The organism is Paraburkholderia tropica (assembly GCF_014171495.1).
Classification (GTDB): domain Bacteria; phylum Pseudomonadota; class Gammaproteobacteria; order Burkholderiales; family Burkholderiaceae; genus Paraburkholderia; species Paraburkholderia tropica.
Genome location: NZ_CP049135.1, coordinates 1,025,775 through 1,139,760, shown reverse-complemented (window position 1 = coordinate 1,139,760; position 113,986 = coordinate 1,025,775). Strand labels below are relative to the sequence as shown.

101 protein-coding genes and 2 pseudogenes (2 of these 103 only partly in view) are annotated in these 113,986 nt (G+C 66.5%); 38 read left to right on the top strand and 65 right to left on the bottom strand.

Features of this window, described 5'->3' with window-relative positions; translation table 11 throughout:
• A protein-coding gene (locus G5S35_RS19910) for a transglycosylase domain-containing protein (protein ID WP_183038899.1) crosses the window boundary here: on the top strand, positions 1–842 show its final stretch. 2,398 nt of this gene lie to the left of the window's left edge; 842 of the gene's 3,240 nt are visible here — the last part of the coding sequence; its start codon lies off the left edge, out of view; the stop codon is at positions 840–842.
• 105 nt (positions 843–947) lie between these two features.
• Here G5S35_RS19910 and G5S35_RS19905 read toward each other — a convergent pair whose 3' ends face one another.
• Positions 948–1,472 (bottom strand): glycine zipper family protein, encoded by a 525-nt coding sequence (locus G5S35_RS19905; RefSeq protein WP_065057668.1) that lies wholly within the window; start codon positions 1,470–1,472, stop codon positions 948–950.
• 19 nt (positions 1,473–1,491) lie between these two features.
• Positions 1,492–1,881, bottom strand: a complete 390-nt coding sequence (locus tag G5S35_RS19900) for a hypothetical protein (protein WP_065057731.1) — start codon at positions 1,879–1,881, stop codon at positions 1,492–1,494.
• Between the two features lie 646 nt (positions 1,882–2,527).
• On the opposite strand from G5S35_RS19900, the gene G5S35_RS19895 reads away from it, so the two are divergent.
• The 6 genes from G5S35_RS19895 to G5S35_RS19870 all read left to right on the top strand — a co-directional run bounded on the left by G5S35_RS19895 (position 2,528) and on the right by G5S35_RS19870 (position 9,594).
• Entirely contained in the window at positions 2,528–2,992 is a 465-nt protein-coding gene (locus tag G5S35_RS19895) for a DUF2844 domain-containing protein (protein WP_065057669.1), read from the top strand.
• A 13-nt stretch (positions 2,993–3,005) separates the two neighbouring features.
• Positions 3,006–4,568, top strand: a complete 1,563-nt coding sequence (locus G5S35_RS19890; protein WP_183038898.1) for a DUF3443 family protein — start codon at positions 3,006–3,008, stop codon at positions 4,566–4,568.
• Positions 4,569–4,987: 419 nt separating this feature from the next.
• Positions 4,988–6,685 (top strand): methyl-accepting chemotaxis protein, encoded by a 1,698-nt coding sequence (locus tag G5S35_RS19885; protein ID WP_074981299.1) that lies wholly within the window; start codon positions 4,988–4,990, stop codon positions 6,683–6,685.
• Positions 6,686–6,701: 16 nt separating this feature from the next.
• Positions 6,702–7,553, top strand: a complete 852-nt coding sequence (locus G5S35_RS19880) for a CheR family methyltransferase (RefSeq protein ID WP_065057672.1) — start codon at positions 6,702–6,704, stop codon at positions 7,551–7,553.
• The gene (locus tag G5S35_RS19875; protein WP_065057673.1) at positions 7,540–8,037 is read left to right on the top strand and encodes a chemotaxis protein CheD; all 498 of its coding nucleotides are present in this window, start codon (positions 7,540–7,542) and stop codon (positions 8,035–8,037) included. The genes G5S35_RS19880 and G5S35_RS19875 overlap by 14 nt, the downstream gene beginning before the upstream one ends.
• 54 nt (positions 8,038–8,091) lie before the next feature.
• Positions 8,092–9,594 (top strand): chemotaxis protein CheW, encoded by a 1,503-nt coding sequence (locus tag G5S35_RS19870; protein WP_074981301.1) that lies wholly within the window; start codon positions 8,092–8,094, stop codon positions 9,592–9,594.
• Position 9,595: 1 nt separating this feature from the next.
• Here G5S35_RS19870 and G5S35_RS19865 read toward each other — a convergent pair whose 3' ends face one another.
• The 3 genes and pseudogenes from G5S35_RS19865 to G5S35_RS40290 all read right to left on the bottom strand — a co-directional run.
• Positions 9,596–10,606: a DUF2891 domain-containing protein gene (locus tag G5S35_RS19865; protein WP_183038897.1), complete on the bottom strand. Its 1,011-nt coding sequence runs from the start codon at positions 10,604–10,606 to the stop codon at positions 9,596–9,598.
• A 52-nt stretch (positions 10,607–10,658) separates the two neighbouring features.
• Positions 10,659–11,075: pseudogene (locus tag G5S35_RS40295) on the bottom strand (TetR/AcrR family transcriptional regulator C-terminal domain-containing protein); the annotation flags it as partial.
• Between the two features lie 99 nt (positions 11,076–11,174).
• Positions 11,175–11,381: pseudogene (locus tag G5S35_RS40290) on the bottom strand (helix-turn-helix domain-containing protein); the annotation flags it as partial.
• 223 nt (positions 11,382–11,604) lie between these two features.
• On the opposite strand from G5S35_RS40290, the gene G5S35_RS19855 reads away from it, so the two are divergent.
• From G5S35_RS19855 to G5S35_RS19840, 4 genes are read left to right on the top strand one after another with little or no spacing between them, the layout of a single operon-like run.
• A complete protein-coding gene (locus G5S35_RS19855) occupies positions 11,605–12,786 on the top strand; it encodes an isovaleryl-CoA dehydrogenase (RefSeq protein ID WP_183038896.1) in 1,182 nt (393 codons plus the stop codon).
• 40 nt (positions 12,787–12,826) lie between these two features.
• Complete coding sequence (locus G5S35_RS19850) at positions 12,827–14,434, top strand: carboxyl transferase domain-containing protein (RefSeq protein ID WP_074981308.1); 1,608 nt, start codon at positions 12,827–12,829, stop codon at positions 14,432–14,434.
• A gap of 28 nt (positions 14,435–14,462) precedes the next feature.
• A complete protein-coding gene (locus G5S35_RS19845; protein ID WP_183039461.1) occupies positions 14,463–15,248 on the top strand; it encodes an enoyl-CoA hydratase/isomerase family protein in 786 nt (261 codons plus the stop codon).
• Positions 15,249–15,282: 34 nt separating this feature from the next.
• Entirely contained in the window at positions 15,283–17,292 is a 2,010-nt protein-coding gene (locus G5S35_RS19840; protein ID WP_183038895.1) for an acetyl/propionyl/methylcrotonyl-CoA carboxylase subunit alpha, read from the top strand.
• A 98-nt stretch (positions 17,293–17,390) separates the two neighbouring features.
• Here G5S35_RS19840 and G5S35_RS19835 read toward each other — a convergent pair whose 3' ends face one another.
• Entirely contained in the window at positions 17,391–17,876 is a 486-nt protein-coding gene (locus tag G5S35_RS19835) for a carboxymuconolactone decarboxylase family protein (RefSeq protein ID WP_065057680.1), read from the bottom strand.
• Between the two features lie 66 nt (positions 17,877–17,942).
• Here G5S35_RS19835 and G5S35_RS19830 point away from each other — a divergent pair, with 66 nt between their 5' ends.
• Positions 17,943–18,476, top strand: coding sequence for a MarR family winged helix-turn-helix transcriptional regulator (locus G5S35_RS19830; RefSeq protein WP_110325958.1), 534 nt, complete (start codon positions 17,943–17,945; stop codon positions 18,474–18,476).
• A gap of 27 nt (positions 18,477–18,503) precedes the next feature.
• Here G5S35_RS19830 and G5S35_RS19825 read toward each other — a convergent pair whose 3' ends face one another.
• From G5S35_RS19825 to G5S35_RS19780, 10 genes are all read right to left on the bottom strand, one after another.
• Positions 18,504–19,298 (bottom strand): CDP-diacylglycerol diphosphatase, encoded by a 795-nt coding sequence (locus G5S35_RS19825; protein WP_183038894.1) that lies wholly within the window; start codon positions 19,296–19,298, stop codon positions 18,504–18,506.
• Between the two features lie 267 nt (positions 19,299–19,565).
• A complete protein-coding gene (locus G5S35_RS19820; RefSeq protein WP_065057682.1) occupies positions 19,566–19,856 on the bottom strand; it encodes a DUF6587 family protein in 291 nt (96 codons plus the stop codon).
• Positions 19,853–21,715 (bottom strand): ferrous iron transporter B, encoded by a 1,863-nt coding sequence (feoB, locus tag G5S35_RS19815; protein WP_183038893.1) that lies wholly within the window; start codon positions 21,713–21,715, stop codon positions 19,853–19,855. The genes G5S35_RS19820 and feoB overlap by 4 nt, the downstream gene beginning before the upstream one ends.
• Positions 21,712–21,987: a FeoA family protein gene (locus tag G5S35_RS19810; RefSeq protein ID WP_110325964.1), complete on the bottom strand. Its 276-nt coding sequence runs from the start codon at positions 21,985–21,987 to the stop codon at positions 21,712–21,714. Before G5S35_RS19810 ends, feoB begins: the two co-directional genes overlap by 4 nt.
• A gap of 268 nt (positions 21,988–22,255) precedes the next feature.
• A complete protein-coding gene (gene iaaH, locus G5S35_RS19805; RefSeq protein WP_065057685.1) occupies positions 22,256–23,719 on the bottom strand; it encodes an indoleacetamide hydrolase in 1,464 nt (487 codons plus the stop codon).
• Between the two features lie 117 nt (positions 23,720–23,836).
• Complete coding sequence (locus tag G5S35_RS19800) at positions 23,837–24,757, bottom strand: ferritin-like domain-containing protein (RefSeq protein ID WP_183038892.1); 921 nt, start codon at positions 24,755–24,757, stop codon at positions 23,837–23,839.
• A gap of 147 nt (positions 24,758–24,904) precedes the next feature.
• Positions 24,905–25,132 carry a transcriptional regulator gene (locus tag G5S35_RS19795; RefSeq protein ID WP_065057687.1) on the bottom strand — a complete coding sequence of 76 codons (228 nt, stop codon included), beginning with the start codon at positions 25,130–25,132 and terminating at the stop codon, positions 24,905–24,907.
• 350 nt (positions 25,133–25,482) lie between these two features.
• The gene (locus tag G5S35_RS19790) at positions 25,483–26,211 is read right to left on the bottom strand and encodes an NADPH-dependent FMN reductase (protein WP_420874527.1); all 729 of its coding nucleotides are present in this window, start codon (positions 26,209–26,211) and stop codon (positions 25,483–25,485) included.
• 341 nt (positions 26,212–26,552) lie between these two features.
• Positions 26,553–27,026, bottom strand: a complete 474-nt coding sequence (locus G5S35_RS19785; RefSeq protein WP_124263377.1) for a hypothetical protein — start codon at positions 27,024–27,026, stop codon at positions 26,553–26,555.
• A gap of 279 nt (positions 27,027–27,305) precedes the next feature.
• Positions 27,306–28,571, bottom strand: a complete 1,266-nt coding sequence (locus tag G5S35_RS19780; protein ID WP_183038890.1) for a cyanate transporter — start codon at positions 28,569–28,571, stop codon at positions 27,306–27,308.
• 179 nt (positions 28,572–28,750) lie between these two features.
• Between G5S35_RS19780 and G5S35_RS19775 the strand changes: the two genes are divergently transcribed.
• Positions 28,751–29,485: a GntR family transcriptional regulator gene (locus G5S35_RS19775; protein WP_110325973.1), complete on the top strand. Its 735-nt coding sequence runs from the start codon at positions 28,751–28,753 to the stop codon at positions 29,483–29,485.
• Between the two features lie 81 nt (positions 29,486–29,566).
• On the opposite strand, the gene G5S35_RS19770 is transcribed toward G5S35_RS19775, so the two are convergent.
• Complete coding sequence (locus G5S35_RS19770) at positions 29,567–29,782, bottom strand: hypothetical protein (RefSeq protein ID WP_065057692.1); 216 nt, start codon at positions 29,780–29,782, stop codon at positions 29,567–29,569.
• 473 nt (positions 29,783–30,255) lie between these two features.
• Between G5S35_RS19770 and G5S35_RS19765 the strand changes: the two genes are divergently transcribed.
• The 3 genes from G5S35_RS19765 (at position 30,256) to G5S35_RS19755 (ending at position 31,194) form a co-directional block, all read left to right on the top strand.
• Complete coding sequence (locus G5S35_RS19765) at positions 30,256–30,450, top strand: DUF1653 domain-containing protein (protein WP_373681580.1); 195 nt, start codon at positions 30,256–30,258, stop codon at positions 30,448–30,450.
• Positions 30,451–30,486: 36 nt separating this feature from the next.
• On the top strand, positions 30,487–30,681 hold the full coding sequence (locus tag G5S35_RS19760; protein WP_065057694.1) for a YqaE/Pmp3 family membrane protein: 195 nt from the start codon (positions 30,487–30,489) through the stop codon (positions 30,679–30,681).
• Positions 30,682–30,780: 99 nt separating this feature from the next.
• Entirely contained in the window at positions 30,781–31,194 is a 414-nt protein-coding gene (locus tag G5S35_RS19755; RefSeq protein ID WP_183038889.1) for a hypothetical protein, read from the top strand.
• A gap of 193 nt (positions 31,195–31,387) precedes the next feature.
• On the opposite strand, the gene G5S35_RS19750 is transcribed toward G5S35_RS19755, so the two are convergent.
• Complete coding sequence (locus tag G5S35_RS19750; protein WP_065057696.1) at positions 31,388–31,645, bottom strand: DUF4148 domain-containing protein; 258 nt, start codon at positions 31,643–31,645, stop codon at positions 31,388–31,390.
• Positions 31,646–31,998: 353 nt separating this feature from the next.
• On the opposite strand from G5S35_RS19750, the gene G5S35_RS19745 reads away from it, so the two are divergent.
• Complete coding sequence (locus G5S35_RS19745) at positions 31,999–32,286, top strand: DUF4148 domain-containing protein (protein ID WP_065057734.1); 288 nt, start codon at positions 31,999–32,001, stop codon at positions 32,284–32,286.
• Between the two features lie 148 nt (positions 32,287–32,434).
• Here the strand turns inward: G5S35_RS19745 and G5S35_RS19740 are convergent, their stop codons facing one another.
• The 3 genes from G5S35_RS19740 to G5S35_RS19730 all read right to left on the bottom strand — a co-directional run bounded on the left by G5S35_RS19740 (position 32,435) and on the right by G5S35_RS19730 (position 36,097).
• On the bottom strand, positions 32,435–32,734 hold the full coding sequence (locus G5S35_RS19740) for a 2Fe-2S iron-sulfur cluster-binding protein (RefSeq protein ID WP_065057735.1): 300 nt from the start codon (positions 32,732–32,734) through the stop codon (positions 32,435–32,437).
• A gap of 86 nt (positions 32,735–32,820) precedes the next feature.
• Positions 32,821–33,960: a VIT1/CCC1 transporter family protein gene (locus G5S35_RS19735; RefSeq protein ID WP_183038888.1), complete on the bottom strand. Its 1,140-nt coding sequence runs from the start codon at positions 33,958–33,960 to the stop codon at positions 32,821–32,823.
• Positions 33,961–34,036: 76 nt separating this feature from the next.
• Positions 34,037–36,097 carry a sigma-54-dependent Fis family transcriptional regulator gene (locus G5S35_RS19730; RefSeq protein WP_237181382.1) on the bottom strand — a complete coding sequence of 687 codons (2,061 nt, stop codon included), beginning with the start codon at positions 36,095–36,097 and terminating at the stop codon, positions 34,037–34,039.
• Between the two features lie 329 nt (positions 36,098–36,426).
• On the opposite strand from G5S35_RS19730, the gene G5S35_RS19725 reads away from it, so the two are divergent.
• Complete coding sequence (locus G5S35_RS19725; protein ID WP_065057699.1) at positions 36,427–36,645, top strand: DUF2964 family protein; 219 nt, start codon at positions 36,427–36,429, stop codon at positions 36,643–36,645.
• Positions 36,646–37,015: 370 nt separating this feature from the next.
• Positions 37,016–37,309, top strand: coding sequence for a DUF1488 family protein (locus G5S35_RS19720; protein ID WP_074981329.1), 294 nt, complete (start codon positions 37,016–37,018; stop codon positions 37,307–37,309).
• A 128-nt stretch (positions 37,310–37,437) separates the two neighbouring features.
• Here G5S35_RS19720 and G5S35_RS19715 read toward each other — a convergent pair whose 3' ends face one another.
• The 4 genes from G5S35_RS19715 to G5S35_RS19700 form a co-directional block, all read right to left on the bottom strand.
• Complete coding sequence (locus G5S35_RS19715; protein ID WP_065057701.1) at positions 37,438–37,971, bottom strand: cytochrome b; 534 nt, start codon at positions 37,969–37,971, stop codon at positions 37,438–37,440.
• 252 nt (positions 37,972–38,223) lie between these two features.
• A complete protein-coding gene (locus G5S35_RS19710) occupies positions 38,224–39,525 on the bottom strand; it encodes an NCS2 family permease (protein WP_074981331.1) in 1,302 nt (433 codons plus the stop codon).
• A gap of 498 nt (positions 39,526–40,023) precedes the next feature.
• Positions 40,024–40,287, bottom strand: a complete 264-nt coding sequence (locus G5S35_RS19705; protein WP_065057703.1) for a DUF4148 domain-containing protein — start codon at positions 40,285–40,287, stop codon at positions 40,024–40,026.
• Positions 40,288–40,388: 101 nt separating this feature from the next.
• Positions 40,389–41,390, bottom strand: coding sequence for an AraC family transcriptional regulator (locus G5S35_RS19700; RefSeq protein ID WP_237181456.1), 1,002 nt, complete (start codon positions 41,388–41,390; stop codon positions 40,389–40,391).
• A gap of 258 nt (positions 41,391–41,648) precedes the next feature.
• Here G5S35_RS19700 and G5S35_RS19695 point away from each other — a divergent pair, with 258 nt between their 5' ends.
• Genes G5S35_RS19695 through G5S35_RS19680 form a run of 4 tightly spaced genes read left to right on the top strand, consistent with a single transcriptional unit; the run spans position 41,649 to position 46,551 of the window.
• Positions 41,649–42,782 carry an acyl-CoA dehydrogenase family protein gene (locus G5S35_RS19695; RefSeq protein ID WP_183039460.1) on the top strand — a complete coding sequence of 378 codons (1,134 nt, stop codon included), beginning with the start codon at positions 41,649–41,651 and terminating at the stop codon, positions 42,780–42,782.
• A 48-nt stretch (positions 42,783–42,830) separates the two neighbouring features.
• Positions 42,831–44,555: an AMP-binding protein gene (locus G5S35_RS19690; RefSeq protein WP_183038885.1), complete on the top strand. Its 1,725-nt coding sequence runs from the start codon at positions 42,831–42,833 to the stop codon at positions 44,553–44,555.
• Positions 44,556–44,580: 25 nt separating this feature from the next.
• Entirely contained in the window at positions 44,581–45,366 is a 786-nt protein-coding gene (locus G5S35_RS19685) for an enoyl-CoA hydratase (protein WP_183038884.1), read from the top strand.
• Between the two features lie 3 nt (positions 45,367–45,369).
• Positions 45,370–46,551: an enoyl-CoA hydratase/isomerase family protein gene (locus G5S35_RS19680; protein WP_183038883.1), complete on the top strand. Its 1,182-nt coding sequence runs from the start codon at positions 45,370–45,372 to the stop codon at positions 46,549–46,551.
• An 86-nt stretch (positions 46,552–46,637) separates the two neighbouring features.
• Here G5S35_RS19680 and ppnP read toward each other — a convergent pair whose 3' ends face one another.
• On the bottom strand, positions 46,638–46,958 hold the full coding sequence (gene ppnP / locus G5S35_RS19675) for a pyrimidine/purine nucleoside phosphorylase (RefSeq protein ID WP_065057737.1): 321 nt from the start codon (positions 46,956–46,958) through the stop codon (positions 46,638–46,640).
• 391 nt (positions 46,959–47,349) lie between these two features.
• Here ppnP and G5S35_RS19670 point away from each other — a divergent pair, with 391 nt between their 5' ends.
• Positions 47,350–49,611, top strand: coding sequence for a TonB-dependent receptor (locus tag G5S35_RS19670; RefSeq protein ID WP_183038882.1), 2,262 nt, complete (start codon positions 47,350–47,352; stop codon positions 49,609–49,611).
• 95 nt (positions 49,612–49,706) lie between these two features.
• Here the strand turns inward: G5S35_RS19670 and G5S35_RS19665 are convergent, their stop codons facing one another.
• Positions 49,707–50,507, bottom strand: a complete 801-nt coding sequence (locus G5S35_RS19665) for a family 1 encapsulin nanocompartment shell protein (protein WP_065057709.1) — start codon at positions 50,505–50,507, stop codon at positions 49,707–49,709.
• Positions 50,500–51,582 (bottom strand): Dyp-type peroxidase, encoded by a 1,083-nt coding sequence (locus tag G5S35_RS19660; RefSeq protein WP_065057710.1) that lies wholly within the window; start codon positions 51,580–51,582, stop codon positions 50,500–50,502. The genes G5S35_RS19665 and G5S35_RS19660 overlap by 8 nt, the downstream gene beginning before the upstream one ends.
• 215 nt (positions 51,583–51,797) lie before the next feature.
• Here G5S35_RS19660 and G5S35_RS19655 point away from each other — a divergent pair, with 215 nt between their 5' ends.
• Positions 51,798–52,082, top strand: a complete 285-nt coding sequence (locus G5S35_RS19655; protein ID WP_065057711.1) for a hypothetical protein — start codon at positions 51,798–51,800, stop codon at positions 52,080–52,082.
• Positions 52,083–52,164: 82 nt separating this feature from the next.
• Here G5S35_RS19655 and G5S35_RS19650 read toward each other — a convergent pair whose 3' ends face one another.
• From G5S35_RS19650 to G5S35_RS19610, 9 genes are all read right to left on the bottom strand, one after another.
• Positions 52,165–54,216 (bottom strand): VTT domain-containing protein, encoded by a 2,052-nt coding sequence (locus G5S35_RS19650; protein WP_074981338.1) that lies wholly within the window; start codon positions 54,214–54,216, stop codon positions 52,165–52,167.
• Positions 54,217–54,518: 302 nt separating this feature from the next.
• Entirely contained in the window at positions 54,519–56,213 is a 1,695-nt protein-coding gene (locus G5S35_RS19645) for a cation acetate symporter (RefSeq protein WP_065057713.1), read from the bottom strand.
• Positions 56,210–56,533, bottom strand: coding sequence for a DUF485 domain-containing protein (locus G5S35_RS19640; protein WP_065057714.1), 324 nt, complete (start codon positions 56,531–56,533; stop codon positions 56,210–56,212). Before G5S35_RS19640 ends, G5S35_RS19645 begins: the two co-directional genes overlap by 4 nt.
• A 210-nt stretch (positions 56,534–56,743) precedes the next feature.
• Entirely contained in the window at positions 56,744–57,679 is a 936-nt protein-coding gene (locus G5S35_RS19635) for an electron transfer flavoprotein subunit alpha/FixB family protein (RefSeq protein ID WP_183038881.1), read from the bottom strand.
• Positions 57,680–57,693: 14 nt separating this feature from the next.
• Entirely contained in the window at positions 57,694–58,443 is a 750-nt protein-coding gene (locus G5S35_RS19630) for an electron transfer flavoprotein subunit beta/FixA family protein (protein ID WP_183038880.1), read from the bottom strand.
• A gap of 38 nt (positions 58,444–58,481) precedes the next feature.
• Complete coding sequence (locus G5S35_RS19625) at positions 58,482–59,693, bottom strand: CaiB/BaiF CoA transferase family protein (RefSeq protein ID WP_183038879.1); 1,212 nt, start codon at positions 59,691–59,693, stop codon at positions 58,482–58,484.
• Between the two features lie 106 nt (positions 59,694–59,799).
• Positions 59,800–60,936, bottom strand: coding sequence for an acyl-CoA dehydrogenase family protein (locus G5S35_RS19620; protein WP_183038878.1), 1,137 nt, complete (start codon positions 60,934–60,936; stop codon positions 59,800–59,802).
• 11 nt (positions 60,937–60,947) lie between these two features.
• Complete coding sequence (locus tag G5S35_RS19615) at positions 60,948–62,156, bottom strand: acyl-CoA dehydrogenase family protein (RefSeq protein WP_183038877.1); 1,209 nt, start codon at positions 62,154–62,156, stop codon at positions 60,948–60,950.
• Between the two features lie 154 nt (positions 62,157–62,310).
• Positions 62,311–64,437: a 3-hydroxyacyl-CoA dehydrogenase NAD-binding domain-containing protein gene (locus G5S35_RS19610; RefSeq protein ID WP_183038876.1), complete on the bottom strand. Its 2,127-nt coding sequence runs from the start codon at positions 64,435–64,437 to the stop codon at positions 62,311–62,313.
• 172 nt (positions 64,438–64,609) lie between these two features.
• Here G5S35_RS19610 and G5S35_RS19605 point away from each other — a divergent pair, with 172 nt between their 5' ends.
• Positions 64,610–65,518: a LysR family transcriptional regulator gene (locus G5S35_RS19605; RefSeq protein WP_065063384.1), complete on the top strand. Its 909-nt coding sequence runs from the start codon at positions 64,610–64,612 to the stop codon at positions 65,516–65,518.
• A gap of 66 nt (positions 65,519–65,584) precedes the next feature.
• Here G5S35_RS19605 and G5S35_RS19600 read toward each other — a convergent pair whose 3' ends face one another.
• The 16 genes from G5S35_RS19600 to G5S35_RS19525 all read right to left on the bottom strand — a co-directional run bounded on the left by G5S35_RS19600 (position 65,585) and on the right by G5S35_RS19525 (position 85,883).
• On the bottom strand, positions 65,585–66,370 hold the full coding sequence (locus G5S35_RS19600; protein ID WP_065063382.1) for a DUF4397 domain-containing protein: 786 nt from the start codon (positions 66,368–66,370) through the stop codon (positions 65,585–65,587).
• A gap of 395 nt (positions 66,371–66,765) precedes the next feature.
• A complete protein-coding gene (locus tag G5S35_RS19595; RefSeq protein WP_082992152.1) occupies positions 66,766–67,206 on the bottom strand; it encodes a Na+/H+ antiporter subunit G in 441 nt (146 codons plus the stop codon).
• Between the two features lie 13 nt (positions 67,207–67,219).
• Positions 67,220–67,495 carry a K+/H+ antiporter subunit F gene (locus G5S35_RS19590; RefSeq protein ID WP_065063380.1) on the bottom strand — a complete coding sequence of 92 codons (276 nt, stop codon included), beginning with the start codon at positions 67,493–67,495 and terminating at the stop codon, positions 67,220–67,222.
• Positions 67,489–67,983: a Na+/H+ antiporter subunit E gene (locus G5S35_RS19585; protein WP_065063378.1), complete on the bottom strand. Its 495-nt coding sequence runs from the start codon at positions 67,981–67,983 to the stop codon at positions 67,489–67,491. Before G5S35_RS19585 ends, G5S35_RS19590 begins: the two co-directional genes overlap by 7 nt.
• A gap of 2 nt (positions 67,984–67,985) precedes the next feature.
• Positions 67,986–69,812: a monovalent cation/H+ antiporter subunit D gene (locus G5S35_RS19580; protein WP_183038875.1), complete on the bottom strand. Its 1,827-nt coding sequence runs from the start codon at positions 69,810–69,812 to the stop codon at positions 67,986–67,988.
• The gene (locus G5S35_RS19575) at positions 69,809–70,165 is read right to left on the bottom strand and encodes a Na+/H+ antiporter subunit C (protein WP_074987507.1); all 357 of its coding nucleotides are present in this window, start codon (positions 70,163–70,165) and stop codon (positions 69,809–69,811) included. Before G5S35_RS19575 ends, G5S35_RS19580 begins: the two co-directional genes overlap by 4 nt.
• The gene (locus G5S35_RS19570; protein ID WP_183038874.1) at positions 70,165–72,966 is read right to left on the bottom strand and encodes a monovalent cation/H+ antiporter subunit A; all 2,802 of its coding nucleotides are present in this window, start codon (positions 72,964–72,966) and stop codon (positions 70,165–70,167) included. Before G5S35_RS19570 ends, G5S35_RS19575 begins: the two co-directional genes overlap by 1 nt.
• 137 nt (positions 72,967–73,103) lie before the next feature.
• Complete coding sequence (locus G5S35_RS19565) at positions 73,104–74,231, bottom strand: ABC transporter permease (protein WP_074987509.1); 1,128 nt, start codon at positions 74,229–74,231, stop codon at positions 73,104–73,106.
• 1 nt (position 74,232) lies between these two features.
• The gene (gene rbbA, locus G5S35_RS19560) at positions 74,233–76,968 is read right to left on the bottom strand and encodes a ribosome-associated ATPase/putative transporter RbbA (RefSeq protein WP_124261864.1); all 2,736 of its coding nucleotides are present in this window, start codon (positions 76,966–76,968) and stop codon (positions 74,233–74,235) included.
• A complete protein-coding gene (locus tag G5S35_RS19555; protein ID WP_074987511.1) occupies positions 76,968–78,035 on the bottom strand; it encodes an HlyD family secretion protein in 1,068 nt (355 codons plus the stop codon). The genes rbbA and G5S35_RS19555 overlap by 1 nt, the downstream gene beginning before the upstream one ends.
• 16 nt (positions 78,036–78,051) lie before the next feature.
• Positions 78,052–79,716: an efflux transporter outer membrane subunit gene (locus G5S35_RS19550; RefSeq protein WP_080180675.1), complete on the bottom strand. Its 1,665-nt coding sequence runs from the start codon at positions 79,714–79,716 to the stop codon at positions 78,052–78,054.
• Positions 79,717–80,288: 572 nt separating this feature from the next.
• Positions 80,289–80,798 (bottom strand): carboxypeptidase regulatory-like domain-containing protein, encoded by a 510-nt coding sequence (locus G5S35_RS19545; RefSeq protein WP_176087201.1) that lies wholly within the window; start codon positions 80,796–80,798, stop codon positions 80,289–80,291.
• A gap of 216 nt (positions 80,799–81,014) precedes the next feature.
• Positions 81,015–82,742: a lactate permease LctP family transporter gene (locus G5S35_RS19540; protein ID WP_065063367.1), complete on the bottom strand. Its 1,728-nt coding sequence runs from the start codon at positions 82,740–82,742 to the stop codon at positions 81,015–81,017.
• 107 nt (positions 82,743–82,849) lie between these two features.
• A complete protein-coding gene (locus G5S35_RS19535) occupies positions 82,850–84,310 on the bottom strand; it encodes a LutB/LldF family L-lactate oxidation iron-sulfur protein (protein WP_110329667.1) in 1,461 nt (486 codons plus the stop codon).
• The gene (locus G5S35_RS19530; protein WP_183038873.1) at positions 84,307–85,086 is read right to left on the bottom strand and encodes a LutC/YkgG family protein; all 780 of its coding nucleotides are present in this window, start codon (positions 85,084–85,086) and stop codon (positions 84,307–84,309) included. The genes G5S35_RS19535 and G5S35_RS19530 overlap by 4 nt, the downstream gene beginning before the upstream one ends.
• The gene (locus G5S35_RS19525) at positions 85,083–85,883 is read right to left on the bottom strand and encodes a (Fe-S)-binding protein (RefSeq protein WP_110329665.1); all 801 of its coding nucleotides are present in this window, start codon (positions 85,881–85,883) and stop codon (positions 85,083–85,085) included. The genes G5S35_RS19530 and G5S35_RS19525 overlap by 4 nt, the downstream gene beginning before the upstream one ends.
• 206 nt (positions 85,884–86,089) lie before the next feature.
• Between G5S35_RS19525 and G5S35_RS19520 the strand changes: the two genes are divergently transcribed.
• From G5S35_RS19520 to ppk2, 3 genes are all read left to right on the top strand, one after another.
• A complete protein-coding gene (locus G5S35_RS19520) occupies positions 86,090–86,875 on the top strand; it encodes a FadR/GntR family transcriptional regulator (protein ID WP_183038872.1) in 786 nt (261 codons plus the stop codon).
• An 83-nt stretch (positions 86,876–86,958) separates the two neighbouring features.
• Complete coding sequence (locus G5S35_RS19515; RefSeq protein ID WP_065063359.1) at positions 86,959–87,360, top strand: VOC family protein; 402 nt, start codon at positions 86,959–86,961, stop codon at positions 87,358–87,360.
• Positions 87,361–87,535: 175 nt separating this feature from the next.
• Positions 87,536–88,474 carry a polyphosphate kinase 2 gene (gene ppk2 / locus G5S35_RS19510; RefSeq protein ID WP_065063357.1) on the top strand — a complete coding sequence of 313 codons (939 nt, stop codon included), beginning with the start codon at positions 87,536–87,538 and terminating at the stop codon, positions 88,472–88,474.
• Positions 88,475–88,597: 123 nt separating this feature from the next.
• Here ppk2 and G5S35_RS19505 read toward each other — a convergent pair whose 3' ends face one another.
• A complete protein-coding gene (locus G5S35_RS19505; protein ID WP_074987515.1) occupies positions 88,598–90,196 on the bottom strand; it encodes an inorganic phosphate transporter in 1,599 nt (532 codons plus the stop codon).
• A 176-nt stretch (positions 90,197–90,372) separates the two neighbouring features.
• On the opposite strand from G5S35_RS19505, the gene G5S35_RS19500 reads away from it, so the two are divergent.
• A complete protein-coding gene (locus tag G5S35_RS19500) occupies positions 90,373–92,064 on the top strand; it encodes a GGDEF domain-containing protein (protein ID WP_237181380.1) in 1,692 nt (563 codons plus the stop codon).
• A gap of 240 nt (positions 92,065–92,304) precedes the next feature.
• Here the strand turns inward: G5S35_RS19500 and G5S35_RS19495 are convergent, their stop codons facing one another.
• Complete coding sequence (locus tag G5S35_RS19495) at positions 92,305–92,709, bottom strand: helix-turn-helix domain-containing protein (protein WP_065063351.1); 405 nt, start codon at positions 92,707–92,709, stop codon at positions 92,305–92,307.
• Between the two features lie 638 nt (positions 92,710–93,347).
• Between G5S35_RS19495 and G5S35_RS19490 the strand changes: the two genes are divergently transcribed.
• Entirely contained in the window at positions 93,348–93,746 is a 399-nt protein-coding gene (locus tag G5S35_RS19490; protein ID WP_065063350.1) for a hypothetical protein, read from the top strand.
• 151 nt (positions 93,747–93,897) lie between these two features.
• Here the strand turns inward: G5S35_RS19490 and G5S35_RS19485 are convergent, their stop codons facing one another.
• Positions 93,898–94,134: a DUF2964 family protein gene (locus tag G5S35_RS19485; protein WP_065063348.1), complete on the bottom strand. Its 237-nt coding sequence runs from the start codon at positions 94,132–94,134 to the stop codon at positions 93,898–93,900.
• A gap of 678 nt (positions 94,135–94,812) precedes the next feature.
• Between G5S35_RS19485 and G5S35_RS19480 the strand changes: the two genes are divergently transcribed.
• A complete protein-coding gene (locus G5S35_RS19480; RefSeq protein WP_065063346.1) occupies positions 94,813–95,850 on the top strand; it encodes a zinc-dependent alcohol dehydrogenase family protein in 1,038 nt (345 codons plus the stop codon).
• Positions 95,851–95,890: 40 nt separating this feature from the next.
• On the opposite strand, the gene G5S35_RS19475 is transcribed toward G5S35_RS19480, so the two are convergent.
• The 3 genes from G5S35_RS19475 to G5S35_RS19465 form a co-directional block, all read right to left on the bottom strand.
• Positions 95,891–96,484, bottom strand: a complete 594-nt coding sequence (locus G5S35_RS19475; protein WP_065063345.1) for an IMPACT family protein — start codon at positions 96,482–96,484, stop codon at positions 95,891–95,893.
• 979 nt (positions 96,485–97,463) lie between these two features.
• A complete protein-coding gene (locus tag G5S35_RS19470; protein WP_074987516.1) occupies positions 97,464–97,775 on the bottom strand; it encodes a hypothetical protein in 312 nt (103 codons plus the stop codon).
• A gap of 318 nt (positions 97,776–98,093) precedes the next feature.
• Positions 98,094–99,755 carry an acyl-CoA synthetase gene (locus G5S35_RS19465; protein WP_080180673.1) on the bottom strand — a complete coding sequence of 554 codons (1,662 nt, stop codon included), beginning with the start codon at positions 99,753–99,755 and terminating at the stop codon, positions 98,094–98,096.
• Positions 99,756–99,921: 166 nt separating this feature from the next.
• Between G5S35_RS19465 and G5S35_RS19460 the strand changes: the two genes are divergently transcribed.
• Positions 99,922–100,698, top strand: a complete 777-nt coding sequence (locus G5S35_RS19460) for a Crp/Fnr family transcriptional regulator (protein ID WP_080180672.1) — start codon at positions 99,922–99,924, stop codon at positions 100,696–100,698.
• A gap of 147 nt (positions 100,699–100,845) precedes the next feature.
• Complete coding sequence (locus G5S35_RS19455; RefSeq protein ID WP_124261857.1) at positions 100,846–101,235, top strand: DUF4148 domain-containing protein; 390 nt, start codon at positions 100,846–100,848, stop codon at positions 101,233–101,235.
• Here G5S35_RS19455 and G5S35_RS19450 read toward each other — a convergent pair.
• Both G5S35_RS19450 and G5S35_RS19445 read right to left on the bottom strand, forming a co-directional pair.
• On the bottom strand, positions 101,232–102,923 hold the full coding sequence (locus G5S35_RS19450) for a peptidoglycan D,D-transpeptidase FtsI family protein (RefSeq protein ID WP_373681716.1): 1,692 nt from the start codon (positions 102,921–102,923) through the stop codon (positions 101,232–101,234). The two genes, G5S35_RS19455 and G5S35_RS19450, sit on opposite strands and share 4 nt — an antisense overlap.
• A gap of 285 nt (positions 102,924–103,208) precedes the next feature.
• Positions 103,209–104,756, bottom strand: coding sequence for a methyl-accepting chemotaxis protein (locus tag G5S35_RS19445; RefSeq protein ID WP_074987519.1), 1,548 nt, complete (start codon positions 104,754–104,756; stop codon positions 103,209–103,211).
• A 759-nt stretch (positions 104,757–105,515) separates the two neighbouring features.
• On the opposite strand from G5S35_RS19445, the gene aepX reads away from it, so the two are divergent.
• Genes aepX through G5S35_RS19430 form a run of 3 tightly spaced genes read left to right on the top strand, consistent with a single transcriptional unit; the run spans position 105,516 to position 109,493 of the window.
• Complete coding sequence (aepX, locus tag G5S35_RS19440; protein ID WP_065063333.1) at positions 105,516–107,210, top strand: phosphoenolpyruvate mutase; 1,695 nt, start codon at positions 105,516–105,518, stop codon at positions 107,208–107,210.
• The gene (gene aepY, locus G5S35_RS19435; RefSeq protein ID WP_074987520.1) at positions 107,207–108,415 is read left to right on the top strand and encodes a phosphonopyruvate decarboxylase; all 1,209 of its coding nucleotides are present in this window, start codon (positions 107,207–107,209) and stop codon (positions 108,413–108,415) included. The genes aepX and aepY overlap by 4 nt, the downstream gene beginning before the upstream one ends.
• Positions 108,416–108,425: 10 nt before the next feature.
• Positions 108,426–109,493, top strand: coding sequence for a 2-aminoethylphosphonate aminotransferase (locus G5S35_RS19430; RefSeq protein ID WP_065063329.1), 1,068 nt, complete (start codon positions 108,426–108,428; stop codon positions 109,491–109,493).
• A gap of 128 nt (positions 109,494–109,621) precedes the next feature.
• On the opposite strand, the gene G5S35_RS19425 is transcribed toward G5S35_RS19430, so the two are convergent.
• Positions 109,622–110,842, bottom strand: a complete 1,221-nt coding sequence (locus tag G5S35_RS19425) for a PepSY-associated TM helix domain-containing protein (protein ID WP_065063327.1) — start codon at positions 110,840–110,842, stop codon at positions 109,622–109,624.
• Positions 110,843–111,138: 296 nt separating this feature from the next.
• Positions 111,139–111,288 (bottom strand): hypothetical protein, encoded by a 150-nt coding sequence (locus G5S35_RS19420; protein WP_176082002.1) that lies wholly within the window; start codon positions 111,286–111,288, stop codon positions 111,139–111,141.
• A gap of 357 nt (positions 111,289–111,645) precedes the next feature.
• Here G5S35_RS19420 and G5S35_RS19415 point away from each other — a divergent pair, with 357 nt between their 5' ends.
• Positions 111,646–111,885: a hypothetical protein gene (locus G5S35_RS19415; RefSeq protein ID WP_124261855.1), complete on the top strand. Its 240-nt coding sequence runs from the start codon at positions 111,646–111,648 to the stop codon at positions 111,883–111,885.
• A 64-nt stretch (positions 111,886–111,949) separates the two neighbouring features.
• Here the strand turns inward: G5S35_RS19415 and G5S35_RS19410 are convergent, their stop codons facing one another.
• Positions 111,950–112,537 carry a nucleotidyltransferase family protein gene (locus G5S35_RS19410; protein WP_183038870.1) on the bottom strand — a complete coding sequence of 196 codons (588 nt, stop codon included), beginning with the start codon at positions 112,535–112,537 and terminating at the stop codon, positions 111,950–111,952.
• A gap of 152 nt (positions 112,538–112,689) precedes the next feature.
• A protein-coding gene (locus G5S35_RS19405) for a xanthine dehydrogenase family protein molybdopterin-binding subunit (protein WP_183038869.1) crosses the window boundary here: on the bottom strand, positions 112,690–113,986 show its 3' portion. 980 nt of this gene lie beyond the right edge of the window; only the last 1,297 of its 2,277 coding nucleotides appear in the window; its start codon lies beyond the right edge, outside the window — the gene reads right to left on this strand; it ends in the stop codon at positions 112,690–112,692.

Sequence of the window (113,986 nt, the reverse complement as noted above, 5' to 3'; positions counted from 1 at the left end):
CGCAGGATCGCCGTATCCGCCACATGATCGAACTGCGCGCATACGACGCGATCGGCAAGTCGTGGCGCGCGCTCGGCTATCCGTTCGACAACATCACGCCTTCGTATGGCGCGGCGATCGGCGCGTCGGGCGACCGGCCGTCGGCGCTCGCGTATCTGATCGGCCTCGTGTCGAGCGATGGCCAGAAGCTGCCGACGCACAGCTTCGAATCGCTCGACTTCGCGCGCGGCACGCCGTACGAGACGCGCTTCGTGCATGCCGCCACCGCGCCGCAGCCGCTCATCTCGCCGGATATTTCGAAGGTGGTGCGCGAGCTGCTGACGTCGGTGGTGGAGGGCGGCACGGCCAAGCGTCTCGCCGACGGCATGACCTTCCCCGACGGCAAGAAGCTGGACGTCTACGGCAAGACCGGCACCGGCGATCAGCGTTTCAATGTCTATGCGCCGGGCGCGCGGCTGATCGAGTCGCGCAAGGTGAACCGCAGCGCCACGTTCGTGTTCGTGATCGGCAATCGCTTTTATGGCACGCTGACCGCGTGGGTGCACGAGCCGTATGCGGCGCGCTACACGTTCACGAGCGCGCTCTCGGTGCAGTTGCTCAAGTCGCTCGCGCCGGTGCTGCAACCTTTGCTCGAGGATCAGGACGCGCCCGACGGCAAGCTCAAGGCGGCAACGGGATCGAAGGAGATGACGCTGATCGATCCGCAAACGGGCGCGATGCAGCAGGTGAGTCTCGCGTCGCTGAACGCGGCTGCGCAAAGCGGATGGACCAGCACGATGCCGGGCTTCTATGCGGATGCCGGCTCAACGGGCGCGATGGGTGCGATGGCGAAACGGAAATGAGCGCTCACTGCGTGCATCGATGAACGTGATGCCGATAAAAAACGCGCCCGGATGGGCGCGTTTTCTTTGGTGCCGCCGATGCGCCCGTGAGCGCGATGGCGAAGCTCAGTACGAGCCGGCGTCCGGAGGCGGCGGCGATCCCGGCGGCGGCGGCGGCAGATAACGCTGCTGCGGTTGCGTCTGATACGGCTGCTGCGTCTGCATGCGGCCCGCGACCGGAATGCGGTTGCCGTTGCCGTACATGCACTGCAGATACGCGTAGTCGTAACGGCGTTGCACGTCGTAAGCCGAGCCTTGCACGTTGCCCATGCCGACCGCGCTGCCCGCGAGCAGGCCCGCGCCCGCGCCGATGGCCGCGCCCTGGCCGCCGCCGAACGCGGCGCCGGCTGCCGCGCCGAGTGCGGTGCCGACCACGGCGCTGCCCACGCCCGCATTTGTTGCGGCCTGGTTGGTGGCGCCGCCGCCGACCTGCTGGAAGGCGAACTGGCGGCAGTTGTAGTCGTCGTTGCGGAACTGGTCGAAGGTCTTGCCGGTGCCGGGCAGCGCCATCACGCTCGGGCCGGTCGGCACCACGGCGCACGCGCTCAGGAGCCCCGCCGCGGCAAGCACCGCGAGATAAGTCGATTTCATGTGAAGCTCGTCTGGTCGGTTAGTTCGAAGGGGCCGCCTGGGCGGGCACCGAGCGCCAGCCCGACGCGCATTGCTTCACGTACGGGTAGTAGGTCTTGGAGGCGTCGCAGTAGTACCAGGTGTCGCCGTTCTGGCTGGCGGCGACGCCGTTCGGGCCGTTGGCGGGCCCTTGCTGGTAGACCGCGTCCGGGTCGCCGGCCTGGCCCTGCTCGACGTAGTCGGGCGGCGGCGGGGGCGGCGGGGTGACGATGACGGGCGGCGGCCCCCAGTAGTAGGGCACGGGCGCGACGGGGTAGTAGTACGGCACGCCGCCGCCGATGAACACGCCGACGCGCGCCGCGTTCGCCGCCCCGCTCACGCAGGCGATGGCGGCCACGGCAGCCCCGAGAATGAATTTCGACCTTCTCACAACGATCTCCAGTACGGATGGTCCCGGGCCGGTCAGCCCGCGCATGATGAAACGCTATGACAAGGCGGGGTTCAATGCAATTACGCGAGTTGCACTGTTTTTTCGAGTTGTTACAACTCGGTGACGGCGTCCGGTACGCACCTCGGACGCTCGCGCCGTTCGGAGCACAAGCTGCGGCTTCGTGGTCGTATCGGCGGTCTTCAGTCGCTTCTTGCGCGGTTCGTGCGCGGCGCGTGTGTTTGCCGTAAGCTGCGCGTCGGTAATATTTGGATATTTGAGACAAGGGCCTGTTGAGCGATGTCAGGCCTGATTCTGGCTTTCGGATTGAATAGAAAAAGCCGGATGTCCCCCAGAATGATCTGAAATCCTCGACGTCTTGTCCGGTCAAGATGTGCCGCGCAATGTGCGCGCATCTGTCCCGATCGCCGCTCGAATCGATCCTCTGTCTACCCATGCCGTTGTTTCGCGCTCGCCCGTGCGTTCGGGCTTGCGCGGAATTCGCCATCGGCGCCGCGCGCGACCGCGAAAAAGTCGAATAGTCATTTCGATTCGCCGCGCGCGGTACACGCGCATGCGCCACTTAGACTGGCCGACCGCCGCGTGATCGGCGCGGCGCCATCCTTGAAAATTAATAAGGACTACAAAGATGAGGAAAATTCTGATGGGCGCGGCGGCGTGCGCCGTCGTGAGCGCAGCGCCCGCATGGGCCGGTTTGGGTGGCGCGCCGACTTATCCGTCGGCGCCACGCATGCCGGGCATCCGCACGATGACGGCAGCCAATGGCGTCGCCGCGTCCTACACGGTGACCACGGCCACGCTCGCTAACGGCACCGTGATTCATGAGTATCTCGATAGCGCCGGTACCGTGTTCGCGGTGTCGTGGCGCGGTCCGCGCGTCGGCTCGCTCGAAACGCTGCTCGGCAATTACTTTCCGGCGTGGCAAAAAGGTCTTGCCGAAGCGCGTGCGGCGCGGGGCGGCGGCCACGGCCCGGTCTCGATGCACGGCCCCGATCTGGCCGTCGAGTCGGGCGGCCACATGGGGGCGCTGACGGGGCGCGCGTGGCTGCCGAAGGCGCTGCCGCAAGGCATGAGCGCGGATCAGATTCAGTGAACGGAGCGAGACGATGAACAAGATCATTCTGGCTTCGGCACTCGCGCTAAGCGTGGCGCTCGTGGCGTGCGGAGGCGGTGGGGGCGGCGACGAGGGCGATGGCGCGCCGGGCCAGGCGGCGGTGTCCAACGGCAGCGCGCCGTCGAGTGGCGGCGCATCGGGTTCGGGAACGAACGGGGGCAAATCGGGTTCGGGCAGCGCGACGAGCGCGACGAATAACCCGCCGAATAACAGCAGCCCAGGCAATAACGGTTCGGCTGGCGGCAAGGCCGGTTCGGGATCGACCACGCCTTCGGGCAACGCGGGCGATGGCGGTTCGGCGTCGGGCGGCCAGAGTTCGGGCGGCACCGATTCATCGGGCTCGTCGGGATCATCGGGCTCGGGCACTTCGGGCGGCGACACGTCCGGCAGTGGCGCTCCGGGCGGCGGCAGCAGCGACAGCGGCGCGCCCGACGGCGGCGCAACCGCCGACATCGGCAACACCGTCGCGGTGAGCGTTTCGTCGGCGAGCAGCGTGCGCAATGTCCCGCTCGTGAGCGTGACCGTCTGCCAGCCCGGCAGCAGCGGCCAGAAGAACTGCGCGACGATCGACAACGTGCTGCTCGACACCGGCTCGTTCGGCCTGCGCCTCTATGCATCCGCGATTCCGCCGGCCACGCTCGCCGCGCTGCCGATCCAGCGCGACGCCGCGAGCGGCACGAACGTCGCCGCGTGCGGCATGTTCGGCTCGGGTTATACGTGGGGCAGCCTGCGTAGCGCCGACGTGAAGCTCTCGCGCGAAATCGCCGCCTCGGCGCCGATCCAGGTGATCGGCGATCCGGCCATCGTGTCGAGCGCGCCTTCGTCGTGCGTCTATAACGATTCGCTCAACACGACCGGAGCGCTCGGCGGCGTGAACGGCATTCTTGGCGTGGGCGTCGCGCGCAACGACTGCGGCGCGGCGTGCGCGAGTTCGGCGCAGGCCGGCTATTACTACGCGGATGCCGCGCCGGCGACGCCCATCGCCATGCCGCTCGCGAACCAGGTTACCAATCCCGTCGCGCTGTTCCCGATCGACAACAACGGCCTGATCGTCGATATGCCCGCGATCGACGCGACGGGCGCGCTGACGTCGTCCGGCACGGTGATCTTCGGCGTCGGCACCCAGTCGAATAACGCGTTGCCGGGCGCGGGCACGACGATCCTCGCGACCGACCGCTGGGGCAATTTCAGCGGCAGCGTCGCGGGCGGCGCGGCCGTGCCCGCGTTCATCGATTCGGGTTCGAACACGCTGGGCTTCGAGGACTGGGCGCTGCCGCAATATCAGGGCTTTTACGCGCCGGTTTCGGCGATCCAGCGCGCGCTCGCGCTCTCCGACACCACGGGCGCGGCCGCGACGGCCAGCATCGGTATCGGCAATGCGCGCGCGCTGCTCGCCACGCGTTACACGGCGTTTAGCACGCTCGGCTCATTCCTCGGACAGACGCTCGATCTCGGCATGCCGTTCTTCTATGGCCAACGTGTCTGGTACGGCATCGAAGGCACGCGCGCGGGCGCGAATGTCACCGGACCTTATGTGAGTTTTGCTGCCCGGTAATGCTTTCTTCAGGTAATTAGCATAAAAAAGCGCGCTTATTTCAGCGCGCTTTTTTTATTCAAACTACTCTGTCAGGTTCTCATTAACAACATAAAAAGTATTTGCAAAGCATGATTCGTTTCCCCTATTATTCGCACCTCATGCAAAGTTCGATCGGGTACGCGTAAGGCGGCAAAAAATTCCCAATGGCGCCCTAAAAAATTCACGAATACAAACGTTTGCCCTGGCGAAAACCCTTAGTCAAGGCGTCAGACCGGGCGCCGTTATAGCGCAAGTAGGCCGGACCGTTTCCAATCGGTCCTTTTTGCAAGACCTAAAATGCACTGGCGTTTTAAAACGTCGACAAAAGCCACTGAGAGAAAGCTTGCGATTTGCATGCAGATTGCGAGTTGCGCGCCATGACCACGAGGGAAATAACAATGGAACATTCGACGCCCGAGCGTCAGCTCGAACTCATCGAGCTGAGCGCGGTCACCGCTGCGCTCAATCGCGTGCAGGCCGTGATCGAATTCGATCTGCAAGGCATCATCCTGCATGCTAACGAGAACTTTCTCGCAACCGTTGGCTATACGCTCGATGAAGTGCGGGGCAAGCATCATCGAATGTTCTGCGAGCCCGAGTACGCGCGCAGCGAACCGTATCGACTCTTCTGGGAGCGCCTCGGCCGCGGCGAATTCGATCGCGGCGAATACCGACGTCTTGGCCGCGACGGCCGCGAAATCTGGATCAACGCGTCGTATAACCCGGTGTTCGGCGAAGACGGCCGTCCCTATAAGGTCATCAAGTTCGCGACCGACATTACCGCGATCAAGCAGCAGCACGCGGAATACGAAGGCCGTTTGCGCGCCATCGACAAGGCGCAGGCCGTGATCGAATTCGACACGCAGGGCATCGTGTTGCAGGCGAACCAGAATTTTCTCGACACGCTCGGTTATCGGCTCGAAGAAATTCAGGGCAAGCATCACCGCATGTTCTGCGACGAACTGTACGCATGCAGCGCGGAATATACCGAGTTCTGGGCCAAGCTCAATCGCGGCGAATTCGATGCGGGTCGTTACAAGCGCATTGGCAAAGGCGGGCGCGTGGTGTGGATTCAGGCGACCTACAACCCGATCTTCGACGTCAATGGCCGTCTCTACAAGGTCATCAAATTCGCCAATGACGTGAGCGCGCAAGTCGAGCTCGAAGAGAGCGTGAAGCACCGCGCCGAAAGCGATCAGCGCAAGGTGGAAACGCTGCTCGAGGTGGTGCGCAATGCGGCGGCGGGCGACCTCACGGGCAAGGTGGAAGTGGCCGGCGACGATCCCATCGATCAGCTCGCAGCCGGCATCAAGAGCATGATGAGCGACCTCTCCGGCGTGATCGGCAAGGTGGTGGAATCGGCGGGCACGTTCAAGGATTCGTCGCAGGACATCGCGGCGCGCGCGGATACCGTCGCGGGCGGCGCGCAACTGCTCGGCGCGACGGTCGAGGAAATGAACGCGTCGATCGAGGAACTGACCGCATCGATCAACTCGATCGCCGACAACTCGCGCGGCGCGGATCAGCTCGCCAAGGACACGCAGCAGGAAGCCGAGCGCGGCGCGAAGGCGGTGGGCCGCTCGATCGAATCGATGGAACTCATCAACCGCTCCTCGGAGGATATCGGCGAGATCATCAAGGTGATCGGCGAGATCGCCAGCCAGACCAATCTGCTCGCTTTCAATGCGGCAATCGAGGCCGCGCGCGCGGGCGAGCACGGGCTCGGCTTTTCGGTGGTCGCCGACGAAGTGCGCAAGCTCGCGGAGCGTTCGTCGCAAGCCACCAAGGAAATCTCCAAGCTGATCAACGAGTCGGTCAAGCGCGTCGCGCAAGGCAGCGAAATCTCGAAGCAGGCCGGCGAGGCGTTCGAGCGCATTCTCTCGGGTGTGAGCCGCACGACGCAGGCCATTTCCGAAATCTCCTGCGGTGCGGACGAGCAATTGATCGCCGCGCGCGAAGTGGCCGCCGCGATCCAGCAGGTCGCGGAAGAGACTGAGAAGTCCGCGGGCGCGTGCGACACCATCGCGCGCGCGGCGGCCTCGCTCAGGGGCGGCGCGGAAGGACTCGACACGACGGTCGCACGCTTCGTCGTCTGACGATCAGGAGAGAGTAGTGGACATCGATAAGGATGCCGAAGCATCGGTGCAGCGTGCGTTGTTCGAGCAGGTGAGGCGGCATACCGGCATCGCCATGAACGAGCGCAAATGGACCATGCTCAAGGGCCGTTTGCGCCGCCGCGTGATGGCGCTGGGGCTGCCCGATTATCGCGACTATCTTCAGGTGCTCGACACCAACGTGGAGGAAGTGCGCGACTTCATCGATCTCGTGACGACGAACGAAACCTCGTTCTTTCGCACGCCGCGTATCTGGGAGTATCTGTCCGAAGCGTTCTTGCCGTACTGGCATTCGCTGGAGACGGGCGCGCCGTTGCGCGTGTGGTCGGCGGCGGCGTCGAGCGGCGAGGAAGCGTGGTCGACGGCCATGCTGTGCGAGGAGTTTCGCGCGCGCCAGCCGTCGTTTCGCTACACCATCGTCGGCACCGATATTTCGGACGGCATTCTCGCCACCGCGCGCGCGGGCCGTTATCAGGGGCGCAGTCTCGAAGGCCTGCGCCTGCATCATCCCGCGCTCGCGCAGAAGTATCTGCGCAGCGACGGCGAATGGGCGAGTGTGAACGACGCGCTGCGCGCGAACGTCACGTTCCGGCAGCACAATCTCTATGCGTTGCCGCGCGACTTCGGGCAGTTCGATCTCGTGCTGCTGCGCAACGTGCTGATCTATTTCGATCAGGACGGCCAGCAGGCGGTGCTCGCCAACGTGCGCCGCGCGATGAAGCCCGACGCCGTGCTGATCGTGGGTGAATCGGAATCGCTGAGCCGCATGGCGACGGACTTCACCTTCGAGCAGCCGCTCATCTACCGCAACGGAAGACACAACGAGGAACGCGACCATGAGCACGCGTGACGTGCAGGTGCGGATGTGCGAGATCGCGGTAGGCAGCGCGGACGACGCGAAAATCCTTCGCGCGACGCTGGGTTCGTGCGTGGGCATCGGCCTGTTGTGGCGCGCGCGCGGCACCTATGGGCTGGCGCATTGTCTGCTGCCGCAACCGGTGGGCAGCGCGCGTGCGCCTGGCGCCGCGCAGACGGGCAACGGCGCGAAATACGTGATCGAGGCCCTGCCGGCGCTGATCTCGATGATGGGCGCCGACGCGGCGCCGGACGGCGAAATCGAAGCGGTGCTCGCGGGCGGCGCGAACATGATGCATCACCGCACGACGATCCACGAGCCGATCGGCGATCTGAACGTGCGCATGGCGCAGCAGTTGCTGGCCGGCGCGCGCGTGCGCGTGGTGCACGTCGATGTGGGCGGCGAGTGCGGGCGTCAGCTCACCATCGATTGCGGACAGCATCACTACGCCGTGCGTCATTTCGCGCGGGCGTCGTGACGCACGATGCGCGCCTGATCAATTCGTTCGGATAACGAATCAAGGAGCTTCGCGATGAATCATCGTGCGCTGGCCGCGGGTGGCAAGCTGGAGCTGTATGGATCGTTTCACCTCGCGGGCACGGAACTCGCGTTGCCGGTGTCGGCGCTCCAGGAAGTGGTCAATCATCCCGAAGCGCTCACGCCGGTGCCGCTCGCGCCGTCGTATCTGCTCGGCCTGTTCAATCTGCGCGGCACGCTGATTCCCGTGGTGGATCTGTGCCAGTTGCTCAATCTGCGCGACGAAGGCGTCGCGGGGGCGCGCAAGATCGCGATTGTCGAGGCGGCGGCGGGACGTGTCGGTCTGCAATTCGACGCCACGGGCGAGATCCTGCGCGTGCCGAAGGATCAGGTCATCGAGATCGCGATGGCCGAGGGCAGCGCGCCGTCGGCGATCGGCTCGGTGCTCAAGCTCGACGGCGGCGAGCGCATTTTGCAGGTGTTGTCCGCCGATGCGCTGCTGCGTTTGCGCGACGTCCCGCATCTGGCCGAACCCGCCGCGCGCTCGACCGCGCGCCGGGCCCAGCAGGGGCAGCGTCGCCAGAACGTGTCGTTCAAGGTGGGCGGCACCGCGCTCGCGCTGCCAATGGGCGCGATCCAGGAAATCATTCGCGTGCCCGCGCTCCAGCATTCGCCGCTCGCCGACGACGTGTGCATCGGCATGCTCAATCTGCGCGGCGCGACCGTGCCCGTGCTCGATTTCGGCAACTTCCTCGGTTTCTCGCGCGCGCCGGAAGACACGACGTCGGCCGACGAGCGGCGCATCGTCATACTGCACCGCGACGATCTGTATTTCGGCTTGCTCGTCGACGAAGTGGCGAGCATCGTCGCCTGCCGCGATGACGAACTGCTGCCGATGCCGAGTTACGGCAACGCGCATCGCTCGCTGTTCTCGGGCTATCTCGCAGCGGAGGGTGCCGAGGGTGCCAGCGGCGTCCTGCTCGTGAACGCCGATGCGCTTTACGCGCATGCGCGCGTTGCATCGCTCGCGGCGGGTCATCGCGATCTCTACCGCAAGGCCACGGAAGCGGCCGGCGTCGCGCAAAAACGCGGAACGGGCACACGTCAGACGCTCGTGACGTTCCGCATCGGCCAGTTGCTCGGCGTGCGCATTACGGAGCTGCGCGAGGTGATCCACTATCGCCACGACACCGTCAAGACGCCGGGCCTGCCCGCGTTCGTGCGCGGCGTGCTGAATCTGCGCGGCGTGCTGGTGACGGTGATCGACGTGCGCGCGATGTATGCCATGCCGCCGTACGAGGATCTGACGCGCGCGAAGATCCTGATCGTCGAGCATCACGGCGAGAAGTATGGGCTGCTCGTCGATTCCATCGAGGACATCATCACGCTCAAGAGCTGCGCGCAACTCGCGATGCCGACCATGCTCACGCGTGCAGCGGGCGCGAATGTGCGCAGCGATATGCGCGAAGCGGTCGAATTGCCGGGGCAGGGTACGCTGATGCTGCTCGATCCCGCTTCGCTGTGCGAGCGCGTGGCGCAAGAGGCCGCGACGGTGTGAGTCAGGCTTCGAGCGCGAGCGTGGCGAAGGTGGCGAGCCAGTGCTCGCCCATATAGTCGCCGGCGACGTGATCGAGCGCGGCGTTCAGATGCGTCTGCGCCGCTTCATGCAGCACTTGCACGCGCGGATCGGTCGCAGGCAAGGCGCGCGCGAGCGTGCGCTGGCACCACGCGCGGCTCAGGTTCAGACCGTCGAGATGCGCGATCTTGCCGTCGGTGCGGTCGCTGACCGTGGCGGGCATGAACAGCGTGGCCGGTTCGCGCCGCGCCAGCGCGGGCAGAAATCGCGTGAACCATGCTGCGAATGCATCGGCGGGCAACACGCGGCTCATCAGCACGGCTTCCATCAATGACGGCGACAGAAATTCGTCGCCGGACGGTTCCCATGCCTGGCAATCCGAATCATTTTCATGCCAGCGTGTGGCCGTCTCCTCGATCAACTTCCCCAGTGTGTTTCGCTGCGTTTGCCGCGCAAAATCGAGCGCCAGCGTAAGCGCGAACGCCGTGTTGAAATGCGTGCCCACGCGCAGCGGATAAGTCGATTTCGGCAGGAATTCTTCGAAGCGCTCGACGAACGTTTCCGTGAGCGGCGCAAGCGTGCGCGACCAGCGCGCGGCCGCGGGTGTGGTCATCGCATGGAGCTGTCCCGCGAGCGCGAGCAGCCACGCCCAGCCATACGGACGCTCGAATCCACGGTTATGCGGCAGGTCGAGATAGGCGCGCTCGCCCGCCATGTTGGCGTCGGTGAAATGCGCGTCGATCACGGCGACAATGCGGGGCGCTTCCGGCAGCTCGGGAAAGCGCGCGAGCAGCCGCGCGACGAGCCAGTAGCCGTGCACGCAGGAATGCCAGTCATAGCTGCCGTAAAACACCGGATGCAGCGCGCGCGGCGTCTGCACGTCCTGCGGACCCGCGAGCGCGTGCGTGAGCTTGTTCGGATATTCGCGCGTGAGGTGAGCGAGCGCGAGCGAGGCGAAACGCGAGGCGTGTGCAGAGGAAAGCGTGGCGTTCATGGCAGCCGTGGACGATGTCGCGAGAGCGTCAGCTTAGCGCGATTCGCCGCGTTCATCGCGGCGCGCGTTCGCGTTCGAGCCGCCGCATCGCTTCGCCGACGTCCTGACTGAATTGCGCGAGCGCCGCCAGTTCGACGTTGGGCGGTTGCAGCGCGCTCCACAGCACGCTGGCGAGTTGCGTGGCGGTGGCTTCGATATCGGTGCGCCGATTGGCGAGCGTCGCGTCCCAGAGCACATGTTCCATCGGCCCGAACACCAGCGAGCGCAGCAGGCGCAAGGGCATGTCGCTGCGAATCTGGCCGCATTCCTGGCCGCGCGCGAGCACGCGCATGAGCGGCGCGGTATAGCGGCGCTGCATTTCCACGAGCGCCTCGCTCAGCTCGTGATGACGCGTGCGCCCTTCAGAGAGCACGAGTTCGCAGATGCCGGTGCCGCTTTCCAGCATCAATTGCAGATGCATGCGCACGATGAATGCAAACTGCTGATGCACCGTGCCGTCGCGGGGCAGTCCGGCTTCGATCGCCTCGATCGATTCGTCGTACCAGTCGCCGATCACGCGCGCGCAGAGTTCGCGTTTGCCGCGGAAATAGCTGAACACCGTCGCTTCCGAGATGCCCAGGCGTTGCGCGATCTCGGCCGTGGTGGCGCGCGCGTAGCCTTTCTCGGAGAACACCGCGCGCCCGGCTTCGAGGATTTCCTTGACGCGCTGCTGGGACTTGCGTCCGGCCGGTTGGCGGCGCGACGCGGGCAGGACGGGATGGGCGGTTTCTGACATTCTGAGTAAGCTTCACTTCTATGCGGATTTGTAGCCGATTATGCACGAATGCATTGGCTGTTCAATGAGTTTTTATATGGCTAAGGTGTGCATGTTAAGAAATCTGAGTGATACTCAAAATCACCTATTGACGTTAACGTAAATGTGGCGTGAAATGGGCGACGAAGAGGACAGCATGCGCCCTGCGCGGCCAACCCCGCGCCCGCACTCAGGAGACAGACAGATGAGCAACGTACCCGGTTTGCAGTTCCCGCTCGGCGAAGAAGTCGAAATGCTGCGCGACAGCATCGCCAATTTCGCGGCGAAGGAGATCGCCCCGCGCGCGGGCGAGATCGATCGCACCGACCAGTTCCCGATGGACCTGTGGCGCAAGTTCGGCGACCTGGGCGTGCTCGGCATGACGGTCGCGGAGGAGTACGGCGGCGCGAACATGGGCTACACCGCGCACATGGTGGCGATGGAGGAGATTTCGCGCGCATCGGCGTCGGTCGGCTTGTCGTATGGCGCGCACTCGAATCTGTGCGTGAACCAGATCCACCGCAACGGCACCGAAGCGCAAAAGCGCAAATATCTGCCGAAGCTCGTTTCCGGCGAACACGTGGGCGCGCTCGCAATGAGCGAGCCGAACGCGGGTTCGGATGTCGTCAGCATGAAGCTGCGCGCCGAGAAGCGGGGCGATCGATACGTCCTCAACGGTACGAAAATGTGGATCACCAACGGGCCGGATTGCGACACGCTCGTGGTCTACGCAAAGACCGATCCGCAGGCGGGCGCGAAGGGCATCACCGCTTTCATCGTCGAAAAAGGCATGAAGGGTTTTTCGGTTGCGCAGAAGCTCGACAAGCTCGGCATGCGCGGCTCGCACACGGGCGAACTCGTGTTTCAGGACGTGGAAGTGCCTGAAGAAAACGTGCTCGGCCAGCTCAACGGCGGCGTGAAGGTGCTGATGAGCGGGCTCGATTACGAGCGCGCCGTGCTCGCGGGCGGTCCCACCGGCATCATGGCCGCCGTGATGGATTCGGTCGTGCCGTACATTCACGAGCGCAAGCAGTTCGGTCAGGCCATCGGCGAATTCCAGCTCATTCAGGGCAAGGTCGCCGACCTCTACACGACGTATCAGGCGTGCCGCGCGTATCTCTACGCCGTGGGCTGCCAACTCGACACGATCGGCAAGGAACACGTGCGCCAGGTGCGCAAGGATTGCGCGGGCGTGATCCTCTATACCGCCGAAAAGGCCACGTGGATGGCGGGCGAAGCCATTCAGATCCTCGGCGGCAACGGCTATATCAACGAGTATCCGGTCGGACGTCTCTGGCGCGACGCGAAGCTCTACGAAATCGGCGCGGGCACGAGCGAGATTCGCCGCATGTTGATCGGCCGCGAACTGTTCGCGGAAACCATGTAATCCTAACTATCGTCAAGACAGGCAAGGACAGGACACCGCGATGCCGATCATCGAATCGAAGCTCAATCCACGCTCGGACGAATTCAAGGCTAACGCCGCGGCGCTCGATGCGCTGGTCGCCGATCTGCGCGAGAAGATCCAGAAGCTCTCGCTGGGCGGCGGCGCGGCGGCGCGCGACAAACACGTGTCGCGCGGCAAGCTGCTGCCGCGCGAGCGCATCGCGCAACTGCTCGATCCGGGCACGCCGTTTCTCGAACTCTCGCAGCTCGCCGCTTACGGCATGTATAACGACGATGCGCCGGGCGCGGGCGTTATCACGGGCATCGGCCGTATCGCGGGCCAGGAGTGCGTGATCGTCTGCAACGACGCAACGGTGAAGGGCGGCACCTACTATCCGGTCACGGTCAAGAAGCACGTGCGTGCGCAGGAAATCGCGCAGGAGAACCGCTTGCCGTGCGTCTATCTCGTCGATTCCGGCGGCGCGAATCTGCCGAATCAGGACGAGGTGTTTCCCGATCGCGATCACTTCGGCCGCATCTTCTACAACCAGGCGAATCTGTCCGCGCAGGGCATTCCGCAGATTGCCGTGGTGATGGGCTCGTGCACGGCAGGCGGCGCGTATGTGCCGGCCATGAGCGACGAGTCGATCATCGTGAAGAATCAAGGCACGATTTTTCTCGGCGGGCCGCCGCTCGTGAAGGCCGCGACGGGCGAAGAAGTAAGCGCGGAAGATCTCGGCGGCGGCGACGTGCATACGCGCCTGTCCGGCGTGGTCGATCATCTCGCGCAGAACGACGCGCATGCGCTCGCCATCGCGCGCTCGATCGTCGGCAATCTGAATCGCGTGAAGACGCCCTCGCTCGCGCTGAAGGAGCCGCTGCCGCCGCGCTACGACGCGCAGAGCGTGTACGGCGTGATTCCGGTCGATACGCGCAAGCCCTTCGACGTGCGCGAAGTGATCGCGCGCATCGTCGACGACTCGGCTTTCGACGAATTCAAGGCGCGCTACGGCACCACGCTCGTCACGGGCTTCGCACACATTTGGGGGCATCCGGTCGGCATCGTCGCGAACAACGGCATTCTGTTTTCGGAGTCGGCGCTCAAGGGCACGCACTTCATCGAGCTGTGCTGCCAGCGCAAGATTCCGCTCGTGTTTTTGCAGAACATCACGGGCTTCATGGTGGGACGCAAGTACGAGAACGAAGGCATCGCGCGCAACGGCGCGAAGATGGTGACGGCGGTGGCCACGGCCAAAGTGCCGAAGTTCACGGTGATCATCGGCGGCTCGTTTGGCGCGGGCAATTACGGCATGTGCGGGCGCGCGTATTCGCCGCGTTTCCTGTGGATGTGGCCCAACGCGCGCATTTCGGTGATGGGCGGCGAGCAGGCGGCGTCGGTGCTGGCGACGGTGCGTCGTGACGGTATCGAGGCGAAAGGCGGTGCATGGAGCGCGGAGGACGAAGAGGCGTTCAAGCAGCCGATTCGCGATCAGTACGAACGCCAGGGGCATCCGTATTACGCGAGCGCGCGCCTGTGGGACGACGGCGTGATCGATCCCGCCCAAACGCGCGACGTGCTTGGCCTCGGTCTTTCGGCCACGATGAATGCGCCCATCGAAGAGACGCGCTTCGGCGTGTTCCGCATGTGAGCGGCGCCACGGAGACGAAGCTATGACGATGCAATACGAAACATTGCTGGTCGATATCGCGAATCACACGGCGACCGTCACGCTGAATCGGCCCGACGTGCGCAACGCGTTCAACGAAACCATGATCGCCGAAGTGAGCGCCGCGTTCGAATCGCTCGGCGCGCGCGACGACGTGCGGGCGATCGTGCTCGCGGGCAGCGGCAAGGCTTTCTGCGCGGGCGCGGACCTGAACTGGATGCGCAAGATGGCGGGCTATTCCGATGCGGAAAACCGCGCCGATGCGATGGGCCTCGCGCGGATGCTCGCCGCCGTGTATCGCTGCCCGAAGCCGGTCATCGCGCGCGTGCAGGGCGACGCCTACGCGGGCGGCATGGGCCTCGTCTGCACGGCCGATATCGCGGTGGCCGCGGACACGGTCAACTTCTGCCTGTCCGAAGCGCGGCTCGGTCTGATGCCCGCGACCATCGCGCCTTATGTGATTCGCGCGCTGGGCGAGCAGGCATCGCGCCGTTATTTCGTCACGGCCGAGGCGTTCGATTGCGCGACCGCGCTGCGCCTCGGACTCGTGAGCGAAGCGGTGAGCGCGGCCGATCTCGACGCCACCGTGCAGCGCATCGCGCAGACGCTTTGCGCCAACAGCCCGAACGCGGTGCGCGAGTGCAAGCAACTCGTGCAGGACGTCGCGAGCAAGCCGATCGACGACGCGCTGATCGCCGACACGGCCGAGCGCATCGCCCGCATCCGCGCGAGCGACGAGGGCCGCGACGGCGTGTCGTCGTTCCTCGAAAAGCGCACGCCGCGCTGGCGCGCCTGATCGCCCTGCAAGCCCAGATATCGCGAGACCCTACATGTTCAACAAGATTCTGATCGCCAACCGGGGCGAGATTGCCTGCCGCGTCGCGGCCACCTGCCGCCGTCTCGGCGTCAAGAGCGTGGCCGTCTATTCGGATGCGGATGCGAACGCGAAACACGTGGCCGCCTGCGACGAAGCCGTGCATATCGGCGAGGCGAGCGCGGCGCAAAGCTATCTGCGTATCGAACGCATCATCGCCGCGGCGAAAGCGACGGGCGCGCAGGCGATCCATCCGGGCTACGGTTTTCTCTCCGAAAACGAAGAGTTCGGCCGAGCCTGCGAGGAAGCCGGCATCGTTTTCATCGGGCCGCCGGTGGCCGCGATTGCCGCGATGGGTTCGAAAGCCGCGGCGAAAGCGCTGATGCATGCCGCGGCGGTGCCGCTGGTGCCCGGCTATCACGGCGACGATCAGGACGCCGCGCTGCTCCAGCGCGAAGCCGACGCGATGGGTTATCCCGTGCTGCTCAAGGCGAGCGCGGGCGGCGGCGGCAAGGGCATGCGCGTGGTCGAGCGCAGCGAGGACTTCGCCGCGGCGCTCGCGTCATGCAAGCGCGAGGCCGCGAGCAGTTTCGGCAACGACCGCGTGTTGATCGAAAAGTATTTGCAGCGTCCGCGTCATGTGGAAGTGCAGGTGTTCGCCGACTCGCACGGCGGCGCGGTGTATCTGTTCGACCGCGATTGCTCGGTGCAGCGCCGCCACCAGAAGGTGCTCGAAGAAGCGCCCGCGCCCGGTCTCGCCGACGACGTGCGCCGCGCGATGGGCGAAGCCGCCGTGGCCGCCGCGCGCGCGGTCGATTACGTGGGCGCGGGCACTGTCGAATTCATCATGACGGGCGCGAACTTCTACTTCATGGAGATGAACACGCGCTTGCAGGTCGAGCATCCGGTGACGGAAATGATCACGGGCCTCGATCTCGTCGAGTGGCAGTTGCGCGTGGCGGCGGGCGAACCGCTGCCGCTCGCGCAGTCGCAACTCGCGGTGACGGGGCATGCGCTCGAAGCGCGTATTTACGCAGAGAATCCGGTGCGCGGTTTCCTGCCGTCCACGGGCACGCTCAAGCATTTGCACATGCCCGCGGGCGTCGAGTTCCGACTCGGCGATGCAGGCCAGCGCGCGAGCGTGCGCATCGACAGCGGCGTGCGCGAGGGCGACACCATCACGCCGTTCTACGATCCGATGATCGCGAAGCTGATCGCGCATGGCGCGACGCGCGCCGACGCGCTCGCCCGTATGCAGCGCGCGCTCGAGGAATGCGAGGTGGTGGGGCCGAGCACGAATGTCGAGTTTCTGCATCGGCTCGTGACGTGCGAACCGTTCGCGAACGCCGACCTCGACACGGGCCTGATCGAGCGTCATCACGACGCGTTGTTTGCGCCGCGCGACAGACCGTTGCGCGAAGCGCTCGCGCTGGCGAGCGCGGCACTGATCGGGCGCGAGGGCGGCGGCGTGAACACGGCGTCGCCGTGGCAGGCGCTCGCGCATTGGCGGCTCAACAGCGGCTTCACGCAAACCTTCAAGTGGCGCGACCTCGAACGCGATACGCCGATCGAAGTCGCGTTCGCACACGACGGCGGCGTGCAGACGCTGGCCTGCGCCGCAAGCGACGAGCGCTTTACGTGGTGGCGCGGCGCAAGTGCGAATGAATACGGCGTGACGATCGGCGATACGCGCGTGACGGGCCGCGTGTTTATCGACGGCGACGTGTTTCATGTGTTCTGTCTGGGCGCGGCGCTGTCGTTCGAATGGCAGAACCTGCTCGCGCATGCGGCGGACGCCGAGCACGGCGAAGGGCGTCTCACCGCGCCGATGCCGGGCAAGGTCATCGCGGTGCTGGTCGAGCCGGGCGCGGTGGTCGAGAAGGGCGCGCCGCTCATCGTCATGGAGGCGATGAAGATGGAGCACACGATCGGCGCACCCGCTGCGGGCAAGGTCACCGAGGTGCTCTACGGCGTGGGCGATCAGGTCGCGGACGGCGCGCAGTTGCTGATGCTCGAAACCGAATGACGCGATTGCGGTAATCGGCACGAGACATGGTTTGACGCGTGAGAGCGTGTGACCCTGGGGCGTTTCGCGAAAGCGGAACGCCTTCTTTTTGCCTTGTTTCAGGCAGTATTCTTCGGCACCGGCGGCGCGAATCGCAGCGCCACCGCAATGCGATTCCAGGCGTTGATGTTCGCGATGGCCGCAGTCAGAAACGCCATCTGCATGCCGGGGAACTGCTGCGCCACTTCCGCGTAGAGCGCATCGCTCACGCCTTCGTGCAGATGCGAAACCAGCGCTTCCGTATAGGCGAGCGCCGCACGCTCGCGCGCCGTGTAGTGCTCGGGCGCTTCATGCCAGGCCGCGAGCAGATCGAGCTTCGTGCGCGTGAGCGGCTCGCCGGGCAGCGCGCGTGCGATATTGAGGTGATATTGAATGCAGAACGCGCAACCGTTGATTTGCGAGGCGCGAATCTTCAGCAATTCGGTGAGCGCCTTTTCGAGGCCGGAGGCGTCGACGGCCTTGCTCATCGTGACGAGTCCGGCCACCACCGACTGGGCTTCGTGGGCGAACGTGTCATAGCTGATGCGGGTGGACGTGCTGGACATGACTGGACCTCGCGCAAGTTGGCGGTTAATATCAGAGCACGAACATCATATTCGAACTCTGATATCATGCGCAAGACGACGAAACGGTCCGAAAAAATCGGGGCTGAAAGCGCGGCATCCGGCAACGCCGGGATTCCCGCGCCAGGCGAAGGCAAGCGCGGCGAGGCCGGTTATCTGGGCTATCTGCTGCGCCAGGCCGGCGCGGCGCACCGTTTGCGCATGGAGCGCGCGCTGACCGATCTCGGCATCACGCCGCCGCAATTCGTGGTGTTGACGATGCTCGTGGCTTATCCGGGCATTTCCGGCGCGGATCTCGCGCGCCTCGCGGCGCTCACGCCGCAGACCGTGAGTGTGATCGTCGGCAATCTGGAGCGCGATGGCGCGATCGAGCGGCGTCCGCATCCGGTGCACGGGCGCATTCAGCAGATCGGCGTGACCGAGGCGGGGCTCGCGTTGCTCAAGCAATGTCGCACGCGCGTGAAGAAGCTCGAAGCGCAGATGATCGAGGGCTTTTCGGCGGGCGAGGAACAGGTGATCCGCCGCTGGCTCGCGAGCCTTGCGCGCGAGGGCGAGGCCGGCGGATTACAGGCGTTGTCGTGAACGTTATCGTGAAGGTGATTGCGGCCGTTACTGCGGACGCGCGATGGCGCACGCGTGATCGAGCAGACCTTCGGCGCTGCCCGAGCCGTTGTCCACATCGAGCCCGCTGTTGACGACGAGCCAGCCGTCGCGCGCCGTATCGGGACCCGCGCCCGTCACGAGAATCGTTTGCGCGCTCATGCTTTGTTTCGCGTCCAGATCGCGCTCGACCACGCGGAACGGATTGCTGCGATCGGCGAGACTCGTCACGCGCGTGATGCGATAGCGCTTGCCGTCGAGCATCGCCCAGCGCCACGCGCCGGCTGCGTCGTGTCGATAAGGCGCGAGCGCGTCGGCGATATCGGCGCGCATGCAGTCGACGTGAATGTGCAGCTGATTCTGCGAACGCCGTTCCGTTGCATTGATTTCGAGGCCGAGTTGCGTCGGCGCCAGCGTCGTTTTCAGCTTCGCGTTGACGTAGCGCGTCGCGTCCCAGGCGCCTACCCAGTATTCCGGCGAGCCGCCGTAGAGTATCTCCGGACTCTCGATGCCCGAGACGCGATCGGTCGGAATCAGCAGATATTGCGCGCGTCCGTTGATGTCCTTGAGCACCGCGTAGCGCTTCTGGAAGTCGACCGTCGTGCACGGACCCGGCTCGCCCTTGTCGCGTGCGTTGGGCACGCATTGTTCGCCGACCACTTTCCAGAGTCCGTTCGGGTCGAAGGTCGACAGCCGCACGCAGCCCGTGACGGCGAAGGCGGCGATCAGCGCACTGGAGAACGCGGCGGAGAGCGCCGCGATGCGTGAGCGGCGACGAGCGGCGAGAGCGGGAACGTGAGGCATCGGCGCAAAAGGGCGTAGTGGATCGATTCGAGTTCGATCGTGGACGGGCCGCGCGACTGGCTGCGTCGAGTCTGCTTCGCTGCGCGCGGGCTGGCCTTGCTGCGGGGAGTGTAGCGGAAGCGTGTGTCGGGCGTGTGCGCGGATGCGTGTGTCGATTTAATCGCCCTCGCGAAACAACCCATAAAAACACGGCATAAAACGCAGCGGCCCGCCGAATCGCTCCGGCGGGCCGCTATTTCATCGACATTCACAGTGCCTGCGCACCGCTCATTTACGCGGCGGATGAAACGTCACAGTTTGCTCCGCAGGCGCGTCGGACGGCCCGCAGGTGCCACAGGTGCCGCAGCCGTCGCCACAATCGCCCGTCGCGCCTTTCGGCTGGATCCAGCGTCCCACGCGTTGCGCGAAGGCGCCGCGTTGCGGCCGCAACAGCGGCGCGGCCGCGCCCGCCTGCACGCGTGAAGCGGTCTTCGGCGCGAGCTTGCGCAGCGCCTGCCAGAGGCTCGCGGCGACGAGCAGGGCGATCACGGCATATTGAATCAGCAGATTCGCGCTCACAGGAAATACCTCGCGACTTGATACGTGACGAACGATGCCGCGTACGCGACCACGAACATGTAGCCGAACGACACCACCACGGCGCGCCACGAACGCGTCTCGCGGCGGATCACGGCGAGCGTCGACATGCATTGCGGCGCGAAGGCGAACCACACCATCAGCGACAGCGCGCTCGCCACCGAGAAATTCTGCGCGAGCGTATGGCCGAGCGCGGCGACGTCGCTGTCGCCGCCTGCCACGGCATAGACCGTCGCGAGCGCGGCCACGGCGGTTTCGCGCGCGGCGAACGCGGGAATCAGCGCGAGGCTCATCTGCCAGTTGAAACCGAGCGGCGCGAACGGCCACTCCAGCGCGCGGCCGAGATAGCCCGCGATCGTGTAGTCGATGGCGGGGCCGGTCGCGCCCGCGGGCGGCGAGGGGAACGTGGAGACGAACCACATGATCACGGTCAGCGCGAGAATGATGCCGGTCAGGCGCTTCAGGAAGATCGTGCAGCGTTCCCACAGGCCGATCGCCACGTCGCGCGCGCGCGGAATGCGATACGACGGCAGTTCCATCAGCAGCGCGTGTTCGGTGCGGTCGCGGCGCAGATGCTTCATCACCCAGCCCACCGCCATCGCGCCCACGATGCCCGCCACGTAGAGCGCGAACAGCACGAGCCCCTGCAGGTTGAACAGGCCGAACACCATGCGGTGCGGAATGAACGCGCTGATCAGCAGCGCGTAGACGGGCAGACGCGCGGAACAGGTCATGAGCGGCGCGACGAGAATGGTCGCGAGCCGGTCGCGCGGATCGGAGATGCTGCGCGTGCCCATCACGCCCGGAATCGCGCACGCGAAACTCGAGAGCAGCGGAATGAACGAGCGCCCCGTGAGACCGACCGACACCATCATGCGGTCGAGCAGGAAGGCCGCGCGCGGCAGATAACCCGACTCCTCCAGCACGAGGATGAAGAAGAACAGCACGAGAATTTCGGGCAGAAAGCCGAGCACGGTGCCGAGGCCGGTGAGCAGACCGTCTGTGAGCAGGCTGCGCAGCGGGCCGTCGGGCAGCCACGCGCCCGCGATGCCGCCGAGCCAGTCGAAGCCGTCGCCGATCGAATCGGTCAGCGGCTTGCCGAGCCCATAGACCGCCTGGAAAACGAGGAACATCACCACCGCGAGAATCAGCGGGCCGAATAGCGGATGCAGCGCGACGCTGTCGATGGCGTCGTCGCGCGCGTCGGTGGCGCGCGGCATCGTCACGGCGTCGGCGAGAATGCGGCGCACGGCGACGTGCAGATCGGCGTCCTGTGCGATGTCGGCGGTTGCCGCTTGCGACGGCGCGGCGTCGTCCGCGTTCACGCGTTCGAGCAGATCGACGAGCGACTGCGCGCCGTTGCGCTGCACGGCCACCGTTTCGACCACCGGCATGCCGAGCGCCTGCGAGAGCTTCGCCACGTCCACGACGATGCCGCGTCGCTTCGCGGCATCCATCATGTTGAGCGCGAGCACAACCGGGCGGCCCATGCGCTTCACTTCGAGCACGAAGCGCAGATGCAGACGCAGATTGGTCGCGTCGGCCACGCAGACGACCAGTTGCGGAATCGCCTCGCCCGGATAGCGGCCCATCAGCACGTCGTGCGTGACGCGCTCGTCGGGGCTCGCGGAATCGAAGCTGTACGCGCCGGGCAGATCGAGCAGTTGCACCTTGCGGCCCGACGGCGTGACGAAGCGGCCTTCCTTGCGCTCGACCGTCACGCCCGCGTAGTTCGCGACTTTCTGGCGCGCGCCGGTAAGCAGATTGAACAGCGCGGTCTTGCCGCAATTCGGGTTGCCGACGAGCGCGATGCGCAGCGGCGTGGCGTTCGTCGTGCTCATGCAGCGGCTCCGGCTTGGGTGTAGGTGGCGTCGATCGCTTCGATCTGGATGGTCACGCGTTCGGCTTCGGCGCGGCGCAGCGCGAAGCGCGTCGAGCCGATCTGCACGAGCAGCGGGTCGGCGCTCCAGGGCGCGCGTGCGACCACGCGCACGGGCTCGCCAGGCACGAAGCCCAGATCGCGCAGACGTTGGGCGATGGGGTCCGGCGCGGAGGCGTCTTCTACGCGCGCGACAAAGGCGCTTGCGCCTTTTGAAAGGTCGGTCAGACGCATGGGGAAGCTTTCTATATTGAAATGAGAACTGTTCTCATTGTAGCGGCGATGCGCTTTGCGTGCGGCGGCGTGCGTCAGATTGCGGCGTTGCAATGTGAGCGGGAGACGCTGTGCAGGGGTTTAGCCGAGGTCTGGCCGATCTGGTGCGCCAATTTGTCGCACCAATAGTCGGCGCAGGCCGCGCCGACGCCACTTACGACTGACGGCGCACGGCCGAAAAGGCGTAAGCGTAGCGGAAGTCGAGCGAAAGAAAACTGGGCCGTCGTGCTCAGAGGGCGGGCGCGGGCAGGCTGCCGAGAATCCGCTCGAAGGCGAGACCGATGGCGAGCAGGCGGCGGTCGCTGCCTGCCGGTCCGTCGAGTTCGAGGCCGACCGGCAGCGGCCCGTTGTCACCTTCGACGAGACCCGACGGCAGCGCGAGCCCCGGAATGCCCGCGTTGCTCGCGGGATCGGTGTTGCGCAGATAGGCCTCCATCTCGTCGATGGGCGGGCCGCCGTCGATCGACACGCGCGACGAGCCGTTCAGTTCGTCGAGCGGCACGGCGGCGAGGCGCGTGGTCGGGAACAGCAGCGCGTCGAGCCCCTTCGCGGAGAAGGTCTGCGCGTAGCGCTGCTGCAGGCGCGGACGCCACACGGTCATCGCGGTCTGATAGTCGCTGCCGCGCGCGTCGGCGAGGATCGCATCGTAGGCCTCGCGCACATCGGGGCTGGCGATGCGCGCCGCCACCTCGGCCACGCTGCGCGCCGGCGCGTGATTGGCCGCGAGCCACGCCTGCAGATCGTCGATGGGTTCGTGCAGCGCGATCGCGAGGCTCACGCGGTCGTTGAGCGCGAAGATGTCGCCCATGTCGATCGGCACGAGCGTCACGCCCGCCGCCGCGAGCTTCGCGAGCGCCGCGCGCGAGACTGTTTCGGTGGCCGCTTCGAGGCCTTCCCAGAACGGCGCGGGCAAGCCGATGCGCAGATTCGCGACGGCCGCTTCCGCGAGCGGGCCGTGACCGGTGATTACGCCGTCGAGCAGCGCCACGTCGGCGACCGTGCGCGCCATCGGGCCCACGGTGTCGCGCGTATGGCTGATCGGCACGACGGCTTGCGGATCGTGATAACGGCGCTGCGTGCCGCCGTCGCCCACGCTCGGACGCAGGCCGACGATGCCGCAGAGCGCGGCCGGAATGCGCGTGGAGCCGCCGGTATCGGTGCCGAGTCCCGCGGGCACGATGCGCGCCGCGATGGCGGCGGACGTGCCGCCCGACGAGCCGCCGGGAATTCGTTCGGGATCCCAGGGATTGCGCACGGGGCCCGCATGCGGCGCGAGATTCGTGCTGGTGATGCCGAACGCCAGCTCGTGCATGTTGGCCTTGCCGAGCACGATCGCGCCCGCATCGACGAGACGCTGCACCGACGGCGCGTGGCGCGCGGGCACGAACCCTTCGAGCGCGGGCGTGCCCGCCGAGGTTTGCAGTCCGCGCGTGTTGATGTTGTCCTTCACCACCACGGGCAGGCCCGCGAGCGGCAGATGCGCGCGTTCCGCGGCGCCGAGCGTGTCGATGCGCTGCGCCGCCGCGAGCGCGCCTTCCACGTCGAGCGTGGTCAGCGCGTTGAGATTTTGGAGCGCCTGCGCACGCGCAATCAGCGTGGCGACGTAATCGGCGGCTTTGAGCCGGCCCGCGCGGATCGCGTCGACGGCCTGCGTCGCGGTCAATTCGAGCTGCTGGTCGACAGTCCAGGTCATGCAGTCTCCTCCTTGTGCGGCGCGGCGGGCGCGCGCAATCATGCGCAATCGCGCAATCGCGCAATCGCGCAATCGCGCAATCGCGCAAACCGTGCGCGCCGGTGCGGACGTCTTCGCCTAGCGCTTCATGAAGCGCAGCGCGAGCCGCGCGAGCGCGGGCACGAGCGTCGGACGCAACAGGCGCGGATCGTAGCCGCTCATGCGGTCGGTGTCTTCCTTCAGGCACAGTTCGATCATTTCGCGCGGCTTGAGCGCGTCGCCGAGCACCTCGCGGTTCGCGGGCAGGAAGTTCGAGTCGTGCGCCACGCCGTCGGCGTCGATGCCGCGCGCGATCGCCACGCGGTCCCATATCAGTTTGATCCAGATTGCGCCGACGCGCAGCGAGTGCCACGGACGGCGCCACCACGGCATGGTCTTGCGATACCACGCGACCCAGTTCACGAAGAACAGGATGTGGCGCGCTTCTTCCTGGATCACCGGCTCGAAGGTCTCGACCAGTTCCGCCGGAAAGAAGCCCGAACGCTGCGCCGAGCGGAACAGGCCGAAGGCGAAGAAGCTGTCGATGCACTCGCTGTAGCCCGTGAACATCCACGCCCATTCGGCGTCTTTCGGCGGCGCGTAATGCGGTTCGGGCGCGAGTTCGATGCCGTAGGCCTGCACCAGATGCGAGAGCACGACCTTGTGGCGCGCTTCCTCGTCGCCGTCCATTTCGATGGCTTCGCGCAGCAGCGGTTCGGTCACGGTCGCGGCGTAGGTTTTCACGCGGATCGACGCGCGGCCTTCGGTCTGCACGGCGATATCCCAGATCGGCAGCGACGTCAGGCGGCGCAGCGCATCGGCTTCGAGCTTCGGCCAGTCGAGCACGGCGGGACGGTACGGATCGTGGGTGTCGAGCAACATCCGGCAGAACATCTTGCGATGTTCGTCCGATCCGATCTTGATGGGCCCTGGCGTGTCGTGAGTCCAGCGACGCAGCGCGGCGTCCTGGTCGGTGAGGTGATCGCCGCCTACCTCTGGATGCGTCAGGGTTTCGGACATGGATACAGTAAAAATGACAGTGATATGACTCCTATTCTGTCACATTCGTAAGAAATCCTGCCTTGGCGCGCGCAGGCCGGAACCGGCTGGCGACGACCGTAGATGGTCGCTTCAAGCGTGCTTCATTCGTCGTTCATTCGGGCCGGATCAGGCGCAGCGGCGCTGTTCGTCGATCCACATGCGCGCCCATCGGCACGCGTAGGCGAGCGCGTGGCGCTCGTCGAAAAAGTAATCGAGCGCGTCGAACGAGCGGTGCGCGCGCGGGCGCGTGCTCGGCAGCGTGCCGATCGTCAGATTGGCGGCGTACAGGCCGTTCGGAAGCCGCTGCGCACTGGGCGCGACTTCGTAGCCTTTGTAGCGAAGGGTTGCGTGCATGGCCACTGAATCCTGTCGATGCTTGCGTAAACAGGCCCAAGCGTAGTGACACCCCTGCGCGGGCGGAACCAATCATTCGTCGCAAGCAAATCACGTCCGGCCTGCAACGATCAGCAGCGGGAACTGCATGAGGATTCGCGCAGAGCGGGTTCGCGTATGCGGCTTCAATGTGCGGTCGCCACAATGCGCCGTCTGTGGGATGACCGACGCAATGCGCGTGCATACGTGCGCTGGCGCGCACAGCGCGCGGCGAGTCCGGCGGGGGAGATTGGAGCGGGAAGCGTCCACGCGCGGCGCGGACGCTTCAGACAGTCGGCGGAGCGTGGTCAGACGCTCCGCCGGTCAGCCGTTCAGACGGCGACGCTCAGGCGGTCTTCGTTGCGTGCGGGCTGGGTCGACGAACTCGATCCGGCGGCGGCGGCGAGGGCCGCACCGGTCTGCGACGCCGTGTGGCGCGAATTGAACGCGAGCGCGAATTGCGCGGCCTGCTGGCCGACCGTCGAGAGCTGATCGACGACCTTCGGGTCCGAGCATTCGTGCGCGCTTTCGAAGCGCGTTTCGAGCGTGTTGATGCCCGCGCCGAACGGCGTCGGCCAGCCGCGCAGCGCGTGCACGATCGAGCGCAGCGAGGTCAGCACCGAACCGGCGGCCTGCCAGCCGTAGGCGGTCACGATGCAGCCGACCGCGCGGCCGTCGAGATACGGACGCGCGTCGCCGCGCAGTTCTTCGAGCGTATCGAGCGCGTTCTTCACGAGGCCGGACACGCCGCCGTGATAGCCGGGCGTCGCGATGATCACGGCGTCGGCGGCGCGCACGGCTTCGATCAGCTGGAGCTGGGCGTCGGTGCGCGTCGGGCTTTCGGGCGCGTAGTGCGGCAGGCTGTGCAGGAAGGTGCCGTCGAACAGTTGCGTGCGGGCGCCGGCGGCTTCCGCGCCGCGCAGCGCGAAGGCCAGCGCGCGCTCGGTCGACGACGCGGCGCGCGTCGTGCCGCCAATGCCGACCACGAGCGGACGGTGTCTGGAATCGGAAGTGCTCAAGGGGTGCTCCTCGAAATGGCGATGGGCGGGCGTGCGAAGCATGACGGCGCGCGGCAACGCGGGTCATTCGCCGGGTGCCTGATGCCCGATGCTGGGGCGGCTTAAATCAGGCCGGAACAGTCATCTTAGTGAGCGCGCCGCGCGGCGCGAAACGACTTTTTGTTCTAACCATATGCCGTCGCGGCGGGTTCGCACCTGGGGTACGCGCGCGATATGCATATGCGAAAGCATTGGTTGGGACGCGAGCGGGTCATCGGTACGATGAAACCGTCTCCTCCATGACATCTCCTTGACATGGGATTCGGCCCCGCACCGCAAGGTGGCGGGGCCGCTTTTTTTGCGTCCAGGAAATGAGGCGGCGCGGGTGGCTTCGCGGGTGGCTTTTACTGCGGCGCGCGCGAAGCGGCGGAGGATTGCGCGGCGGACGGCGTGGCGGCCTGCATCGACGGACGCGCGACCTGCACCGTGGGCAGCGCCATCAGCGGGCTTTGCGCGCGACGCGCGGACACCGCGTAGCCAACTTGCAGCACGTTGCCGTCGGGGCCGATCTGCGGCGGAATGGCGGGCAGCGTGCCCGGTTCCGGCTTCGTGAGCATGGGCGTGGAGCCCGGCAGCACGGGTACGGTGGGCGCGGAGGCGCGCAGCGCCGGTTCGGCGACCTTGCGCGTGCCGAGGCGGTCGTTATTGGCGAGCTTGTGCTTCGCGCCGTGATGCCCGTGCCCTTTCTTGTCGGTCGTCGTGGGATGCGCCCCGGGCGTGCGGGCCTCGGGCGGATTCCAGATCTCGATGTAGTGTTCCCCAGCGAGCGCGGTGGATGCGAGGGCGCACAACAAGCTCCCCGTCAAGATGAATCGCACGTCGTGATCTCCGTTTTGATGAACTGCCCCGCCGACCGCACCGGCCCGCAAAGCGCGGGCTGGCGGGCACGCCCGAAGGCGGCGGTGCCCGGTACGGCAACCGGGCGGCACGGATGGCCGGCTGCACGCACTGTACATTCGTACAGCGGTGAATGCAAACGTTTGAGGCAAATGCGCGCGTCGCTGTTGCGCGGATACGCCGAGCGCGCGGGCGCGGCGGTGCAAGGTATTTTTTCGCGATTTTTGGGTGCGTTTGCGCCGCCGGGCCAGGCAGAGAGATCAGGCTGCGTCGAGCGCGCCCGGTCCGTGGATGCCGAGCCATCGCCCATAACTGCGCGGCGAGAACGCGAGCGTGAGCACGATCATCGCGGTGATGGAGACGGCGAGCATGACCCACGCGGCCGTGAAGCTGCCGCTCAGGTCGCGCACGCGTCCGGCCACGAGCGGCGCGAGCGCGGCGATCACGAAGCCGAGCCCCTGCACGAACGCGACGAGGCGAGCCGCGATGCGGTGATCGCCCGAATGATCGAGCGCGGTGACGAGCGTGACGGAGAAGGTGCCGCCGAGGCCCGCGCCCGCCGCCGCGACCCACAGCAGCGGCGCGGCCTCGGGCCAGGCCGCGAGACCGGCCACGCCGATCCACTGTGCACAGAGCCCGGCGATCAGCCAGGGACGGCGGTCGGTGAAACGGGCGGCCGCGAGCGGCAGCAGCAGCGCGCTGGCGGCCTGGAAGACCGTCATGGCGGCGAGCAGCGAGCCGCTTGCCTCGACGCTTGCGCCATGCTGCTGGTAATACGCGGGCAGCCACGCGACGAGGCTCGTATAGCCGCCGTTGACGAGGCCGAAATGCAGCCCGAGCGTCCATGCGCGGCGCTTGCGCCAGACCGGCACGTGGGCGTGGTTTTGCGTGCTTGCGTGCGCCGCCGCTTGCGCGCGGTTCGCCCCTTTGCCGCGATTGATTCCGAGCCACAGGCCGAGCGCCGCCACGGCGGGCAGCGCCCAGATCGCGAGTGCGCCGTGCCACGACGCGCCCGCGCGTGCGACGAGCGGGCTGAGGCTCGCGCCGAGGCCGCCGCCGCCCATGATCGACGCGGAAAAGAGGCCCATCGCGAGCGGCACGCGGTGCGCGAAACGCTGCTTCATGACGGCGGGCAGCAGCGCCTGGATGGCCGCGACGCCCGCGCCCGCCGCCACGGCGGTGAGCATGAGCGCGACGCCCGACGCCGCGACCGCGCGCGCCCCGACTGCCGCCGCAATCGCGACGAGGCCGAGCGCCACGCCGCGCGTTTCGCCGAGCCGGCGCGCGAGCCAGCCGGTGCCGAACGCGCCGAGTCCCATCGCCACCACGGGCAGGCTCGTGAGCAGCGAGGCGCCCGAGAACGACAGCGCGGTGTCGTGCCGGATCGTCGCCATGAGGGGGCTGATCGACGTGAGCAAGGGCCGCAGATTCAGGCCGATCGCGACGATGGTCGCGTACCAGACGAGGGCGGCTTTTCCGTCGGCGTGGGGCGGCGAGGCGCGGGAAGGGTCCTGGCGAAGTGACATGCGGTCAACCTTATCTGCTATATTTGGTTGACCATTATACAGATTGATTGTCAACAATCTGATCTTCCCGGCTATCCCGGGTATCACGCAACGGCCATGCGCCGCCTGGTTTCGTCCGGGGGCGCGCGTCGCTACAATGCGGCCTGATCCTGTCCGCAAGTCAAATCGCACCCACGCTCATGGCATCCCGAACCCGCTCGATCACGCCGCCCCTCCCGCCCCAGACCGACGACGAATCCGACGACGTCGAAGCCCTCGTCTACGCGTCGATCAATTCGGCGCTGCTGCAAGGCAAGCTCTCGCCGGGCCAGCAGCTCGTCGAGCGCGAGCTCGCGGCGGCGTTCGGCTGCACGCGCGGCGCGCTGCGCAAGGTGCTCGCGCGGCTGGGCTACGAAGGCAAGCTCGTGATGGAACCGAATCGCGGGGCGTTCGTGCCGTCGCCGTCCGAGGACGATATTCGCGCGGCGTTTCGCGCGCGGCAGGTGGTGGAGGCGGGCGTGGTGACGAGCCTGTGCGGCGCGCTCGATGCGCGTGCGCGCCGCGCGCTTGCCGCCCACGTGCGCAGCGAAAAGAAGGCGCTGCGCGACGGCCGCGTGGACGAAGCGGTGCGCCTCGCGGGCCAGTTTCATCTGGTGCTGACGGAGATCGCGGGCGGCACGGCACTGGTAGCCGCGCTGGCGCAGCTCGTCGCGAAGACGGAGCTGTACAAGGCGCTGTTCGATCCGAACAAGGCCACCACCTGCGCGCCCGACGAGCACGCGCAGATCATCGCCGCGCTCGAAGCGGGCGAGCGCGACGCTGCGCTCGCGACCATGCGCGAGCATCTGGCGGAAATCGAGGCGCGGGTGGTGAAGCAGGCGCGTGCGCGCGCGGGCCTCGACCTGAAGGCAGTGTTCGCCGGGCTGGCTCCGTAGCGGCCGCGCGCCCTGCGCGTCGCAGAGGCGCGCTCAGCGCATGAGCAACGAACGCGCTTGGCGCATGAGCAATGAACGCGCTTAGCGCGTTTCGGCCACGCGCCGGTTCAATTCCTTGGTCGCGGCGAGCGGAATACGCGCGTCGTCCCAGGTGGCGAGCCATTCGACTTCTTTCGAAGCGAAGATCTGGCCGTGATTGCGCAGCGCATATTGCAGCGAATCGATAATGTGATTGCGGATGATCTCGGGGGTATGCGGATCGTCGAGTACGGTGCGGAAAGCTTCGAGCGTGGCCATCGCGATGGCTCCGGCGAGTGTGGCGATTAAGTGGTTATCGCACGACAAAAAGACCGCTGCCAGCGCGTCAAAATAATCTCGTGCTGGTTTTTTTGCGTCGATGCGCAGCCTCGCCGCCGTCACGCGGGTCATTTTTTCTGGTCGCGTGCGCGTTTGAGCCGCTCCAGATCCGCTACGATCGCCCGCGCGGCGGCCGGCCGGCGCGCGAGGTCGATGCCCGCATACGGCGCCCGGTTCGGCACGGTGAGAAGGCCGGCACCGGCGCCTGGCCGAGCGCATTGACCGCGAACTAATCGCCGTCGTCGATAATTTATCTGGACTACGTATTAACCGGGATGAAGTTCGCGGCGTGGGATCTTGCGTGCGCCGCAAGGCGTCGCGCTACGTGCGCGCGTTCCATTGATACACTACGCCGATCGCGCCGCGAACGTGACGGCGCAATCGAAGTACATCGACGAAAAAGGAACATGACGATGGTGCGCTACCGGCACTACAAAGGCGGCATTTACGAACTGGTTTGCGAAGCGACGCTCGAGTCCGATCCGTCGGTCACGATGATCGTGTATCGCGCCGCGAACGGCACGATCTGGACGCGGCCCGAATCCGTGTTTTTCGAGCTGGTCGAAGTCGATGGCGCGCTCGTGCCGCGCTTCGCGCCCGTCAACTGAACGCACTTTTTTCACACCACACGAGGTCCGCTCACGATGCGTCTACTGATTGCTCTGGTCTTGCCCTGGTTGCTGTTCTTCACGATTGGCCGTCCGCTCGCGGGCATCATCTGCCTGATCCTGCAGATCACGCTGATCGGCTGGATTCCGGCGGCCATCTGGGCCGTGTATTCGCTGAGCCAGTATCAAACCGATCGCAAGATCAACGACGCGTTCGGCCGCCGCAATTGATGTTTCGCGTCGCGCGGTTACACCCGTAATGCGCGCTCACAATTCAGCGAGAACTTAAGACTGATTCCACTTTCTTACATATGGAAAGGAGATTCGGTCATGCTTAAATATGCGCTGATGGTGGGCGCCGTCGCCCTGCTCGCGGGGTGCGCCGTGGCGCCCGGTTACGACTATGGATACGGCTACGGCCAGCCCGGCTATTACGACTACGGCTACGCGCCGGGGTATGCGGCGCCGGCTTATGGCAGCGTGAATATCGGCATCTGGGGCGGCGGCGGTGATTACTACCGTGGCGGCGGCTGGCACGGCGGCCCGCGTGGGCCGCATGGCGGACCGCCCCCGGGCGGCTGGCATGGCGGCCCCGGCGGCGGGCGCGGGCCAGGTGGTCCCGGAGGACACGGCGGTCAGTGGGGTCCGCCCGGCGGCGGCGGTGGCGGTGGCCACGGTGGTGGTGGGGGAGGCGGCCACGGTGGCGGCGGCGGTCATGGCGGCGGAGGCGGTGGTCATCGTTAAGCCGACGGGCTTTTAGAGGCACACCTCGGGAATTTCGGGAAGCCTCGCCAGGCTGTGACGCCGGCAAGCCCCCGTCCCTAGTCTCTAAGTATCGTCCGAAAAAAATCAGGCCCGCCGCTCAAAAGAGCGGCGGGCCTGATTCACATCTGGACGCGGCGCGCTGCCTGACCTGTCAGCGACCGCGCGTCAAAACTTACTGACCCGACTGCGACGTGCCGGCGGTCGACGGACCGTAAGCCGTGTTGGCCTTTTCGGCAGCGATCTTGGCTTCGGCAGCCTGAATGTTTTCCGGATAGTGCATCCAGTCGCTCGGATCGTAGCCCGCTGCGCGCAGTTGCGCGAGTTCGGCGCGGACTTGAGCGCGCGTGACGGGTTGTTGCGACTGGGCGAACGAAACCGCCGGGGCGGCGACGATGGCGGCGATGATTGCGGCCTTGAGAAGCGACTTCATAACGATGACCTCCGGTTCTTTTTTAGCGGGCCGGCGCGACGCCTTGACCCATGGCGACAATGTAGGCGACCGTGAGCCTAGGGTAAATACCTACCAAACGAATTCAGTGTTCTCCTGGCGACAACAATCGTCCCGCCAATTCGTCTAATTATTTCGGCGATCGCTTAAAACGGCGCATTGTTTAGGTGTCAGATCATTTCGCATCGCGCGCGGGATTATTGCGAAATCCGCAACTGGAAATCGCCTGATTCGCCATATATCCGGAACTGGCGCTTGCCTAGAATCCACTCAACGCTCGATGCCGGCCCTGGTGCCGCGACATGCCGGGCGATTCCAACAATCCGGAGGTCATCATGAAGTCGCTCATTCAAGCCGTTGTCATCGCCACTGCCTTCGCCGCGCCGCTGGCCGCGTTTGCACAGTCTGAACAGGGTCTCACGCGTGATCAGGTGCGCGCGCAGCTCGTCGAATTCCAGCAGACCAGCCGTAACCAGAACGCCGGCGCCGCCACGGTCGCCGCGCCCGTCACGCAGGGCAACAGCGCGTACGGCGGCGTGAGCAGCACGTCGATGGCCGGTGCGGGCTACGTCTCCGAAGCCGCGCGCAAAGGTCCGCAATCGGTGTACTTCGGCGGTCAATAAGCCGTCAGGCGAAGCGCTTTCGCCACGTACACAGAAACCGGCCCGCGATCTCGAATCGCGGGCCGGTTTTTTTCATGAATCGGAATAATCGGCGCGGAAGTGGATAACAGCGCGCAAAAAGGGCGAAATCCGGCCAAAGCGGCCTGATTCAGGCCAATTCGGCGTCGGGCACGTCGAGCACGAGGTCGGTGAGCGCGACGGCCACGCAGGTCAGCACGTCGCCCTGCGCCTTTTCCTCGCGCGACAAGCCCGGCCATTCGATCGTGTAGCGGATCTCGCCGCTGACGATGCGGCACAGACACGTGCGGCACGTGCCGTTGCGGCACAGACGCGGCAGGCGAATGCCCGCGAACGAAGCGGCTTCCAGCAGTGTCAGTTCGGGCGGCGCTTCGAAGGTCGCGCCGAGCGGTTCCACGCGCACGACCGGTATTGTCGATACAGCCGGCACGGGCGTGACTTCGTGTTGAGGTTCACGTTCCGGTGCTGTCGATGCTTCGGTCTCCTGCGCGAAGCCACGCGGGTTGTTGTCGGCGCTCATGATATCGATACGCCGAGCAGACGCCCCGCGCCCGCCGTGAACGCGGCGGCGGCGAGACCGATCACGATTTGCCGCGATGCGGAAAACGCCGCGCTGCGCCCATTGAACAGCGAGGTGAACACGCCGACGGCCGCCAGCCCGAGCGCGCTCAGCGCCACGCTCTGCACGATGGCCGCCGTGCCGTGCGCCCACAGAAACGCCGCCGTGGGAAACGCCGCACCGAGCGAAAACAGGCAGAACGACACCGCCGCCGCCGACCACGGATTGCCGCCCAGTTCCTTCGGATCGATGCCGAGTTCCTCGCGCGCGAGCGTGTCGAGCGCTTCGTCCTTGTCGCGCATGATCTGGGCGGCGACGCGGCGCGCCTCGTCGGCGTCCACGCCCTTGGCCTGGTAGATCAGTGCGAGTTCGTGACGCTCGGCGTCGGGCGTGTGTTCGAGTTCGTCGGCTTCCCTCGCGAGCTGCGTGCGCGCCAGTTCGCGCGCGTTCGTCACGGAGAGCCATTCGCCGAGCGCCATCGAGCACGCGCCCGCCACGAGTCCGGCGAGTCCCGTCAGCAGGATCGTGCGGCTCGCGCTGCCCGCGCCCGCGACGCCCATGATCAGGCAGAAGTTCGAGACGAGTCCGTCGTTCGCGCCCAGCACTGCCGCGCGCAGGTCGTTGCCGCGCGTCGCGCCTTTGTGCCACGACTCGGCCGCCGCGATCTGCTCGCCTTTCGTGCGGCCGCGCGCGCCGCGTGCGCCTTTGCTCTCGACGATCGATTGCACGATGGCCGCGTGTTCCTGCTCCTGCGCGGAGAGCGTTTCGGCGCCGGGTTCGCGCGCGTAGCGGTCGCGGTCGGCGTACTCGGCGGCGGCCACCGTCGGCAGGACGAGCGACGGTCCGAACGCGCACGTGAGCGTCTGCAACAGCCGCGTCTTCGCGCTGCGCCGATGCGTGCGCACCCGCACGCCGTTGGCTGCGAGCTTGCTGCGCCAGATGTCGGCGTGTTCGCGTTCGGAGGCGGCGAGTTCGGCGTAGATCGCGCGGCGCCGCGTGTCCTGCTCGCAGGCGCTGAGCGTGTCGTAGACGGCGGCGCTGTCGAGTTCGTCGGCGAGATTGCGCCGGTAGCGTTTGAGTTCCTGGGCGGAGGCCATGTCGCGCGGGGGAAAAGCGTTGTCGCGAAGCTTACCCTGGCGGCGCGCGAATACCGGTATCGCTGCACGCGCGCGGCTAGCGCCGCCGCAGGTGCCGGTAGACGGTATTGCGCGCGAGCCCGAGCTCGCGCGCCGCGGCGGACACGTTGCCGCTGTGGCGCGACAGCGCGTCGTCGATCAGATGCGCTTGCCAGTCGGCCAGACGTTCGGGGCGCGCGTCGCCGTTGTCCTCGCGCGTGTCTTGTGCGTGCGCATGGTGGCGATGCGCGGATTCATCGGCGTGGACGGATGTTCGTACCGACTCCGACTCCGACTCCGACTCCGACTTCGAAGCAGACCCAGACCCAGACTCAGACGCGCAATCGGCAAGCAGATCCTCAGGCAGATGCACGATGTCGATGGCGTCTTCGCCCTCGGCGAGAATCGCGGCCGTGCGCAGCACATTGGCGAGCTGGCGCAGATTGCCCGGCCAGCGGCAGCGCGCGAAACACGCGCGCACGGCAGGCGTCAGGCGCGTGGGCGCGTCGGGTGCCTCGGCGCGCACGCGCGCGAGCACGCGGGCGATGAGCGCGTCGAGATCGCTGCGCTCGGCGAGCGGCGGCAGCGTCACGGCGAGCCCGTTGATGCGGTAATAGAGATCTTCGCGGAAGCTGCCTTCGGCGATCATCGCGCGCAGATCGCGGTGCGTCGCGCAGACGATGCGCAGATCGACCGGCACCGCCCGCGCCCCGCCGAGCGGCACGACCGCGCGCTCCTGCAGCACGCGCATCAGGCGCACTTGCTGGGCGAGCGGCATGTCGCCGATTTCATCGAGAAACAGCGTGCCGCCGTGCGCCTGCACGATCTTGCCGGGACTGCCGCGCCGCCGCGCGCCGGTGAACGCGCCTTCCTCGTAACCGAACAGTTCGGCTTCGATCAGCGAGTCGGGCAGCGCCGCGCAATTGAGCGCGACGAAGGGCGCGTCGCGCCGCGGCGAATCCTGATGCAGCGCCCGTGCGAGCCATTCCTTGCCGGTGCCGGTGCGGCCGAGCACGAGCACGGCGATGTCGCGGCCGCGCACGCGCGCGACGCGTTGAAGCACGGCGGACACGCGCGCGTCGCCGCTGTCGAGATCGGCGAGCGTCGGCTGCCAGGCCGTTTCGGCGACGCGTGCGCTCGCGGGCGCGGGCCGTGCGATATCGCGCGCGGCTTGTGCGGCCTGCGCGGGGTTCGACGCGCTTGCGGACTGGCCGAACGACGGCGCGCCGAACGCCGAAGCGCCCAACGTGCCACGCGCGACCACGCGCACGCCGCTCGGCAGCGTGAGCGTGACGGGCTCGCCACGCGCGCGGGCGAGCTGCTGCATGAAAGCGGCGAAGGGCTGGCCGAACAGCGCGTCGAAGCCGCGCGATTGCAGGGTGGCGAGCGGCGAGCCGAACTGGAACAGCGCACTGCGGTTCGCGCACAGCAGCGTGCCGTCCTGCGCGAAGGCGGCGAGGCCTTCATAGAGCGTGCCGATGAACTCCGCGCGCGCATGAAATTGCAGCCGCACGGCATCGGCGAACTCGATGTTGAACAGATGGTTCTCGATCATTTGCGCCGACATCCGCACGAGCGCGAGCGTGTGCTTGTGAAAGCCGCGCGATTCGCCGCTCACGTCGAGCGCGCCGAGCGTGCGGCCCCACGGATCGGCGATCGGCGCGCACGAGCAGGTGAGGATGTGGTTCGCGCGCAGGAAGTGCTCGCCCGCATGGACGATGGTCGGCTGGGCGTCGACGAGCGCCGTGCCGATCGCGTTGGTGCCGCGGTCGCGCTCCGCCCACGAGACGCCCGGACGCAGCGCCACGCGCCGCGCTTTCTCGACGAAATCGGTATCGCCGAGACTGTGCAGGATCACGCCGTTGCGGTCGGTGAGCACCACCATGCTTTCGGTATCGACGATCTGCGCGTGCAGCGCGTCCATCACGGGCCGCGCCTGATGGTAGAGCGTGCGATTCGCGTCGAGCAGGTCGCGCAGGTCCGCGCCGCCGAGCGGCTGGAAGTCGGGCGCTTCGCCCGCGCGCAGGCCGAGCGCCAGCGAGCGCGCATGCGCCTGGGCGATCGTGTCCGCGCGCGCCGCCTCGGGCGGCTTGACGGTGACGGAGGGGCGTCGGGTCACTCGTGTCTCCAATCTTGTGTGGCTGCGCTGCGCCGCAACAAGCCGGCGCGCGCCGTGATGCCTCGCCTCATGGTACAGGAAGGCGCGCGCGCGCCACATCGGGGCGAATCCGGGCGTTTCGGCGCATAGGGATGGCCGGTTTGTGCCGAGGGGAGCGCGGCCCGCACGCGCCGCTTGTCGCTGCTTGCTGCTGTTTGCCACTGCTTGCCTTTATGCGCGCGAGTGCCAGGATAAAGGAAGGGATGCGCCTCGCGCGCGTTCCGGCGGCGGCGCAGCGGGTGGTGGGCGGATGGATGTCGGGCCGTCGCGGCTCCCTAGGGGAGTGCGTCATGGTCTATGGCGAATTCAGGATCCTGGTGGCGGCGCTCGCCGTCTTCGTCGCGCTGGCGGGTCTCGCGGCAGCGATTCACGGTCTGCTCTTCGACAGGCACGACTTCGTGGTCTACGGCATGGCGACGGTCGGGGGCGGCATCGCCGTGTTCGTCGCCATGCTGACCGTGCATCCGAAGGATCTCGAGATCGAGCATCGCCAGCATCGCGAGTCGTGACGTTGCGAGTCGTCACGTTGCACTGGCGCGCGACGATCGTTGCGATGCAGCATGCGCCCGCACGGAGCCGGCGCGGGAGCGGGCGTGTGCGCGTGCAACCCGACGCGATCCTGAATGCGATGCTGCACGCGCCAACGCTCGCAGCGGCAGCGGCAAGAATCGGGCCGCGACGAAGGTTTCGCCCGTGTGACAAAGTCGACCTTGCAGGCCGCAGGAAGTGTCCTACAGTGAATCCAATCAACCGCCGCAAACGTGTCGCGCAAGACGGCACCCGCGGCGGTCGGTGTTTTGACCCGCGCGCAAGCCGTGGAGGAGCAACGTAGCGTGACGATGGCGCGGCCCGCAGACCCTCTCAACCTGAGGCATTCCCATGCAGATCCAGTTTCCGAATGAAGTCCCTGAGTACTCGGGACGCGCACTGACGTTGGCGTTTCCGGCGATGATCGATGGGGAGAGGGTCGAATGTACGATCACGGCGGCGGCGCTCGAGGATCACTACGGCGCGGCGTCGACGCGCGCCGAGGACATGCTCGACGCCTTCGACCATCATCGCGAGAACATCGAGGCGGTCGCGCGCCGGCTGCTCTCGGAAACCCGCGCGCAGTGCCTGACGCTGCGCAGCGGCTACGTGCGTTTCGTGCAGGCGCACGGGATGCTGTCTTGAGCGCTCGATGTTTGATTGATGCCTGAATAATGCGCTGAAATCCACGCGCAACGCCGGAGATCACGTTCCGGCGACTCACTACGCCACGCGCCCGCCGGACGGGCGCGTGGCCGTTTTCGGACCCCGCCTCAGATCATGCGGCGCAGCGTGTTGTCGCGGAACACCAGATGGTGCGCGATGGCCGCGAGTGCATGCAGGCCGATCACCCAGTAGAACGCGTTGCCGATGAGTTCGTGCGCACCTTTCAGGAACTGGCGCGCAACGGGGTCGGCGCCCACGAGCACGATCTGCAGGTCGATGCCCGCAAGCGTGACCGGGCGGCCGCCGGCGTTGATCATCAGAATGCCGAGCAGCGGCTGCACGAAGATAAACAGATAGAGCGCCAGATGCACGAGCCGCGAGAGGAAGGTGAGCACGCGATTCGAGTCGATGTCTTGCGGCGCGCCGTGCCAGAGCCGCCACAGGAGCCGCAGCACGGCGAGCGCGAGTACCAGCGTGCCGCACCAGAAGTGCACGTTGCTCCAGAACGCGCGGCTGTCCGAGCCTTTCGGGCCGCGTATTTCGATCGCCAGATAGGCCAGTGCGACGAGCAGGAAAATGACCCAGTGAAAGAAGATGGCGGGCTTCGAATAGCGTTCGGCGGCGGCGGGGTAACTGGCCACGGGCGGCTCCTTTGTGCGGGGATCGTTCTGGTGTGAATTCCCTATGATAAGTAGCCAGCGCGATGGCGTGCGGCTGCATGACCGTTTAGCTTGATGTGGCTACCGGCGAGTGGTCTCTAAGCGCCGCGCCGCGCGGACGTAAACGCGAAACGGGCGGCCCCGAGGCCGCCCGTTTCGTTTCGCGCTGAACACGTGCAACAGCCGCCGCGCGTTACGCGGCTGACCGGGCCCGCGTCGCCGGTGTCATCAGCGTCATTCGCCGCCGAGGTAGAAGTAGCGGAACAGGAACACCGCCGCGATGATCCAGACGATCAGGCGCACGTCGCGCAGACGGCCCGTCAGCAGCTTCAGGCCCGCGTACGAGATGAAGCCGAACGCGACGCCATTGGCGATCGAGTACGTGAACGGCATCGCCAGCGCGGTGAGCGCGGCGGGCACGACTTCGGTGGCGTCGTCCCAGGGCAGGTCGGCGAGTTCGCGCAGCATCAGGCACGAAACGTAGAGCAGCGCCGGCGCGGTTGCGTAGGCGGGCACCACGCCCGCGAGCGGCGCGACGAACAGGCAGGCGAGGAACAGCACGGCCACGGTCAGCGCGGTCATGCCCGTGCGGCCGCCCGCCTGCACGCCCGAGGCGCTTTCGATGTACGCCGTCGTCGACGAGGTGCCGAGCACCGAACCCGCGAGAATCGCGGTGCTGTCCGCGAGCAGCGCGCGGTTCAGACGGTGCATCTTGCCGTGCACGAGCAGGCCCGCGCGGTTCGCGACGCCCATCAGCGTGCCGGTCGCGTCGAACAGTTCGACGAGGAAGAACACCAGCACGACGTTCAGGATGCCGGTCGAGAGCGCGCCCTTGATGTCGAGTTGCAGGAAGGTCGGCGCGATCGAGGGCGGCGCCGAGAAGATGCCGTGGAACTGGTTGCCGCCGAAGAAGAACGACAGAACCGTCACGCCCACGATGCCGATCAGGATCGCGCCGCGCACCTTGAGCACGTCGAGCGTCACGATCACGAAGAAGCCGATGATCGCGAGAATCGTGTGCGGGTCGTGCAGATTGCCGAGCGAGACCAGCGTGGCCGGATTGCCGACAATCACGCCCGAGGTCTTCAGCGAAATGATCGCGAGGAACAGGCCGATACCCGAGGTGATCGCCACCCGCAGCGAGTGCGGAATCCCGTTGATGATCGCCTCGCGCACGCGCAGCAGCGTGACGATGAAGAACAGGCAGCCCGAGATGAACACGGCGCCGAGCGCGGCTTGCCACGTGAAGCCCATCCCCTTGACCACCGCGTACGCGAAGTACGCGTTCAGGCCCATGCCGGGCGCGAGCGCGATCGGATAGTTCGCGTACAGGCCCATGACGATCGACGCGAGCGCCGCGACGAGGCAGGTGGCGACGAACACCGATTCCTTCGGCATGCCGGCGTCGCCGAGGATCGCCGGGTTCACGAAGATGATGTAGGCCATCGTGAGGAAGGTGGTGATGCCGGCGAGCACTTCGGTGCGCAGGTTCGTGCCTGCCTCTTCGAAGCCGAAATAGCGTTTGATGGCGTCCATGAAGGTTGGGCCTTGAGAATCGAGCGGTTGATTTGTTGTTGGGATCGGCGTCGGCGGACGGGCGGCGGGGCGCGTCCGGATCGCGCGGATCGTGTGGTTGAAGCGGTTACGGGCGGGATTGTAAACAATTGTCCGCGCCGCGCAGAAATGCCGTTGCGAAACGCGTGGAAGCGCTGCAACAGTGCGTGCTGTAAGGATAGAAAGGGATTCGCGCGCAACTTCCGTGCGGCGGGGGAAACGGGTCGGGGTCCGCGTGTATCGGAGCGCGTCGGAGCGTGTCGTCGCGTACCGGCGGGTATTGGCGCGTCATGCGGTGAAGATCGTCAGGCGGTGCGCGCGGACAAACGCGATCGCACGGCAGTCGCGAAATCAACGATTCCGGACACAAATTTCACGCGCCGGTCGGCCTTTGAGGGGCAGACCGTCATGCCCGCCGGGAGCGGGTCCGGCGCGCGCGTGCGGCGGCGCGCCTGCTCCTGTTTTCTTCCGGGCGCTCGCTTACTGCGCCGATTGCGGCATGACGCCCGCTGCGTGCGCCGCGCGGCGTTGCGCGACGATGGCACCCGCGCGTTGCGCGTTTTCGGGGTAGTCGATCCAGTCGAGCGGATCGTAGCCCGCGGCGCGCCACTCGGCGAGATCCGCACGCACCTGCGCGCGTGTCATCGGCTGCGCGGGGTTGTAGCTCTGCGCCGAGGCCGGCAGCGAAGCGAAGCAGCACGCGGCGGCGAATACGCCGACCGCGGCACGTGTGACGGTGTTCATGATGAAGCCTTTCGTATTAGGGATAACCCTTAAAAGTATAGACGGTATCCCGATAATCGAAAGGTGCGATTGAGTCTGTGTGTTATGCCGCGTGCATGGATTCAGCCCCGCCCCACGGCGCGTTCGCGCGATTGGCGGTATTCGCCGGGACGCATGCCGGTCCACTTGCGGAAGGCGCGGTGAAAGGCGCTCGGCTCGGCGAAGCCGACGGCGGCCGCCACGTCGGCGACCGCGCGCGCGGGGTCTTGCAGCGCCGCGAGCGCGAGGTCGCGGCGCAGTTCGTCCTTGATCGTCTGGCAGCTGTGGCCTTCCTGATGCAGCCGTCGCCGCAGCGTCGCGGGCGCGACATTGAGCAGCCGCGCGATGGCGTCGGCGTCCGGCCACGCGCCCACGGGCAGGGCGCGCAGCGCCCGCCGCACGCGCGCCGCGAACGCGCCCGGATTGCGGTACTTGACGACGAAATTGCCCGGCGCGTTGCGCAGAAACGCGCGCGCGGAACCGGCGGTCTGGATCACCGGCAGGTCGAGAAACGCGGGCGCGAGGTCGAACCACGACTCGGCTTGATCGAAGCCGATGTCGTCGCAGATCATCGACTGGTATTCGTGCGCGTTCGCGGGCGGCGCGCAGCGAAAGCGCGCCGCCACCACCGGAATGCGCCGCCCGACCAGCCAGCTCAGCAAGCCGTAGACGAGGATGAACCACGTCGCGTACGCGAACATCGCGGGCGGCCGCGTGCCCGCGCGATGGACGAGCGTGACGCGCACGCGCGTGGCGTCGATGTCGATTTCGCCCGCGAGGTCGTCGAGCACGAGGCGCATGAAGTGGATGGCGCGCTGCAGCGCCTGACGGCCCGTGCGCGCGCCGAGCGCCGCGTGCGTCATGGCGACGAAACTGCCGCTTTTCATGGCGTGCGCGTCCTGGCCGAAGAATTCGTCGTCGAGCGCGCGCGCGATGCCCGACCACAGCGCGCCGTATTGCGCCGCGCTCACGCGGGCGCGCGGCGCGTCGAGCAGGTCCGCGCCGATACCCGCCGCGTCGAGCACCGGCGACACATCGAGCCCCTGGGCGCGCGCGAGCGCCAGCGTCTCGTTGACGAGACTCATCGCGATCGTGCCTTTTTCGCTCACTCTGCTGGTTTTCCCTGACTGCAAGGACTGGCCTCCGGTGGGGTTGTCGCAGACGATATGGTAAATCCGCTCAGTCAGTTTGATCGTGGCGGGCATCGAATGCCGGTGCGCCGATGCCTAAACTTTTCGCGAGCCTTGCAGTGGTGCGCAGCCGGGGCCACAGTGGCAACGAGGCTGTGAGCGACGCCGATGCACGCCACGCGCCGCACGGCACGAAACATGAAGGGGACAAACATGGACGAGTTCTACACCGAAGATCAGCGCATGATCCGCGACGCCGCGCGCGATTTCGCGACCGAGCGCCTCGCGCCCCAAGCGGCGCAATGGGACCGCGACGGCAAACTGCCCGACGACGTCGTCGCGCAACTGGGCGAACTGGGTTTGCTCGGCATGATCGTGCCGCAGGAGCAGGGCGGTTCGTACACCGATTACGTGGCCTACGCGCTGGCGATGGAAGAGATCGCCGCCGGCTGCGCCTCGTGCGCCACGCTCATGAGCGTGCACAACTCGGTGGGCTGCGGGCCGATCCTCCAGTACGGCACCGACGCGCAGAAGGACCGCTGGCTCGCGAAGCTCGCGAGCGGCGAGATGATCGGCGCGTTCTGCCTGACCGAGCCGCAGGCCGGTTCCGAGGCGAACAATCTGCGCACGCGCGCCGAGCTGCGCGACGGCCAGTGGGTGCTCAACGGCAACAAGCAGTTCGTGACCAACGGCGCGCGCGCGAGCCTCGCGATCGTGTTCGCGGTCACCGACCCGGACGCGGGCAAGCGCGGCATTTCCGCGTTCGTCGTGCCCACGGATACGCCCGGTTTCAACGTCGGCCCGCCCGAAAAGAAGATGGGCATTCGCGCCTCGGACACCTGTCCGATCACCTTCACCGATTGCGCGATTCCCGAAGCGAACCTGCTCGGCCAGCGCGGCGAGGGCCTGAAAATCGCGCTGTCGAATCTCGAAGGCGGGCGCATCGGCATCGCGGCGCAGGCGCTCGGCATCGCGCGCGCGGCCTTCGATGCGGCGCGCGCCTATGCGCACGAACGCGTGCAGTTCGGCGAGCCGCTCATCAAGCATCAGAGCGTGGCCAACATGCTGGCGGACATGCATACGCGCCTCAACGCCGCGCGCCATCTCGTGCATCACGCGGCGCGTCTGCGCACGCTCGGCAAGCCGTGTTTGTCGGAGGCGTCGCAAGCGAAGCTCTACGCCTCGGAAATGGCCGAAGAAGTGTGCTCGCACGCCATTCAGATTCACGGCGGCTACGGTTTTCTCAACGACTATCCGGTCGAGCGTCATTACCGCGACGCGCGCATCACGCAGATTTACGAAGGCACGAGCGAAGTGCAGCGCATGGTGATCGCGCGGCAGCTTTGAAGATGGAAAGGATGGCTAAATAAATAACGATAGCAACTGGAGACGACGATGACCGGGTTCACCCCTTCCGCGCAGGCCTTCATCGACGCACGCGATCTGCTGCAGCGTCACCGCACCGACTACGCGCGCGCTTACGCGGAATTCGCGTGGCCGAAGCTCGACACCTTCAACTGGGCGCTCGATTACTTCGACGTGATCGCGCGCGGCAACGCGAATCCGGCGCTCTGGATCGTCGACGATCTCGCAAGCGGCGGCACGCAGTATTCGTATGCGCAGATGGCCGAACGCTCGGCGCGCGTGGCGAATTTCCTGCGCGAGCAGGGCGTGGGACGCGGCGATCGTCTGTTGCTGATGCTGCCGAACCGCGTCGAACTCTGGGACGTCATGCTCGCGGCGATGAAGCTCGGCGCCGTGGTGTTGCCCGCCACCACACAGCTCTCGCCCGACGACGTGCGCGAGCGCGTGGAGGCGGGCGGCGCGCAATACGTCGTGGTCGATGCGGCGGAACTCGCGAAGTTCGACACGCTGGACGCGAACGTGAAGCGCATCGCGGTGGGCGCGCCGGACGTCGGCGCGCCGTGGATCGATCTGTCGCGCGCCTATGAGGCCAGCGCCGCGTTCGTGCCCGACGGCCCGACGCGCGCGAGCGATCCGATGCTGCTCTATTTCACGTCCGGCACGACCTCGAAGCCGAAGCTCGTCGAGCACACGCATCAGAGCTATCCGGTCGGCCATCTGTCGACGATGTACTGGATCGGCCTCGTGCCCGGCGACGTGCACTGGAACATCAGCTCGCCAGGCTGGGCCAAACACGCGTGGAGCTGCTTCTTCGCGCCGTGGAATGCGCAGGCCTGCGTGTTCGTCTACAACTACGCGCGCTTCGTGCCGAAAGAGACGCTCAACGCGATCGTGCAATGCGGCGTGACCACGCTGTGCGCGCCGCCGACCGTGTGGCGCATGCTCGTTCAGGAGCCGCTCGCGAGCTATCCGGTGAAGCTGCGGGAGATCGTCGGGGCGGGCGAGCCGCTCAATCCCGAGATCATCGAGCGCGTGCGTCACGCCTGGAACATCACGATCCGCGACGGCTACGGCCAGACCGAAACCACCTGCCAGATCGGCAATTCGCCGGGCCAGCCCGTGGTGGCCGGCTCGATGGGGCGGCCACTGCCGGGCTATCGCGTCGAACTCGTCGATCCCGACGATCAGCCCGTGAACGAAGGCGAAATCGCGCTGCCGCTCGGGCCGGATTCGACGCTGCGTCCGCTCGGCCTGATGACCGGCTACGCGAACAACGCGACGGCGAGCGAGTACGCCATGCGCAACGGTTACTACCACACGTCCGACGTGGCGATGCGCGCCGAAAACGGCTACTACGTCTACGTCGGTCGCGCCGACGACGTGTTCAAATCGTCCGATTACCGGCTCAGTCCGTTCGAGCTCGAAAGCGTGCTGATCGAGCACGAAGCGATTGCCGAAGCGGCCGTCGTGCCGAGCCCCGACGAACTGCGTCTCTCGGTGCCGAAGGCGTTCGTGATCGTGCGTCAGGGCTACGAGATCGGCCCCGATCTCGCGCGCGAAGTGTTCCGTTTTTCGCGCGAGAAACTCGCACCGTACAAGCGCATTCGCCGGCTGCAATTCAGCGATTTGCCGAAGACGATTTCGGGCAAGATCCGCCGCGTCGAATTGCGTCGCCGCGAGATGGATCGCACGCCCGACACCGCGCGCCAGCCCGACGAATACTGGGAAGAGGATTTCCCCGAACTGCGCGGTTAGGTCCGCGCCTGCACGGAGTCACGCCATGATCGAATTCGAATACGTGCACGAGGGCGCGGTTGCGCTCGTCACGCTTACGCGCGCGCCCGCGAACGCCTTCACCGTCGATGGCTTGCGTCAGCTTCAGCAGGTCATTGAAGCGTTCGACCGCGAGGCGCAGGTGCGCGCCATCGTCATCACCGGCAGCGGGCCGAAGTTTTTCAGCGCGGGCGCCGATCTGAACGCTTTCGCCGATGGCGACCGCGAAGTCGCGCGCACGGCGGCCACGGCGTTCGGAGCGGCCTTCGAAACGCTGCAAAACGCGCGCGCGGTGACCATCGCGGCGATCAACGGCTATGCGATGGGCGGCGGGCTCGAATGCGCGCTGGCGTGCGATATCCGCGTGGCAGAAGAACAGGCGCAACTCGCGCTGCCCGAGCCCGCCGTGGGTTTGCTGCCGTGCGGATGCGGCACGCAGACGCTGCCCTGGCTCGTCGGCGACGGCTGGGCCAAGCGCATCATTCTCACGGGCGAGCGCGTGGATGCGGCCACGGCGCTGCGCATCGGTCTCGTCGAAGAAGTCGTGCCGCAGGGCGGCGCGCGCGAGGCCGCGCTCGCGATGGCGGCGCGCGTCGCCGGGCTGAGTCCGCACGCGGTCACGTCGAGCAAGGCGCTGATCCATCAGGCGCGCAACGGCGTGCCGCGCGGCGCGGCGCTGGCGGTCGAGCGCGAGCGTTTCGTCGATCTGTTCGATTCGCCCAATCAGCGCGAGGGCGTGAACGCCTTTCTCGAGAAGCGCAAACCGCGCTGGCACAGTGAAATGGAGAGTTAAGTCATGAATGCACGTCCGGAAGCCGTGCGGCACGCAGCGGTGGGAACGTCCGCGCAAACGGAAGCCCTATCGCCTGAACAAAGCGAGGTACTGGTTCGCGTGGTCAATCGCGTCGCGATCGTCACGCTCAATCGTCCGGCCGCGCTCAACGCGCTTTCGCATGCGATGGTGCGCGAGCTGGCCGTGCTGCTCGAACGCGTGCGTCACGATCCCGAGGTCGTCGCGCTCGTGCTCGAAGGCGCGGGTCCGAAGGGCTTTTGCGCGGGCGGCGACGTGCGCGCGATCGACCGGCTCGCACGCGCGGGCGAGCGGCTCGGCGAACAGGGCTGGCAGCAGTTTTTCGTCGACGAATACCGGCTCGATTACGCGCTGCATACCTTCGACAAACCGGTCGTCGCGCTGCTCGACGGCGTGACGATGGGCGGCGGCATGGGGCTCGGTCAGGCGGCGTCGCTGCGCGTGGCGACCACGCGTACGAAGATCGCGATGCCGGAGACGCGCATCGGCCTGTTGCCCGACGTGGGCGCGACGCATTTTCTCGCTCGCATGCCCGCGCACATGGAGCTGTATGTGGGGCTCACCGGCGCGCTGCTCAATGGCGCCGACGCGCTGCATCTGCATCTCGCCGATGTCTGCGTGCCGGGCGACTGGCTCGACGGCTACGAGGCGCGGCTCGCGCAGGTGTCGTTCGACGGCGGCGTGTACGACGGGCTGCGGCAGGTGTTCGAGACGTCAGGTCACGACGCGATTGCGAGTCCGCTCGCCGCGCGGGAGCCGCTGATCGCGCGGCATTTCGACCGGCAGGCGCGCGTTGGCGAGATCGTCGCTTCGCTGCGGGCCGATCTCGAAGGCGCGCCGCCCGGTGACGCACGCGCCTGGCTCGAAGCCACGCTCGACGCGCTCACGCACTATTCGCCGACGATGCTCGAAGTCACGCGCGAGGCGCTGCTGCGAGGCCGTCATGCGACGCTCGCGGAGAGCTTTCGCATGGAGCTGGGCATCGTCGTGCGCGCGATCGAGGAGGGCGACTTCTGCGAGGGCGTGCGCGCGCATCTCGTCGACAAGGACCGCACGCCGCACTGGTCGCCCGCGACGCTCGCCGACTTGCGCGAGCCGCGCGTGCAGCATTTTCTCGCCTCGCCGTGGCGCGCGGAGGATCATCCGCTGGCGGATCTGGGCGCGTGATTGCGACACCATGAAAAACGCCCGCCGTGCGCAAGGCACGGCGGGCGTTCTTGTCTGAGCGCGGCGCGCTTACACGCTCGCTGCGTTCACAGATAGCTGCAGCAGTAATCGAGCGTTTCGACCACGTCGATGTCGAAGCGGCTCTTGCCCGGCACCGAGAACGATTCGCCCGCCGCGTACGTCTTCCATTCGTCGCTGCCGTCCAGACGGATGCGGCACTTGCCGGCTTGCACTTCCATCAGCTCGGGCGCGTCGGTGCCGAAGTTCAGCTGGCCAGGCAGGATCACGCCGAGCGTCTTGCGCGTGCCGTCCGCGAACAGCACCGTGTGCGAGACGCACTTGCCGTCGAAGTACACGTTGGCCTTGCGGATTACGGAAACCTGGTCGAATTGCGTTGCTGCCGTCATGGCGGTCTTCCTCTGAGTCGTCGTGAATGAATGCGTGGGCGCCTCGCCGCGCAGGGCGGCGCGCGAAGCGCGGCCCGCCATCATACCGGCTCCCGGCGCGTCCTGACATGGCCGCCCGGTCAGCGCCGAACGGTCGCCTGCCACTCATCTTCGCCATGAATTCCGGCCTGCGCGTGCCGCGCGCCTTGCCATCGCCGACGATCCCCAACGCCCTCGCCGCTGAATATTCGGTAATCAGTGTTTACAGAAAAATAACATGTCATTACAATTGCGACGGCAAATGAGAATCATACGCATTTGCAAATAACATAAATTACAGGGGCCGGGAAGTGCTGCGTGGCGCGTGACGCCTGGTGCTATCCCGTCTCCGCCTTCGATCAAGCCGCTCACCATGTCCGCTCACTTCCCGAGTCGGATGCGCACTGTCGCGTCCGTCGCAGCCCTCTATTGCTCCGGATTTTTCGCCGCGACCGCCGCGCATGCGCAAGCTGCGCCGGCCGTGGCCGCATCCAGCGCCGCCACCACCACGACGCCCACGACGCCCACGCCGAACGCCGCCGACGCCATGCTGCCCGCCGTCAAGGTCAGCTCCTCGGCGCCTTCGGAGATGCAGACGAAGTCGCTTTCGTCGTACAAGTTCACCTCGCCGCTCATCGACACGCCGCGCTCGATCACGGTGATTCCGGAAGAAGTGCTCAAGCAGAAGAACGTCTCGACGTTCCAGGACGCGCTGCGCACGGTGCCGGGCATCACCTTCCTCGGCGGCGACGCGGCGGCGAATCCGTCGGCGGACCGTCCGGTGATTCGCGGCTTCGAGTCGCGCAACTCGATCTTCGTCGACGGCATGCGCGACTCGGGCGTGCAGAACCGCGAGACCTTCGACGTGGAGAACATCAGCGTCGTGAAGGGCCCGGATTCGGTGTACGCGGGGCGCGGTTCGGTGGGCGGCAGCATCGACATCACGACCAAGACGCCGCAGGCCGACAGCTTCATCAACGGCAGCATCGGACTCGGCACGGACAGCTATCGCCGCGCGACCATCGACTGGAACCAGCAGCTCAACGACACCACCGCGTTCCGCCTGAACGCGATGGGCCACGACGCCGACCAGGCGGGCCGCACCAACGTCTACAGCAAGCGCTGGGGCGTGGCGCCGTCGATCGCGTTCGGCCTGAACTCGCCGACCACGGTCACGGTGAGCTACTACCACCTGAGCAGCTACGACATGCCCGACTTCAGCGTGCCGTTCCGCTCGACGGGCGGCACGCCGGTGCCGAGCAACCGCAGCCAGTTCTACGGCCTGAATTCGCGCGACTATCGCTACGGCCAGACCGACACGGGTGAAGTGAAGGTCGAGCACCGCATCAACGACGCGTGGAAGATCCACAACACGACGATGTTCGGCCGCTCGACGCTCGACTATCTCGCGACCAATCCGCAGATCTCCAGCACGAATCCGAACCTGCTGAGCCTGCAGGCCAAGAGCGGCAAGTACGCGACCAACAGCGTGTCGAACCAGACCGAGGCGAACGGCAAGTTCGATCTTTACGGCATGCGCCACACGCTCACGGCGGGCGTGGAGTTCAGCCACGAGCAGGATCTCTACGAGGGCTATCTCGTCACCGATTCGAAGGGCAACAACATCCGCTCGGGCGGCCCGTGCTCGGTGGCGTACAACTGCACGCCGCTCGGCAGCTGGAACCCGAACAATCCGTGGACCGGCAGCGTGCTGCTCAACGGCGACAAGAGCTTCCCCGGCCCGGCGACGCATACGCAGACCAACACCGCCTCGGCGTATCTGTTCGACAGCGTGCAACTGTCGCAGCGCTGGATCTTCAACGCGGGCGTGCGCTTCGACCGTTACGACGTGACGGCCGAGCAAGCGGGCGTGGCGAATCTGAACAACACGTCGAACCTGTTCAGCTATCAGTTCGGCCTCGTCTTCAAGCCGATCGACACGGTGAGCCTGTACGCGTCGTACGGCACGTCGGCGAATCCGCCGGGCGCGAACTCGGGGCTGGGCGGCGGCACCGACCAGCTCACGGCGACCAATCAGGATCTCGCGCCGGAGCGTTCGCGCAATATCGAAGTGGGCGCGAAGTGGGACGTGCTCGACCGCCGTCTGTCGCTGACGACCGCGCTGTTCCAGACCGACAAGACCAACGCGCGCGTGAGCGACGGCCTGGGCGGCACGATCAACGCCGGTTCGCAGCGCGTGCGCGGCTTCGAATTCGGCTTCGCGGGCAACGTGACGGAAAAGTGGGCCGTGTTCGGCGGCTATTCGTATCTCGACGCGATCACGACCAACGCGGGTCCGACGAGCCCGGCGCTCTCCGGCCTGCCGATGGTGATGGTGCCCAAGCACAACTTCACGCTGTGGACGAGCTACGACGTGCTGCCGAAGCTGAACATCGGCGCGGGCGCGACGGTGTCGAGCCTGACGTATGCATCGGTGTCGGCGACCTCGCGCAAGTGGACGCCGGGCTACGCGCGTTTCGACGCGTCGGCGACGTGGCGCGTCTCGAAGAAGGTCGACTTGCAGCTCAACGTGAACAACATCTTCGACAAGAAGTACTACCAGAGCGCGTATCCGATCTACGCGACCTGGGCGCCGGGCCGCTCGGCGATGGTCACGCTGAACTTCTATCAGTGATGCGTGGACGCAAGGTGTAAACGGAAAAGGGGCGCTGCGAGCGCCCCTTTTTTTGCGTGTGCGTCATGCACGTGCGTTAAGTGCGACGCGCGCGCTTACTCCGCCGTCACCGTCACCGACGCTTCGGACGTCAGCATCATGAACGTGAAGCTTTCCTGCAGATACAGCTTCACGCTCTTGTCGTCGTGCGAGGCATAGCCGATCGACACGTCCTGACCCAGATGCAGCGCGAAGTCGCCGCCGCGCGTACTGAGAATGCTGCCGCCTTCGATCGCCGGCGCCCAGATGATCTCGCCGTTCACGAGGCGGCGGATGTGTTCGAGAATCGGATAGCCCTGATCGCTCGCCTCGCTCACGGCCGTGTAGGCGTCCGAGCCGAGCAGCACCGCGTACGGGCCGTCCACGCCCTGCAGGCGCAGTTGTTCGAGCGCCTTGGCGATGACCGTCGGGTAATCGGCGATGTCGGCGGGCATCGGCAGCAGCGGGTTCGACGTGCCTTCGCGAATGCCCGTGATCTGCGCGGCCTTGTAGCCGTCGAAGATCGCGCGGTCTTCGGCGAACGCGAGGCGCGTGGCCGCGTCTTTCGCCGGTTGCCAGTCGGAGTCTTCCGCGCCGCGCTCGACGTCGTCGATGGCTTCGCGCGAGAGTTCGAACGGCACGCGCAGTTCGACGATCGCCTTCACTTCGCGCTGGCGCGCGCGGATGCCGTCGAGCGGCGCTTCGATGCCGTTCTGATGGCCGGTGCCGACCGCGGCGAGCGCGGCGCCGCCGGGGCCGTTCACGTCCACGACGCGGCGGCCCGCCAGCGAGCGCTTGAAGGTGCGCGCGACTTCTTCTTCGATCTGCGACCACGCGGCCGTGGAAATGGGCGCCAGCTCGCGATGGAGGTTATTCATACCGGGGAGCTCCTTTGAGTGATCCGATGGCGAGCGAGCCGTCCGCGTTCGCGGCGGCCGTCTCGGTTTGCGTGTCCGGCGCTGAGGCGTCCGGCGTGTCGATGGTGGCGGCCGCGCCCGGTTCGTGGTCGGCGAGCGCTTCGAGCAGCGGCTGCGACGGCACGAAGAACAGCCCGCCGGTCACGGCGCGGCTGAAGTCGAGCAGGCGGTCGTAGTTGCCTGGCGGCAAACCGACGAACATGTTTTCCAGCATCTGCTCGATGGGCGCGGGCGAGCGCGCGTAGCCGATGAAATACGTGCCGAACTCGCCCGAGCCCGGCCGGCCGAACGGCATGTTGTCGCGCAGGATCTTGATCTCGTTGCCGTCGGCGTCGTCGAGCGTGGTCAGCGAGCTGTGCGACCAGCTCGGCTTCACGTCTTCGTCGAGTTCGATGTCCTGCAGCTTGGTGCGCCCGATGATGTGTTCCTGCGCTTCCACGGGCAGCGCGTTCCAGCCCTTCATGTCGTGCAGGTACTTCTGCACCAGCACGTAGCTGCCGCCGCAGAAGTCGGGGTCTTCGTTTTCGCCGATCACGGTGAAATGGACCGCTTCGTTGCCGGTCGGATTCTCGGTGCCGTCGACGAAACCGATCATCGCGCGCATGTCGAAGTTGCGGAAGCCGTGCACTTCGTCCTCGGTCGTGACCGCGCCGTCGAGCTTCTTCATGAGCTGCGTGGCGAGTTCGAAGCAGAGGTCGGTTTCGTCGGCGCGAATGTGCAGCAGGATGTCGCCCGGCGTGGCGACGGCCACGCGCTCGCCCTTGCCGAATTCGCGGAACGGGTGCAATTCGGCGGGACGCGGCTCGCCGAACAGCGTGTCCCATGCGTCGGACGAAAAGCCGACCACGCACGAGAGGTTGCCGGCGGGCACGCGTTTGCCGACGGCGCGCACGAGATTGCCGACGTCCGCGCACCAGGCGCGCACGGCGGCGCGGCTGGCGGCATCCTCGTTGACGGACAGGACGATGAAAAACGCGCTGCGGGTGACGGCGCTGGAGACGGACTGCGGTTCCTGCGTGAGTGAGGCCGGCGTCATGGTGTGGGGTTTCGCTCGTGAAGTCGGATGCGGATACGGCACCGCGCACGCCGCGGCGGCGCGCGGGCGGGAAGCTTTCGGTTCCCTGCCGGGCGCGCGTGGGGAGCGTGGGGGCCAGTGCCGCATAGTGTAATCAAACTCGCGGAAACAGGCGGTTTGCAGGTAAAAGGCGCGCGTGCGACGATAGCCCTGTCCTGTCCGCGGAGAGATCAGTCATGTGGGACCACACCGAACATGAAGGCTTCGAAATCTGGGTGTTGCCGATTCCGGCATTCGGGCCGCGTTCGCCCGAGCCGCTGTTTCACTACAGCGGCTATATCTGCCGGCACGGCGCGGATGCGCATCTGGACGGGCGCAGCGTGCGCTTTCACGATCTGATGCGCAATTACGTCGGGCCCGATGCGGCGCTCGACGCCGCGTACGCCGACGCGCGCTCGCGCATCGACCGCTTCCACGCCAGCGGCAGTTGGGCCGAGTCGCTGGCCCAGCCGGGCGCGTAGCGATCGCGTCGGCCGCCGCGAACGCCTGTGCCGGCAGGGCCGGGCGCAGCCGTCAGGCGGTGCGTGGAATCGCCGCGCTCAATCAGCGGCCGCCGGAAACGACCAGCATGACCGGTCGCCCTTCGCAGCCTTCGCTGCCCGGCATCGTCATGACGCGCCAGCCGGGCGGCTCGCCCGGCGCGGCCAGGTCGGGGCGGCGGACCTGGTCGCTGCCGTCGTTGTCGCGATCCACGTAGGTCGTCAGCACGTTGAACGGCCAGGACGCGCGGCGCAGCCGTTCGTGCACGAGCGAGCCCACCCAGATCGGCGTGTCGGCGGACGCGAGCGCATAGCCGGTCGGCCAGAAGCGCAGCACGTCGCGGCGGCTGCCGGGCCGTTGCGGATCGTCGGGCAGATGCAGGCGCGCGAACACCAGCGGCGACGGCTGGCCGTTGTTCAGCTTCGGCAGCAGCGGCAGCGAGAGCGCGTCGACGTTCGGCGCGACCAGCGAGAGCACGCTCTTGACCGAAAACTGCGTGCCTTCGCTCCAGCCCGCGTCGCGCAGCGCGTGGCTCAGGTCGGCGGCGCTGGCGGCCCACTGGAGCGTCATCGGCTCGCGCCGCTCGCCTTTCATGTCCACGCGGTAGCACGCGAAGGTGCGCCAGAGCGTGTCGGTCCACGCGAGCTGGCTGACGACGACCGGCGGTTCTTCGTCGCGCGATTCGACGGCCGCCACGTGCCCGGCCGCGCCGCGTTGCAGCACGAATGCCAGCACCAGCACCGCGAGCACGATCGACGGCATCACGTTGCGCTCGGGCGGACGCTGCGGATAGCGCCACAGCGAGAGCAGCACGACCGCCGCGACCCAGATCGAGGCGAAGGCCGCGCCGCCGATTGCGTCGGAGAACAGGAAGCGGTCGAAATAAAGGCCAGCGAAGGTCACCGACACCACGATCGCATTGCCGAGCGTCGCCACGATGGCGGCCTGCGGCATGTTCGCGCGCCGCACGAGCAGGAACATCATGAAGCCGTAGACGATCACCATCGACGCCACGCGGTCGCTCGGGAACACGTATGCGCCCACGTGCGCCGCCGCGCCCACGTCGTGATGGATCAGGATGCGCAGTACGAGGATGAGCGCCTGCGAGACGCCCGCGGCCAGCATCCAGTACGCGATGGTGCGCCAGCGCCGTTCGAGCGCCATCCACGCCGTCACGGTCACGACCAGCAGGGCGAGCGTGAGATTGCTGCCGAGCGTTTCGACGCGCGCGAGCACGTCGTCGGCCCAGGTCGTGTGGATCGAATGCAGAAAGAGGCGCACCGACTGGTCGATCTGCACGAGCGGATCGCCGCGCAGCAGGTTGCTCAGCACGTACGAGAACACGGCGGCGCACAGCGGCACCAGCGCCGTCACCACCAGCACGGCGCCGAGCGCGGGCTGCCTGGGGTCGAGCAGGCGCGCGATGCGCCGCGCCGCGTGGCTTTCGCCGTGCCGCTGGGCCCACTGCGCCGCGCCGCGCCGCGAGGCGCCCGCCCACTGGTCCAGATGCGCGAGCAGCACGTGCGTGAAGCGCCAGATCAGCCAGAACGCGAGCGCGATCATCGCCAGCGCGACCACGAGCCGGAACGACACCGCGCCCGCCAGTTGCAGCGACGCGCCGAACACCACGCCCGGCAGGATATGCGCGGGCGCCCAGACGAGCGCGGAAATCACGTTCATCACGAAAAAGCGCATCGGCGTCATGCCCGCCATGCCCGCGACGATGGGCACCACGGCGCGCAGCGGTCCGACGAAGCGCGCGAGGATCACGCTGCGCGTGCCGTGGCGCGCGAAGTAGGCTTCGGCTTTTTCGAGGATGGCGGGATGCCGGCTGAACGGCCAGACCTTGACGATGGAGTCGCAATAACGGCGGCCGATCCAGAAGCTCAGCGCGTCGCCGGCCACCGCGCCCACGATCGCGCAGACGAACAGCCAGCCGAGATTGAGCGCGCCCGTGCCCGCGAAGGCGCCCGCGATGAACATCGCCGTGCTGCCCGGAAAGAACGTGCCGATGAGGGCGAGCGATTCGAGGAACGCGGCGAACACGACGAACGCGAGCGTCCAGCCGGGATACTCGGCGAGCAGGTGCAGCAACTGGACGTAGGCGTGCTCCATCGACGCGGGTTGGGTGCCTGGTTGGGAGCCGCGCGGGCCGGCGCGGCGGTGGATCGGCGCGGGGCGCGGCGCGCGGCGTCACCGGCGTACTGGTCGTCGTGAGCGAAGCGCGCGTCCCCATCCGCAATATAACCGGGGTCGGATTTGCGCGCGCGGTGCTGCACCGCTACGGTTCCGGCGCGCCGCCGGGTTGCGCCCGCCGTGACGCCGCCGCGCCCATGAAAAAACGCCCCGCGGCGCGCGCGAGGCGCGCGGCGCGGGGCGTTCAGCACGTGTTGCGCTTTCCGCGCGTCCGGCTTGCGTCAGTGCTTGACCGCTTCCATCGGCAGCAGGCCGGTCTGGCCGTAGAACTCCTGGGCCGCGAACGCTTCGCGCTCCTTGCGGGCGCGCGCGCTGTTATCGAGGCGCGAGACCGTCCAGATGCCGATGAACGCGAGCGGCACCGACACGAGCGCCGGGTTGTCGAGCATGACGAGCGCGTGGGCGTGATGCAGCACGTCGACCCACACCGACTTCGAGAACAGCGTGAGCAGCACCGAAGCCGCAAGGCCGAGCGCGCCGCCCGCCACCGCACCGCGCGTGGTCATGCCGCGCCAGAAGATCGACATCACCAGCACCGGGAAGTTGGCGCTGGCCGCGACCGCCGCCACCAAACCGACGAGAAACGCCACGTTCGCATGCTCGAACAGGATGCCGAGCGCGATTGCGATCACGCTGAGCGTGAGCGTCGCCACGCGCGAGATGCGCATTTCGCGGCGTTCGTCCTTGCGTCCGCGCGCGAGCCAGCTTGCGTACAGATCGTGCGAGACCGTGGTCGCGCCCGAGAGCGTGAGGCCCGCCACCACGGCGAGGATCGTCGCGAACGTGACCGCCGCGATGAAGCCGTAGAACAGATTGCCGCCCACCGCCTGGGCGAGCTTCACGGCCACCATGTTCGAGCCGCCCAGCAGGTCGCTCGTCAGATTGAAGTGGCCGCCGGCGTCGAGGCGGAAGAACTCCGGATGCTGCGCGAGCAGCGCGATCGCCGAAAAGCCGATCACGAACGTGAGCAGATAAAAATAGCCGATGAAACCCGTCGCATAGAACACCGACTTGCGCGCTTCCTTCGCGTTCGGCACCGTGAAAAAGCGCATCAGGATGTGCGGGAAGCCCGCCGTGCCGAACATCAGCGCGATGCCGAGCGAGAGCGCGTTGAGCGGGTCGCGGATCAGCTTGCCGGGCGCCATGATGCTGAGCGCGCCCGGATGCACGTTCACGGCCTGGCGGAACATCTCGTTCGGGCTGAAGCCGAATTGCGCGAGCGCGAGAATCGCCATGAGCGTCGCGCCGCACAGCAGCAGCGCGGCCTTGATGAGTTGCACCCACGTGGTCGCGGTCATGCCGCCGAAGAACACGTAGATCACCATCAGCGCGCCCACCACGATTTCGGCGATCCAGTAGTCGAGGCCGAACAGCAGTTCGATCAGCTTGCCCGCGCCCACCATCTGCACGACCAGGTAGAAGATCACCACGACGAGCGAATTGGCCGAGGTCATCATGCGGATCGGGCCTTGCGCGAAGCGATAGGCGACGACGTCGGCGAAGGTGAATTTGCCGAGATTGCGCAGCGGTTCGGCGATCAGGAACATCACGAACGGCCAGCCGACGAGGAAGCCGATCGAATAGATCAGGCCGTCGAAGCCGAAGATGAACACCATGCCCGAGAGGCCGAGAAACGAGGCCGCCGACATGTAATCGCCGGCGATGGCGAGGCCGTTCTGGAAGCCGGTGATGCCGCCGCCGCCGGTGTAGAAGTCGCGCGTGGTGCGCGTGCGGCGCGCGGCCCATTGCGTGATGCCGAGCGTGACGAGCACGAACAGCAGGAACATGCCGATCGCCACCGGATTGTGCTGATGCGGCGGCATGGGCGCGGCCGGGCCGGCGGGCACGTTGGCGTGCGCGAGCACGGAGGCCGTGGCGAGCGCGAGCGCGGCGAATGAACGAAGCGGGCGCGTCATGCCGTCACCTCGTGTTGCAGCCGGGCGATGAGCGCGCGCATGGCCGGGTCGAAGCGGCGATTGGCGCGCAGCACGTAGAAACCGGTCAGCGCGATCGCGCCGAGGATGATGCCCACGCCGACCAGAATGCCGACGCTCGTGGTCGCGCCCGCATACAGCGGATGCGCGAGCTGATGCGGCGCGAGCGCGACGATCAGGATGAAGCCGTAATACAGGGCGATCATGAGCGCGGTGAGCGAGAAGCTGAAGCGGCGTCGTGCCGCGACGAGCTGCCGGTACTCGGGATGCGCCTTGATCGTGTCGATCGAGGATGAGGCCATAGGTGTCTCCTTGCCAGTGCCGCCGGATAGGCGACGGACGAACGGGGCCGGGCCACCTTCACGGGGTTGCCTGACGCTTTCTCCGACGGGAACGCTGTTGTTGTGTCTTTGAATGCGCCGCGCCGCTGGAGAGCGGGGCGGCGCGCGCGCTATTTATTCGCGTCTTGTGGGTGCTGCGTGTTTCAGGTTTTGTGCTTCGGGTTTCGCGCTTTATGCGAGCGTGTTCACGAGTTCCGGCACGGCCGTGAACAGATCGCCGACGAGACCGTAATCGGCTACGGTGAAAATCGGCGCTTCTTCATCCTTGTTGATCGCGACGATCACCTTCGAATCTTTCATGCCCGCGAGATGTTGAATCGCGCCTGAAATGCCGATGGCGACGTAAAGCTGCGGCGCGACGATCTTGCCGGTTTGACCGACCTGATAATCGTTCGGCACGTAGCCTGCGTCCACCGCCGCGCGCGATGCGCCGAGTGCTGCGTTGAGTTTGTCCGCGAGCGGTTCAAGCACTTTGGTGTAGTTTTCGCCGCTGCCCAGACCGCGTCCGCCTGACACGATAATCTTTGCGCTGGTGAGTTCGGGACGATCGAGTTTCGTGACTTCGCGATTGACGAATTGCGCTTTGCCGTTGTCCGCTGCCGCTTCGATTTTTTCTACCGATACGTTGCCGCCTTCCGCAGCGACCGCGTCGAATGCCGTGGTGCGAACGGTGATGACCTTCACCGGATCAGCCGATTGCACCGTCGCAATCGCATTGCCAGCGTAAATCGGACGCTCGAACGTATCGGCGTTTTCAACCGCAGTGATATCGCTGATCTGCGCAACGTCGAGCTTGGCGGCAATACGCGGCGTAACGTTTTTACCGCTTGCAGTAGCAGGCGCGAGAATATGCGAATAGTTCTTCGCAATTGAAAGCACCGTCGCTTCAACGTTTTCCGCGAGACCTTGTTCGAGTTGCGGCGCATCGGCGAGCAGCACCTTAGAAACGCCGACGATTTTCGCCGCTGCATCCGCAGCCGCTTGCGCGTTGTGGCCAGCAATCAGCACATGCACATCGCCGCCAATTTTCTGCGCCGCTGCAATCGTGTTCAATGTTGCGGCTTTAATCGACTGATTGTCGTGTTCTGCAATTACCAGGTTCGTCATTTTCGATTCGCTCCTCACAGCACCTTGGCTTCGGTCTTCAGCTTTTCGACCAGCGTTTTCACGTCAGGCACTTTCACGCCTGCGCTGCGCTTGGGCGGTTCCGAAACTTTCAGCGTCTTCAAACGCGGAGCGACATCCACGCCGAGATCTTCCGGCGTGATCGTTTCGAGCGGCTTCTTCTTCGCCTTCATGATGTTGGGAAGCGTGACGTAGCGCGGCTCGTTCAAACGCAAATCCGTCGTCACGACAGCGGGCAATGTCAACGCCAAGGTTTCCGCGCCGCCATCGACTTCACGCGCCACCGTCGCCTTGCCATCCGCAACCGTGATTTTCGAAGCAAACGTCGCTTGCGGCAGATCCGCCAAAGCGGCAAGCATCTGACCGGTCTGATTCGAATCGTCGTCGATGGCTTGCTTGCCGAGAATTACCAGCGAAGGCTGCTCTTTATCGACGAGCGCTTTCAAAAGCTTCGCCACCGCCAGCGGCTGCAATTCCTCATTCGATTCGATCAACACAGCACGATCCGCGCCAATCGCCAGTGCCGTGCGCAGCGTTTCCTGCGCTTGCGAAACGCCCGCCGAAACCGCAATCACTTCCGTCGCGATGCCCGCTTCTTTCAAGCGCACCGCTTCTTCAACCGCGATTTCATCGAACGGATTCATCGACATCTTGACGTTCGCGATATCCACGCCCGTGCCGTCCGACTTCACACGAACCTTCACGTTGTAATCGACCACGCGTTTGACGGGTACGAGAATCTTCACAGCACTCCTCCTGTTCCAACGGGTTTATTCAAGCGGGCTCAAATGACGCCCTTGTCCTTCAATTGCGCGAGTTGTTCGTCGCTATAGCCGAGCGACGCGAGCACGTCGCGCGTGCCTTCGCCGAGTTGCGGCGGGGCGCGGCGCACGGGCATGCGTTCGCCGTCGAAGCGCCACGGCGGCGCGAGCACCGGCGTCGTGCCGCTTTCAGTGTCCGGATGCGGCTGCTGCGTCACGAGTCCCGCATCGGTCGCGCGCTTCGAGAGCAGCGCTTCGCGCAGGCCCGCGACTTCGCCGCACGGAATGCCCGCGCCCGCGAGCCGTTCGAGCAGCAGCTTGCGCCCGCGGCTGGCGAGTTCGCGTTCGAGTTCGGGCACGAGCGTCGCGCGGTTCTGCGAACGCAGGATGTTGGTTTTGTAGCGCGCGTCGTCGGCGATGTCGGGGCGCTCGATCACTTCGCGCGCGAAGCGTTCGAACTGCGCGTTATTGCCGACCGTGATGACGAGCGGACCATCGGCGGCATCGAATACGCCATACGGTACGATCGACGGATGCGCGTTGCCGTAGCGCGGCGGATCTTCGCCCATCACGAGCGCTTCGAGGCCGTAGTACGCAGTGATCATCAGCCCGCAATCGAACAGCGCCATTTCGATGTGACGCCCGCGACCGCTGCGCTCGCGTTCGTAGAGCGCGGCGAGCATCGCCTGCGCCGAATACATGCCGGTGAACAGATCGACCGCCGCGACACCGAACTTCAGCGGCGGCTGGTCCGCCTCGCCGTTCAGCGCCATCAGGCCCGCTTCGCCCTGCACGACGAGGTCGTAACCGGGACGCTTCGCTTCGGGACCGGTGCGGTCGTAGCCGGAAATCGAGCAATAGATGAGGCGCGGATTAATCGCGCGCAATTGCTCGTAGCCGAGCCCGAGTTTCTCCGCGCCGCCGAACTTGAAGTTCTGGATAAAGACGTCGCTGGTCTTCGCGAGTTCGCGCACGATCTCCTGCGCTTCGGGCGTTTGCAGATCGAGCGTAAGCGAACGCTTGTTGCGGTTCACGCTGTTGAAGTAAGCGGTCTCGGTCTTGCCGATGCGCACGCCCCAGTCGCGCGTGTCGTCGCCGCGGTCGGGATGTTCGATCTTGATGACTTCCGCGCCGAGGTCGCCGAGCACCATCGCGCTCCACGGACCCGCGAGCACGCGCGACAGATCGAGGGCGCGCACGCCCGAAAGCGGCAGGCCGGTGTTGTGAGTCTGCATCAGCAGGCACTCCTGGTTCGTTGTTGAGGGAAGGCCGCGCGTCGCTGTCGCGTCTGTTGCATCGCGCCCGCCTTTCCGTCGCCGGGTTGGAGCTGGGGCGCGACGATCAGGCCGCTGCGCGCGACAGCGCGATATAACGCGCGAGATGATGATCCTCGTCGCCGAGCTGGTGATCGATCATCACGAGACGCTTGGCGTAATGCGCAAGCGGCAACTCCCACGTCATGCCGATGCCGCCGTGCAACTGGATCGCTTCTTCGGCCACGCGCGCGCCAATGCGCCCGATCGTGACCTTCGCCGCCGACAGCGCGCGCTCGCGTTCGACGCGCGCCGCGCCGATGGCCGCCGCCGCGTTGATCACCGACGAACGCGCCTGCTCGATTTCGAGCAGCAGATCGGCCATGCGATGCTGCAGCGCCTGAAAGCTGCCGAGCGGCGCGCCGAACTGCTTGCGCGTACGCAGATATTCGAGCGTGTGATCGCGCGCCACGTCCATCGCGCCCACGGCTTCCGATGCCAGCGCGACGAGGCCGTAACCGCTCGCCTGTTCGAGCGTGGCGAAGCCCGCGCCTGTCACGCCCACGAGCGCGTCGGCGCCCAGTTGCACGTTATCGAGCGTGACTTCGGCCGCGCGTCCGCCGTCGAGCTTGCGATAGCCGCGCACGCGCACGCCTTGCGCGTCGCGCGGCACGAGAAAGAGCGAAATGCCCGCTTCGTCGAATTCCGCGCCCGACGTGCGCGCCGAGACGAGCAGCACGTCGGCGTGCTCCGCGTGCTGCACGACGCCTTTCGCGCCTTGCAGCAGCCAGCCGTCGCCGCGCTTTTCCGCCCGCGTGCTCACGCGCGCCGCTTCGTAGTGCGAGCCCGGCTCGTCGTGCGCGAAGGCCGCGATCTGCGAGCCGTCGATCAACGATGCGATGCGCGCGCGCTGCGCCTCGTTGCCCGCGTGCGCGAGCGCACGGCCGACGATCAGCGTGTCGAGGAACGGTTCGACCACGAGACCGCGCCCGAGCGATTCGAACACGACCGCGACGTCGAAACCCTGGCCGCCGAAGCCGCCGTCCGCTTCGTCGAACAGCGCGCCGATCACGCCGAGTTCGGCGAAGCGCTGCCACATCGGCGCGCTGAAGCCTTCAGGCGAGCGCGCGATTTTATCGCGGCTCTCGAAACCGTATTGCTCCGCGATGAAGCGATTGAGCGTATCCGCAAGCATGCGGCGGTCTTCGGTGTGCTGGAAGTTCATAGCAGGACCTCTTAAAGACCGAGAATCATCTTGGAGATGATGTTCTTCTGGATTTCATTGGAGCCACCGAAGATCGACAGCTTGCGATTGTTGAAATACTGCGACGCGGCGCTCGCGGCTTCGTCGGGGCCGATCGGCTCGCCGTCATAGCCTTCGTGCAGCGCTTCTTCGACGAACGGCGCCGCGTACGGCCCCATCGCGCGACGCAGCAGCGACGAAATCTCCTGGCGGATTTCGGTGCCGCGAATCTTGAGCATCGAGCTTTCCGCGCCGGGCACGCCGCCGCCGGCCACCGCCGCGATCACGCGCAGATTGGTGGTCTTCATGTTCTCCAGGTCGATCTCGACTTTCGCGAGACGCGCGGCGAACTGCGGATCGTCGGCGAGCGGCTTGCCGTTGCGCTTGACCTGCTGCGCGGCGTGTTTCAGGCGCGCGAGCGCGGCGACCGAAAAGCCCACGCCCGCGATGTTGGTGCGCTCGTAGGTCAGCAGATATTTCGCGTAGGTCCAGCCCTTGTTCTCTTCGCCGACGAGGTTCTCGACCGGCACGCGCACGTCGGTGAAGAACACTTCGTTCACTTCGTGCTCGCCGTCGAGCGTGACGATCGGGCGCACTTCGATGCCCGGCGTATTCATGTCGATCAGCAGAAAACTGATGCCTTCCTGCTTGCGCACATCGGTGGCGGTGCGCACGAGGCAGAAGATCATGTTCGCGTAGTGGCCGAGCGTGGTCCACGTCTTCTGGCCGTTCACGAGGTAGTAGTCGCCGTTCGCGTCGGTTTTACGCACGGCGCTCGTGCGCAGCGAGGCGAGGTCGGAGCCCGCGCCCGGTTCCGAATAGCCCTGACACCACCAGTCCGCGCCGTTCAGAATGCGCGGCAGCCAGTAGCGCTTTTGCGCTTCGCTGCCGTACTTGATGAGCACGGGCCCGAGCATGTTCACGCCGAACGGCACGATGCGCGGCGCGCCCGCAATCGCGCATTCGTTTTCGAAGATGAACTTCTGCACCGGCGTCCAGCCGGGGCCGCCGTATTCCTGCGGCCAGTGATTCGCGAGCCAGCCTTTGTCGTTGAGGATGGCGTGCCATTGCGCCATGTCGTCGCGCGTGAGATGGCGGCCGGTGCGCACGATATCGGCGAGACGTTGCGGCAGATGATCGCGCAGAAAGCCGAGCACTTCGCTGCGGAAGGCTTCTTCCTCGGTGGTGAATTTCAGGTCCATGGTGGTGTTGCTCCTTGCGGCCCGCGCGCGGCAAGCGGTGCCGGGCGCGGGCGGGTATTCAGGCGCGTGGCGGCGAGGCCGTCACGCGCTGTTCAAGCGATGCTTCCAGCGATGCGGCTATCGATGCATGTAGCGATGCATCGAGCGACGCGATTCAGCCGATCTGATTCAGGCTCGCGAAGTTCGCGCCGCGCTCGACGAGGTCGACGAGCAGCGGCGAGGGCTTCCAGAACAGCGGATCTTCCTTCGCGTATTCGTGGATGTCGGCGAGCACATTGGCGAGGCCGACCGTATCGGCGTACTGCATCGGGCCGCCGCGATAGCGCGGGAAACCGTAGCCGTAGATCAGCGTGACATCGACGTCGAGCGGGCGCAGCGCGATCTTTTCGTGCACGACGTTCGCGCCTTCGTTGATCATCGCGGCCATGTAGCGGCGCAGGATGGCTTCGTCGGTGAAGCTGCGCGGCGCAATGCCCGCGCGCTCGCGCTCGGTGCGAATGATCGATTCCACTTCCGGGTCGGGCGTGCCCACGCGCGCGCCTTCCGGATAGAGGTAGAAGCCGCGGCCCGTTTTCTGGCCGAACCAGCCGCGCTCGCAGAGGCGGTCGGCGATCTGCACGTAACGCGCTTTCGGGTCGCGTGTGGCCGCGCGGCGCTTGCGCGTGGCCCAGCCGATGTCGCCGCCCGCGAGGTCGACCACTTGATACGGGCCCATCGGGAAGCCGAATTCGCGCACGGCCTTGTCGATCTGATACGGCGACGCGCCGTCTTCCATCAGATGATCGGCCGCCGTGCGATAGACGGCGAGAATGCGGTTGCCGATAAAGCCGTCGCACACGCCCGCGCGCACCGGCACCTTGCGCAGCTTCTTCGCGAGTTCGAATGCGGTGGCGACGACGTCGGCGCTCACGGCCTTCGGCACCACGACTTCGAGCAGCTTCATGATGTTCGCGGGCGAGAAGAAGTGCAGGCCGATCACGTCCTGCGGGCGCTTCACGCTGGCCGCGATGGCGTCGATGTCGAGATACGAGGTGTTGGTGGCGAGCACCGCGCCCGGCTTGCAGACGCGGTCGAGTTCCGCGAACACGGCCTGCTTGACGCCCATTTCCTCGAACACGGCTTCGATCACGAGGTCGGCGTTCGCGAGCGCGTCGTACGACGTGCTGCCGCTGAAGCGCGCGAGCGTCTGCGCCTTCGCTTCGGGCGTCATGCGGCCTTTCGCGATGAGGCCGTCGTAGACTTTTTCGACGTGCGCGCGGCCGCGTTCGAGCGAGGCCTCGTCGCGTTCGATCATTGTCACGGGCAGGCCCGAATCGAGCACGGCCACGGCGATGCCCGCGCCCATCGTGCCGCCGCCGACCACGCCGACGCTTTCGATCGCGCGCGGCTTCGCGCTCTTCGTTTCCGGCGCTTTCTGCACTTCGCGCTCGGCGAAGAACGCGTGGACGAGGCCCGCGCGCTGCGGGCTGTCGAGGCATTCGAGGAACAGCTTGCGCTCGACGCGCATGCCTTCTTCGAACGGATGATCGAGCGCGGCCTGCACGCAATCGATGATCTTCAGCGGGGAAAACAAACCGCGCGACTTCTTCTCGGTTTCCGCGCGCGCGGCGTCGATGGCGGCCTGCGACGCCGCGCGGTCGGCGAGCGCCTGCGCGTCGCGCGTGCGGCGCGGCTGCGCATGCGCGGCGAGCAGTTCCTGCGCGTAGGCGAGACCTTCTGCAAGAATGTCTTCGCTCGCGCCCACGCGGTCGACGAGACCGATCTTGAGCGCTTCCTGCGCGCTGGCGTGACGGCCGCTGAGCATGAGCGAGAGCGCGGCCTGCGCGCCGATCAGACGCGGCGTGCGCTGCGTGCCGCCCGCGCCCGGCAGCAGGCCGAGATTGACTTCGGGCAAGCCGAGCTTCGCGCCCGCGACGGCGAGGCGATAGTGCGCGGCGAGCGCCACTTCGAGGCCGCCGCCGAGCGCCGCGCCGTGAATGGCCGCAATCACCGGCTTGTGGCAGGACTCCATGCGCGCGCAGACTTCGGGCAGCGCGGGCGGTTGCGGCGGCTTGCCGAATTCGCGGATGTCGGCGCCGGCGATGAAGTTGCGGCCCGCGCCGACGATCAGCACGGCCTGCACGGCGTCGTTCGACTCGGCGTGCTCGATGGCGGCCGCGAGGCCGCGCCGCACGTCGACGCCGAGCGCATTCACGGGCGGGTTGTCGACGGTGACAAGCAGCACCTTGCCGCGCAGTTCGTGGGTGACGGGAGAAACGGGAACGGCCGTATCGATTGCCATGAAGGGTGTCTCCGGATTGAGGGCCCGACAGGCGCAGGGCCCGGAAGGCGGTTCTCTGATATTCGTTTTATTGTGGATACGCCAAGGTTAATTGACAATCCCATGGTTCGTTGACAGACTGTCAAAGATTCTTTGACAATAATCAGTCTGCAGAAAACTCCGAGACCCGAACGTGGATGTCAATGCGCTAACCATGCTGGTGGAGATACTCGACGCGGGCAATCTGAGCGAGGCGGCGCGCCGGCTCAAGATGAGCCGCGCGAACGTGAGCTACCACCTCAATCACCTCGAAAAATCGGTCGGGCTGCAACTGGTGCGCCGCACCACCCGGCGCGTCGAGCCGACGGAGATCGGCCTGAAGCTTTACGAGCACGGCCGCTCGATCCAGAACGCGTTGCTGGCGGCGCGCGAGTCGGTGTCCACGCTCGGCAAGAGTCTGCAGGGGCGCGTGCGTCTTTCCGTGCCGAGCGGCTATGGCCAGCTCGTGATGTCGGACTGGCTGATCCGCTTCAAGCGGCTTTATCCGGGCATCGTGCTCGACGTGATGTTCGAAAATCGCGTGGAAGATCTGCTGCGCGACGAAGTCGACATCGCCGTGCGCGTGATGCACGAACCGCCGCAGAATCTCGTCGCGCGCGACATGGGTGCGGTGAAGTACATCATCTGTGCGTCGGCGCAGTGGGCGCAGCAGCACGGCATGCCGCAGACGCTGGAAGATCTGGCGAGCGCGCCCGTGATCACCGCCACGGTGGTCGGGCGGCAACTGCGTCTCGCGGGCTATCTGGACGACGACCGGCACGAGGTGCTGCTCGAACCGTCGATTATTTCGGAGAACTTCCTGTTTCTGCGCCAGTCGATTTTGTCCGGACTCGGCGTGGGCATCGTGCCCGACTACGTGGTGCAGGACGACATCCGGCTCGGCGCGGTGGTGACGTCGCTCGACGCGTGGCGTCTGAGCATCTTCGGCACGCACATGTACATGCTGTACATGCCGAACCGCCACCATACGCGCGCGGCCGCCACCTTCATCGACTTCGTGCTCGACGAAGCGCACAAGACGGGGCGCGGCGCCGCCGCGTGAGCGAGCATCGCGGCGGCTCCGGTGGCGGCTTTTACAACAGCGCTTGTGGCTGGAGGGCGAGCCGGATTACACGCCCGTGAGCTGGTTGATCAGCTCGACGGCGGGCTGCGAGGTGTTGCCGCCTTGCGCGACCAGCAGATGGATCTGACCCACCGCGAGTTGCGAGAGCGTGCCCGAGATCGGCACCGAGGTGATCAGCCAGTCGGCGTTGTTCGCGAGATCGAAGCTCGCCGACTGGAAGATCGCCGTCTTGGAACCGGACACCGTCGCGATGGCGACGTAGGTGCCGCCGTTCAGGTAGTTCGAATCCTGGCCGCTCGCCGGCACGGCGTTCTTGTACGCCACGCCGGCCATGGTCGGCGCCACGGTGTTGATGTCGGTGCCGGGCGCGACGATGTAGATGTCGAGATTCTGCGCGTTGACGGTGGCGTTGAACGCGCGCACGCGTGCGCTGTTGGAGAGCAGGCCCTTGTCGAACGGATCGTCGATCAGGCCGATGTCGCCGCCGGCAAGCGCGGGCAACGCGAGCACCGTGTATTCGTGACCTTTGGCGACGTCGGGGAAGTTGCCGCTGGCGATGGCCGTGGTCGAGCCGGTATTGGCGTAGGCCACGGTCGTGTTGCCCGTGTTGATGTTCGCGAAGTTGGTGACCTGCTTGTATGCGATGTTGGTTTGCAGGGCTGCGCCGTTCACGAGGAAGTCCACGTTGCCGCCGCCGGGCAGCGCGTGCACGAAATGGACTTCGGGGTTTTGCAGGCCGAGTTCCTTGCCTACGTCGTTGCCGCCGCCGCCGCATGCGCTCAGCAGGGCCGCCGCGCTCGCGAGCACGGCCAGGGTGCGAATCGTCTTCATCTCATCCACCTCATCGGGTTTCGTTTCCAGCTGTAGAAGGCACGGTGTATGTGTGCGCGTTTGTTATGGCTGTCCAGCCGCGCGGGCGAGTGTTGCTTGCCACGTAAAATGCCGCGCGCGGGCGGGCGAGCATGCTCAGCAATCGCTGTGCCGTGGGCGTCGCGCTGCGTGGGCGAAGTCGTAACAAGGCGTAAGCGCGCCCGTGCGAACGCTTGCGCGGAGGCGGCGTGGGCGTGCTGCGAAAGCGAGGGAAGTGGCGCGTGAGCGCGCGGATGATCGCGGGGATGATCGGACGGACAAGCGCCGTGGCAGACCGGTCCGATGCGCCGCGCGTTGTCTTTACAACGAAAACCGTGAAAACAGTGAAACGATGCCGCTTTTAAGCGCGCCGGCGCTCAGGCATCCTGAGCGGGCGTGCCGTCCGGGTTCGGGTCTGCAACTTGCGGCTGGGAATCAGGATGCGCTTCGCGCACTTCGCGCGTGTCGCGCTTGTCGGCGCTCGCGCCCGTGATGGGCGGGCGTCCGCGCGTGGCCGCCGCGAGCGGCACGCGTTGCTGGGTGCCCGCCTTGGCGAGCATGTGCGCGCTGATCGGCGCGGTCAGAAACAGGAACGCCGGAATCAGCAATTCATGCAGGCTCGCGAAGTTGCTGTTCGCGCTGAAATAGATCACCGAGGCGAGCACGATGCCGCCTACACCCAGCGTGGTCGATTTGGTCGGGCCGTGCAGGCGCATGAAGAAGTCGGGCAGACGCGCGAGCCCGATGGCGCCGACCAGCGTAAACAGGCTGCCGATCAGCAGCAGCACGCAGACGATCGCTTCGATGACGGTTTGCATCGGCGGGCCTCGTTCAGTTGAGTTCGATGATGTCGCCGCGCTGCAGATACTTCGTCAGCGCGACGGTGCCCACGAAACCCATCACCGCGATCAGCAGCGCGACTTCGAAGAAGACCGTCGAGCGCAGGCTGATGCCGTACACCACGATCAGGGCGATCGCGTTGATGTTGAGCGTGTCGAGCGCGACGATGCGGTCGGGCAGCGACGGCCCGCGCACGAGTCGCACGAGCGTGAGCAGAAAAGCAAGGCCTAGGATCGCGAGCGAAACCGGAATGGCGATGGCTAGCATGCGAAGATCTCCATCAACGGGGCTTCGTAACGGGACTTGATGAGCGCGACAAGCGCGGCTTCGTCGTCGAGGTCGAGCACGTGCACGACGAGGCGCGTGCGGTCGTCGCTGAGTTCGGCGCACAGCGTGCCGGGACTCAGCGAGACGATGCTGATGAGCGCCGTGAGCGCGATTTCATGCGTGCTGTCGAGCGGCACTTCGATGAAGGCCGGGCGCAGGCGTTTCGTCGGGCCGAGCACGAGCAGCGCGACTTCCACATTCGCCACCACGATATCGATCAGCACGTGCAGCGTGAGCCGCACGAGCCGCCACGGCTTGCCGAAGCGCACCGGCTGCAGCCACAGACCTTCGCCGACGCAAAACGAAATCACGCAGCCCAGCGCCGCGCCGAGCAGCAGATTGCCCGGCGAGAGGTCGTTCATCAGCAGCACCCAGCAGACGAGCAGTACGAGGGTGAGCCACGGATGCGGAAAGAGCCGTTTCAGCATGATCAGCTCCCTTGGGCCGCGGGCGCGGGTGGGTTCGACGGCGCGTTCGAAGTTGCGTCCGAATTTGCGTCCGAAGGCGCGGGCAGGACCGCATGCACGTAGGCTTCGCGGTCGAGCAGTTGCGCGGCGGTGTCGTCGAGATAATGACGCACTGCGCCTGCGCCCAGCGTGATCGCCGCCACGCAGCCCAGCAGCAGCGCGCAGGCCGCGAGCTTCGCGTTGCTGCCGCGCGGCGCGGGCGTGGTGGCGTGGGCCTGAACGCGCGCGGCAGGCTCGGCCCACAGCAGGCGCGTGCCGGTGCGGCTCAGCGCGACGATCGACAGCAGGCTCGACAGCAGCACGGCGGGCCACAGCACGGCGGCCGGGCCAAGCGGTGTGGCGGAGAGCACCATGGCCTTGCCGAGGAAGCCAGAGAGCGGTGGCAGACCCGCCGCGCCGACCGCCGCGATCAGATAGAGCAGGCCGGCGACGTTCGAGGGCCACGGCGCGTGCGTCGGGTGTTCGGCAGGTGCGGTGTGCCGGGCCGGTTCCGCATGCGCCAATTCAGCCGATTCAGCCGATTCAGCCGATTCAGCCGATTCAGCCGATTCGGCCGCCTCAGCCGCTGCGGCCGCTGCGGCCGCTTGCGCCTTGCGCTTGCGCGCGAGTCGCGCCACCGCCGCCGCGTCGGATTCGGGCGAGATCGCGGCCACGTTGGCGTCGTCGAGTGCTTCGAGCGAACCGGGTTCGACGCTCTCGGCAGCGGCCGCGTGCGGCGTGGCGGGCGCTTCGGGTTCGAGCGTATCGGCGAGCAGGAACAGCGCGCCCGTGCACAGCGTCGTGCTGATCAGGTAGTAGAGCAGCGCGCTCCACGCGAGCGGCGTCTGCTGCGTGGCGGCCGCGATCAGCAAGCCGACGGACACCAGCACGAGATAGCCCGTCGTGGTCTTGAGGCTCGACACCGCGAGCGCGCCCAGCGCGCCGAACACGATGGTCGCGATCGCGAGCCACCACGCCCAGTGATGCATGAACGCATCGAGCACGCCGCCCGCCGCGCCGAACACGAGCGCATCGCAGCGCAGCATCGCGTAGATGCCGACCTTCGTCATGATCGCGAACAGCGCCGCGACCGGGCCGATCGCGCTGCGGTACGCCTGCGGCAGCCACATCGACATCGGGAACAAGGCGGCCTTCAGGCCGAACACGAGCATCAGCGTGATGCCCGCGAACTGCGCGAGCGGCAGCGTGCCCGTGGGCAGCAGCGCGAGACGCTGGCCCATGTCGGCCATGTTGAGCGTGCCGGTGATGCCGTAGAGCACGCCCAGCGCGATCAGGAAGAACGACGAACCGACGAGGTTCATCAGCAGATAGTGCAGGCCGTTGCGCACGCGCCGCGCGCCGCCGCCATGCAGCAGCAGCGCATACGAGGCGATCAGCAGCAGCTCGAAGAACACGAACAGGTTGAACAGGTCGCCTGCGAGGAACGCGCCGTTCAGGCCCATCAGCTCGAACTGGAACAGCGCGCGGAAATAGCGTCCGCGCCGCGCGTCGGCGCTCGACGTGCCGATCAGGCAGCACACCGCGAGCACGGCGGTGAGCAGCAGCATCAGCGCGCCGAGCCGGTCGAGTTGCAGCACGATGCCGAACGGCGCGCGCCACGCGCCGAGCGCATACGTGACGATCTCGCCTTGCGCCGCGCGCGCCATCAGCAGGCAGGCGAGCGGCAGCAGCGCGATCGTGGCGGCCGCGTTGAGCGCGCGTTGCAGCCGCTTGGCGCGCGGCGGCAGCGCGACGATCGCCGCCGCCGCGAACAGCGGAATCAGGATGGGGAGCAGGAGGGCGTGATTCATTCGTCGCGCAGCGCCTCGCCGGAGATGCGGTTGTCGCTCAGGCCGTCGACGTGATCGTTGCCCGTGATCGAGAGCGAGCGCAGCGCGAGCACGACCGTGAAGGCCGTCATGGCGAAGCCGATCACGATTGCGGTGAGCACGAGCGCCTGCGGCACCGGATCGGCATAGGCCGCGCCCGGCGCGATCACGGGCGGCTTGCCGGTCGAGAGCCGGCCCATGCCGAGCAGAAACAGATTGATCGCATACGAGAACAGCGTGATGCCGAGAATCACGGGCAGCACGCGCGCGCACAGCAGCAGGTAGATGCCGCAGGCGCAGAGCACGCCGATTGCGGCGGCGAAGGCGGCTTCCATCAGCTTTTCTCCACGGATTGCATGTCCTTGTCGCGCACGCCGAGGTGCGAAACGATCGTCAGCGTGGTGCCGACCACCGCGCCCATCACGCCCAGATCGAACAGCATCGCCGTGCTCAATTCGATCTCGCCGATCAGCGGCAGATGGAAGTGTCCGAACGCGCTCGTCAGGAACGGATAACCGAACGCGAGACTGCCGAGCCCCGTGGCCGCCGCCACGAGCAGCCCGAGCCCGGCGAGCGCGCGGTAGTTGATGCGGATGCGCGATTCGGTCCACAACACGCCGCTCGCCACGTATTGCAGCAGCAGCGCGACAGAGACGATCAGCGAGGCGATGAAGCCGCCGCCCGGCAGATTGTGGCCGCGCAGGAACACGAATACAGCGACCAGCACGGTGAGCGGCAGCATCAGCCGCGCGAGGATCGCGAGCAGCAGCGGATGCGATTGCGACGACCACGGCAAGCCGCCGGGACCGGTGCCGGGCGCTTTCAGACGCAGGCCGCGCAGCAGCGCCTTGACCGCGAGCCCGGCCACCACCAGCACGCTGATTTCGACCATCGTGTCGAAGCCGCGAAAGTCGACGAGGATTACGTTCACGACGTTGTGGCCGCCGCTGCCGGGCAGCGCGTTGGCGAGGAAGTACGGCGCGATGCCGGGTTCCGGCGGGCGCGTCATCACTTCGTAGGCGACGCTGCCGAGCAGGCCGCCGCCCGCGAGCGCGAGCAGACCGTTGCGCAGGCGGGCGGGAATCGGCTCGATGGCGGTCTGCAGTTGCGGCAGGAAGTAGATCGCGAGCACCAGCAGCAGGATCGTGACCACTTCCACGGAGATCTGCGTGAGCGCGAGGTCGGGCGCGGAGAAGCGCGCGAACGCGAGCGTGACGAGCAGCCCGCAGGTGCTCAGCATCACGAGTGCGTAGAGCGTGTGCGCGCGCACCAGCACCACGCCGAGCGCGAGCAGCGCCATCAGCGCGAGACCGCAGAGCGTGAGCGGATCGGGCGGCATGCTCGCGTACGTGCCGCCGAATGCGTCCAGCGCGACGAACGACGCGCCTGGCACGATCAGCATCGCGGCGATCATCCACGAGAGATAGTGCGGCAGCGAGCGCGTTTCGAACACGCGCACGACCGCGCCCGCGCCTTTTTCGAGCCGCTGCACGAAGCGGTCGAAACCCTCGCTCGCGTTCATTTCCGTGAGCAGCGAGCGATGATGGCGGAACGCGTCGCGGCGCGCGAAGAACAGCACGCCGCCCGCGACGAACGAAACCACACTCATGACGAGCGGCGTGTTGATGCCGTGCCACAGGCTCAGGCTGTATTCGGGCAGCTTGCCGCCGAGCGTGAACCACGCCGCCGATTCGAGCAGACGGCCGATCGCCTGTTGCGGAAAGAGCCCGATCAGCAGACAGATCACCACGAGGATTTCCACCGGCAGCTTCATGAAGCGCGGCGGTTCGTGCGGCGGATAGTGCGGCAGATCGCGCGGCGTTTCGCCGTCGAAGAACACGCCCCAGACGAAGCGCAGCGAGTACGCCACCGATAGCGCGGCGGCCACGATCGCAACGACCGGAATCGTCCAGTTCAACGGGCCGAACATGCCTTGCGCGAGCGTCTCGCCGAAGAACATTTCCTTCGAGAGAAAGCCGTTGAGGAGCGGCACGCCCGCCATCGCGAGCGACGCGACGCTGGCCAGCACGGCGGTGTGCGGCATGTATCTGCGCAAGCCGCGCAGGCGGCCCAGATCGCGCGTGCCGGTTTCGTGATCGATGATGCCCGCAGCCATGAACAGCGACGCCTTGAACACCGCATGGTTGACGGTGTGAAACAGCGCGGCGACGGTGGACAGCTGCGTGTCGAGACCGAACAGCAGCACGATCAGACCGAGATGGCTGATGGTGGAATAGGCGAGCAGGCCCTTGAGGTCGCGCTGGAACAGCGCCATCGACGCGCCGCCCACGAGCGTGACGAGCCCGGCGAGCGTCGCCGTATAGGCCCACCAGTGCGTGCCTTCGAACACGGGATAAAGACGAGCGAGCAGGAATACGCCGGCCTTCACCATCGTCGCCGAATGCAGATAGGCGGAGACGGGCGTGGGCGCGGACATCGCATGCGGCAGCCAGAACTGGAACGGGAACTGCGCCGACTTCGTGAAGGCCGCGAACAGCGTGAGCAGCAGAATGGCCGGATAGAGCGGATGGTGCTGGATCTTGTCGACCTGCGCGAGCACGTCGTTCAGTTCATAGCTGCCGCAGACGTGGCCGAGCAGCAGCACGGCGGCGAGCAGCGCGAGCCCGCCCGCGCCCGTGATGGTGAGCGCCATGCGCGCGCCGCGCCGCGCGTCGGGACGCGACGGCCAGAAGCCGATCAGCAGGAAGGAGACGAGGCTCGTCAGCTCCCAGAAGATCACGAGCAGCAGCAGATTGTTCGCGAGCACGACGCCGAGCATCGCGCCCATGAAGAGCAGAAGCAGCAGGTAGAGACGCGGCAGCGCTTCGCTGCCCGCGAGGTAGTAGCGCGCGTAGATGAACACCAGCAGGCCGATGGCGAGCACCAGCAGCGCGAACATGAACGACAGGCCGTCGAGCCGCAGCGAGAGCGCGAGGCCGATGTCGGGCACCCACTCGTGACGCCATTGCAGCACGCCGTGGGGCGACATGCCGACGCGTTCGCTGAGCAGCAGGCCGAGGCCGAACAGCGCCGCCGCGAACGCGATCCAGGTGGAGAGCGCGCTGGCGCGCCGCGCCGCGAGCGCCACCAGCGCCGCAGCCACGAACGGAAGTACGACGAGCCAGCCCAATACCATTCGATACTCTCCGGGAATCCCGCTGCACGCGGTGTGAACGGTGCGGGCCCGCCGGGCCGCATCCACGATCATAGCCGCAAACGGGGACGGAGTTCATGCGATCGGCATCCACGCCCGTGCGCCCGGCAGGACGCGGATCAGGCCATCTGGCTGAGCGTCTTGCGAAAGCGCGCGAGCGAGAACACGAACAGCACCGAGCCGATCACGGCGAGCCAGAGGAACGGCTGCCAGACGACCGAGATGCCCGCGCCGCGAAACAGGATCGCCTGTCCCAGCTCGACGAAGTGCGTGGTGGGCGCGGCGAGCATGATGTGCTGCACGAACTCGGGCATGCTTTCGCGCGGCGTGCTGCCGCCCGAGAGCATCTGCAGCGGCAGCAGCACGAGCACGAGCAGCATGCCGAATTGCGGCATGCTGCGCGCGAGCGTCGCCATGAAGATGCCCATCGAGGTCGTGGCGAACAGATGCAGCGCCGCGCCCGCGAGAAACAGCGCGACCGATCCTTCGATCGGCACATGCAGCGCGCCGCGCACGATGAACGTGAGCGAGAGCGCGGCGGCCACCAGCACCACGATCCCCATCGACCAGACCTTCGCGACCATGATCTCGGTCGGCGTGACCGGCATCACCAGCAAATGCTCGATGGTGCCGTGCTCGCGCTCGCGTATCAGCGCCGCGCCCGTGAGAATGATGGAGAGCATCGTCACGTTGTTGATGATTTCCATCAGCGAGCCGAACCACGCCTGGGTGAGATTCGGATTGAAGCGCATACGCACGGCGAGATCGACGGGCAGTTCGGTCGGCGCGCGATAGCGGTTCACGAACTCCGTGGCTTCGTCGTTGATCATCTGCTGGATGTAGCTGCTGCCGGTGAACGCCTGGCTCATGCGCGTGGCGTCGACGTTGAGCTGCACTTCGGCCGCGCGTCCGGCGAGCACGTCGCGTTGCAGATTGGGCGGAATGTTCAGCACGAACGTGTAATTGCCCGCGTCCATGCCGCGATCGGCCTGCGCGGGCGTGACCATCACGGGCGCAAGAAAGTGCGGCGGGAAGAACGCCTGGATCAGGCGCTGCGAGAGCGGCGAGACGTCGTTGTCGATCACGGCGATGGGCGCCATGTGCAGCGTTTCGGGCCGCGACGTGGCCGACGAATAGATCATCGCCGTGAACGAGAAGATGATGAGGATCAGCAGCATCGGGTCGCGCGCGAGGCTCCAGAGCTCCTTCACGCCGAGGCGGTAGATGTTGGCGAGATGGCGGCGCATGTCAGCTCTCCTGCTTCTTGAGCAGCGCGACGGTCACGCCGAGCACGATGGGCGTGGCGATCGCCAGCGGCCAGAACGAGTTCCACAGATCGCTGAAATGCAACGCCTTGTTGAACACGCCCCGGCTGATGGTGAGCATGTGGCTCGCCGGATAGATCTGCCCGATGATGCGTCCCGCGCCTTCGAGCGACGAAACCGGCGTGATGAGCCCCGCGAACTGCACCGCGGGCACCATCGTGCCGATCATCGTGAAGAACAGCGCGGCGATCTGGCTCTTCGTGAACGTGGAGGCGAGCAGGCCGATGGCGGTCGCGCACAGGCAGTAGAGCATGCCCGCCGCGAACAAGGTCGGGAAGCTGCCTTTGATCGGCACGCCGAACAACGTAATGGCGAGGAACACCATCAGCAGGAAGTTGAGCATCGCGAGCAGCACGTACGGCGCCTGCTTGCCGAGCAGGAATTCGAGCCGCGTGACCGGCGTGACGTAGAGGTTGATGATCGAGCCGAGTTCCTTTTCGCGCACCACGGCGAGCGCGGTGAGCATGGCGGGCATCATCAGCAGCAACACGGGGATCACGGCGGGCACCATCGCGGGCAGGCTGCGCACGTCGGGGTTGTAGCGAAAGCGTGTTTCGACGGCCACGGCGGCATGCGCGTCGGCGCCCAGACGCAGCTTCGCCTGTTCGAGCAGCCAGCCCTGATGCATGCCCATGATGTAGCCGCGCACGGTTTCCGCGCGCTGCGGCATCGCGCCGTCGACCCACACGCCGATCTGCACCGCCTTGCCGCGCGCCACGTCGCGTGCGAAGCCAGGTGGAATCTCGACCGCGAGCGCGAGTTCGCCGCTGCGCATGCGCTTGTCCATGTCCGCGTAGCTCGCCAGCGACGGCCGCTCGATGAAGTAGCGCGAGCCCGCGAGATTCAGCTCGTAGTTGTGCGAGAGCGCGGTGCGGTCGTGATCGAGCACCGCGAAGCGCAAATCCTCCACGTCCATGCTGATGCCGAAGCCCATCACGAACAGCAGCAACAGCGAGCCCGCGAGCGCGAGCGTCGCGCGCACGGGGTCGCGCCGCAGTTCGAGCGCCTCGCGCCACATATAGCTCCACGCGCGCTGCAGGCTGAAGCCGCGACGCTGTTGCGGATGCGCGGCGGCGTCGGGATTTTCGGCCAGCACGGAGAGTTCGTCGCCGGTGTTTTCCTCGGTGCCCGCGCCCGCATCCACGAGCCAGGCGATGAACGCTTCTTCGAGCGTGGCCGCGCCGCGATCGCGCGTGATGTTCGCGGGCGTGTCGCTCACCAGCACGCGGCCCGCGTGCATCAGCGAAATGCGGTCGCAGCGCCCGGCCTCGTTCATGAAGTGCGTGGAGATGAAGATCGTCACCTGATCTTCGCGCGCGAGCGTGATCAGTAGGCGCCAGAAGTTGTCGCGCGCGACCGGATCGACGCCCGAGGTCGGTTCGTCGAGGATCAGCAACTCGGGCTTGTGGACCATCGCCACCGCGAGCGAGAGCCGCTGGCGCACGCCGAGCGGCAGGCTGTCGGGCAGCGTGTCGAGCGCGTCGGCGAGGTCGAAGCGCTCGACCATTTCGTCGACGCGCGCCGGAATGTCGGCTTCGGGCACATGAAACAGACGTGCGTGCAGCACCAGATTCTGGCGCACCGTGAGTTCGCCATAGAGCGAAAACGCTTGCGACATGTAGCCCACGCGGCGGCGCGTGTCGAGGTCGCGCGGATCGACTTCGTGCCCGAACAGCCAGGCTTTGCCTTCGGTCGCGGGCAGCAGGCCCGTGAGCATTTTCATCGTCGTCGACTTGCCGCAGCCGTTCGAGCCGAGAAAGCCGAAAATCTCGCCGCGCTGAATGCGAAAGCTCACGTGATCGACGGCCACGAAGTCGCCGAAACGCATCGTCAGGTCTTTGGCCTCGATGGCGATTTCGGTGTGCTCGTCGACGTTGAGCGGCACGATCTCGACCGGCTGGTGGCCGCGTTTTTTCGCCTCGGGCAGCAGCGCGATGAAGGCTTCTTCGAGCGAGTCCGTGTGCGTGCGTTCGAGCAGTTCGGCGGGCTTGCCGATCGCGAGCACCGCCCCGTCGTCCATCGCGATCAGCCAGTCGAAGCGCTGCGCCTCGTCCATGTACGCGGTCGCGACGATCACGCTCATCGACGGGCGTTCCTTGCGGATGCCGTTGATGAGGTCCCAGAACTGCGCGCGCGCGAGCGGGTCGACGCCCGTGGTCGGTTCGTCGAGGATCAGCAGGTCGGGGTCGTGGATCAGCGCGCAGCACAGGCCGAGCTTCTGCTTCATGCCGCCCGAGAGTTTGCCCGCGGGGCGCGCGAGAAACGGATCGAGGCCGGTGCTGCGCGTGAGCGCGTCGATGCGGCGGCGGCGCTCGTGTTCGTCGTGGCCGAACAGGCGGCCGAAGAACTGCAGATTCTCTTCGACCGAGAGCGTGGGATAGAGGTTCTTGCCGAGCCCTTGCGGCATGTAGGCGATGCGCGGGCAGACGTCGTCGCGATGCTTCTTGCTCGACATGTCGCCGCCGAGCACGCGCACGATCCCTTGCTGCACCTTGCGCGCGCCCGCGATCAGCGAAAGCAGGCTCGACTTGCCCACGCCGTCCGGGCCGATCATGCCGATCATCAGCCCGGCGGGGATGTCCTGGGTGACGTCGTGAAGCGCGACGATCTTGCCGTAGTGCAGGCCGACGTGCTCGAGGCGAACGACGGGTTCGCTCATCAGGGCACCTTGATCTTGAGTTTGTCGGGCCATTCCTCGTCGGGGTCGAGCTTGACCCAGGCGACGCCGGGCAGGCCGGTCTTCACGTACTTGAGATGCGCCTGAAGCAGCACGGGATCGATCTGCGCCTTCACGCGGAACATCAGCTTTTCGCGCTCGCTTTGCGTTTCCACCGTCTTGGGCGTGAACTGCGCGGTCGAGGACACGAACGTGACCTTGGCGGGAATCACCCATTCCGGCGCGGCGTCGAGAATGATGTGCACGTCCTGGCCGAGCGAGACGCGGCCCGCCGCGTTGGTCGGCAGGAAGAAGGTGAGGTAGACGTCGGCGAGGTCGATCATGTTGAGCACCTTGCCGCCCGCGCCGAGCACTTCGCCGGGCTGCGCGACGCGGTACTGCACGCGCCCCGCGCGCGGCGCTTTCAGATCGCTGTCCTGAATGTCGGCCTGCACGCGGTCGATGGTCGCCTGCGCCGCCGCGATCGCCGAGACCGCGCCCGTCTGCTGCGCCTTGGCCGCCGAGACGGCCGCCGCCGCGGCGGTGACCTGCGCCTTGGCGGCGGCCACGGCGGCTTGCGAGCTTCGCACGCGCGCGCGGTCGTCGTCGAGTTCCTGCATCGACGATGCGCCTTCCTTCGAGAGTTTTTCCGAGCGCGCGAGACGGCGGCGCGCGGCGTCCAGTTCGCTTTCGCGTTGCGCGACGACAGCCTCGGCGGCGCGCTGGTCGCTCTCGCGCAGGGCGATCGTCGCCTTCGCGCTCGCGTCGGTATTGACGGCCTGCTGATGCTGCGCGACCGCTTCGCTGCGCTGCGCCTGGAGCGTTTCGACCTGCATGTGCGCGAGCACCTGGCCCGCCTCGACGAAATCGCCTTCCTTGACCAGCACGTCCTGCACGCGGCCCGCGAGTTTGGTGGCCACGTCGATCTCGGTGGCCTCGATGCGGCCGTTGCCGTTCACGAAACCGGCGCCCGGGCCGCGATCGGCGTAATAGCGCCAGCCGAAATAACCGCCCACCGCGAGCACGATCACGACGACGGCGGGAATCACTTTGCGGGCTGAAATCTGCATGGCGGCAACCTCGGAATCAGGGAGTGTGGGGCGCGGCGGCGGGCGCGCGCGACGCCTTCGGGGCCGGCTTCGCGCTCGGCGTGCCGGTGCCGGGCGCGGCGATCTCGGGCGAAATGGCGTGCGTTGCGCCGGGCGAAACGGTCGCGCCGTTTGTGTCGCTTTCCGAACCCATCACGCCGGGCGCGCTCGTGGCAAATCCGCCGCCGCCGAGCGCCGCATAGAGCGAGACGCGGCTCGACAGATACGCGCGCCGCGTTTGCACGAGCTGCTGCTGCACCGCGAGCAGGTCGCGCTGGGCGTCGAGCACTTCGAGGAACGGCGACGCGCCGTGGTCGTAGCGCAACTGCGCGAGGCGCGCGCGTTCGGCCTGGGCGGCTTCGGTCGCGCGCAGCGTCTCGACCTGTTCGGCGAGCCATTCGCGCGCGGCCAGCGCGTCGGCCACGTCGCGGAACGCCGACTGCACCGCGCGTTCGTACGAAGTCACGGCCTGATCGCGCTGCGACTTCGCGACTTCGAGATTCGATTCGCGGCGGCCCATGTCGAAGATCGGCAGCGACACGCTCGGCCCGAAATTCCACGCGCGGCTCGGGCCGGTGAAGAGGTCGGAAAGCTGGGTGCTGGCGGTGCCGAATGCGCCGGTCAGCGTGATCTTCGGGAAGAATTCCGCGCGCGCCGCGCCGATGTTCGCATTCGCGCCGCGCAACTGGAATTCGGCGGCGACGATGTCGGGCCGATTGGTCAGCAGGTCGGACGGCAGGCCCGGCGGCAGGTCGCGCATCACGGCGTGGTCGTCGAGCTTGACGTCGATATGCGGCATGTCGATGGGCTTGCCCACGAGCAGTTGCAGCGCATTCACGCGCGTCGCGCGCTCCTGCTGGAGTTGCGCGCCGAGCGCCTCGGCCTGGCGCCAGAGCGTTTCGACCTGCTTGAGATCGAGCCGCGAGATCGCGCCGACTTCGTGACGCCGCGTGAAGATGCGGTACGACTCCTTGCGGCTCGCGATCGTCTGCTGCGTGAGGGTGATGCGTTCGTCGAGTTCGCGCAGGCTCAGATAGCTGTTGGCGACCTGCTCGACGACGGTGAGCGTGACGGCCTGGCGCGCGGCGTCGGTGGCGAGATAGTTCTGTAGCGCGGCTTCCTTGAGATTGGCCACGCGGCCCCAGAAGTCGAGTTCCCAGCTCGCGAGGCCGATGCCGACCTGATACTGGCTGGCCGTCACGGGCACGCCGTAACCCGAGAGCTGCGCGGGCACCCGCGCGCGGGCGAGATCGGCTTCCACGCCGATGGTCGGAAACTGGTCGGCGCGGCGAATGCCGTACATCGCGCGCGCTTCTTCCACGCGCTGGATCGCGAGTTGCAGATCCTTGTTGTAATCGAGCGCCTCGGCGATCAGACCTTGCAGCACGGGGTCGGTGAAGTAATCCTTCCAGCCCACCTGCACGGCGCTCAGCGTGTTCGCGCCGTTCGACGGCGTGCCGCTTTCGGGGAAGGTCTGCGGGACCGGCAAGGGCGGCTGCTCATACTCGGGCGCGAGCGAGACGCAGCCGGTGAAGGCCGTGGCGACGGCGGCGAAGGCGAGCGTCAGCGGCCAATGCCGGGCGTGGCGCGACGGAGCGGGCGTGCCGAACGTTCCGGACGAGCCGGTTGCGTCAAACGCGGCAACGACAGGGCGGCGGGTCATGGGTGACTTCTCCTCTCGCGCAGGCTGCGGTTCACACAGGGCGACGCGCGCGGCGCGCGTCATGCGCGCGAGGTCAGCGTCGGGCGTGGTGCGGGCGTCGAGTGAGGGGCGCAGCGGTGCGGCGGGCATCAATGCGCGCCGCCGTGCAAAGGCCGTGACCATCCGGCGTCCGGTGCTTCGATATGGGTGACGGCGCGCCGCATAACAAGCAACGCAAGGTGCGGCGCAGCGCCGCTCCGGCGCGGTGCGCGAACGACGAGGCGAGACGCGGGCGGGTGCACACGCGTCGCAAAGCGGCGATTCGATCGTTGAGTGGTCATCATCTTGCGGCGCGTGTGGCGGACGATGGCGACTCGCGGAATGCGGTGCGCATCGCGTCCGGGACGCGCGCGGCGCACGCGCGTCCCGATTCGCGAACGATCGTGACACAAAGCAAAAAGCCGTGACGGCGAGGTGCGCAGTCGAAACGCGTCGTCCGTTTCGGCGCGGCGTGCGCCAATCGAACGGCGGCGCGTGCCGCCGCCCGACGGGCGCGACTCGCGCGATGGCGGCTTACGCGGGCTTTCTTGCGCTTACATCGGCCAGACGAAAGCCTCGTGCGTGTGCGCGCGCTGGCCGATGTCGACGGTGCGGCGCACGGTCTTGCCGTCGTGGCTCGCAGTCACGATGTAATGGCCGTCGGGCAGCGTGACCAGCATGAACGGACCGTTCGTGCGCGTGGCGAGCAGTTGCTGGCCGTGCGCGTCGGCGATCTTCACCGGCACGTTGGCGAGATATTCATTGCCGCCCGCCGTCTGGCGCGCGAATTCGAGCGAGAGCGGATAACGCGGCATCGCCGCCTTGAACGCCGCCGACTGATCGCTGCCGATGCCGCCGGAGAGATACGCAATCGAGCCTGCGCGTTGCGGCGAAGGTAGCGCGCCGAGATTCGCTGCGGATGTGTCCGCGCTGGCGTTGGCGCTGGCGTTGGCGTGATTCGCAAGCGCCGCCGCGTAAGCCCCTGGTGCGCCGAACGCGCCGAAGGTGAGCGCGAGCGACGCTGTCGTCGACAGCGCCATCCGTGTGAAAGTGCGTGCCTTCATGATCGACCTCCATCGATGTGAACGAGGTGAATCGAGACTAGGCCGCATGACTTAAAAGTCCCTTAAAACAGGGCCGATTTGCCATTTTTCGATCGACACGCAAGTGCAAGCCATTTGAAAAAAAAGCCGCCGGTCGCGAGGCGAACGGCGGCTTGTGCTGGTGCCTTTGTGTGGCGTCGCCGCACGTACTGTGCGGCGCGCGGTCGAGCCATGCGCTTACTGCGGAATCATGCCCGTGAGCACATACGCCTGAATCAGCGTGACGATGCCGACGATGCCCGCGAAGAAGAGGCTATGGCGCACCGTGAAGCGGAACAGCGACGCTTCCTTGCCGACGAGACCCGTGGCCGCGCAGGCGACCGCGATCGATTGCGGCGAGATCATCTTGCCGCTCACGCCGCCCGAGGTGTTGGCCGCCACGAGCAGCGTGTCCGAGACGCCGATCTGGTGCGCCGTGGTGTGCTGGAGCGAGCAGAACAGCGCGTTCGACGAGGTGTCCGAACCGGTCAGGAACACGCCGAGCCAGCCGAGGAACGGTGAGAAGAACGGGAACGCCGCGCCCGTGCCGGCCAGCGCGAGCGCCAGCGTCGACGACATGCCCGAGTAATTCGCCACGAACGCGAAGGCGAGCACGAGGCCGATCGACAGCACCGGACGGCGCAGGTCGCCGAGCGTTTCGAAGAACGCGGTCACGGCGGCGCGCGGCTTCATCTTCAGCACGATCACCGAGATGATGGCCGTGATCATGATCGCGGTGCCGACCGCCGAGAGCCAGTCGAGCTTGAACACGGCTTCGTAGGGCTTGGGCGAGGCGACGATCGGTGCGGTGCGCACCACGAGTTGATCGAGGCCCGGCACATGGAAGCTCAGCACGGTGCCCGCGAGCGCGCCCTTCGCGGCGAACAGCGCCTTGAACGGCTTCACGCTCCAGACCGTGACGATGGCGGTCAGCAGAATGAACGGCGACCAGGCACGCACGGTTTGCGCGAGCGAATACGGCGACGCCTGGCGGCTCGACGCTTTCGTGCCGTTGTTGCCATTGCCGCCGAACTGGCCGCCGCCGAAGCCGCCGAGCGTGGCCGCGCCGCCGCTCATGCGCGCATTTGCGCCGGCTGCTTGCATCGCGCGGCGCGGTTGCCACACGTTGAGGAAGGCCGCGAGCGCGACGAGGCTCACGAGCGCCGAGGTGATGTCCGGCAGTTCAGGCCCGATGTGATTCGACGTGAAGTACTGCGTGATCGCGAAGCTGCCGCCCGCGACCAGCGCGGCGGGCCACGTTTCCTTGAGGCCGCGCTTGCCGTCCATGATGAAGACGAGCCAGAACGGCACGAACAGCGACAGCAGCGGCAATTGACGACCCGCCATCGCGCCGATCAGGAACGGATCGATTCCCGTCACCTGGCCCGCGACGATGATCGGAATGCCCATCGCGCCGAACGCCACGGGCGCGGTGTTGGCGATCAGGCACAGGCCCGCCGCGTAGAGCGGCTCGAAGCCGAGCCCCACGAGCAGCGCCGAGGTGATGGCGACGGGCGCGCCGAAGCCCGCCGCGCCTTCGAGGAACGCGCCGAACGAGAAGCCGATCAGCAGCAGTTGCAGGCGTTGATCGTCGGTGATCGAGAGCACGGAGGCGCGAATCACTTCGAACTGCCCCGTCTTCACGACGATCTTGTAGAGGAACACGGCCGTCACGATGATCCACGCGATCGGCCAGATGCCGTAGGCGAAGCCGAAACCCGCCGACACCAGCGCCTGCTTCACCGGCATGCCGTATTCGAAGATCGCCACGCCGAGCGCGAGCACGAGCGTGATCGCGGCAGCGACGTGACCCTTGAGGCGCAGGCCCGCGAGCGCGACGAAGAAGAACAGGATGGGCACGGCGGCCACGAGCGCGGACAGCCACAGACTGCCGAGCGGGGTATAGATCTGATGCCAGGGTTGCACTACGGTCTCCTCCGATGATGCGGATAAAAATGGCGATGCGGATCGTCAGGCTGGTTATGCAATGTAGTTCGGATGCCTGACGAGTTTGATTCGTAGCGAGTCGAACGCTATTGCGGCTGATCGCGCTCGCTGAGCAGATCGTGCAGGCTGCGCGGCGCGGGCTTGAGCGGCGTGCGATGCTGCGTCCAGCCCATCTGCTGCGAAGGCGCGAGCGCGCGCAGGCGCGTGGCGGCCCAGCGCAGCGCGCGATACGCACGCGGATGCGCGAACGCGCCGCTCCAGAAGCGCCAGACGAATTGCTCGCTCTTGCTGTGATTCGCGCCCTGGCCGCGCAGCGGATGCGCGACCGTTTCGTCGGGCGCGCGATTCGCTTCGGTGCGCAGACGCACAAGCAGTTGCGGAATCGGAATGCGCACGGGGCAGACTTCGCCGCATGCGCCACACAGGCTCGACGCGGTGGGCAGATCGGCGGTCGCGTCGAGGCCGAGCAGATGCGGCGAAATGATCTTGCCGATCGGACCCGGATAGGTCGTGCCGTAAGCATGGCCGCCGATGCGCGTGTACACCGGGCAATGATTCATGCACGCGCCGCAGCGGATGCATTGCAGCGTGGCGCGCAACTGCTCGTCGGCGTAGGCCTGGCTGCGGCCGTTGTCGAGCAGCACGAGATGCACTTCGCGCGGACCGTCTTGCTCGCCCGCGCGGCGCGGACTGCTGATCAGATTGAAATACGTGGTGATCGGCTGGCCGGTCGCCGAGCGCGTGAGCAGGCTCGAAAGCGGCACGATGTGTTCGAGCTTCGCGACCACTTTTTCCATGCCCATGATCGCGATATGCACGTCGGGGACCGTGGTCGACAGGCGGCCGTTGCCTTCGTTTTCGACGAGCCAGAGCGTGCCGGTATCGGCGGCGGCGAAGTTCACGCCCGAGAGACCGATCTGCGCGTCGATGAACGCGCGGCGCAGCGCGCGACGGCCCGTTTGAATCAGCGCGTCGACGTCTTCGGTATAAGGCGTGTCGGGAATGTGTTCCTCGAACAGATGCGCGATGTCGCCCTTCGTCTTGTGGATCGCGGGCATGACGATATGCGAGGGCTTTTCGCCCGCGAGCTGCACGATGTACTCGCCCATGTCCGACTCGATGCAGTCGATGCCGCGCTCGCCGAGGTAATGGTTGAGCTCGATTTCCTCGCTCGCCATCGACTTGCCCTTGATGACGCGCGTCGCGGCATGACGTTGCGCGATCTCGTGGACGATGCGATTGGCGTCGTCGGCGGTTTCGGCCCAATGCACGTGCACACCGTTTTCGCGCAGCTTCGCTTCGAGCTGTTCGAGCAGATCGGGCAGACGCGCGAGCGCGTGCTGGCGCACCGCTTCGCCGAGGTCGCGCAGTTGTTCGAGTTCGTCGGCTTCGGGAAACTGCGCTGCGCGCTTGCCTTGCAGGAAATCCATCGCGCCGCGAAAGCTCTTGCGCAATTGCGGGTCGTCGAGCGCGGTGCGCGCGCGAGTGCGGAACTCGGCGGTGGGCACGAAATGCAGCGTGTTTTCAGCAGTGCCGGCCGTGCTCATCGTGCGTCTCCCTGCGGGGCGGCGTTGTTATCGGCGCTGTCGTCGGCGTTGTCGTTGGCGTTGTCGTCGATGACGATCACCCACAGCGCACGCGGTCCGTGCGCGCCGTATGCGGTGGTCTGCTGGATGTCCGAGGTCTTCGAGGGACCGGAGATCATCACGAGATTGGTGGGCATGCCGTCACGCCAGCGCTCCGCTTTGGCGGCGGCGTGCAGATCCGCGTGCAAGGTGTTGGCATACACGAGCGCGACGTGCAGCGGCGGCACCAGCGAAACCGTGCGCGGCGCGTGGGCGTCGGGCACGACGATCAGCGTGCCGGTGGCCGCGAGGCCCGAGCGCGCGACCGTGAAGCCCGCATCGATCGTGTCGAATAGTTCGGACTTCCAGGTTTCGATCGGCGCGTCGTAATGCTTCGCGGCAATCCGCGCAGGCAGCGCGGCGGCGAGTGCCGTGCCTTCGGCGCTCGACGGATCGAGCAGCAGACGCTTCACGCCCGCCTGCGCGAGACGGCCCGCGAGTTCGGCGGGCCAGGCTTGGGCGGTCGTGATCGTCACGTCGGCGTGCGCGGCTTCGAGCATGCGCTGGAATTGCGCGAGGCGCTCGGAATGCGTCAGGTTCGCGAGGGCGCGGCGAGCATCGAAATGCGCGTCGATGCGGGTATCGAGTGCGTCGATCTGCGTGGGCGCGGCGGCTGCGGTGGGCATGCTCGCACGCAGGCGTCCGAGCATGCGCGCGCGGGCGCCGGATGAGTCAGGTGTCTCGACTGCGTGGGTCATGCTGCGTCTCCGCCCGTGCGCCGCCACAGGAAGCTGGCGAGGTGTTCGACTTCGAGCGGCGCGCCTTTGCGCGCTGCCGCGTGGCCGATGTTCAGCAGACAGCCGCAATCGGCGGAAACGAGCCGGTTGCAGCCGGTCGCGCAGGCCGAGGCGATCTTGTCGGCGACCATCGCGCCCGAAATGTCGGGGTGCTTGAGCGAGAAGGTGCCGCCGAAGCCGCAGCATTCCGATTCGCGTTCGTGCTCGACGCGCGTGACGCCGGGCAGCGCATCGACGGCTTCGACGCCGTGTACGCGCGTGCCCATCTCGCGGCGCGCGCCGCACGAGGTGTGCAGCACGACGCGCTCGTCGGGCTGGGTGCGTGCGGCGTCGGCGTAAGCGCCCGCTGCGCCCAGATCGACATCGAGCACGCGCACGAGGAATTCGGTCAGTTCGTAGACGCGCGACGAGAGGTCGAGCGCGCGGGCTTCGTCAGCGGCTTCATCCGCGAACAGGGCGGGCCAGTGATGGCGCATCATGCCCGCGCACGAACCCGAGGGCACGATCACGGGCCACGGCTGCTCGAACAGGCCGAGCTGCGCGCGCGCCACCTCGCGCGCCTGGCGCGGGTTGCCGCTGCTGTACGCGGGCTGGCCGCAGCAGCTCTGGCCGCGCGGAAAGTGGACCGTGAGGCCTTCGCGTTCGAGCAGCTTGACCGCGTCGAGTCCGGCCTGCGGCACGAACAGGTCGACGAGGCAGGTGGCGAACAGGTAGACGTCGGTGGGACGCGGGCCGGTGGGGTAGAGCCGTGGCTTCATGTCTCGCTTTGGTATCGGGTGGCGCGTCGTCCGGCGCGGTGGTGCGCGGCAACGGCAGGTTTGTGGCGCATAATTGCCGCTTCGGGCGGCGCACACAAACTGGTTGGACCAGTGCACATTCGCGCGCCGCCCGGATCACACGAAACACATCTCGGGGGCGATCAATGAGGGACAGGGCGGGCGCACGCGGTCGCGTGGAAACGGTGATGAGGCGCATGGAAACGTCGCTGCTCGACGGCACGTGGGGCGCGGGCGCGAAGCTGCCGTCCGAGCGCGTGCTCGCGCAGGATTACGGCGTGGCGCGCAACACGGTGCGCGAGGCGACCCAGCGGCTCGCTGCGCGCGGACTCGTGGCGAGCCGCGCGGGCGCGGGCGTGTTTGTGACCGATCAACTGCGCACGGGCTTCGCTTCGCCGTGGGGGCAACTGGTGGCCGACCATCCGGCCTTGCGCGACGACATCCTCGAATTCCGCCGCGTGCTGGAAGGCGCGACCGCGTATTTTGCGGCGCTGCGCGCGAGCGACGACGATCTCGAGCGCATCCGCGCGCAGATGGACGCGCTGGAGCGCACCCGCGAAGCCGACGACAAGAGCGCCGAGGCCGACGCCGACGCAAAGCTGCACGAAGTCATCGCGCAGGCCTCGCACAACGCGATGTTCCTGCATCTGCACACGAGCGTGCTGGGCGTGCTGCGCGAGCACATCACGATCAACGGCACGGGGCTGCGCGAGCAGACCGCCGACGCCTCCGGGCTGTTGCTCCTGCAGCATCGCACGCTCTGCGACGCCATTCTGGCGCGGCGTCCCGAAGAGGCGCGCACGGCGATGCAGACGCATATCGACTTCGTGCGCGCGCGGGTCGGCGAGGAGAGCGGATTGTTCGAAACTGGTCCGACCAGTGGCGGTGAGCCCGGCGATCAAGCCGCTGGCAAGAAGGGCCGCCGATCCGCCGCGCCGAAGCTGGCGGGCAGGTCAAAGCGCGGGCGCGCCTGACGCCCCAGGCGGCGAAAGGCTGCTAAAGTCGGCGGACAGGGGCCGTGCGCGGCCCGCGACACCCATCACAAGGAGGCCAGGCCATGACCCCGCCCGCCGCGCGCAACGAAGCGCGTATCGAATCATTGAGCGCCGTGACCCTGACCGTGAGCGATCTCGCGCGCTCGCTGCGTTTTTACGAGCCGCTTGGCTTCGCGCACAAGCCGGGGCCGCGAATTGCGGGCTTCGCGTCGTTCGTGCTCGGCGGCGATGGCGGCGGCGAGTGCTACCTGAACCTGCTCGAAGGGCCGCATGACGCGGTGGCAGGCTGGGGTCGCGTGATCCTCTACGTCTGCGGCGTCGACGCCTTTTACCAGCAGGCCGTGGCCGCCGGTTTCTCGCCCGAATTCGCGCCGCAGGACGCGCCGTGGGGCGAGCGCTATTTTCATCTGCGCGACCCGGACGGGCACGAACTCAGTTTTGCACAACCGTTGCCGCGCACCTGAGCGCGCGCGGAGAATCGGTAAATCAGCGAATCGGCAATTCAGGCCATCGCGCGATACACATGAAATACGCGTGACACCCGCCGCGCCGATAGTGGCGTGTGGCCGTGTCCATCGGCGCTTCGCTTGCGGGGCGCATCCGGCGCGGGGTGCCATTGATCGAAAAAGGAGAGTCGCCATGAACGAACTGGACCGCGAAGCGGCCATCGAGCAGGATCTGGAAGCGGAGCGTCATCGCCGCCGCCGTCTCGACGAAGAACTCATCGACGCCTACGACGAAGAGCTCGAAATGGAAGTCGACGACCGCCTGCAGGAAAGCGGTCTGCAGATCAGCGACGAAGCGCGCGCGCTGCGCCGCGTCTATTTCCGCGAGCTGATCCGTCTGCAGGGCGAACTCGTGAAGATGCAGGACTGGATCATCAGCACGGGTCATCGCCTCGTCGTGATCTTCGAGGGCCGCGACGCGGCGGGCAAGGGCGGCGTCATCAAGCGCATCACGCAGCGTCTGAATCCGCGCATGTGCCGCGTGGCCGCGCTGCCCGCGCCGAACAACCGCGAGCGCACGCAGTGGTATTTCCAGCGTTACGTGCAGCATCTGCCGGCGGGCGGCGAAATGGTGCTGTTCGACCGGAGCTGGTACAACCGCGCGGGCGTCGAGCGCGTGATGAACTTCTGCACCGACGACGAATACGAAGAGTTCTTCCGCTCGGTGCCCGAGTTCGAGAAGATGCTCGTGCGCAGCGGCGTGCAGATCGTCAAGTACTGGTTCTCGATCACCGACGACGAGCAGGAAGTGCGCTTCCAGAGCCGGATCGACGATCCGCTCAAGCAGTGGAAGCTCTCGCCGATGGACCTCGAAAGCCGCCGCCGCTGGGAAGCGTACACGCACGTGAAGGAAGTGATGCTGCAGCGCTCGCATATTCCCGAAGCGCCGTGGTGGGTCGTGCAGGGCGTGGACAAGAAACGCGCGCGTCTGAACTGCATTCACCATCTGCTGAGTCAGGTGCCGTATCACGAGGTCGAGCATCCGCAGGTGACGCTGCCCGCGCGCGTGCATCATCCCGACTATATCCGCCAGCCGGTGCCGGAAAACATGTTCGTGCCCGACGTGTATTGAGCGCCGCGTCCGGTTCTCAGCCGGCTCGAATAGAAAAAGCCGCGCCCCGAAAGGAGCGCGGCTTTTTTGCTGCGGTGCTGCTTTTGCTGGTGGTCCTTGCCGATAGCGATACGAATGCGGCGCTCAGAACAGGTGGCGGAACACCCAGTACAGGCCGCCCGCGAGCACGATCGACGCGGGCAAGGTGAGTACCCACGCGAGCACGAGGCTGCGCACCGTGTTCCATTGCAGGCCCGAGCCGTTGGCGGCCATCGCGCCCGCCACGCCCGAGGACAGCACGTGCGTGGTCGAGACCGGCAGGCCGTACACGTCGGCGGCGCCGATGGTGGCCATCGCCACGAGTTCGGCGCTCGCGCCCTGGCCGTAGGTCAGATGCTGCTTGCCGATACGCTCGCCCACCGTCACCACGATGCGCTTCCAGCCGACCATCGTGCCGAGACCCAGCGCGATCGCCACCGCCACCTTCACCCACGTCGGGATGAACTTGGTCGCGTGATCGATCTGGCTGCGGAAGTTGTCGATCGCCCGGGCGTCGTCGGCGGCGAAGGCGGGTTGCTTCGCCTTGTCGATCAGGCGGATCGCTTCCGATATCACGTACATGTTGTTGCGCACGTTATCGACCACCGATTGCGGCACGTTGGCCATCGAGCCGTAGCCGGCCACCTGCTGGCCTACTTCCGCGGAGAGCGCGGAGAGCGCCGGAATCGTCTGCGGCGAGAGCGTGCGCGAGCTGATATAGCGCTCGACTTCGCTGCGCACGGCGGCGGCGTCGGTCGGCGTGGGCACGCCGTTCGCATACTTCCCGAAGGTGCGCGAGGCCTGTTCGGCGACCGCGACGAAGGTCTGCGATTCGCCCGTCGTCACGGCCTTGTTGAGCGCGTAAGCGGTCGGCACGGTGCCGATCAGGATCAGCATGATGAGGCCCATGCCCTTCTGGCCGTCGTTCGAACCGTGCGCGAACGAGACGCCCGTGCAGGTGAGAATCAGCAGCGCGCGGATCCAGAACGGCGGCGGTTCCTTGCCCTTCGGCTCGGCGTAGAGCGCGGGCACGCGCACGAGCGCCTTGAGCACGAGCAGCAGCAGCGCCGCGAGCAGGAAGCCGACGAGCGGCGAAAACAGCAGCGACTTGCCGACGCCCATTGCCTGGCTCCAGTCCACGCCGCTCGTGCCAGTCGAACCGTGCATCATCTGGTTCATCAGGCCCACGCCGATGATCGAGCCGATCAGCGTATGCGAACTCGACGACGGCAGACCGAAGTACCAGGTGCCCAGATTCCAGATGATCGCCGCGATCAGAAGTGCGAACACCATCGCGAAACCGGCGCTGCTGCCCACCTGCAGGATCAGCTCGACGGGCAACAGTTGCAGGATGCCGAACGCGACCGCGCCCGAGGACGTGAGCACGCCGAGGAAATTCCACGCGCCCGACCAGATCACCGCGAGGTTCGGCGAGAGCGAGTGCGTGTAGATGACGGTCGCCACGGCATTCGCGGTATCGTGGAAGCCGTTCACGAATTCGAAGCCCAGCGCGATCAGCAGCGCGATGCCGAGCAACAGCCAGGGCAACGCGGAGCTTTCGCGCACGGGAGACAGATCGTCGGCGAGATGCATGCCGACATAGACGGCGCCCGCGGCGATCACGAGCAGGAAGGCGAGCAGGCTCGCGCTGCGGCCGCGTGCGGGCGAGGCGCCAGGCTGCGGTGACAGGGAAAGGTCCGGCATGACGTGCTGGCTCCTGTGGCTGAATGGGCGATGAAAATGCGGCGAAAGTCGCGCTTCCGATCATCCGGAGCCAGCGTGTCGGATTGATGACATTTTCATGCGTAAGGCTCGCCAGGCACGCAAGAAAAGGGCGTTTTACGCGTGCTTTGCGTGTCAATCGTCGGAGGAATGGGCGCGTGGTCGAACGTGTTCAAGAGCCTGAACGCCATCCCGCCGTGGCGGAGGACGAGGCGAATCGCAGCGCTTCGCCCGAGCCGTGGCATCGCCGACCGCTGGCGCGGCGCGTGCTTTCGCCGACCCAGCGTCTGCGCCGCTGGCTGTTCGCGCAGGGCAGGCTCGCCACGCGCGCGATCGGCAATCATCCGTTTTTCGCCGGGCTCTCGGGCACGCTCGTTGCCACGGTGATGGCGACCGTCACCTATGTGGCGCTCTACGAAAGCCGCGCCGAAGAGATGCGGCACGCGGTCGAGAATTCGCAGAACATCTTGCGGCTCCTGAGCAGCGACATCGCGCGCAACGTCGAGCTATACGACCTCTCGCTGCGCGCCGTGGTTGCGAGCGCGCAGGAACGCGCGACGTGGACGCTGCCCGACGCGCTGCGCCAGCGCGTGCTGTTCGACCGCGCGACGGCGGCCTCGTATCTCGGCGGCGCTTATGTGCTCGACGCGCAAGGCCACGTGAAGGCGTCGCAGAGCGGCGAGGCCGCGCCGAATCTGTCGGTCGCCGACCGCGATTATTTCGTCGCGCAGCAGCGCGATCCGCAGCTCGGCCTGTTCATTTCGAAGCCTTATGCTTCGCGGCTGCGCAACGGCGTGCTGTCGATCGGGCTCACGCGCCGCATCAGCGCGCCCGATGGCGCGTTCGCGGGCGTTGCGCTGCTCGGCGTGCGGCTCGAGTATTTTCAGCAGTTGCTCGATCACATCGACGTGGGGCCGCGCGGCGTAGTCTTCATCATGATGGCGGATGGCACGCTGATCGCGAGCAAGCCGTTGATACCGAATGGCGTCGGCGCCAATTTCCGGCAGGGGGAAACCTTCAAGGTCGTGTCGAGCCGTCCCGCGGGCACTTTCGCGGCGCATTCGGGGACCGACGGCGTGGAGCGTCTCTACACGTGGGGCCGCGCGGGCACGACGCCGATCATCATCGGCGTGGCGCCCGCGGTCGCCGATATCCTCGCGGGCTGGCGGCGGCGCAGCATGGTCGCGCTCGTCATGACGACGGTGTTCGGCGGCGCGTGGGTGGCGGTGTCGTGGATTCTCGCCTTCGCGCTGCGCGACAAGCTGCTCGCCGAGGGCGCGTTGCTGCGTCTCGCGGTCACCGATCCGCTCACGGGACTCTCGAATCGGCGCGCGCTCGATCAGCGGCTCGTCGCCGAATGGCAGCGCGCGGTGCGCGAGCGCGCGCCGCTGGGCGTGCTGTTTCTCGACATCGACCACTTCAAGCTTTTCAACGACACCTATGGCCACGCCGCCGGCGACGAGGTGCTCGCGCTGGTGGCCGAGCGCATCGCGTCGGGCACGCGGCGCGCCGCCGATATGGTCGCGCGCTACGGCGGCGAGGAATTCGCGGTGGTGCTGCCCGGCGCGACGTTGGCGGGCGCGGAGAAGGTCGCGCAGAAGATCCGGCGGCGTATCGAGTCGGCGAATCTGGCGTTCACGGGTTCGCGCCACGGCTGCGTGACGGTGAGCGTGGGCTGCGCGAGTTGCGAGCCGCCGGTGGGCGGCAGCGGCGCGAAGCTGCTGGCCGCCGCCGACGTGCAACTCTACGAGGCGAAGAACGCCGGGCGCAACCAGGTGCGCGCGAAGGCGTGGACCGGCGCGGACGACATCATGCCGGGCCCGGCTGCGGCGACGGATATGACGAGCTGAAATTCGGGCTGAATGGCGAACTGAATGGCGGGCAGATTGGCGCGTTTGCGCGGCGAGCACTGAATGGGGCGCGCGTGATGAGTCTGCGCGAAACCGCCGCGGAGCCGCCCTCGTCGCGCGACACCCCGCACAACGCCTGCACCGAGCCGCGCGGGCGTCGTGAAGACGCCCGCGGCCAGGTGCAACCTGATTGCGACGTTTGCCCGGATCGCCGGACCTGCTCGCGTGAATCCGTTCGAATCAGCGTGCCGATTTCGAGAGGCGATGGCCGAGGCCAAGATTCGACACGATCTGCCACGTATAGACGCGCGAATAATGGACGCCGAACTGGCGGCCGATCAGTTCGCGCACGCGGCTGTTGGTCCACGCGTCGCTTGCAAAACCATGCTCTCGCGCCGAGCCGTGCAACGCATTGGCGATCCAGCCCAGCGCGGCGTGGTCGAGCACGGAAGGACGGCCGCCCACGCTCATCTGCTGGAGCGCGGCGAGCCCGCCGTCCTCCACGATGGACTTGTAGCGGCGCACCGTCTGGGCGGAGAGGTGCAGCGAATCGGCCACGGCATGCACCGTGGCGCCTTCCACGAGCATCTGTCCGGCGGCCATCCGGCGCGCGACGCTCGGCAAATTTTCGGTTCTGGTCAGCATGTGATCACTCGTCGACGAAAGATTCCGGTCATGCGGCTTGCGGATGCGCCGCTCCTTCAACCCAATTCCTGCATGCGGGTCTTGTCGTTTGCTGCGGCCTTGCGTCAACTCCTGCCCGACGCGCGGCCTCTTGCGGACGGCGAAACGTGACGCCCACTCGGGACGTCCACCTGGGACGCGTGCGGACTGCTCGGGCAGTCCGCAGCGGATATTAATAATTGTTTTTGTAGGGAATGTGTATAGCTGGCGGAAAAATAGTCTGCTTGACTTACGGATTTTCCTGGACTATCGGAAAAAATGAACGTATCCAATTCGATCAACAATACCGCGAGCCATTGCGCATTCGCGCCATCATGGACCGCCGATTCGCTCGAAGCAATGTTTGCAATCCTTTTTATCACGACCGCCCACGGGCAGATTACGAGAGCGATCCCGTAAATTTCGGCAGAATGCATTTCCGATTTCCATTGAATCGTTTTGCGAAATTCGAGGGGCCTGAATTCACGCGTTTGAATCGCTGAATGCGATTTGAATTGAATCGGACGGATCGAAAAGGCGGACCGGTTTCACGCTGCTGCGCGTCGCGGCGCGAATCCGTCGGGTCTCTTCCGCCTCGCATACTTTTACGGGCTACAGCAATGCATACTGAACTCGACGAAAAGGTGGGACGCCTGCTGCGGCGCGCAGCCAGCCGGCGCGGCCTCGTGCCGTATGGGGCTTTTCACGCGCTGTTCGCGCAGACCGTGCCGCTGCGCGAACGTTATGAGCAGCTCGAAGCGGCGGCGGCGGCGCTGTGCGAGCCGCAGGTGGCCGATTACGCGTCGCTGCTCGCGACCGATTCGGGGCTGCCGGGACCGGACTTCTTCACGCGCTTCCGGCGGCTGCACGCTGAGCGCTATTACGCGACGCTCGGCGCGGACCGCCATCGCATGCTCAAGCTCACGGAAAAGCGCCAGCTCGCGAGCGAGGAGCGCGAACGTGTCTACGACCACTATCGCAGCGCCGAGCCTTGCGTGGCGCTCGGGCAGGACGCGTGAGTGCCACGTGAAGGGCGCGCGAAGGGCGCCGCGCGGTTGAATCGTGCAGGCGTGCTGAAGCGTCGTTGATTGCAGACGTGGCGCGCGTCGCGTGGCAGGCAGCGCGCGCCGCCTGCCTGATCCGCGCGGAGCGGATCGAGGGTGATCGACGCTAGTCGACGCGATTGCGGTCGCGCGCGAGAATCGAGACGTACACCGCCGTCGAGACGATGATCACGCCCACGCCGATCATCACTTTCTGGTTGTTGAACTGCACGAGCCCGAGCACGGCGATCGCGATGCCCGTGGCCGAACCGAGCGTCCCGATGGCCGCCACGAAGATGCGCAGCTTGCTCCAGACGCGGTGGCGCCGTTCGGGACCTGCGCCTTCCCTCAAACGATCGAACATCTTCTCGTCCCTTTCACGTGATGTGCGCGGTCTGATGACCCCGCGTGGCGGCGCATGCGCGGCCGCGCGCGCAGACCTCTTTGTGACAAGATTAGACGATCGTGCGCTTCGTTGCTTTCGGAATGACTGCAATGCGGGCTGCGATGCGCTGTCATGAAGCCGCCGTAACGAAACTTTCTGCGGACTTTTCCATGGCTTTAAGTTTGCCTTAATTTTGCGTCGCCATGATGGGTGCGTCGGGTCGATTCGATAGTCGATTCGCGGTTGTTCTTCACGTCCCCTGTTAGCCGCCGATTTTCATCGGCGGCTTTTTTTGTCGCGTGCGATTGCGTGCGCGATTGCGGTTTCGCGCGGTGCCCGCTTTGCCCTTACTTCGCCATTCTCTTCACTTTTTCAATCGATTGTGATTGACGTGAGCTGCGACGATTCGTCCGTGCGCATTCGTTCACTTGCGCAGTCTCGTGCACGCTTCAGGTGCTAAGCTCGAGTGAGTGCGGATGCAGTCCGTCATGAGATCGCATGACGCGCAACGGTCGCGTTAATCGATGAAATCGGCGAAATAATCGCATCCGCTCTCGCGCAACACGCACACGACACGCAATGACAGAGCGGCGAAGCGCGCGGCCATTGCACATCGTTTCTTTTCTTTTCCTCGCATCGTCTCACTGGAGGAGCAAGATGAAAGCGCTCGTATTCAATGGGCCCGGCCAGAAAGCGCTGGAAGACAAACCCGAACCGCAACTCGAGAAGCCGTCCGATGCCATCGTGCGCATCACGAAGACGACCATCTGCGGCACCGATCTGCATATCCTCAAGGGCGACGTGCCCGAGGTGAAGCCCGGCACGACGCTCGGTCACGAAGGCGTGGGCGTGGTGGAAGCGGTGGGCGAGGGCGTGTCCAATTTCAAGGTTGGCGACGCGGTGCTGATTTCCTGCATCAGCTCGTGCGGCAAGTGCGAATATTGCCGCCGCCAGATGTATTCGCACTGCACCACGGGCGGCTGGATTCTCGGTCATCTGATCGACGGCACGCAGGCGGAGAAGGTGCGCATTCCGCACGCCGACACGAGTCTCTATCACCTGCCGAAGGGCGCCGACGAAGAGGCGCTCGTGATGCTCAGCGACATTCTGCCGACCGGTTTCGAATGTGGCGTGCTCAACGGCAAGGTCAAGCCGGGGCAGTCGGTGGCGATCGTCGGCGCGGGGCCGGTCGGGCTGGCGGCGCTCATGACGGCGCAGTTCTACGCGCCGGGCCGCATCGTCATGGTCGACCTCGACGACAACCGGCTCGAAGTCGCGAAGCGCTTCGGCGCGACCGACGTCGTGAACAGCAAGAGCGGCGACGCCGTCGAGCGCGTGATGGCGCTCACGAACGGGCGCGGCGTGGACGTGGCGATCGAGGCCGTGGGCATTCCGGCGACCTTCTCGATCTGCGAGTCGATCATAGGCGCGGGCGGCACGATTGCGAACGTGGGCGTGCACGGCACCAAGGTCGATCTGCATCTGGAGAAGCTCTGGGCGCACAACATCACGCTCACGACCGGACTCGTCGACACCTACACCACGCCGATGCTGCTCGCCACCGTCGAGTCGAAGCGGCTCGAACCTGGCAAGCTCGTCACGCACCGCTTCACGCTCGATCAGATCATGGACGCGTACGCCACTTTCGGCGAAGCGGCGCGCACGCAGGCGCTCAAGGTGATCATTTCGGCCTGAGCGCGCGCGTCGGAATGTCAGAGCGCGAGCGCTGCGTCGCTTAGTCGTATTCCGGAAAGCCCGCGCGACCTTGCGTGAGATCGCGCAGGGTGTCGCGCGCGGCTTCCACTTCGGTGGCCGGAAGCTGGACCGTCAGGCGCACGGTCATCGTGTAGCGGCTGTCGACGAGCGTGTGCTGACCTTGCTCGATCCAGTGGCGCACGCGCGTTTCGTCGGGATAGCCCACTTCCACCGTGAAGCGCGCCTGTGCGATGCGCTCGACGCGCGGCGCGTCCTTGAGCGCGTGTGCGATGGCGTCGGTGTAGGCGCGCACGAGGCCGCCCGCGCCGAGCTTCACGCCGCCGTAGTAGCGCACCACCGCGGCGAGCACGCCGTCGAGATCGTGATGGCGCAGCACTTCGAGGATCGGGCGGCCGGCCGTGCCCGAGGGTTCGCCGTCGTCGGACATGCCCGACTGGCCGCCCGCCAGCAGCGCCCAGCAGACGTGCGTGGCCGTGGGATGTTCTTCGCGCAGACGGCGCAGTTCGGCCATGGCGGCTTCGCGGTCGGCAACCGGAATCGCGAGGGCGATGAAGCGGCTCTTGCGGATCTCGAGTTCCGCGCCGACGGAGTTGGCAAGGGTATAGGTGGGCAAAGCGGGCGGGGCCGGTAGCAAGGCCGGAGCGGCCAGGGCAAACCGTCATGTTAGCGGATGTGCCGGCGCGCGCGGCCGGCCGAACAGGCCGCGCCTGTTATCGAGCGATAGTGAGGCAAAAAACTGCGACGTCAGGCCGCGCTGCGGCATCTTGACAATTTCCGTAATGGATTCTTGCGCGTTGTGCTAATGACGCTTTGGGCGCGAGGCCCGATAATGCGTTCCATGACGGGTCTAGCTCTGGCTGGAGCGAATCCGAACTCCTCATTCGGTGATCCGTCATATACCGATTTCGTCGTGGCGCCGCAGCTCCTGCGCCGCGATCTCCCAGACGCTTCCTCTCTGCGGCAAGCACGCAGAAAAAATCCCCGGTCAGGATATGCTCCGATGACCGGGGGTCATAAGGCTCGCCTGTTCTCAAGAGGCGATTCCACCTTACGCCCATCAAAATTCCGCGGCAACGCAAAAAAATGTCGCAGGCCGTGCGCCGTCTGCGTGCGGGTCTGCTCGCGCGATGGCGTCTGAGCGATTTTTCGCGCGCAAAAAAAAGCCCCAACCGTAGCGGCCGGGGCAATGAGAATACACCGTGCGCTCCGGGGAACGAAACGCCCAACCACCTTAACCGCCAGCCCGGCCAGGATCAACGCGGGCGCATTACGCAGCATTACCTTCTGTGCGCTTGCGCACTTATCCGCCGTGCGTAAGCGCAGCGCCAGGCGCGTGTTTTTCCCTTCGTTCGCGTCGATTGTGATTCGGAGGCCAAATCAAGCGAAGGCGAGCGATAGTCGCAGTTAGCAGGATTCAGGTAAGGGAGTGAAATGCGCGCTGCGCCGCGCCGCCCGAAAATGGCGCGAAAGCGCCCCGGCGAGGGGAGAAATGCGCCGAGGCCGGTCTCTCTTTCGAAGAGACCGGCCTCGGCGGTCCGGCTAAGCGTAAGTCCGTCGCGCGGCGCTCGAAGGCAGCCGCGCGAGATCACGCATTAGTAGCGCGGCGGGGGCGGCGGACGATGGTCGTCGTGACCGCGCGGACCCGGATCATGCGGGTGACGGTGCATCCACTCGTCATGTTCCCAATAGCGGTGGCCGTCCCAGTAACGGTTGTCGTGCCAGCCGATCGACAGTTGCACGCCCACCGGCATCATGTGCGGCTGACCGTATTCGGGCGCCGAGTCGGCACGCAGGCCGTACGGTGCGGATTGAGCGAAGGCGCTCGAGGCGCCCATCAGCGCGCCGCCGGCCAGCAGCGCAGCCGCGAGGACACGTGCGGGGGTCTTCCAGCTCTTGGTGTTCATGTTCTTACCTCCTCTTCGGGTTCATCGTCGCGGCGCATCGGTTGTTGCGCTGCGTTCGACCACGGAACCAAGCTTAGCGAGAGGAGCGCGGTGAAAACGTGACCACTTGTAAGCTTTCGTTTCACTCAAACTGTCATAAGAAATAGGCCCTTTTAACAGTCGAACCTTGATGCAAAAAGGATTACCGCGCCTTTCTGAAGATTGCGCGCGGTAATCAAAGGGCCAGGTTGTCAAGAGGCGTTACATTCGACGGCGACCCGACGCGGCTTCGACGCCGTCCGACGCCTCTCGCCGCGCCCTGTATCTTTCAAAAGCCCTTCATTTTGCTGGCTTTTCCGTCTTGCCGAAGTCGATTGCGTTCTGCGATCCCACCTTTGCGCGCAACTCGTACTTCTGGATCTTGCCGGTCGCGGTACGCGGCAACTCGCCGAATTTCACCACGCGCGGCACCTTGTAGCTGGCGAGAAACAGCCGGCAATGCGCGACGATCTCCTCGGCCGTCGCGCTCGTGCCCGGACGCAGCTCGACGAACGCGCACGGCACTTCGCCCCACTTCGGATCGGGCATCGCGACGACAGCGGCCAGCGCGACCGCCGGATGGCGATACAGCGTGTCCTCCACTTCGATGCTCGAAATGTTTTCGCCGCCCGAGATGATGATGTCCTTGCTGCGGTCGGTGATGCGCACGTAACCGTCGGGCGTCATCACGCCGAGATCGCCCGTATGGAACCAGCCGCCGCGAAACGCTTCTTCGGTGGCGCGCTCGTTCTTCAGATAGCCCTTCATGCAGATGTTGCCGCGGAACATGATCTCGCCGAGCGTTTCGCCGTCGTTGGGCACGGGTTCCATCGTCGTGGGGTTGAGCACGCTCACGCCCGCCTGCAGGTGATAGCGCACGCCCTGACGCGCGGCGAGGCGCGCCTGCTCGTCGTCGGGCAGCGACTTCCACGCGTCCTGCACGGCGCACACCGACGCGGGCCCATAGACCTCGGTGAGCCCGTAGACGTGCGTGAGTTCGATGCCGATCTGCTTCATCTTCGCGATGACGGCCGGCGGCGGCGGCGCGCCCGCCACCATCGTGCGCACCGTGTGCGCGATGCCTTCGCGATACTCGGCGGGCGCATCCGCGAGCGCGCCCTGCACGATGGGCGCGCCGCAATAATGCGTGACGCCTTCGGTGCGGATCAGGTCGAACACGAGTTTCGCGTCGAACTTGCGCAGACACACGTTCACGCCCGCGCGCGCCGCAATCGTCCACGCGAAACACCAGCCGTTGCAGTGAAAGAGCGGCAGCGTCCACAGATAGACGGCGTGCTTCGGCAAATCCCATTCGAGGATGTTGCTGAGCGCGTTCAGATACGCGCCGCGATGGTGATAGACCACGCCCTTCGGATCGCCCGTCGTGCCCGAGGTGTAGTTGAGCGCGATGGCGTCCCATTCGTTGGCGGGCAACTGCCACGCGAACTCGGGATCGCCCTGTTCGAGGAAGGTCTCGTAGTCGATCGCGCGCGGGAAATGCTCGGGGTCGGCGGGCGCCACGTCGGCGACCGTGATGATTTTCAGTTCGGGAAATGCGAGCGCCGCGCGTTGCGCGAGCGCGGCGTATTCCGTATCGACGATCAGCGCCTTGGCCTCGCCGTGACGCAGCATGAACAGCATGGTCGCGACGTCGAGCCGCGTGTTGAGCGTGTTGAGCACCGCGCCCAGCATCGGCACGCCGAAGTGGGCTTCGACCATCGCGGGAATGTTGGGCAGCAGCACGGCAACGGTGTCGCCGCGGCCGATGCCCGCGCGCTGAAGCGCGCTCGCGAGGCGGCGCGTGCGTGCGTAAGTGTCGCGCCAGTTGCGGCGCACGCTGCCGTGGACCATCGCGAGCCGGTCGCCGTAGACCTCGGCGGCGCGCGCGATGAAATCGATCGGCGTGAGCGGGACGTAATTGGCTTCGCGCGGCGCGAGGCCGTCTTCGTACGGATGCAACATGGCGCTGTCTCCTGTCTGCGCGCGGGTCGACGTGCTGTGCAAAGCGACGTGCATGGCGACGGCCTGTCGGCCCGTGCGGATTGACGGTTTATCGGTATGATTCGCGCTAACGTAGCAGGACCGCGCGCGCGAGTCTGTCGCTGGCGCGACAGAGCGGCCGCGCGCAATGATCTATTTCAAGGTGAGCGCCATGACGCAGCCCATTATGCCTCCGGACCAAGCCGCTGCCGCCGCCGCGGGCCGCATCGATGCGCGCGACGCCGCGCGGCTCGCGGCGCTGTTCGAGCGCTTCGCGTGGTTCCGTTCGCTCGACGCCGAACACCGCGCGTGGGTGCTCGACACCTCGCACGCGCAGAGCTGGGCGGCGGGCGCGACCGTGGCCGCGCGCGAGGCGCCTTCGGCGTACTGGCTGGGCGTGAGCAGCGGGCTCGTGAAGCTCGCCATCTTCAACGCCTCGGGTCGCGGCTGCACGTTTTCGGGCGTGCCGCACGGCGGCTGGTTCGGCGAGGGCAGCGTGATCAAGCGCGAGCCGCGCAAATACGACGTCATCGCGCTGCAGCCGTCGCTCGTCATGGCGGTGCCCGCCGACACGTTTCATCGCCTCATGGACAGCAGCCTGCCGTTCAACCGCTTCGTCATCCATCAGTTGAATAACCGCATGGGCGAATTTATCGGGCTGATCCAGAACAGCCGCTTGCTCGATGTCGATGCGCGGATCGCCCAGGCGCTCGCGCAGATGTTCAATCCCGATCTCTATCCGGAGACGGGCCGCGCGCTGGAAATCTCGCAGGAAGAGATCGGCATGCTGGCGGGCGCGTCGCGTCAGCGCGTCAATCAGGCTTTGCAGACGCTCGAACGCGCGGGGCTCGTCACGCTGGCGTACAACCGCGTCGACGTGGTGAATCTCGACGCCTTGCGCGCGTTCGGGCGCGATCAGATCTGACGACGCAGCGTGCGCGCCGTTCGCGCCCCCACGCCGGAAATTCTCTCCAGTCTTTCGCGGACTGGAACAGTCCTCCCCTGTGCGGTGCGTTTTTACGCGGGCGCTTGCTGCGTAGACTGGGCGCATCGATTGACACAGGAGAGCAAGGTGAAGAACGCAATGCTACGCACGGCGCTGGTTTCGATGATGGCGATTGCGCCGGCGATCGCGTTCGCGCAGTCCATCCAGAACGGTCCGGTGACGCGCGCGCAAGTGCTGCAGGAACTGAAGGACCTGGAATCGGTGGGCTATAACCCGTCGCAGGCCAGCAACGCGAATTACCCGAACGATATCGAAGCCGCGATGGTCCGCCTCGAAGCGAAGCGTGCCGAAGAGGCGCGTGTTGCGCAGGCGCAGCCGCGGGTGCAGAGCGTGGCCGAAGTGGATTCAGCGGATCGAGCCGCTCAAGCCGCTCAAGCGGGCTATGGCGCGGAACCGGCGCAGGCCGGACAGACGGGCACGCGCGTGGCGGCGCCCGCCGCTTCCGCGCAACACTAACGTGACTGCGGCGACTGTGTCGCCGGCGCTGCCTGCAAATCCGGCGGCACGCCCATCAGTTGCAGCGTGCCCTGCGTGACGCCCGCGAACACCGGGCCCGCGACGGTGCCGCCATAGTACGAGCGGCCCGCCGGATCGTCGATCATCACGGCGACGATCACGCGCGGCGCGCTCATCGGCGCCATGCCGACGAACAGCGCGCGATAGCGGTTCTTCGCGTAGCCGGCGCCGATCTGCTTGCGCGCGGTGCCGGTCTTGCCGCCGACGCGATAGCCCTCGACGTTCGCGGCGCGGCCCGTGCCGCCTTCCGTCGTCGCCATTTCCAGCATCTTGCGCAGCGCCGCCGCCGTGGCCGGCGTGGTGACCGCGCGCGGCGCGTTGGTGGCGGTCACGGGCGCGCCGCGCAGCAGCTTCGCGGGATACATCGTGCCGTCGCCCGCATAGGCCGTGTAGACCTGCGCGATCTGCAGCAGCGATGCCGAGAGGCCATAGCCATAGGCCATCGTCGCCTGCTCGATCGGACGCCAGCGCGCCCACGGCCGCACACGTCCGGCCGCCGCGCCCGGAAACGTCACTTCGGGCCGCACGCCAAGCTCGTATTCCTGATACTTGTTCCAGATGGTCTGCGCGGGCAGGTTCAGCGCGATCTTCGCGAGCGCGATGTTGCTCGACTTCTGGATCGCCTCGGCCACCGTCATGCGGCCGTGATTCGAGGTGTCGTGAATCACGGCGGGCCCGATGCGATACGTGCCCGGCGAGGTGTCGACGATGGTGTTGGCGTTGACCTTGCGCAGATCCATCGAGAGCGCGGCGACCACGGGCTTGATCGTCGAACCCGGCTCGAAGGTGTCGATCACGGCGCGGTTGCGCAACTGCTTGCCGGTGAGGCGCGCGCGGTTGTTCGGATCGAACGACGGCCAGTTCGCGAGCGCGAGAATCTCGCCGTTCTGCGCGTCGAGCACCACGACGCTGCCCGCTTCCGCGTGATTTTTCGCCACGGCCGCCTTGAGCTGCGTGTAGGCGAGCTGCTGCACGCGGCGGTCTACCGTGAGCTGCACCGTCTCGCCGTTCTTCGGCTGCACGCGTTCGCTCGGCTCGGAAATCACGCGCCCGAGCCGGTCGCGGATCACTTCGCGCTGGCCCGGCGTGCCGCGCAGACGCGCTTCGGCGGCGAGTTCCACGCCTTCCTGGCCCGCGTCTTCCACGTCGGTGAAGCCGACCACGTGCGCGGCCGATTCGCCCTCGGGGTAATAGCGCTTCGAGTCGGCGATGAGCGTGATGCCGCCGGTGGCCATTTCGTCGATATGCGCGGCGGTGTCGGCGTCGACCTGGCGCTTGAGCAGCACGAACGAGCGGTCGCCGGCGAGCCGGCGGCGCAGTTCCGCGAGCGGCATGTCGAGCAGTTTCGCGAGCGGCGACCAGGCGGCTGCGTCGAGGATTTTCGGATTCGCCCAGATCTCGAAGGTTTCGAGGCTGACGGCGAGAATCGCGCCGTTGCGGTCGACGATGCGCCCGCGCATGGCGTCGAGTTCGAGCGTGCGCTGATAGCGCTTTTGCCCCTGCTTGACGTAGAAATCGTGATTGACGACCTGTACCCAGAGCGCGCGGCCCGCGAGCGCCGCGAACGCGGAAAACGTGATGAACACGATGAGCTTCGAACGCCAGGCGGGCAGCTTCGACGCCAGCATCGGATGGCGGGTCGCGGTGGCGTGCGGGTCGCGCGGCGGTCTTCTCGAGCGGATCATCGGAGGGCGAGGTGCGTCTGTCGGGTGTCAGTCGAATGGCATTGTAAACTGTGTGTAATTTAATTGAAATTTGCGTGCCAGTGCGCGGACGCGCGGGGTGTGATGCGGCGCAGGGAAAGTGCGCGCGAAGGCGGGGGCGGAGGCGGGGACCGGAGGCGGGGGGCGCCGATGTCCGCGTGGCGCGAGGCGCGCCCGGGCATCGGCGATCACACGGTCAGACGGAGACGCTCAAGCCGCCACCGGCAACCTGAAACTCGCAATCGCCTCGCGCAGCCCCGTCACCTGATCCTTGAGCGAATGCGCGGCGGCGGCGGCCTCTTCGACCAGCGCGGCGTTCTGCTGCGTCACCTGATCCATTTCGCCCACCGCGCGGTTGACCTGCTCGATGCCGGCGCTCTGCTCGCGCGACGCGTGGCTGATCTCTTCGAGAATCTCGTGCACGCGCCGCACCGACTGCACGATCTCGCCCATCGTCGTGCCCGCGCTGGTCACGAGTTGCTGGCCTTCGGCGACCGTGCCCGTCGATTGCTCGATCAGCGTCTTGATCTCCTTCGCGGCCGCGGCCGAGCGCTGCGCAAGGCTGCGCACTTCCGACGCGACCACCGCGAACCCGCGGCCCTGTTCGCCCGCGCGCGCCGCTTCGACGGCGGCGTTCAGCGCGAGAATATTGGTCTGGAACGCGATGCCGTCGATCACGCCGATGATGTCGCCGATCTGCTGCGAGCTGGTCGTGATCGCGCCCATCGTGCGCACCACGTCGTCGACGACGCTGCTGCCGCGCGTCGCCACTTCGGCGGCTTCGCTCGCGAGCGTGGCGGCGTGCTGCGCGCTGTCCGCGTTCTGACGCACGTTGGACGTCATCTCGTCCATGCTCGACGCGGTCTGCACGAGCGCGGCGGCCTGTTGCTCGGTGCGCTGCGAGAGATCGGTGTTGCCCGCGGCGATCTCGTTCGCGCCCACGTTGATGTTCTCCGCGCCGCTGCGCACGCGCGCCACGGTCTGCACGAGCGCGCCCTGCATGGTCGCGAGCGCGCGCATCAGGCTCTGCGCGTGGGTGCCGTGCGTTTCGACGCGCGAAGTCAGGTCGCCCTGCGCGATGCGGTTGGCCGTCTCCACGGCCGTTTCGAGTTCGCCGCCGATGCTGCCGCGCACGCTGCGCACGACGAACACCATCACCACGGTCGCGATGCCGCCGAGCAGGAAGGTCACGAGCAGCCAGCGCACGAGGCTGCCGTAGAACGCGGCGCTCACGTCGTCCATATACATGCCGGTCACGATCACCCAGTCCCACGGCGCGAAGCGGTTGCCGTAGCTGAGTTTCGGCACGGGCTCGCTATGGCCGGGCTTGGCCCAGAGGTAATCGACGAAACCGCCGCCGGGCTGATTCGCCGCTTCGGACAGCGCGGTGAACACGTGCTTGCCCGCGGGATCGGCGAAACCGGAAAGCAGCTTGCCGTTGAGTTCGGGCTTGATCGGATGCATCAGCATCACGGCCTGCGAGTTGTTGATGCTCAGATAGCCGTCGCTGCCGTAGCGGATCGAGCCGATCACGGCGAGCGCCTGTTTTTGCGCCTCGGCTTCGGGCATCGCGTTGCGTTGCGAGAGGCCGTAGTAGTAGTTCGCGATGCTGCTCGCTTCGTCGACGAGCGTCGTCAGTTGCGCGCGCCGTTCGCGGATCATGGAGTCGCGGCTTTGCCATGCGCCGAAGGCCACGATCAGCAGCAGGCCGATCCAGAGGATCGTGATCATCGAGCGGAGTTTGGTGTTGAGCGTCATCGTCTGTCGGATGGTTCGGGGGCTTGGCACGGTGCAATGAATCGAGTGTTGCTTAGGGCGTCGCGCGCGTCGTTGCGAGCGCTCTGCCTGTGCGTGTTAACGGCGTTTTCGAACGCGCGGGCGAGTCAGGGCGAACCCTCAGTCGAGCCGTTTCCTCATACAAAACAAGACGTTGATGCGCACAGTGATGGGCGCCGCGACGTGCATATGCACACGCGCTGTAGACGCCTGGCGAGGGCTATCCCCATGAGTGCAAAAAACGCCGTAATTCGCGCTTAAAAGCCACAAATTTCACAGCAACTCCATGATTTGCCACTTCTGGCGGGATTCGGGGGCAAGCAATAATCATTTCCGTTATAGTCGCGGCTTCGGCTCAAGGCTGCCCTTGTCATGCGGGTGTCGCGCCGTTGTCGTAGGGGCTGCGAACGAGTGCGTTCCGGTGTGTGTCCCGAGTCTGTTACCGCGACGGTTGCGGTTCATATTCGCGGGTTCAGGATCGATTCTTATTCGCGCTTCGCTTCCGGAATAGCGGGCGATTCGCAAGCGGCACGTCGGTGTTTAGCAAGCGAAAAGCAAGTCGCCCGCAAGCGAAGCAGTACGGCAATCCGCAACGCACCGAGCACCGCGCGAAGCAACGCAAAGCGCACGCAAGCAGCACGCGACAAGCGGCGCCGAGGCCAGAAAAGTCATTTCCCAACGATGCGACGCGCGCGGCGCGGGCCAACCCGGCGCCCACGCGACGTCCACTGGAGTCACACGATGAACGCACGCGAACCCGCACTGGTTCCGGCATCGCGCAGCGCACGGCTGCGTCAGATGCTGGTCAGCAACGAACTCGAATTCCTGATGGAAGCGCACAACGGCCTGTCCGCACGCATCGCGCGCGAAGCAGGCTTCAAGGCGATCTGGGGCTCGGGCCTCTCGATCTCCGCGCAGTTCGGCGTGCGCGACAACAACGAGGCGAGTTGGACCCAGGTGGTCGACAACCTCGAGTTCATGGCCGACGCGAGCGACCTGCCGATCCTGCTGGACGGCGACACCGGCTACGGCAACTTCAACAACGTGCGCCGCCTCGTGCGCAAGCTCGAACAGCGCGGCATCGCCGGCGTCTGTATCGAAGACAAGGTGTTCCCGAAGACCAACAGCTTCATCGGCGGCGAAGCGCAACCGCTCGCCGACATCGACGAATTCTGCGGCAAGATCAAGGCCGGCAAGGACTCGCAGACCGACGAGAACTTCTCGATCGTGGCGCGCGTCGAGGCGCTGATCGCAGGCTGGGGCATGGACGAAGCGCTCAAGCGCGCCGAAGCGTATCGCCTCGCGGGCGCGGACGCGATCCTCATCCACAGCAAGCTCTCGAAACCTGACGAGATCCTCACGTTCGCGCGCGAATGGGCCGGCCGCGGTCCGCTCGTAATCGTGCCGACCAAGTACTACAGCACGCCGACCGACGTGTTCCGCAAGGCGGGCATCAGCACGGTGATCTGGGCGAACCATCAGATCCGCGCGGCGGTCTCGGCGATGCAGGCCGTTACGCGCACGATCTACGAAACGCAGACGCTCGTCGACGTGGAAGACCGCATCGCGACCGTCAACGAGATCTTCCGTCTGCAGGACGCCGACGAATACTCGGAAGCCGAGAACCGCTATCTCTCGACCACGCGTTCGGCCGGTTCGGCGATCGTGCTGGCGGCGAGCCGCGGATCGGGTCTCGACGCCGTGACCGAAGACAAGCCGAAGGTCATGCTGCCGGTCGCGGGCAAGCCGCTGCTGCGCTGGCTCGTCGACGCGTTCAAGAAGGAAGCGGTCAACGACATCACGGTCGTGGGCGGCTACAAAGCCGAAGCGATCGACACGGCGGGCATCAAGCTCGCGCGCAACGAGCGCTACGCGCAGACCAACGAGCTGGCCTCGCTCGCGTGCGCCGTCGACGCGCTCAAGAACGACACCGTGATCTCGTACGGCGACCTGCTGTTCCGCAGCTACATCCTGCGCGACCTCGTCGAAAGCGAAGCCGAATTCAGCGTGGTGATCGACTCGTCGCCGGAAACGGAAAACGCGAGCGTACGCGATTTCGCGTGGTGCTCGTCGGGCGACGACCGTGGCCTGTTCGGCAACAAGACGTATCTGCAACGTGTGTCGTCGGATCAGGCATCGCAGGGCGTGGCGCCCGCGGGCCGCTGGATCGGTCTGATGAACGTGCGCGGCGCGGGCCGTGAGAAGCTCAAGAACAAGCTCGCGCAACTGCAGACGCAAGCCGACTTCGACACGCTCGACATGCCGGCGCTGCTCAACGCGCTGATCGCCGACGGCGAGAAGATCGAAGTGCAATACGTGCGCGGCCACTGGCGCGGCGTGAACGACCTCGAAGATTTCCGCCGCGCGGGCGACTTCGCGCACGCGCAGACGCCGATCGGCAGCGACGCGGGCTCGTCGCCGGAGGCGAAGGCATGATCGAAGCGGCACAGTTCGTCGAAGCGGCGCGCGCGCGCGGCTTCGAATGGTATGCGGGCGTGCCGTGCTCGTTCCTCACGCCGTTCATCAATTACGTGCTGCAGGACGAGTCGCTGCATTACGTGAGCTCGGCCAACGAGGGCGACGCCGTGGCGCTGATCGCGGGCGTCGCGCTCGCGGGCAAGCGCGGCATCGCCATGATGCAGAACTCGGGTCTCGGCAACGCGGTGAGCCCGCTCACCTCGCTCACGTGGACCTTCCGTCTGCCGCAACTGCTGATCGTGACGTGGCGCGGCCAGCCCGGCGTGTCCGACGAACCGCAGCACGCGCTGATGGGTCCGGTCACGCCGCAGATGCTCGACACGATGGACGTGCCCTGGGAGCTGTTCCCGACCGAGGCCGACCAGATCGCGCCCGTGCTCGAACGCGCCATCCGCCACATGGACGAAACGGGTCGCCCGTACGCGCTCGTGATGCAAAAGGGCAGCGTCGCGCCGTTCGAACTGAAGGGCGGCGGCTCGATGCCGGCGAAGCACGCGCTGCCGGTGGCGCAGTCGAAATTCGCGGGCGTGGGCTACGACGATCTGCCGACGCGCCAGCAGGCGCTCGAACGCGTGATCGCGGCCACGCCCGCCGAATCGACGGTGGTGGTGGCGTCGACGGGCTTCTGCGGCCGCGAACTCTACGCGATCGACGACCGCTCGAACCAGTTGTACATGGTCGGCTCGATGGGTTGCGTCAGCTCGTTCGCGCTCGGCCTCGCACTGGCGCGTCCGGATCTGAACGTGGTCGCGCTCGACGGTGACGGCGCCGCGCTCATGCGCATGGGCAACTTCGCGACGCTCGGCGCCTACGGTCCGTCGAACCTCACGCACGTGCTGCTCGACAACGGCGCGCACGATTCGACGGGCGGCCAGGCCACCGTCGCGCAACAGGTGTCGTTCGCGAACGTGGCGGCCGCGTGCGGTTACGCCGACGCCGTGGAAGGCGACGAACTCGCCACGCTCGACGCCGTGCTGGAAGCGGCGCGCGAACGCGCGACGGGTGCGAACGGCGTCGCCGGCGCACGCTTCGTACGCCTGACGATCAAGCGCGGCACGCCCGACGGCCTGCCGCGCCCGACCATCACGCCGCCCGACGTCAAGTCGCGTCTCATGCGCCATATCGGCGCCGAGGCTGCGGCTGCCGTCAACGCCGCTCAATAAGGAATCGCCGATGCTGTTGCTCAATCCCGGCCCGGTCACGCTCACCGAACGCGTGCGCCGCAGCCTGCTGCAGGAAGATCTGTGCCATCGCGAAAGCGAGTTCTTCGACGTGCAGGAAGAGGCGCGCACGCGTCTCGTCGGCGTCTACGATCTCGATCCCGCGCAATGGCAGGCGGTGCTCATGACCGGCTCCGGCACGGCCGCGGTCGAGAGCATGATCGCCTCGCTCGTGCCCGCGAACGGCAAGCTGCTGATCGTCGAAAACGGCGTGTACGGCGAGCGCATCACCGCGATCGCCACGCAGTATGGCATCGCGCACGAAGTCGTGAAGCACGAGTGGATGCAGGCGCCCGATCTCGCGCGCATCACCGCCGCGCTCGACGCCGACCAGTCGTTCACGCACGTCGCGATCATTCATCACGAGACCACCACGGGCCGTCTGAACGATCTGCGCGCGCTGGGCGAAGCGTGCCGCGCGCGCGGCGTGCAGATGCTCGTCGACGGCGTCAGCAGCTTCGGTTCCGAAGCGATCGATTTCGACGACACGAGCATCGCCGCCGTGGCCGCGACCGCGAACAAGTGCCTGCACGGCGTGCCCGGCGCGGCCTTCGTGATCGTGCGCCGCGCGGCGCTCGGCACGGCCGCGAGCCGCACGTACTACCTCGATCTCAAGCGTCTCGCGACGCTGCAGGATCAGCGCAACACGCCGTTCACGCCGTCGGTGCACGCGTATTACGCGCTGGTCGAGGCGCTGCGCGAGCTGGCGGACGAAGGCGGCTGGAAGGCGCGTCACGCGCGTTACGCGGCGCTTTCGGAGCAGGTGCGCGCCGGTCTCGCCGCGCGCGGCATGGACTGCGTGCTGCCGAAGGACGAGTCGTCGGTGGTGCTGCGCGCGTTCCGTCTGCCTGCGGGCATCGACTATCCGAAGCTGCACGACGCGCTCAAGGCGCGCGGCTTCGTGATCTACGCGGGGCAGGGCGGTCTGTCGAAGGAACTGTTCCGCATCTCGACGATGGGCGACATTCATGCCGCCGACGTCGAGCGTCTGCTCGCGTCGTTCGACGCGCTCGCGCAATAAGGCTTGACGACCGTTTAGCGATTCGTTTTAGCCCGTAAAAAAAGGCCTTGCAGCGTGAAAGCGCTGCAAGGCCTTTTTGTTTCCGGCGCGCGCCGCGATCGACGCGATCGACGCGATCGACGCGGCGATCAGCTCGCCGTGCGTTCGCGCGTGCGCACGGGCACGCTCTGTTTCGACGATTTGCGGCGCGCACGCGCTTTCTTCAGCCAGATCAGCACGCCGGTCACGCTGAGCATCGCCACGACGATGCCCGTGAAGCTGATCGCGATGCGTCCGGGCAAACCGGCGATACGGCCCGAGTGCAGCGGAAACTGCGCTTGAATGAAGATGTCGCCCGCGCTGCCGCGACCGGGAATCTGGCTGCCGAGAATCGCGTCGTTGTGGCCGTCGATCACGAGCCACGGGTTGCCGAGGCCCGCGTCGCCGTGATCGTTGCCCGCTGCGTAGTAGCCCACGCCGTAGGCGCCGAACTCCGGCATCGCGAACAGTCCGCCCGGCGGCGCGGTGATGCCTTCGCGCCGGCCGATGGCGGCCGCTTCGGCGACGATGCGCGTGCGCGCGGCGTCGGCCTGGGCGGGCGTCAGCGCGCCGGCGGGCGAGGGCGAGCGGAACGGGTCCGGCGCGAGCGTCGAGAAGACCGAGACCACGGGGCGCACGATCTGCGTGCCGAGATTCATCGAAATCGACGTGACGGCGACCACGATCAGCAGACCCCAGAGCCACACGCCGCCCGAGCGGTGCAGATCGAACGTGAGCGCGTAGCCGCCGCGCTTGAGGCGGAACGCGAGCGACTTGCGCCAGCTCTTGAGATTTGGAAACGCGAGCACGATGGCGATGAAGCCGTCGAGCAGCCACACCATGCCCACCACGCCCATCGTCCAGACGCTGAAGTCGATGCCCATCTTCGTCGGCATGAACAGCGTGTAGTGGAGCTGGTAGAGGAAGGGAATCAGGTTCTCGCGGGCGAGCGACGGCGCGCCCCACATGCGGCGACCCTGTTCGGCACCGGTGACGGGGTCGAGCGCGATCTGGTTGTAGTCGAGCGGATACGGTGCGCCGGTCTTCGGATCGGTGCGCGGACTCACGCGCGCCATGAAGGTGGTGCCGGGCTCGATCGAGAGCGGCATGAAGGTGACTTCGGCGTGCGGCTCGGCGGCCTCGAAGCGCTTCGCGAGTTCGAGCGGCGACAGCGGCGTGCCCGGCGTGTGAGCGTGATAGAAGGACGGGTTGAGCGCGGAATCCAGTTCGTGGTCCCACGCGATCACCGCGCCGGTCAGCCCGGCGATGAACAGGAATGCCGCCGTGCCGAGGCCGAACCAGCGGTGCAGGCGAACCAGCAGCGGTCTCATGCGGCGGCGCGGCGCGTCCGGCGGAGTGCGGGAACGGGCTCGGTCAGAAAGTGGGTCACGATGCGTTGGTGGTTCGGCTAAACGGCTGAAGAGAGCGGACATGCAATATTACCCGCTACTTGACTGCAAATACGAATCGTTTGCATTTTAAGGAGCGTGGCGCCTGAGTGCAAGCTTGGTGAAAGCTAAGGCGAGGGATAAAAGCGGGAAAGCACGCGGATCGGGTCGATCGTGCGCGTTGGTGGAGGCTGATCGATTGGGTTCGGGCGCACGCGCAGCGGCGCGGCGTGCGCCGTTCAGACCGGGTCCTTGTTTGGCGGACCGTCGGGGCGTTGCGGTTCTTCGCCGTGATGGCCCGGCGGCGGGGGCGTGAGCGGGTCGCGGTCGGGATCGCGCGTCGGGTCGGCGAGCGGTTCGGGAAGCGGGTTCGTGTGCGAGCAGATCATCGCGGCTACCTCGTGCGCGGCCGGGGCCGGGCGGTGGACGGAACGCGGAGCGCGTACTCATAGCCTAGCTGATCGCGGCGCGGCGTGCCGTGGAGATTCGGGCGCGCCTTCAGGCGGGGTTTCGGGGCGCGGCGATTTGCATGCGCGAGTGTGGCGACGAGACGATCGGCGGGCGATTGTTCGTCAAACTGGCCATATTGAGTGCGATACAGGCCGTTTTGAGTGTCGATTATTGCTGTCAGGTCAACACTGTTTATATGCTGCCGGCATTTTTCAAAAACTTACCCGGTCGTAAACTTCAGCCTTCCTCAAAACGGGAGCGCCAGCGCGCTCCCTCAGTATCGGCAAGGTGATGGTATGGGTGCGGCGGTAGTGGCGGTGGTGTTCGTTCTGGGTTTGCTCGGCGTGCCGACGTTGTTTGGTCATGCGTCGCACGCGAAAGCCGAGCAGGTCGCCTCGGTGCACACGCCGCCCGCAGTCTCGGAGAAGTCCGGTGGCGATGCGAATGCCAAGGCGGACGCTGCGGCGTCCGACACGGTCGCGACCCCAGTTGCCGATACCACGACGGACGCAGCGACGGACGCCAGCCGTCCCTGAGCCGCTTGCCGAGCTTCTTGCGTTTCCTGAACGCGCGGCCCGGCGCGAAATCGGCGCCTGACGTTTAAAGCCCGTCCAGATCGGCGGGCGTGTCCACGTCGCGCAGAATGCCGGGGTCGTCGACGTCGATCCGTTTGATCGGCTGCGTGCTGAGCAACGCGCGCGCGCCCGTGTCGCCGTCGAGCGCGATCAGTGCCGCGCGATGTTCGAGGCCGAATCCCACCGGATGTCCGCGCCGGCCGTCATGGAACGGCGCGACGAGCGGCGCGCCCGCGTCCAGTTCGCGCGCGACCGCTTCGATCGTGGGCACGGCGATACGCGGCATGTCCGCGAGCGCGACGATCCAGCTTTCGCCTTCCGCATCGGCTTCGACGGCCGCCGCCAGACTCGCGCCCATGCCGCGCACGGCGTCGGGCGCGAACACCACGTCGCAGCCTGCCTCGTTGAGCGCGTGCGCGAGCGTTTCCGCGCCGGGACGCACGACGGCGATCACCTTGGGCACGACGAGCAGCAGACGATGCGCGGCTTCGTGCGCGACGCACGCGCCGCCAGGCAGCGGTTCGAGCAGCTTGTTGCGCAGACCTTGGGGATCGAAACGCGATCCCGTGCCGGCGGCGAGCAGGACGCCGGTGGCGAGCGATGCATAAGCCATGGGGTCTACCGCGGGGCGAGCCGCGCGAGAAGGGAATGGGCCGATTGTGCGGCGCAATGGCGCGCGGGGCAAGCGCGGATTGCCCCGCGCGCGCGTGAGGTGCGGCGAGCGAATCGACGCTGAATCAACGCCAGATCGACGATGCCGCCGCTTCACGCGAACGCGTGCTGCGGCAGCATCAGCTTGTCGAGCGTGATCGGCAAATCGCGCACGCGCACGCCCGTCGCGTGATACACGGCGTTCGCGATGGCGGCGGGCACGCCCGTAATGCCGATCTCGCCGATGCCGCGCACGCCGACCGCATTGAAGCGCAGATCCGGCTGGCCCACGAACAACACATCCAGCGCGCCGATGTCGGCGTTCACCGGCACGTGGTACTGCGCGAAATTGCCGTTCGCGAAGCGGCCCGTGCGCGTGTCGAGCAGACCGTCTTCGTGCAGCGCCGTGCTCACGCCCCACACCATGCCGCCCATCAACTGGCTGCGCGCGGTCTTCTCGTTGAGCACCTGCCCCACGTCATAAGCGCCGACGATGCGCGTCACGCGCACCGTGCCCAGTTCCGCGTCCACGTGCACTTCGGCAAAGACCGCGCCGAACGAGTGGAACGCGTACTGCCTGCGCTCGTCGCCCGGTTTAGCCGTGGCCTGCGCGTCGATCGGCTGGCCGCCCGCGCGCGCCACGATGGCGGCGGCGGGATCGCGGCGCGACGGGTCGCGGCGCAACACGACCCAGCCGTCGCTGACGGTGACCTCGGCGGGCGCGGCGCTGTACACGGGCGAGGCGCGGTCGGCCACGGCCAGCGCGATCAGTTTGTCGCGCGCGGCGCGCGCCGCGGCCTGCACGGCCGGCGACACGCTCGCCGCCGACTGCGAGCCGCCCGAGCCGGGCGCGCGCGGCAGCGTCGAATCGCCGAGCGCGAACGCGATGCGATCGGGCGGAAAGCCGAGCGCATCGGCGGCCACCTGCGTCATCACGGTATAGGTGCCGGTGCCGAGGTCCTGCGTGCCGGAGGCGACCATCGCCGTGCCGTCGGGCAGGATGCGCGCGAGCGCGGACGCTTCGCCGCGGTTCGCGGGATAGGTCGCGCTCGCCATGCCCCAGCCGATCAGCGTATTGCCCTCGCGCATCGCGCGCGGCGCGTTCACGCGCTGTGCCCAGCCGAAGCGATCCGCGCCTGCCGCGTAGCATTCGCGCAGTGCCTTCGACGACCACGGCTTGCCCTCCTGCGGCTCGGCTTCGGCGTAATTCTTCAGACGCAGTGCGACGGGATCGAGCTTGAGCCGCCACGCGAGTTCGTCCATCGCCGATTCGAGCGCGAACGAGCCGGTGGTTTCGCCGGGCGCGCGCGTGAAGGTCGGCGTGCCCACGTTCAGCGGCACGACGCGATGACTCGTGCTCAGGTTCGGCACCGCGTACATCATGCGCGTGACGAGTCCGGACAGTTCGGTC

What these genes read in the sequence shown, in the direction of transcription:
- G5S35_RS19835 (WP_065057680.1), bottom strand. Translation starts at nt 17,876, where the DNA reads ATGTCCAGCACGTCCACCCGCATCAGCTATGACACGTTCGCCCACGAA.
- G5S35_RS19710 (WP_074981331.1), bottom strand. Translation starts at nt 39,525, where the DNA reads ATGGACGCCATCAAACGCTATTTCGGCTTCGAAGAGGCAGGCACGAAC.
- G5S35_RS19465 (WP_080180673.1), bottom strand. Translation starts at nt 99,755, where the DNA reads ATGTTGCATCCGTACGAAGACGGCCTCGCGCCGCGCGAAGCCAATTAC.
- G5S35_RS19750 (WP_065057696.1), bottom strand. Translation starts at nt 31,645, where the DNA reads ATGAAGTCGCTTCTCAAGGCCGCAATCATCGCCGCCATCGTCGCCGCC.
- G5S35_RS19655 (WP_065057711.1), top strand. Translation starts at nt 51,798, where the DNA reads ATGTGGGACCACACCGAACATGAAGGCTTCGAAATCTGGGTGTTGCCG.
- G5S35_RS19670 (WP_183038882.1), top strand. Translation starts at nt 47,350, where the DNA reads ATGTCCGCTCACTTCCCGAGTCGGATGCGCACTGTCGCGTCCGTCGCA.
- G5S35_RS19725 (WP_065057699.1), top strand. Translation starts at nt 36,427, where the DNA reads ATGGTCTATGGCGAATTCAGGATCCTGGTGGCGGCGCTCGCCGTCTTC.
- G5S35_RS19855 (WP_183038896.1), top strand. Translation starts at nt 11,605, where the DNA reads ATGAGCAACGTACCCGGTTTGCAGTTCCCGCTCGGCGAAGAAGTCGAA.
- G5S35_RS19505 (WP_074987515.1), bottom strand. Translation starts at nt 90,196, where the DNA reads ATGCCGGACCTTTCCCTGTCACCGCAGCCTGGCGCCTCGCCCGCACGC.
- G5S35_RS19625 (WP_183038879.1), bottom strand. Translation starts at nt 59,693, where the DNA reads ATGCAGACTCACAACACCGGCCTGCCGCTTTCGGGCGTGCGCGCCCTC.
- G5S35_RS19795 (WP_065057687.1), bottom strand. Translation starts at nt 25,132, where the DNA reads ATGCACGCAACCCTTCGCTACAAAGGCTACGAAGTCGCGCCCAGTGCG.
- G5S35_RS19480 (WP_065063346.1), top strand. Translation starts at nt 94,813, where the DNA reads ATGAAAGCGCTCGTATTCAATGGGCCCGGCCAGAAAGCGCTGGAAGAC.
- G5S35_RS19905 (WP_065057668.1), bottom strand. Translation starts at nt 1,472, where the DNA reads ATGAAATCGACTTATCTCGCGGTGCTTGCCGCGGCGGGGCTCCTGAGC.
- G5S35_RS19515 (WP_065063359.1), top strand. Translation starts at nt 86,959, where the DNA reads ATGACCCCGCCCGCCGCGCGCAACGAAGCGCGTATCGAATCATTGAGC.
- G5S35_RS19490 (WP_065063350.1), top strand. Translation starts at nt 93,348, where the DNA reads ATGCATACTGAACTCGACGAAAAGGTGGGACGCCTGCTGCGGCGCGCA.
- G5S35_RS19525 (WP_110329665.1), bottom strand. Translation starts at nt 85,883, where the DNA reads ATGAAGCCACGGCTCTACCCCACCGGCCCGCGTCCCACCGACGTCTAC.
- G5S35_RS19590 (WP_065063380.1), bottom strand. Translation starts at nt 67,495, where the DNA reads ATGCTAGCCATCGCCATTCCGGTTTCGCTCGCGATCCTAGGCCTTGCT.
- G5S35_RS19825 (WP_183038894.1), bottom strand. Translation starts at nt 19,298, where the DNA reads ATGCCTCACGTTCCCGCTCTCGCCGCTCGTCGCCGCTCACGCATCGCG.
- G5S35_RS19430 (WP_065063329.1), top strand. Translation starts at nt 108,426, where the DNA reads ATGCTGTTGCTCAATCCCGGCCCGGTCACGCTCACCGAACGCGTGCGC.
- G5S35_RS19665 (WP_065057709.1), bottom strand. Translation starts at nt 50,507, where the DNA reads ATGAATAACCTCCATCGCGAGCTGGCGCCCATTTCCACGGCCGCGTGG.
- G5S35_RS19450 (WP_373681716.1), bottom strand. Translation starts at nt 102,923, where the DNA reads ATGCTGGCGTCGAAGCTGCCCGCCTGGCGTTCGAAGCTCATCGTGTTC.
- ppk2 (WP_065063357.1), top strand. Translation starts at nt 87,536, where the DNA reads ATGAACGAACTGGACCGCGAAGCGGCCATCGAGCAGGATCTGGAAGCG.
- aepX (WP_065063333.1), top strand. Translation starts at nt 105,516, where the DNA reads ATGAACGCACGCGAACCCGCACTGGTTCCGGCATCGCGCAGCGCACGG.
- G5S35_RS19445 (WP_074987519.1), bottom strand. Translation starts at nt 104,756, where the DNA reads ATGACGCTCAACACCAAACTCCGCTCGATGATCACGATCCTCTGGATC.
- G5S35_RS19765 (WP_373681580.1), top strand. Translation starts at nt 30,256, where the DNA reads ATGGTGCGCTACCGGCACTACAAAGGCGGCATTTACGAACTGGTTTGC.
- G5S35_RS19775 (WP_110325973.1), top strand. Translation starts at nt 28,751, where the DNA reads ATGGCATCCCGAACCCGCTCGATCACGCCGCCCCTCCCGCCCCAGACC.
- G5S35_RS19755 (WP_183038889.1), top strand. Translation starts at nt 30,781, where the DNA reads ATGCTTAAATATGCGCTGATGGTGGGCGCCGTCGCCCTGCTCGCGGGG.
- G5S35_RS19555 (WP_074987511.1), bottom strand. Translation starts at nt 78,035, where the DNA reads ATGCAGATTTCAGCCCGCAAAGTGATTCCCGCCGTCGTCGTGATCGTG.
- G5S35_RS19595 (WP_082992152.1), bottom strand. Translation starts at nt 67,206, where the DNA reads ATGCAAACCGTCATCGAAGCGATCGTCTGCGTGCTGCTGCTGATCGGC.
- G5S35_RS19565 (WP_074987509.1), bottom strand. Translation starts at nt 74,231, where the DNA reads ATGCGCCGCCATCTCGCCAACATCTACCGCCTCGGCGTGAAGGAGCTC.
- G5S35_RS19890 (WP_183038898.1), top strand. Translation starts at nt 3,006, where the DNA reads ATGAACAAGATCATTCTGGCTTCGGCACTCGCGCTAAGCGTGGCGCTC.
- G5S35_RS19695 (WP_183039460.1), top strand. Translation starts at nt 41,649, where the DNA reads ATGGACGAGTTCTACACCGAAGATCAGCGCATGATCCGCGACGCCGCG.
- G5S35_RS19830 (WP_110325958.1), top strand. Translation starts at nt 17,943, where the DNA reads ATGCGCAAGACGACGAAACGGTCCGAAAAAATCGGGGCTGAAAGCGCG.
- G5S35_RS19495 (WP_065063351.1), bottom strand. Translation starts at nt 92,709, where the DNA reads ATGCTGACCAGAACCGAAAATTTGCCGAGCGTCGCGCGCCGGATGGCC.
- G5S35_RS19690 (WP_183038885.1), top strand. Translation starts at nt 42,831, where the DNA reads ATGACCGGGTTCACCCCTTCCGCGCAGGCCTTCATCGACGCACGCGAT.
- G5S35_RS19745 (WP_065057734.1), top strand. Translation starts at nt 31,999, where the DNA reads ATGAAGTCGCTCATTCAAGCCGTTGTCATCGCCACTGCCTTCGCCGCG.
- G5S35_RS19885 (WP_074981299.1), top strand. Translation starts at nt 4,988, where the DNA reads ATGGAACATTCGACGCCCGAGCGTCAGCTCGAACTCATCGAGCTGAGC.
- G5S35_RS19735 (WP_183038888.1), bottom strand. Translation starts at nt 33,960, where the DNA reads ATGGCCTCCGCCCAGGAACTCAAACGCTACCGGCGCAATCTCGCCGAC.
- G5S35_RS19520 (WP_183038872.1), top strand. Translation starts at nt 86,090, where the DNA reads ATGAGGCGCATGGAAACGTCGCTGCTCGACGGCACGTGGGGCGCGGGC.
- G5S35_RS19640 (WP_065057714.1), bottom strand. Translation starts at nt 56,533, where the DNA reads ATGGCCTCATCCTCGATCGACACGATCAAGGCGCATCCCGAGTACCGG.
- G5S35_RS19415 (WP_124261855.1), top strand. Translation starts at nt 111,646, where the DNA reads ATGGGTGCGGCGGTAGTGGCGGTGGTGTTCGTTCTGGGTTTGCTCGGC.
- G5S35_RS19615 (WP_183038877.1), bottom strand. Translation starts at nt 62,156, where the DNA reads ATGGACCTGAAATTCACCACCGAGGAAGAAGCCTTCCGCAGCGAAGTG.
- G5S35_RS19650 (WP_074981338.1), bottom strand. Translation starts at nt 54,216, where the DNA reads ATGGAGCACGCCTACGTCCAGTTGCTGCACCTGCTCGCCGAGTATCCC.
- G5S35_RS19410 (WP_183038870.1), bottom strand. Translation starts at nt 112,537, where the DNA reads ATGGCTTATGCATCGCTCGCCACCGGCGTCCTGCTCGCCGCCGGCACG.
- G5S35_RS19535 (WP_110329667.1), bottom strand. Translation starts at nt 84,310, where the DNA reads ATGAGCACGGCCGGCACTGCTGAAAACACGCTGCATTTCGTGCCCACC.
- G5S35_RS19850 (WP_074981308.1), top strand. Translation starts at nt 12,827, where the DNA reads ATGCCGATCATCGAATCGAAGCTCAATCCACGCTCGGACGAATTCAAG.
- G5S35_RS19620 (WP_183038878.1), bottom strand. Translation starts at nt 60,936, where the DNA reads ATGAACTTCCAGCACACCGAAGACCGCCGCATGCTTGCGGATACGCTC.
- G5S35_RS19545 (WP_176087201.1), bottom strand. Translation starts at nt 80,798, where the DNA reads ATGAAGGCACGCACTTTCACACGGATGGCGCTGTCGACGACAGCGTCG.
- G5S35_RS19770 (WP_065057692.1), bottom strand. Translation starts at nt 29,782, where the DNA reads ATGGCCACGCTCGAAGCTTTCCGCACCGTACTCGACGATCCGCATACC.
- G5S35_RS19575 (WP_074987507.1), bottom strand. Translation starts at nt 70,165, where the DNA reads ATGGAAGCCGCCTTCGCCGCCGCAATCGGCGTGCTCTGCGCCTGCGGC.
- G5S35_RS19635 (WP_183038881.1), bottom strand. Translation starts at nt 57,679, where the DNA reads ATGACGAACCTGGTAATTGCAGAACACGACAATCAGTCGATTAAAGCC.
- G5S35_RS19420 (WP_176082002.1), bottom strand. Translation starts at nt 111,288, where the DNA reads ATGATCTGCTCGCACACGAACCCGCTTCCCGAACCGCTCGCCGACCCG.
- G5S35_RS19485 (WP_065063348.1), bottom strand. Translation starts at nt 94,134, where the DNA reads ATGTTCGATCGTTTGAGGGAAGGCGCAGGTCCCGAACGGCGCCACCGC.
- G5S35_RS19460 (WP_080180672.1), top strand. Translation starts at nt 99,922, where the DNA reads ATGATCTATTTCAAGGTGAGCGCCATGACGCAGCCCATTATGCCTCCG.
- G5S35_RS19530 (WP_183038873.1), bottom strand. Translation starts at nt 85,086, where the DNA reads ATGACCCACGCAGTCGAGACACCTGACTCATCCGGCGCCCGCGCGCGC.
- G5S35_RS19610 (WP_183038876.1), bottom strand. Translation starts at nt 64,437, where the DNA reads ATGGCAATCGATACGGCCGTTCCCGTTTCTCCCGTCACCCACGAACTG.
- G5S35_RS19600 (WP_065063382.1), bottom strand. Translation starts at nt 66,370, where the DNA reads ATGAAGACGATTCGCACCCTGGCCGTGCTCGCGAGCGCGGCGGCCCTG.
- G5S35_RS19580 (WP_183038875.1), bottom strand. Translation starts at nt 69,812, where the DNA reads ATGAATCACGCCCTCCTGCTCCCCATCCTGATTCCGCTGTTCGCGGCG.
- G5S35_RS19470 (WP_074987516.1), bottom strand. Translation starts at nt 97,775, where the DNA reads ATGAACACCAAGAGCTGGAAGACCCCCGCACGTGTCCTCGCGGCTGCG.
- G5S35_RS19895 (WP_065057669.1), top strand. Translation starts at nt 2,528, where the DNA reads ATGAGGAAAATTCTGATGGGCGCGGCGGCGTGCGCCGTCGTGAGCGCA.
- G5S35_RS19800 (WP_183038892.1), bottom strand. Translation starts at nt 24,757, where the DNA reads ATGTCCGAAACCCTGACGCATCCAGAGGTAGGCGGCGATCACCTCACC.
- iaaH (WP_065057685.1), bottom strand. Translation starts at nt 23,719, where the DNA reads ATGACCTGGACTGTCGACCAGCAGCTCGAATTGACCGCGACGCAGGCC.
- G5S35_RS19720 (WP_074981329.1), top strand. Translation starts at nt 37,016, where the DNA reads ATGCAGATCCAGTTTCCGAATGAAGTCCCTGAGTACTCGGGACGCGCA.
- G5S35_RS19645 (WP_065057713.1), bottom strand. Translation starts at nt 56,213, where the DNA reads ATGACGCGCCCGCTTCGTTCATTCGCCGCGCTCGCGCTCGCCACGGCC.
- rbbA (WP_124261864.1), bottom strand. Translation starts at nt 76,968, where the DNA reads ATGAGCGAACCCGTCGTTCGCCTCGAGCACGTCGGCCTGCACTACGGC.
- G5S35_RS19865 (WP_183038897.1), bottom strand. Translation starts at nt 10,606, where the DNA reads ATGAACGCCACGCTTTCCTCTGCACACGCCTCGCGTTTCGCCTCGCTC.
- G5S35_RS19780 (WP_183038890.1), bottom strand. Translation starts at nt 28,571, where the DNA reads ATGTCACTTCGCCAGGACCCTTCCCGCGCCTCGCCGCCCCACGCCGAC.
- G5S35_RS19760 (WP_065057694.1), top strand. Translation starts at nt 30,487, where the DNA reads ATGCGTCTACTGATTGCTCTGGTCTTGCCCTGGTTGCTGTTCTTCACG.
- G5S35_RS19845 (WP_183039461.1), top strand. Translation starts at nt 14,463, where the DNA reads ATGCAATACGAAACATTGCTGGTCGATATCGCGAATCACACGGCGACC.
- aepY (WP_074987520.1), top strand. Translation starts at nt 107,207, where the DNA reads ATGATCGAAGCGGCACAGTTCGTCGAAGCGGCGCGCGCGCGCGGCTTC.
- feoB (WP_183038893.1), bottom strand. Translation starts at nt 21,715, where the DNA reads ATGAGCACGACGAACGCCACGCCGCTGCGCATCGCGCTCGTCGGCAAC.
- G5S35_RS19875 (WP_065057673.1), top strand. Translation starts at nt 7,540, where the DNA reads ATGAGCACGCGTGACGTGCAGGTGCGGATGTGCGAGATCGCGGTAGGC.
- G5S35_RS19570 (WP_183038874.1), bottom strand. Translation starts at nt 72,966, where the DNA reads ATGGTATTGGGCTGGCTCGTCGTACTTCCGTTCGTGGCTGCGGCGCTG.
- G5S35_RS19425 (WP_065063327.1), bottom strand. Translation starts at nt 110,842, where the DNA reads ATGAGACCGCTGCTGGTTCGCCTGCACCGCTGGTTCGGCCTCGGCACG.
- ppnP (WP_065057737.1), bottom strand. Translation starts at nt 46,958, where the DNA reads ATGACGGCAGCAACGCAATTCGACCAGGTTTCCGTAATCCGCAAGGCC.
- G5S35_RS19685 (WP_183038884.1), top strand. Translation starts at nt 44,581, where the DNA reads ATGATCGAATTCGAATACGTGCACGAGGGCGCGGTTGCGCTCGTCACG.
- G5S35_RS19810 (WP_110325964.1), bottom strand. Translation starts at nt 21,987, where the DNA reads ATGCGTCTGACCGACCTTTCAAAAGGCGCAAGCGCCTTTGTCGCGCGC.
- G5S35_RS19660 (WP_065057710.1), bottom strand. Translation starts at nt 51,582, where the DNA reads ATGACGCCGGCCTCACTCACGCAGGAACCGCAGTCCGTCTCCAGCGCC.
- G5S35_RS19550 (WP_080180675.1), bottom strand. Translation starts at nt 79,716, where the DNA reads ATGACCCGCCGCCCTGTCGTTGCCGCGTTTGACGCAACCGGCTCGTCC.
- G5S35_RS19790 (WP_420874527.1), bottom strand. Translation starts at nt 26,211, where the DNA reads ATGCTTCGCACGCCCGCCCATCGCCATTTCGAGGAGCACCCCTTGAGC.
- G5S35_RS19705 (WP_065057703.1), bottom strand. Translation starts at nt 40,287, where the DNA reads ATGAACACCGTCACACGTGCCGCGGTCGGCGTATTCGCCGCCGCGTGC.
- G5S35_RS19870 (WP_074981301.1), top strand. Translation starts at nt 8,092, where the DNA reads ATGAATCATCGTGCGCTGGCCGCGGGTGGCAAGCTGGAGCTGTATGGA.
- G5S35_RS19700 (WP_237181456.1), bottom strand. Translation starts at nt 41,390, where the DNA reads ATGAGTCTCGTCAACGAGACGCTGGCGCTCGCGCGCGCCCAGGGGCTC.
- G5S35_RS19840 (WP_183038895.1), top strand. Translation starts at nt 15,283, where the DNA reads ATGTTCAACAAGATTCTGATCGCCAACCGGGGCGAGATTGCCTGCCGC.
- G5S35_RS19680 (WP_183038883.1), top strand. Translation starts at nt 45,370, where the DNA reads ATGAATGCACGTCCGGAAGCCGTGCGGCACGCAGCGGTGGGAACGTCC.
- G5S35_RS19585 (WP_065063378.1), bottom strand. Translation starts at nt 67,983, where the DNA reads ATGCTGAAACGGCTCTTTCCGCATCCGTGGCTCACCCTCGTACTGCTC.